The following is a 99,501-nucleotide window of genomic DNA, read 5'->3' on the forward strand; positions in this document are numbered from 1 at the left end:
GAGCTCCGGGCTCGACGGAAGACCCCGGCGTCCGCGGCTCCCGGTGCGATCGACCTCGTCCTCCCGTACCGCGGGCCGCTCGATGCGTCCGGAATCTTCCAGTGGATGGCTGCGCGTGCGGTATCGGGGGTCGAAGAGGCCGCGACGACATCTTTCTCTCGGCACCTGCGTATGGCGGGCGGGCCCGCGTGGTTCGAAGTGCATCAGGACTCGACGCAGCGACTGCACCTTCGGGCGCGCGTCGCTCAGCTCGGCGACCTCGCTCCGCTGGTGTCGACCGTGCGACGGATCTTCGACCTCGACGCCGACCCTCTCGCGGTCGACGAGGCGCTGAGCGCCCACCCCGAGATCGCTCCGCTGGTCGCGCGCACTCCGGGCATCCGCGTGCCGGGCTCGGCGGATCCGCACGAGATGCTGATCCGTGCCATGGTCGGTCAGCAGATCACCGTCGTCGCCGCGCGCACTGCCCTCACCGCGCTCGCCGACGCGCTGGGGGAGCGCACGGAGCAGGGGCTGCTCTTCCCGACGATGGCGGCGATCGCCGAGCACGGGGCCTCGGTGCTGCGCGGACCGGCCGCCCGCATCAGGGCGATCGTCGGCGCAGCCACGGCCCTCGCCGACGGCAGCCTCGCTCTCACGGTCGGCGACGACGGAGTCGAGCAGCGCGCTGCCCTGCTCGCGATGCCCGGCATCGGCCCCTGGACGGCCGACTACGTGCGGATGCGGGTGCTGGGCGACCCCGACGTGCTGCTCCCCGGCGACGTAGCACTTCGTGCGGGGGCCGCCGCGTCCGGACTGCCGGCGGATCCGCTGCCGCTGGTCGCGTGGGCCGAGCGGGCTGCCCCGTGGCGCAGTTATCTCAGTGCTCACCTCTGGCGAGCAGCGCCCGCACGTCCGGTTCGACGGCCGAGCGCGAGACAGACCACCGCCCTTGTGAAGGAGACCTCATGAACGCCATCATCCAGACCGTCGAGACGCTCGACGGACCGTTCACCATCCTCGCCGACGACCGTCAGCGGGTGCTCGCCTCTGGATGGACGGCCGACCAGGCGACGATCCTCGCACGGCTCGCCGTCCCGGTGCGGCCGACGGAGGTGCGCGAGGGCGAGACGGATGCGGCTGCCGCTGCGCTCTCGTTCTATGCCGGGGACCTCTCGGCGATCGACGCGGTCGCCGTGAAGCAGACGGGCACGGCGCTCCAGCTCACCGGATGGTCGGCGCTGAGGTCGATCGAGCCGGGGGAGCCGCTGACCTACACCTCGTTCGCAGCGCGGCTCGGCAACCCCCGTGCGGTGCGCGCCGCGGCATCGATCTGCGCCCGCAACGCCCCCGCGCTGTTCGTGCCGTGCCACCGTGTGCTGCGATCGGATGGCACCCTCGGCGGGTTCGCCTGGGGTCTCGACGTCAAGGCGAGCCTGCTGGAGCGAGAAGCCGCGCGGGCATGAATCGGGAATCTCTCTTGTGCTCAGCTTGTTCACAGGAATAGGCTGGTGGGCTGTCGCACCGACCGGGACGACATAGCCGAGCCCCTGAGGAGGACACCATGACATCGATCGCCGCTGTGCAGATCGCCGCTCTCGGCTCGACCCCGGTGCGCCCGCTCCGCTAGAGCCACTTTCCGACACGCACGACCACCGGATGCCGGACTCCGAGAGTCCTTCGCTGCGTCTGCCGCCTTCAGCAACCGCTTCCCCATACGAAACTCGTCTGAGAGACATGTCTTCCTCGCCTTCATCGCAGAACGCCTCCCCTTCCTCCTCCCTTTCCACACCGGCCGCACTGTGGCGCCTGAAGCCTTTCGTCAAGCCCGTCATCTGGCGGCTCGCGGGAGGCGCCGCGAGCGCGCTCGTCGCCGCGATCATCGCACTGATGATTCCCATCGTCCTCGAGCAGATCATCCGCGGTCCTGTGCGGACGGGCGCGATCGATGCGATCGCCTGGGGTGCGCTCGCGGTCTTCGGCCTCGCGCTGGGTGAGGCGCTCATGGTCTGGCTGCGCCGCCAGTTCGTGCTCAACCCCGCAACACAGGTCGAGTACAAGATGCGCACCGAGCTCTACTCGCGCCTGCAGACGCTGCCGGTCTCCTTCCATGACCGCTGGCAGTCGGGGCAGCTGCTGAGCCGGATGATGCAGGACATCGGCCTGATCCGCCGGTGGCTGGCCTTCGGCCTCGTCCTGCTGGTGGTCAACGTCCTGACCATCATCATCGGATCCGTGCTCCTGTTCCGCTGGCACTGGCTGCTGGGAGTGATCTTCATCGTCACCGCCATTCCGCTCTGGATCCGCGGCTACCTCTTCGAGAAGCGCTACGGCGCGCTCACTCGCCGCAGCCAGGACCAGGCCGGCGACCTCGCCACCAGCGTCGAGGAGAGCGTGCACGGCATCCGCGTGCTCAAGGCGTTCGGTCGGGGCAAGCACGCTCTGAGCCGCTTCAGCCGCCAGGCCGAGACGCTGCGTGAGACCGAGATGAGCAAGGCCGGCGCGATCGCGTCGATCTGGTTCTGGCTCGATCTCATGCCGCAGATCGCGTTCGGGCTGAGCTTGATGTCCGGCATCTGGCTGATCTCGCAGGGACAGATCGACGAGGCTCAGCTGTTCGCGTTCTTCGCCATGGCCGTCGTGCTGCGCTGGCCGATCGAATCGATCGGGTTCCTGTTCTCGTTCATGCTCGACGCCCGCACGGCGACCGATCGCGTGTTCGACATCTACTCCGAGACGAACAGCATCACCGACCCCGAGAACCCCGTGCACATCGCGGAACCCCGTGGCGAGCTCGCATTCGACAAGGCGCACTTCCGGTACCAGGACGCGGGCGCGAACGAGCGCGATCTGCTCGACGGCATCGATCTCGTGCTGCGCCCGGGCGAGACCATGGCGCTCGTGGGGCTGACCGGCAGCGGCAAGACCACCCTGACCACCCTGCCCACGCGCCTCTACGACGTCACCGGCGGGCGCGTGACGCTCGACGGCGTCGACGTGCGCGACCTGCCGCTCGCCGAGCTGCGTCAGCACATCGCGATGGCGTTCGAGGACGCCACGCTGTTCTCGGCCACCGTGCGCGAGAACGTCCTGCTCGGTCGGGCCGATCTCGACGTGCACAGCGACGAGGCCGAACGAGTGCTGCGCGAAGCGCTCGACGTGGCACAGGCCTCTTTCGTGGACTCGCTCCCCGAGGGGGTCGAGACCGTCATCGGCGAGGAAGGGTTGAGCCTGTCCGGCGGACAGCGTCAGCGTCTCGCACTGGCCAGGGCGGTCGCCGCCAAGCCGAAGGTGCTCGTGCTCGATGACCCGTTGTCGGCGCTCGACGTCGACACCGAGGCTCTCGTCGAAGAGGCGCTGCGGCACGTGCTGGCCGATACGACCGCCATGATCGTGGCGCACAGGCCCTCGACCGTGGCTCTGGCCGACCGGGTCGCGCTGCTCGAATCGGGCCGAGTCACCGCCGTCGGGACGCACAGCGAGCTGCTGAAGACGAGTCGTCACTACCGCCACGTCATCTCCAGCCTTGAGGCTGAGGAGGCGGCGCGCACCGGCGCGATCCCGATCATCCGCGATGAGGAAGACGAGATCGACGCCGTCGTGCAGGACGGGATCCGCCAGGACGCCGCCGACGAAGACATCATCACCGAGAAGGAGGTGCAGCGATGAGCTCCGCGATCACCGGAACCCAGGACGAAGACCGCTCCAGCTACACCAAGGAGGAGAGCCGGGCCATCCGTCGCCGGTCGCTCCGACTGCTGGGATCGCTCGTGCGTCCGCTGAAGCCGCAGATCACTCTGGCGGCCATCGTTCTCGTCATCTCGACGGCGCTCCAGGTCGCGGGACCGATCCTCATCAGCATCGGTCTCGACCGTGCCCTGCCCGCTGTGCTCGAGCGCGCCGATTGGATGCCGACCTTCATGATCGGCGGGATCTACCTTCTCGCCGGCGCCGTCGCGGCGGCGATGATCGCCTGGTACGTGATCATCGCGGCCAAGCTCACGCAGGCAGTGCTGCTCGACCTCCGCAAGCGGATCTTCCTGCACACCCAGCGCCTCAGCCTGGAATTCCATGAGTCCTACACGTCCGGTCGCATCATCTCGCGTCAGACGAGCGACCTCGACTCGATCAAGGAGCTGCTCGACGGCGGGCTGAACGAGCTCGTCTCCGGCGTGCTGTTCGGCCTGTTCACCTTCATCGCGCTGTGCGTGTGGGACTGGCAGTCCGGGCTCATCCTCGCGATCGGCGGCGTACCCCTGTTCTTCCTGATGCGCTGGTTCTACTCGCGCTCGCAGCTCGTCTACCGTGAGTCGCGCGTCATCAGCGCGAAGGTCATCGTGCAGTTCGTCGAGACCATGACCGGCATCCGTGCCGTCAAGGCCTTCCGCAAGGAGCCTCGCAACGACGTGACCTTCCAGAAGATCGCCGGCGACTACCGGGACGTCAACCGACGCTCGATGCTGCTGTTCGGCACGTTCGAGCCCGGCCTGATGGGCGTCGCGGCGCTCGTGCTCGGAATCGTCGTGCTGTGGGGCGGCATCAGGGTCTCGAACGAGACCCTCACCGTCGGCGTGCTGCTGTCGGCCGTGCTGTACGTGCGCAACTTCTTCGCGCCGATGCAGGAGATCGCGATGTTCCTGAACTCCTACCAGTCCGCCACCGCGGCCCTCGAGAAGGTGTCCGGAGTGCTCGAAGAGGTGCCGACGGTTCCGGATCCCGAGAAGCCGGTCGACCTGTGGGAGTCGCGCGGACACGTGCGGTTCGACGAGGTCACGTTCGGATACAACGGCGAGAAGACCATCCTGCCGAACTTCTCGCTCGACATCCCTGCCGGGCAGACGATCGCGCTGGTGGGTACCACGGGCGCGGGCAAGTCCACTCTGGCGAAGCTGATCTCCCGGTTCTACGACCCGTCGATCGGCACGGTCACGCTCGATGGAGTCGACCTGCGCAGCCTGCATCCGAAGGACCTGCGTCGCGCCATCGTGATGGTCACGCAGGAGGCCTACCTGTTCAGCGGCACGGTCGCCGACAACATCGCTCTCGGAAAGCCCGATGCCTCGCTGGATGAGATCCGTGCGGCTGCCCGCGCGGTCGGGGCAGACGAGTTCATCTCGTCGCTGCCCGACGGATACGGCACCGATGTCAACAAGCGGGGTGGCCGGGTGTCGGCGGGGCAGCGTCAGCTGATCTCGTTCGCGCGGGCATTCCTCGCGGACCCTGCGGTGCTGATCCTCGACGAGGCGACCGCGTCGCTCGACATCCCCTCGGAACGTCTGATCCAGGATGCGCTGCAGACGCTTCTCAAGGACCGCACGGCGATCATCATCGCGCACCGGCTGTCGACGGTCGCGATCGCCGACCGGGTGCTCGTGATGGAGCACGGCAAGATCATCGAGGACGACACCCCGGAGACCCTCATCAGCGGCACGGGCAAGTTCGCTCAGTTGCACGCCGCCTGGCAGCAGACGCTGGTGTGACCGTCGCCTGAGCAAGCGCGACTGCTGTCGCCCTCCGCGTCTTCTGCGGCCAGGGCGCACTTCTGCGGCCACGACGAGAAGTCGTGGCCGCAGAAGGTCACTGTGGCCGCAGAACCGTTGGCCATCATCGGCGCTGACGGGGTGGAAGATGCAGCCCCCGCGCGATCGCGGCCTGCAGAGTGCGCTCGACGTCTTCCCACCCGTGCACGATCTGCGCATAGGACAGGCGCAACACGGTGTACCCGCGCAGGCGCAGCTCGGCATCATGGGCGACATCGGATCCCCGCTGCGCCGACGAGGAGTGATGTGCGTATCCGTCGATCTGCACGACCAGGTGTGAGCCGATCACGATGTCGACCCGGCGACCCGCGAGCCGGACCTGCTGGCGCAGGGGCACACCCCAACCACTGAGCCGTACGACCACCATCGTCTCCAGGCCGGAGTCCGACAGTCCGATGACCTCCTTGGCCAGTGCGCGCGACCGCGGCTCACGCCATTCCACCAGTCGAAGAGCTTCGACGTCGAGCCGCTCGATGCGGACGGCCGACTCCCAGATCACCCGTGCGTCCTCGTGGAGGCAGCAGCCGGCGATGTGCGCCAAAGCGTCTTCGACGGACGCCGTGAGTCGCCGCGGGCCGCAGTCGACGAGCGGCGCGCCCCAATGCAGGGTCGCGTCATCTCGGTGGCGGTGCGCATTGGGCCCGACCTGCAGGTGCAGACCCCCCGGCGCTCGATCCGGCACCCACCACCCGCGACGACGTGCGAGCGACACGCAGGTCAGCCGCGCGGATGCCGCGGCAGCCGCCACCAGGTCGTCGGGAGCCGATGCCAGGGCCACCCACTGAGCGCGCAGGCGGCGCACTGCTCCGGAGCGGATCGCCCCACGAACCTGTCTCGGGGCGAAGCCGTGTTCGGCAGCGTCCGATCGGTGGGCGATGCCGCCTCGCGCAGTGAGCCATTCCCTCAGGTCCATCGCCTCAGGATGCCGCCCCGCCCACCTCCTCGAAAGCCGGCTACCCGCATCCTGAGGAGAACCGACTGCCGAAGCGGGATGTGGAGGGGCAGTCACGCCCTCCACTTCGGCGGCTCGGGTGAGCTTCTGCGGCCGTGAGCTTCGGCCCTGGCCGCAGAAGGTGACCAAAGCCGCAGATGTGGGGAGGGGGACACGAGGGAGGAGGGGAGGAGGGAGAGGGACAGGGGGAGGGGAGAGGAGGGGGGAGGGGGGAAGGGACACGAGCCTTGGCTCTGGGTACCATCGAGGTATGGATCCGCTGCTGCTCGCCGTCGAGTTGTGGTGGATCGCGCCCGCCGCAGCCGGGGGTGTCGCAGCCGGCGCGGTCGGGCTGCGTCGCCGCAGCATCAAGAGCGGACGCCGACTCGAGTACGACGCGGCTCGGCATGATCTCAAAGCCGCCAGGCAGACGGCGGTCGAGAGGCGGATGGCCGTCAAGCTGGCGCGCGCCGACGTCGCACGCATCTCGGCCGAACGCAGCGCGCGGCGTGCGACCCCGGAGCAGGTCGCGGGTGCCAAGCGGATGCTGCGGGCGAAGGAGAACGACGCCAAAGCCGCGTCCGCCGACGTCCGCGCCAAGCAGGTGCGCCTGAACGCCGCCCGTGCGGCGATTCCGCCGGCATCCGCACCACGCCCCCTGGAGAGGCTTCAGGCGCAGCACGAGGCGATCGTCGCGCGCTGGATGAGCTACGAGACCGATCCGGGGCTGCAGATCGCCTACCCGGAGATGACCGACGTCCGACAGCCGGCGACTGCGGCGTATCTGCGCGCGGCAGCGCACGCGGTCGAGATGCGCCGCGCCGCCACCGGAAGGGTCAGCGCGGCGGACTTCGCCGCGTACCGCGACGCCGTCGCCGATCTCGAGCGGGCCTTCGAAGCGGCCGAGCACGCCGCTCGGGTGCACGCGGGAGAGGCGTCCTCGGCATCGTCCACCTGGCAGGATGCCGCGCAGGATGTGATCAGTCGGTCGGCCGAGGCGATCGACCGTGCCGCCGGTGCCGCCGCATCGGCGTTCGCCGCGTGGAACGAACGCAAACGCCCGGACAAGCGCTGAGCGCCGCCTCCGCAGGGCGAAGACGGCGCTCGATGCTCACGTGAGTGCGGTGCCTCAGGCGCCGATCGTCCGTGAGGCGATCAGCTGTCGATACCAGTGCCCCGAGTCCTTGACGGTGCGTTCGAGCGAGTCGAAGTCCACGCGCACGATGCCGAATCTCTTGGCATAGCCGTAGCCCCACTCGAAGTTGTCGAGGAGCGACCACACGAAGTAGCCGCGCAGGTCGACACCGCGCTGGATCGCACGATGAGCGGCCGTGAAGTGCCTGCGCAGGTAGTCGGTGCGCTCGGGATCGGGGACGGAGCCGTCCTCAGCCACCTCGTCGTCGAACGCCGCCCCGTTCTCGGTGACCATGAGCGGCTGCGACGGGAACTGCTCCGACAGCGAGACGAGCAGCTCCTCCAGTCCGTCGGGCGCGATGTTCCATCCCATCGCCGTGTACGGCCCCGGCTGCTCGACGAATTCGACCAGCTGATCGCTGCCCGGCCACGCCGTGCCTCCGGCCGTGCCCTTGTGCCCGTCGTTCTGCTGCTTCTCCGACACCCCGTCCCACAGGCGGACGGTCGCCGTCGAGTAGTAGTTGACCCCGAGCACGTCGATCGGCTGGTTGATCGTGGCGAGGTCGCCATCCTGCACGAACGACCAGTCGGTGACCGATGCCGTGTCGTCGAGGAGGTCTGCGGGGTACTCACCGCGCAGCATCGGGTGGGTGAAGGCGCGATTCGCGAGACCGTCGATCCGGCGCATGGCCTCGTCAGCGCCGTCGCCGACGCCGCGCAGGACATGGAAGTTCAACGTCACCGAGTAGTCGGGGTCGCCGGTCGACGTCGCCCGGAGCGCCTGGATGGCGCGCCCGTGCGCGAGGTTCAGGTGGTGCACGGCCGACAGCGCGGAGGCGGGCTCGTGGCGGCCCGGCGCGTGCCCGCCCTGCCCGTATCCCAGATAGGCAGAGCACCAGGGCTCGTTGAGCGTCGTCCAGGTGTGCACCCGGTCGCCGAGCGCCGCGCCCATGATCGACGCGTATCGCTCGAAGGCATCGGTCGTGGCGCGAGAGGTCCACCCGCCCGCATCCTCGAGGTACTGCGGAAGATCCCAGTGGTAGAGGGTCGCCACGGGGCGGATGCCGCGCTCGAGGAGTCCGTCGACGAGACGCGAGTAGAAGTCGATGCCCGCCTGATTGACTCGTCCGTCTGCCGCAGGGACGATGCGCGGCCAGGCGATCGAGAATCGGTAGGCCTGCAGTCCGAGATCCGACATCAGGTCGAGGTCCTCATCGACGCGATGGTAGTGATCGCAGGCCACATCGCCGGTGTCGCCGTTCCACACCTTGCCCGGCGTTCGGCTGTACGTGTCCCAGATCGACGGCGTCCTGCCGTCCTCGTCTGCCGCACCCTCGATCTGGTACGCGGCGGTCGCCGATCCGAACGTGAAGCCCTCGGGGAGGACGAGTCCGGATCCGCGGTAGTCATCGGCGGGGGAGAGAGTCACCGGGTCACCTCCGTCAGGTCGGTTTCGTAGATCTTCTCACGGCCGTCGGGGCTCGTGACCGTCACCGTCGTCGACCCCGATCCGCCGGGGAACACGCGCAGTCGCAGGCCGTCGTGATAGTCGTAGTCCGGCCGATCGGTGCGAGCGCCCCAGGGGAGCGCGGTGCCGGGGCGCACGTACAGCGGCAGCGAATCGAAGGCATGGGTCTCCCGGCGCCATCCGCCGCCCGCGACCGTCTCTCCCGTCAGCAGCGACGTCCACTCGCCCTCCGGGAGATAGAACTCCACCGTTCCGTCCTCCGAGAAGACCGGCGCGACGAGCAGGTCAGAGCCCAGCATGTACTGCCGGTCGAGGTAGCCGACGGCCGGGTCGTCCGGGAACTCCAGCTGCATCGGACGCATCACCGGCAGCCCGGTCCTCGAGGCGATGATGCCCTGCTGATAGAGGTAGGGCATGAGCTGCATCTTGAGGTGCGTGAAGCGCCTCGTCACGTCGACGGCCTCCTCGTCGAAGGCCCACGGCACCCGGTACGAGCTCGAGCCGTGGAAGCGGGAGTGCGAGCCGAGCAGGCCGAACGCCGTCCAGCGTTTGAAGACCCCGGCATCCGGAGTGCCCTCGAAGCCCCCGATGTCGTGACTCCAGAAGGCGAAGCCGCTGAGCGCCAGCGACAGCCCTCCGCGCAGGGTCTCGGCCATCGACGCATAGGTCGAGGTGGAATCCCCGCCCCAGTGCACCGGCATGCTCTGTCCGCCCGCCGTGGCCGAGCGCGCGAACAGCACGGCGTCATCCGCGCCGCGGGCGTCGATGAGCACGTCGTGCACCGCGCGATTGTAGAGATCGGTGTACAGGTTGTGCATGCGCTCGGGGTCGGAGCCGTCGGCCCAGACGACCTCGGTCGGGATGCGCTCGCCGAAGTCGGTCTTGAAGCAGTCCACGCCCTGGTCGATCAACCCGCGGAGCTTCGACTGGTACCAGGCGGTGGCCTCGGGGTTCGTGAAGTCCACGAGACCCATACCCGCCTGCCACAGGTCCCACTGCCAGACCGATCCGTCGGGGCGCTGCACGAGGAAGCCCTGATCGGCGGCCTCGCGGAACAGCGGGGAGCGCTGGGCGATGTAGGGGTTGATCCAGACGCAGACGCGCAGGTCCTTGTCGTGCAGTCGCGACAGCATGCCCTCGGGATCGGGGAACACCCGCGAATCCCAGACGAAGTCGGTCCAGTTGAACTCCCGCATCCAGAAGCAGTCGAAATGGAACACCGACACCGGCAGCTCGCGCGCCGCCATCTCGTCGATGAACGAGTTGACGGTCTGCTCGTCGTAGTCGGTCGTGAAGCTCGTCGACAGCCAGAGCCCGTACGACCAGGCGGGAACCACCGGCGGCCGTCCTGTGAGAGCGGTGTAGCGCGAGAGGACCTCCTTCGGCGTCGGACCGGCGATGAGGAAGTACTCGAGCACCTCTCCCGAGACCGAGAACTGCACGCGCTCGACGGATTCCGAGCCGATCTCGTACGACACATGGCCCGGATCGTTCACGAGAACCCCGTACCCGCGGTTCGACACATGGAACGGGATGCTCTTGTACGCCTGCTCGCTCGAGGTCCCGCCGTCGGCGTTCCAGATGTCCACCGACTGACCGTTCTTCACCAGCGGGCCGAAGCGCTCGCCGAGGCCGTAGATGAGCTCGCCCACTCCCAGGTCGAGCTGCTCGTGCACGAAGACGGATCCGCTGGGGGTCGAGCCGCCCTGGCGGGCGTTGTCGACGATTCCGGCATCCACCTGCGCGTCCGGAGCGAGCCGGACGTAACCCTGAGCCTTGTGCCCGCTTCCGGTCACACGCCTGCCGTCGACCTCGAAGGACAGGCCCCACGGCGCACCGTGGGTGATCCGCGCCACGAGCGAACCGGCATCCAGGACGCCGCCCGCCTCGCTCACGGATACGGAGGCGGCCCCCGCTCCTGCGCCGGGGAGGCCGAATCCGCCGTGCCAGCGGCCGCCTTCGTGGTGCGCGATGCGCACGCGCACCACCCCTTCGGCGGGAGAGGAGAGCGTGGTCGTGAGCACGGGACGGTTCAGGGTGTCGCCGCGCTTGGCGATCACCATGGTGGGCGCCGTGATGACGATCCCTCGCCCGTCGGGGGTGTCGGTGGTCTCGGCGATGTCATAGGCCTCCTGCGCGTACAGCGCGGTGACCCCTGGACGCAGTTGCCAGAACCCGTCGGTGAACTTCATTACTTGACTGCTCCTGCCGTGATGCCGCGCGTGAGGGTGCGCTGGAAGATGAGGAAGAAGATGAGCGTGGGGATGATGCCGAGCAGCGCTGACGCGCTCGTCGTCGTGACGTCCATGAGCCGGTCGCCCTGCAGCACGCTGATCGCCACGGGGACCGTCTGGTTGGCGTTCGACGCGAGGAAGGTCAGCGGGATCAGGAACTCGTTCCACGTCCAGATGAAGAAGAAGATGAGCAGCACCGACAGGGTCGGACGGCTGATCGGGAAGACGACCCGCCACAGGATCTGCCAGCGGCTCGCGCCGTCGAGGGACGCCGCCTCGAGGATCTCCTTCGGGAACGTCCCGTAGACCGACGACAGCAGATACGTGCCGAACGCCGCCTGGATCACGGTGAAGACGATGATCACCGACCACACGTTGTCGTACAGGCCGACGGACTTGAACATGTAGTAGAGCGGGTAGAGGAGGGCCTCCTGGGGCAGCAGGTTCGCGAGCAGGAAGAGCAGCACGATCCAGCTGCGTCCGCGGACTCGCCCGATGCCGATCGCGAAGGCGTTGAGCATCGAGATGACCACGGCGAGGACGGAGACCACGCCAGCGATGAAGAGCGAGTTCCAGACCTTCTCGGGGAAGTTCACCCTCTCCCAGAACTTGATGATCCCGCCGAAGTCGAGGGTCTCGGGGAACGCCAGCGGACCCGACGTCGCGTAGTCGACCGGCGACTTGAACGAGTTGACCAGCACGAGGTAGAACGGCGCGATGATCAGCAGCGCGCCGATCACGACGAGGGCGAGCATGAGCCAGTCGATCGGACGCTTCTTGGTCATGCCGCCGCGCGGACGGCTGGTGGCCGGCTTGCCGGTGACGATGGCGGTGGTGGCGTGCATCAGAGACCCGCCCTTTCCTTGCGCTCGAGCGAGTTCTGCACGCGGATGAAGATGATCGACACGATCACCACGACGATGGTCAGCACGGTGGCGATGGTCGCGCCGTAGCCGACGTTCCGCTTCGTGAAGAACTCCTGGTAGGCGTAGTACGCGGGCACCAGGGTGGCGCCTGCGGGGCCGCCGCGGGTGATGATGTAGACGGGGCCGAAGACCTTGAGTGCCGCGATCGTGCAGGTCAGAGTGACGACGAAGATCTCCGGGCGGATGATGCTCATCGTGATCGCCGAGAATCGCTGGAACCAGTTCGCCCCGTCGAGTTCGGCGGCTTCGTAGAGCTCAGGGTCGACGCGCTGCAGCGCCGCCATGAAGACGACCACGGGGTAGCCGAGCTGCACCCACACCATGACGACCATCAGCACGATGAGGGCCGAGGGCATCTGGCCGAGCCAGTCGTAGGCGGGGATGCCGAACCATCCGAGGATCTGGTTCAGCGCGCCGTCGCCACCCGGCCGGACGATCCAGCCGATCACGATGCCGGCGACGGCGATCGGGAGGATCTGGGGGAGGTAGTACGTCGCCCGCAGGAAGCTGCCCACCTTGCCGCCGAACTTGCGTCCGACGACGTCGAAGAGAAGGGCGGCGACGATGAGACCGACGATCGTGGGCACCACGACCATGGCGATGATCATCCACACCGAGTTCGTGAACGAGGTCCAGAAGTCGCTGTCGGTGAGGATCTTCTGCCAGTTCTCGAGACCGATGAACTCCGGTGTGCGGACGCCCTTCCACTTCGTGAAGGTCAGATACACGTTCCAGATCAGCGGGACGATGACGACGACGAGGAGCAGGACGAAGCCCGGGAGCAGGTACATCCAGTAGGCGCCGGTCCCACCGCTGCGCTGCGGGATCGACGGCTCTTCGGGCGGCAGCTTCGTGCGGCCCTCGCGGCGGGTGACGAGTGACATGTTCATCTCCAGGAGGATGCGGGGGCGGCGACGTGCGGTCGCCGCCCCCGCGAGTGGATCAACGGAATTCGGACGTGCCCTCGTCGTACTGCTCGCCGAGGTTGGTGTTGGTCGTCTCGGCGTCCTGCGTGCCGGTGATCAGACCCTGGAGCTCCTGGACGATCACGTCGTAGAAGCCGGGGGCGGGCCAGTCGGGGTAGAACGAGAGTCCGTCGGCGTCGAGCACGCCGTTGAACGTCTCGATCAGGGCCGCGCTCTTCTCATCGGTGATGTCAGCGGTGTCTGCCGCGACGGGGAGGCCGCCGTTGTTGCCGATGATCGCCTGGATCTCCGGCCGCATCGTGATGTCGATGAACTCGTACGCGAGCTCCTTGTTCGCGGCGTTCTCGGGGACGACCCACAGGTTGCCGGACGAGCCGAGCGAGAGATCCGCTCCAGGGAACGCCGTCATCGTCCAATCGAAGCCGGTGGCCTCCGAGACGAAGCGTCCGAACCACCAGGAGCCCGAGACGAAGATCGGCGAGGTGCCGTTGATGAACGAGACACCGGCGTCCTCGGCCTTGACCGATGAGACGTCCGAGGCGATGTAGCCCTTGTCGACGTAGTCCTGGAGCGTCTCGGAGGCGGCGGTGACCTCCGGGCCCTGCCAATCGACCTCTCCGTCGTAGAGCTGATAGGAGTCGACGAAGTCGCGGTCTCCCTCGAGCAGCGCGAGCTGATACCACAGCTGTCCGAGCGGGTACTCCGCGCCGGCCTCGGCGAGAGGGGTGACTCCCTGTGCGACGAACGCGTCGAGCACGTCGACGAACTCCTCGTAGGTGGTGGGGATCTCGAGCCCTGCCGCGGCGAACGCGTCCTGGTTGTAGTAGACGCCGACGAACTCGCCGTAGTTCGGGACTCCGAACCACGTGTCACCGCCCATCACACCGTCTTCGGAGTACTTCGCGGTGGTCTGGAGAGAGGGTGCGAGCTTCTCGTCCCACCCGTACTCCTCGACGGCGTCGGAGATGTCGGCGATCAGGCCGGTGGAGGCGAGGAAGCCGGCCGTCGCGTTGCCCTTGTTGAACTCCATGAGGTCGGGGGCGGCGTCCGTGTCGAGCACCTGGCTGGCGGTCTTCTGGATCTGTTCGAAGGACTTCTCCTCGAACTCGACCTTCGCGCCGGTCTCCTCCTCGAAGATCGCGATCGCCTCGGCCCACGCCTTGCCCATCGCGCTGTCGGCGCCCTCGTAGTGCCAGAGCTTGAGGGTGTCGCCGCCGCCCCCCTCGTCGCCGGAACCGGCGGTGCATCCGCTCAGGGCGATGCCTGTCGCGGTGAGAGCGGCGAGAGCCGCCAACGTCTTCGTCCTGCGGGTGGTGCGTGCCATCGTCGGCACTCCTTTCTCGGTGGCCCTGGGGCCGGACACTTCAGTGGGTCGGGTGTTCAGTTGTGATGAGGCGATCGTCGAAGCGCTTCGATGATCGCGATGCGGCTGCGTGGTCGACGCCCGTCACTCCCGGGCGGGAGCGACGGAGCCGGCGGACTGGTATACGGGTGGGATCAGGTGGATCTGCGCGGGCAGGCCCGGTTCCTCCAGGCGTCGCACCGCGAGGTCGACGGCGAGCTCGCATGACCTCTGCGGCACGAGCGGGATCGTGTCGATCGGGACGACGAGCGCAGACGTGTCGAACGATGCGGCCGCCGAGATGACGGAGACGTCTTCTCCCACCGTCAGCCCCTGGGCCGAGATCGTCTCGAGGAGGACATCGTGGACGTCGCCGACGGCGTGGACGATGAAGGCGCGGACGCCGCGCTCCAGCGCCAGCTCTGCGGCCGCGCGCACGGAGGAGGCATCGGTGGTCGTGACGCCCGTCGTCACCCAGTCGAGGTCGACGCCCCGCTCGGCCGCTCGCTCCTGCACGCGGAGGAGCAGGCGACGAGGGAAGTTCGACTTCCGGTAGGAGACCTCGGTCTGGCCGAACAGCGTGACCGACGTATGTCCGGCATCGGCCAGTCGATCCACCGCGAGATGCCCCGTCGCCTCGAAGTCGAGGTCGACACAGGTCAGATCCCGGGCGTCGTCGGGGATGCCGATGAACACGGTGGGGGAGCGCAGGGAGCGGGCGATGTCCGCGCGCTCGTCGTCGGGGGCGACGTCGAGCACGAGGATGGCATCGACCAGATTGCTCGCGGCGACGCGGTTCATGCCCTCTGACGCCTGCTCGTCAGTCAGGAGGAGGATGTCGTAACCGCGGCGCCGCGCGGCGACCGCGGTCGCGAGCACGAACGCCATGTGGGTCGGGGCGTGCGTGTCGGCGCGGAGGGGCTCGGTGAGCCCGAAGATCTGAGTGCGGCGCCCGGCGAGCATCCGTGCTCCGGCGTCGGGTTCGTAACCGAGCGTGTGCACCGCGTCCTCGATGCGGCGGCGCGTCTTCTCGGAGACGGGGCGCTTGCCGCTCAGAGCGTAGGAGACCGTGCTGATCGACACTCCGGCGGCTTCTGCCACCTCGTGGATCGTCGTCATCAGGACTCCATCGTCGTGTTTCGGTCACATCGTCGAAGCGCTTCGCTACCGCCTCTGACAGCGATGATAGGCACGGTTCGACGCTGCGCGCAACCCTTTTGTGGTCACTCGCAACAAATCGATCGCGGAGAACGCGGGAGCGGTCCCATCGATTCACCGGACAGGGCGACGGGGCCTCGATGGGGGAGGGGATTCGAGACCCCGCCGCCGGTCTACGAAGGGATGCGGATCTGAGCGATGACCTCGGAGTACTCGGTCTCGCCGACAGGGGTGAAGCCGACACGCAGGAAGAACGCCTCGGGGCCGTCTTCTCCGGCCTCGTAGATGACGTTGATGTGGTCGAATCCGCGTACTCGCGCCTCTTCGATGAGCTGCTCGACCGCGAAGCGACCCACGCCCTTGCCCTGGTCGTCGGCGTCGACGTTGATGCGCCACAGCACGGAGCGGAAGTGCTCTTCCGGGGCGTCGGCGTCGAAGTTCGCACTGACGAAACCGACGACCTGGTCGTCGTCGAGGACGACTCGCTGCCAGGAGGTCTGGGGGTTGATGACGGTCGCCGCGATGCCATAGGACACCGGAGCGAGGAACTGCTCCTGTCCGGGCTTGAGCGACATGTTGTTCACGGCGACGATCGTCGCAGCGGAGAGTTCGACCATGCGCAGTTCGGACATGATCACAGGCTAGCCCCTCATCGGGTCGCCGCGCAGAAACCTCGACTTTCGTCAGGGGTGCAGCTCTGCGGGATGCCGGAAGTCGATGTCCACCCCGCCTCGGGGCGAACGTGCGTCGGGAGCGGCTCAGGTATCTTGGTATCGAGACAAATATGCCCTCGCGAACGGAGAACCTGCTGGTGACCGACGACGCCATCATCTACACCTACACGGACGAGGCTCCGGCTCTCGCCACCGCTTCCTTCCTGCCGATCATCAAGGCCTACACGGGGCAGGCGGGCATCGAGGTCGAGACCCGCGACATCTCGCTCGGCGGACGCATCCTCGCGGCATTCCCGCAGAAGCTCACCCCGGAGCAGCAGGTCGGTGATTCCCTCGCCGAGCTCGGTGGCCTCGCCACGCTCCCCGAGGCGAACATCATCAAGCTGCCGAACATCTCGGCCTCGATCCCGCAGCTCAAGGGCGCGATCGCCGAGCTGCAGGCCCAGGGCTACGACATCCCCGACTTCCCGGACGAGCCGACCTCTCTCGAGGAGAAGGACGTCCGCGCCCGCTACGACCGCATCAAGGGCTCAGCGGTGAACCCCGTGCTCCGCGAGGGGAACAGCGACCGTCGGGCACCTCTGGCCGTGAAGAACTACGCGAAGAAGCACCCGCACCGCAACAAACCGTTCGCCGAGGGATCGAAGACCCGCGTCGCGACGCTCGGTCACGACGACTTCAAGCACAACGAGCGCTCCTGGGTCGCCGCCCATGACGACGTCCTCAGCTTCCGCCACACCGCCGCAGACGGCACCGTCACGATCCTCAAGGAGGGGCTGAAGGTCCTTCCGCGCGAGATCATCGACGCGACGTTCCTCTCGGCCGCGCACCTCGACGCCTTCCTCGCCGAGACGCTCGAGACGGCGAAGAACGACGACGTCCTCTACTCGGTGCACCTCAAGGCCACCATGATGAAGGTCAGCGACCCGATCATCTTCGGTCACGTCGTGAGGGTGTTCTTCAAGGACGTGTTCGCGCAGTACGGCGACAAGCTGGCCGCCGCGGGACTCAACCCCAACGACGGTCTCGGCTCGATCCTCTCGGGCCTCGGTGACATCGCCGACGGCGACGAGATCGCCGCAGCGTTCGACAGGGCCATCGCCGAGGGGCCGCGTCTCTCGTACGTGAACTCCGACAAGGGGACCACGAACCTGCATGTCCCGAGCGACGTCATCGTCGACGCCTCCATGCCCGCGCTCGTCCGCAACGGCGGCAAGCTGTGGGGCAAGGACGGCGGCGAGGCCGACACGCTCGCGGTGATCCCGGACTCCTCGTATGCGAGCGTCTATCAGGCGGTCATCGACGATGTGATCGCCAACGGCCCGCTCGACCCCGCCACGATCGGCACCGTGCCGAACGTGGGCCTCATGGCCCAGGCGGCTGAGGAGTACGGCAGCCACGACAAGACGTTCGAGATCGCCGCCGCAGGCACTGTTCAGGTGCTCGACAGCGAGGGCACCGTGCTGATCGAGCACGAGGTCGGCGCGGGTGACATCTGGCGTGCGACGCAGACGAAGCACATCCCGGTGATGGACTGGGTCAAGCTCGCCGTCTCCCGCGCTCGCGCCACGGGCGTGCCCGCGGTGTTCTGGCTCGATGCCAACCGCTCGCACGACGCGCAGATCATCGCCAAGGTGCACCAGGGTCTCGCGACGCTCGACACCAAGGGCCTCACGATCACGATCCTCGCTCCCGAGGAAGCCACTCGCTACACGCTGGCGCGGATGCGCCACGGCCTCGACACCATCTCGGTGACGGGCAACGTGCTGCGCGACTACCTGACCGACCTGTTCCCGATCCTCGAGGTCGGCACCAGCGCGAAGATGCTGTCGATCGTCCCGCTGCTCGCCGGCGGTGGCCTCTTCGAGACGGGCGCCGGCGGATCGGCCCCCAAGCACGTGCAGCAGCTCGTCGAGGAGAACTACCTGCGGTGGGACTCGCTGGGCGAGTTCTTCGCGCTGGCCGCGTCGCTCGAGCACTTCGCCGACCGCACCGGGAACGAGAAGGCCCGGGTCCTCGCGGAGACCCTCGATGCGGCGACCGGAACGTTCCTCGAAGAGGACCGCTCCCCGGGCCGCGCTCTCGGCACGATCGACAACCGCGGCAGCCACTTCTACCTGGGTCTGTACTGGGCGCAGGAGCTGGCGAAGCAGACGAAGGATGCCGAGCTCGCCGCGTCCTTCGCACCGATCGCCGCTACGCTCGCCGAGAACGAGGAGAAGATCGTCTCCGAGCTCAACGCCGTGCAGGGCAAGCCCGTCGAGATCGGCGGGTACTACCGCCCCGACGACGCGCTCGTCACCGCAGTCATGCGCCCGTCCACCACGCTGAACGGCATCGTCGACGCTCTGAGCTGACGCAGATCACAGAAGAAGGGGCCGGATGCGAGAGCATCCGGCCCCTTCTTCGCGTGATCCCTCCGCGGAATCGACGACGCGTCGCGTGCGGGGATCTGCTCGGTGAGAGCGGGGATCAGTAGTGGACCGCGACCTCGAGGCCCACGGGCGACCATTCGTAGACGTACCGGGCGACATCGATCGGCATGTTCACGCAACCGTGGCTGCGGGGATTGCCGAAGTCGTTGTGCCAGTAGGTGCCGTGGAAGCCCTCGTCGCCGTTGAAGTAGGTGACCCAGGGGACGTTGGGCGTCTCGGTGATCGAGCCGTCCGGCTCGCGGCTCTTCATGGTCTGCTCGCGCACGTGCGCGTAGACGCGGAAGTTGCCGGTGTCGGTGGGTGTCGCGCTCTTGCCCGAGGAGATCGCCCAGGAGCGCACGACCGCGCCGTTCTCGATGAGGGTCGCGGTCTGCGACCCGAGGTCGACATCGATCTTGCGCACGAGGTTGACGGACTCGAACGGCGTCTCGGTGACCTCGATGGGGAAGATGCCCTCGCCGGCCTCGAGCTTCGTCGCGACGTCTGATGCGAGGGCAGAGGTGTCGCCGATCGCGCGACCGCTCACTCCCTCGGCCTCGGTGCGGAGGATCTTGCCGGCCGAATCGACGATGTTCGTCGCGTTGACCGGGGCCCGGTCGACGGCCGCCGGGAGGGCATCGATCGTCGCCTGGATCGAAGCCTCGTCGGCGACCACGCTGAGCTCGCCACCGTCGTCGACGACGGAGATCCAGGTCGAGGCGGTCGCCGCGTCCACGGGCACCGTGCGCTCTTCGCCGATGTAGAAGCCGATCGAGCCGAGCATCGTGTTCAGTGAGGTCGCGAAAGCCGTGGCGTCTTCATCAGTGATCGCCGGCGCGGCTTCGGCCGGGTCGCCGGAGAACTCGAGGCTCGTGCCACCGTCCGCGATCGTGTCGACGATGGCGGCGGTGAGACCGTCGAGGTCGACGGCCGTCCCGGTGGCTGAGGGGGTGATCGCGTAGCCACCGCCTGCGGCGTCGAAGACGACGCCGGCATCGACCGCGTCTTCGAAACTCGACGGCACGGCCTCACGCAACGCGGCCTCGGCCGTCGCGGGATCGAGAGTGATCTCGCCGGCGACGGGTTCACCCATCCAGGCGGTCACGTTCCAGAGCGGACGCTCCGCGAAAGCGGCGTCCGCGAGTGCGGTCGCGTCGATCTCGGCGCCGAGATCCGCTCCCGTCAGCACGGTGTCGCCGCCTGCTCCGGTCAGAGTGACCTCTGCATCGGCGACGTGGGCCTGGATCGTGTCGGCCGCGGCACCGGGCGTGAGCCAGCCGACGGGAATCCCGGCGACCGTGGTGCCCGGCGCGATCAGGATCATCGAGGCGGCGGCCGTGCCCAGGGCCAGCGCGCCCACGCCGAGGCCGATCCACAGGCCGAGGCGCTTCTTCTTCGGAGCCGGTTCGATCGGCGCCCAGGCGAGTTCCTGGTCGCCGCTGCGCGGCGGCTGGGAGTCGGTGGGTGCGTCGCCGGAGTCGGCGGGCGCGACAGGATTCGGCTGGTCGCCGGAGGCGGTCGCCTCGGTCAGCTTCTCGGTCTTCGCATCCTGCGCTGAGATCAGATCGGTCACGAACTCACCCCCCGGTTTCTCACGTGTCCTTGGCGATATGCTACGCGATCGCTGATAACGAGGAGGCAACGGTCCGTGGACCGCGGAAATTCCCGATGCGTCAGTCGGTAATGACGGCGAGGCCGTCGATCTCGACCAGCATCTCCTCGCGGGGGAGGCCCGTGAAGACGGTCGTGCGCGAAGGCAGGACCCCGCTGGTGGTGTGCGCTGTCACGAACGCGCCATACGCGTCGTTCATGATCGCGAAGTCCTCGCGCTTGGTCAGGTAGACGCGCAGCATCACGACATCGTCGAATGTCGCGCCGGATGCCTCGACGATCGCCTTGACGTTCTCGAGCGTGCGCGTGGTCTGAGCCGCGACATCGCCGGGGAAGAGGTATTCGCTCGTCTGGGGGTCGACAGGGCCCTGCCCGGAGACCTGCACGATCGGGCCCTTTCGGATCCCCTGCGAGAAGGTGTGAGCGGGAGCGGGGGCGGCGTCGGTCGACACTCGGATCTTCGCGGTCATGCGACCAGCCTAGTAGCCTTGTTAGATGCCTCTACAAATCCCGGATCCTGTACTCGGCACCTGGGCGAAGGGTTTCCCTCCGCGTTCCGCGGGGCTGCGGCTGTCGGAGGTACCCGACGCGGGCCTGCACCTGTCCGATCTCGTGACGCCGGTGCTGACGGTCCACGAGGCGGCGCTCTCCCACAACGAATCGACCGTCTTCGCCTGGGCGGCGGAACAGGGAGTCGTCCTCGCACCGCACGGCAAGACGACGATGGCACCGGCGCTCTGGCAGCGGCTGCTCGATGCCGGCGCATGGGGGATCTCCGTCGCGACGCCGTGGCAGGCCGAAGTCGCGGTGGAGGCAGGGGTTTCCACCGTGCTCATCGCGAACGCCGTCACGGATCGTGGCGCCGCGCACCACCTCGGCGCTCTGCTCGCTGCGGCGGGCGATCTCCGGATCCTCTGCTGGGCGGACTCCGTCGAGACCGTCGGCATCCTCGCCGACGCGCTTCACGACGCCGAGCGTCCTCTCGACGTGCTCGTCGAACTCGGTGGCCGGGGCGGGCGCACGGGCGCACGCAGCGTGGAAGAGGGGGAGCGCATCTCCCAGGCGATCGTCGCGGCCCCCGGTCTGCGGCTCGCCGGAGTCGCCGGCTACGAAGGACCGTTCGGTCCCGACCGGTCGGAGGCGTCTGTCGCCGCCGTCGACGCCTATCTGTCCACACTCGTCGACCTGCACCGTCGCCTCGAGTATCCGCCCGGCGTTCGGCCCGTGCTCAGCGCAGGAGGCAGCGCCTTCCCCGACCGGGCAGCGGCGATCCTGGCCCCTCACGGAGCGGATGCCGACATCGTGCTGCGGTCGGGTGCGTTCCAGATCCACGATGACGGCTTCTACTCGCGCATGTCGCCGTTCGGCGCCCTGACATCGACGGCGCCGCTGCGTTCCGCCATGCACGCGTGGTCGCGCGTCGTCTCGCAGCCCGAAGAGGGACTCGCACTGCTGGACGCGGGCCGTCGAGATGTGCCGTTCGACCTCGACCTGCCGGTCCCGCAATCGGTCGAGGGGCGGATCACGGCCCTGAACGACCAGCACGCCTTCCTCGCTCTTGCAGACGGGGCGGATGTCTCCGTCGGCGACGTCGTGCGTCTCGGGCTGTCGCATCCCTGCACGGCTTTCGACAAATGGCGCGTGGTGGCGGTCATCGACGACCCGGATGCGGCGGACCCCCGGGTGATCGGAGCGGTCGCGACATGCTTCTGAGCACCGAGAAGCCCGTGCGGGTGTACCGAGGCGTCACCGTGGTCGACGGCACCGGAGCCGAGAGGTTCGCGGCCGACGTCGCGGTCGAAGGAGCCCGCATCGTCGCGGTGATCCGCGACGGAGATGAGAGGGTCCTGGAACTGCCGGCGGATGCGGTGGAGGTCGCGGGGGCGGGGCGGGTGCTGGCTCCCGGGTTCATCGACATGCACGCGCACAGCGAGCTGGCCGTGCTGCAGGGAGCAGCCCACGACGCGAAGATCCTCCAGGGCGTCACGACGGAGGTGCTCGGCCAGGACGGGCTCGGCTATGCCCCGCTCGACGACGCGACGGCGGCGGTGATCCCGGCTCAGATCGCGGGCTGGAACGGCATGCCGCCCGCCGTCCCCTGGCGTTCGATGGATGACCTGCTCGCTGCGATCGACTCGGCCGCGGTGGGCAACGCCGCGGTCCTGGTGCCGCAGGGCAATCTGCGCATGATGGTGGTCGGTCACGAGAACCGGGCGGCCACACCTGCGGAGATCGCAGCGATGTCCGGCATCCTCGGCGCGGCGCTCGACGCAGGCGCGTTCGGCATGTCGAGCGGATTGACCTACACCCCGGGGATGTACGCCGACACGGCGGAGCTGGAAGCGCTCTGCCGAGTCGTCGCCGAACGCGGCGGCTACTGGGCGCCCCACACCCGAAGCTACGGCGGGGGAGCCCTGGACGCCTATCGGGAGGCGCTCGACATCGGCCGTCGCACCGGGTGCCCGATCCATCTCACGCATGCGACCATGAACTTCGCTCCGAACCGCGGGCGTGCGGCAGAGCTGCTCGCTCTGGTCGATGAGGCCCTCGACGACGGCGTCGACGTGACCCTCGACACCTACCCTTATCTTCCCGGTGCCACCACGCTCGCGGCGCTGCTTCCGAGCCGACTGGCCGAGAGCGGCGACCTGCTCGCGACCCTCGCTGCGCTCGATGAGAGCGGACGCGAGACCGTCCGCGTCGAGCTCGAGGAGATCGGCTGCGACGGCTTCCACGGGGAGCGTGCCGACTGGTCGGCCATCCAGATCTCCGGCACCTCGTCGCCCGAACTCGCGGACCTCGTCGGACGGACCGTCGCGGAGATCGCCGAGTCGTCCGGCAGGCGCTCGGTCGACGTGGTGCTGGACACGATCCTCGAGGATGCGGGGGCCACCGGCATCCTGATGCACATCGGCGACGAGGAGAACGTCCGCACGATCATGCGGCACCCGCGGCACAGCGGCGGCAGCGACGGGATCCTGATCGGCGCGAGACCGCATCCGCGGGGCCGAGGGACCTTCCCGCGCTACCTCGGGCACTACGTGCGAGAACTCGGGGTGCTCTCCCTCGAACAGGCTGTGCAGCACCTGTCCGGCACACCGGCGATGCGGCTGGGCCTCGACCGGGGTGATGCGCCGCGGGGTGTGATCCGCGAGGGAGCCACGGCCGACCTCGTGCTGTTCGATCCCGAGACCATCACGGCGGGGGCGACCTTCGATGCTCCCCACGAGGCGCCGATCGGCGTCGACGAGGTGCTCGTCGGCGGTGTGCCGGTGGTGCTGGCGGGGCACGCGTCCGGCGCGACCCCGGGTCGAGCGCTGCGAATGACGCCCGCCGCGCATCGTGCCCCGGTCCCGAACATCCCGTCGGTGATCGATCCCGCTGCCGAGCCGTTCGAGTGGACGGTTCACACCTCGGTGTCGGCTCCGGAAGCCCTCGTCGCGAGCGCATCCCGTCTCGGCGAGCATCTCGAAACCGCGAAGGCGGCACCCGCGATCACGCTGAGGATCGACGAGTCTCTCGCGGGGGAGCCGTTCGCCCGAGCGCGTGTCGGCGCCGAGGCATTCCGCGTGACGGTGACCGCCGACGGAATCGACGTCGCGGGGGCGAGTGCGGCGGGCGTGTTCCGGGGCGTCACGCTGCTCCGGCAGCTGCGCGAGCCCGGCTCCGATCGCGCTCGGATCCCCGCAGGAACATGGCAGTCTGCTCCGGCTCACACCTGGCGGGGGGTCATGCTCGATGTCGCGCGGCACTTCCGCCCGGTCGAGGATCTGAAGCGACTCGTCGATCTGATGGCCGACCACCATCTCACGGTGCTGCACCTCCACCTCACCGACGATCAGGGCTGGCGCTTCGGGGTGCCGGGTTATCCGCTGCTCACAGAGGTGGGCGCGCGCCGCGAGGAGACACAGCGGGGCCACGGGCCGCACGCCACGGTGGTGCCGGGGCTGCACGAGGGTCATTACACGGATGCGGAGCTGCGCGACCTGGTCGCCTACGCCGCGGAGCGATTCGTGGCGGTCGTGCCGGAAGTCGAACTGCCCGGGCACATCCAGGCGGCGCTCGCCGCGTACCCCGCGCTCGGCAACACGGATGCGAGCGAGCGAGCTGTCGCGCCGTGGTCGCGCTTCGGCGTGAACCCTCGCACCCTCGCGCCGACGGATGACGCCCTCGCGTTCGGGCGTGCGGCGATCGACGCCCTGTGCGACCTCTTCGACTCTCCGTGGATCGGCATCGGCGGCGACGAGGTGCCGGTCACCGAGTGGGCGCAGAGCGCCGCTGCGCGCGAGCGGATGGGCGAGCTCGGTCTCGCGACTCCCCACGACGTGCAGCCCTGGTTCACCGATCACTTCGTCGCCCACCTCCGCAGCCGTGGGCGCATCGCCCTGGCATGGGACGAGGTGCTCGAGGGCGATGTCCCCGAGGGTGTGCGGATCCTCGCGTGGCGGGGTCCCGTCGCGATGGGCGAGGCGCTGAGGCGCGGCATCCCCGTGATCGCGTGCCCCGACCTCGAGGTGTATCTCGACTACCCCCAGTCGGAGTCGGCGGAGGAGCCGATCCGGGTCGGCCCGCCGCTGCCGATCGAGCAGGCGTACACGCTGCGCATCGAGGACGGCGCGGCCGGCGGACAGGCCAACGTGTGGACCGAGCACCTCCCGACGAGAGATCGGGTCGACTTCGCGATGTTCCCTCGTCTCGCAGCGATCGCCGAACGGCTGTGGGACGGCGGCGAACCACCCTCGTATGAGGGGTTCGCGCGACGTCTTCCCGTCCATCTCAGACGCCTCGCCGAGTCCGGTGTGCGGTATCGTCCTCTCGACGGTCCGACGCCCGTGCAGAGGCGTCCTGGAGTGCCGGGGAAGCCTCTGACACGCGAGGCGCGGCAGGCGATAGTCGCGGGCCTCGTCGAAGGCCTGGCGGACTCGTCGGGCACCGCCGCCGGAGTACTCTCGGCATAATGTAACGTTTCCGTAACCCTCCCTGTGCTAACTGTGGCAGGGGTTGCGAAATTTATGTTCGTAAGGTCTACTAACAAACATGTCCGTATCGGATGGATCGCGTCCTTCGACGTCGCCAGATTACGTCGCCGCGAGCGCGCACGCCTTCGGCCCGGGGCGCCACCTGCGCTCTCGCTCGAAGGTGCTCCCGGAACACGCTCGCGGTCACAACCGCGCGCTCGTGCTGCAGACGCTCTATCACTCGGGAGCGATGAGTCGAGCGGACCTCTCTCGCGAGACCGGCCTCACTCGGGTCACCATCTCCGACCTCGTCGCGGAGTTCATCTCCGACGGCATCGTCGTCGAGATGGGAGTGCGCGAGACGGTCGGACCGGGCAAGCCTCCGATCCTCATCGACATCGACCGAGTCGGGCACCAGATCATCGGGATCGATCTCTCCGGCCCCCATGCCTTCGTCGGCGCTCTGCTCAGCCTCGACGGCGACGTGCTCGAGCGCCGTGAGGTGCCGCGACCCGAGAGCGCAGACGGCGACGCCGCCTACGCCGCCACGCTGGAGCTGGCCCGAGCGCTCGCCGAGACGGCCACGCAGCCCATCCTCGGCGTCGGGATCGGCAGCCCCGGTGTCGTGCGTCCCGACGGCGTCGTGCTCAGCTCGCCCAACCTCGGGTGGAGCAATCTCCCTCTCGAGGCGAAACTGGGCGTCGATCTCGATCTTCCGGTCCTCGTGCGCAACGACGCCAACGCCGCGGTGCTCGCCGAGTACACGTTCGGCGAGGCGAAGGCCGACTTCATGCTCATCAAGATCGGTCGCGGAGTCGGAGCCGGCGTCATCACCGGCAGCCAGCCGCTGCTCGGCAGTCGCTTCGCAGCGGGCGAGATCGGCCACGTCGTCGTGGGCACCGACGGTGGACCCCGCTGCGCGTGCGGCAAAGACGGCTGCCTCGAAGCGTGGCTGAGTGAGACGCGGCTGCGTCCCGCCATCGCAGACGCCCCCGGATCGCGCGACGAGATCCTCCGCGATGCGGGCACCCGCATGGGCATCGCGATCGCCCCGATCGTCGCGGCACTCGATCTGTCCGAGGTCGTGCTCTCGGGTCCCGAGGATCTGCTCGACGGCGTGTTGATCGACGCCGCGGTCGAGACCCTGCACGCGCGCACGCTCGAGGGCGTCTTCGAGGACGCGCTCATCCGCCGCACACACCAGGACGACATCGTCCTGCGCGGTGCCGCCGTGATGGTGCTGTCCAGCCAGCTGGGCGTCTCGTGATCCGTACCGGCGGGAGCGACCGCGTCCACGAGCCGAAGACGAGCAGGGGCACCATCCGATGACGGATGCGCTCGCCGTCGACCTGTCCGGTCGGCCCATACGAGTGGGCCTGGACGTCGGCGGAACCAAGATCGATGCCGTCGCGGTGTCCGCGGACGGAGACATTCTGGCGCGCCTGCGCCGACCCACCGGCTGGGGTGAGGAGGCAGTCGTCGTCAGCATCCTCGAGACGGTCGATGCGCTCGCCGACGAGGGAGGATTCGCTCGCTCGTCGGTCAGATCGGTGGGCGTCGGAATCCCCGGGCTGGTCGACGCCGACACCGGTCGGGTGCTCCATGCCGTGAATCTCGGCGTCGAGTCCCTGGATCTCGCCGGGCGCGCCGGTCGACAGCTGGGCATCCCCGTCCGCGTGGAGAACGACGTGAAAGCGGCCGCCCTCGGCGCTGCGGTGCTGCGCGGCGTCGACGGGTCGATGGCCTATCTCAATCTCGGCACCGGGGTCGCTGCCGGGATCGTCGTCGACGGCACGATCTGGCGTGGCGCGCGAGGCACGGCCGGCGAGGTCGGGCACCTCTCGGTCGACCCGAACGGCCGTCTCTGCGGCTGTGGACAGCGCGGCTGCATCGAGACCTTCTGCGGCGGAGGCGCGCTCGCCCGAGCCTGGGATCGTCCCGGTGCGCTCCCGGTGCGCGACATCTTCGACGCAGCCGACACCGGTGACGAACGGGCGCTCGCGCTCCGCGCCGATCTCTTCCACGGCGGGGCCGCGGCGGTGCGTGCGCTCGTGCTCTCCGCCGACGTCGAACGCGTGATCATCGGCGGCGGCCTCACTTCGCTCGGCGACAGGCTCTACACGGGCATCCGCGACGCTCTCCGGTCCGATGCCGAGGCCTCGCCCTTCATGCGCTCGCTCCACCTGGACGACAGGATCGAACTGCTCCCTGCCGGCTCTCCCGCCGCGGCCTTCGGGGCCGCGGTCGTCGGCGCAACCACCCCCTCTAAGGAGACCGTTTCCCATGGCTGAAGTCGTCATCGTCGAGAACGCAGAAGCGGCAGGCGCCCTCGTCGCCGCCGAGATCGTCGAGCTGATCGACGGACGTGCGGATGCCGTGCTCGGCCTCGCCACCGGTTCGACGCCCCTCCCCGTCTACAAGGCGCTGCGAGACAGGCTCGCGGGTCGCGACGTCTCGCAGGTGCGCGGTTTCGCCCTAGACGAGTACGTGGGGATCGACCCCGCTCATCCCGAGAGCTACCGCTCGGTCATCACCCGCGAGGTCGTCGAGCCGCTCGGGCTCGACCCGCGGCGGATCCATGTGCCCAACGGCGCACAGGCCACCATCCAGCACGCAGGTGACGACTACGAGACCGCGATCGACGCGGCCGGAGGAGTGGATCTGCAGATCCTCGGCATCGGCACCGACGGACACATCGGATTCAACGAACCCGGCTCGTCGTTCGCCTCGCGCACGCGCGTGAAGACCCTCACCGAGCAGACCCGCGAAGACAACGCCCGCTTCTTCGACTCGATCGACGACGTGCCCATGCACTGCATCACCCAGGGGCTCGGCACGATCCTTCGCGCTCGGCACCTCGTGCTGCTCGCCTTCGGAGAGGGCAAGGCACAGGCCGTGGCGGATGCCGTCGAGGGGCCGCTGTCGGCCATCCTCCCGGGTTCGGCGATCCAGCTGCACCCGCACGCGACCGTCGTCGTCGACGAGGCCGCGGCGTCCCGGCTGAAGCTCGCCGACTACTACCGCTACACCTTCGCGAACAAGCCGAGCTGGCAGGGGATCTGACGCGGTCGGCTCTCAGGGCCGAGTCGTCGGCCACGCCAGCGGCAGCAGGTGCTCGACGCTGAGGGGCGCCAGCGGCAGCGTCTCGGCATCCGCGGGTGTGATCCATCGCAGCTCGGCGAGCTCCGCCTGGACGACGACCTCCGCCGCGGCGATGGACACCGAGAACGCGTCGGCCACGACTCGGTGACCGGGCTCGTTGGCCGCCTCGGAGACGAACGTGCCGAGCGGCTCCAGATCGACCTCATCCAGGCGAAGGCCGAGCTCTTCGTGCAGCTCGCGGATCAGCGTCTGCGACGGGGTCTCCCCGGGCTCGGGCTTGCCGCCGGGTTGCATGAAGCGCGTCGTGCCCTGCTTGCGCACGACGAGCACCCTGCCGGCGTCATCGACGATGACCGCGGCGCTGACGTGGATGTCAGGCATCGGGCGCGAAGACCTTGCCGGGGTTGAGGATTCCCAGCGGATCGAACACCCGAGTGATCTGACGCTGCAGCTCCCACTGGTCGTCTCCGAGCTCGTCGGCCAACCAGCGGCTCTTCAGCGTTCCGATCCCGTGCTCTCCGGTCAGCGTGCCGCCGAGCGCGATCGCGGCCCGGAACAGCTCGTCCGCCGCCGCCCAGACCTCAGCGGGAGGCTCTGCGCCCTCGAAGATGAAGTTCGGATGCAGGTTGCCGTCGCCCGCGTGAGCGACCGTGGGGATCGCCATCGAGTAGGCCTTCTCGATGCGGGCGATCTCGTCGAACATGGCGGGCATGGCGCTGCGCGGCACCGACACGTCTTCGATGAGGGTCGTGCCGAGCGCCGACATGGCGGGGTGCATGGCACGCCGGATGGCCAGGAGGCGCTCTCCTTCTTCGCGGTCATGGGAGACCTCGGTCACACCCTGATGAGCCGTCAGGATGTCGGAGATCATCGTCGCCTCGGCCACTGCCGCCGGACCATCGGTCTGGATCGTCAGCTGGGCGCTCCCGGCCACGGGCGAGGGAAGGTCGAGCAGGGCTGCGACGGCGGCGAGGCTCGCGGAGTCCATCAGCTCCATGATCGCCGGCTGCGCACCCGAGGCGGTGACCGCGGCCGAGGCGGACGCTGCGGCACGCACATCGGGGAAGACGGCCGTCACGGTGCAGGTCGTTCCCTCGACCAGTCGGCGCAGCTTGAGGGTGGCGCCGACGACCACGCCCAGCGTGCCCTCGGAGCCGATCACGAGCGAGGTGAGGTCGAGTCCTGTCACGCCTTTGACGCTGCGGTGGCCGAGGTGCAGCAGTCGGCCGTCGGCGAGAACCAGGTCGACACCGAGGACCGCGTCTCGCACGACGCCGTACTTCGCACAGAGCAGCCCACCCGCTCCGGTGGCGATGTTGCCGCCGACCGTCGAGATCGCACGGCTCGCAGGATCCGGCGCCCACCAGAGTCCGTGCTCCGCGAGCACGTCGTTGAGGTCGGCGTTGAGGATTCCGGGTTCGACGACGGCAAGCAGGTCGTCGGCCCGGATCTCGTGGATCGCGGTCATCCGGCGAGTGGACAGCACGATCTCGCCATCGCCGCCGTTCGCCGCGCCGGCGAGACCGGTGCCGGCGCCACGCACCACGACAGGGGTCGCCGTCTCGGTCGCGATGCGCATCACCGTCTGGACGTGCTCGACCGTCTCGGCGTGCACGACCGCGAGCGGCCGCCCGGGCGCCGCATGCCCGGATCTGTCGGCGCGGGCTTCTTCGAGGACCGTCGCATCGGTGTCGACGATGTCGCCGAGCGCGGCGACGAGCAGGTCGAGGGCGCTCATCGGATGCGACGCCGGCCGCTCACGACGCCTGCGCCGACGGCGACCACGGCGAACGCGATGCCGATGAGGGGCTGGTCCATCAGCCACCACGCGATCGTGACGCCGACGTAGATCAGCAGCTCGACGACGACGCGAAGGAACGGATGCAGTCGCAGGACGGGTCGCGGCGAGAGGAAGAGCGCCCAGATCAGGATCACGACGACCGGAGCCCCGATGCCGAGGATGACGTTGTACGGGAAGGGCCAGGTGGCGAATCCCCACAGGGCGAGGGTGCCCACTGCGACGATCAGGACGACCGATCGGACGACGTCGAGAGCGGTGATGGTGGGGCGGTCGACGCCGGGAACGGAGGCGGGATCCTGGGACATGGATCCAGTCTATTCGCCGCCGATGGCGGGTCAGAGCGCGGGCGCGGCCTCGTCTGCGGCCACCTGGTCGACCGGCGCGGTCTCGTCGGCGGGCGCGGTGTCGTCAGCGGGGGCAGGCTCTGCCGGAAGGGCGGTCTGGTCCTCGGTCACGGGCTCTGCCGGAGGAGCGGTCTCGACGGGAGCGGCCGGGGCCTCCGTCTCGGGTGCCGGCGTCTCAGGGGACGCCTCGGCGTCCGGGGACTCGGTCGGGGCAGCGGGTGCTGCCTCGTCCGTCGGCTCGGGGATCGGCGCGATCGCGTCGTCCGGAGTCGGCTCGGAGGGTACTGTCTCGGCGGGATCCGCAGCCGGCCCTCCGCACGAGGGAGCGAGGGCCACGGAACCGAGGGTCACCCCGAGAGCCGAGAGGCTCGTGGTCGTCGGCAGCATCGGACCGGACGCCGTCACGTAGTGGACCTCGAGGGGCGCGCCGAGGAGAATCTGGACGAGACCGGGGCGCAACTCGATCGTGCCGGTCCCTGCGTCAGTCAGCGATGTGCCGTCGACGCCGCCGCGGCGTCCGCCGAGCAGCGCTTCGATGTCCGCGCCCGGTTCGCCGGACACATTCACGGTCACATAGGTGACAGCGCGTGCGTCGAGGCAGATGCTCGCGAGGCTCACTTCGATCGGAGTCGTCGGCGCGGCCGGTTCCGTGGGGTTCTCGCCGGGGGTTTCGCCGCCGGGGGTTTCTCCGGGGTTCTCGCCGGGGGTTTCGCCGCCGGGGGTTTCTCCGGGGTTCTCGCCGGGGGTTTCGCCGCCGGGGGTCTCTCCGGGGTTCTCGCCCGGGACCTCGCCATCGGGGTTCTCGCCGTCGGGGTTCTCGTCGTCAGGCTCTTCGTCCACGGGAGGGGACGTGGACTCGGGCAGTGCCGGCGCGGTCGACTCGGTCGGGGCCGGGGGTGAGACGATCGCCGGCGCGATGTCCTCAGCGGGCTGGGGGGTGACGGGTGCTTCGACGGGCGGGGCGACGGGCTCGGGCTCGGTCTCCGCTTCATCGACGATCGGCGTCTTGTCGTCGGACATCGACTCGTCGGGCCCGACGTCTGCACTGATCGACGAGGAATCGCTGTCGCCCGCACTCGGCATCGATGCCGCGGGCGTCGCGCCCGTGAGGCTCGGGATGATTGTGGCGGCCGCCACGACGCCGGCGACCACGAGGGCCGCCGATCCTGCGCTGACGAGCGCACCGACTCCGCTGAAGATGCCTCCGGTCGCCGTGCCACCGGCTCCGCCACCGGTCGCTGTGCCTGCGCCGGTCGCGCCGGCTCCACCGGTGCCGCTCGACGATCCGGCGGCGGCTGTTCCGCCTCCCGCAGCCACGACAGCTCCCTCGGTGATCCCCGAGGGCATGGCCGCGAGCGCGACGATGGGCGTACCGCCACCCTGGAGGGTGGCGAGGTAGCCTGCGGAACCCGTGACTCCGAGGACGAGGGGCAGCAGCACGAGGGCCAGCCGCTTGGAGACGTCCTTCGCCTCAGCGGCGACGATCATGCAGCGTGCGCACTGGTCGAGGTGCTGCTCGAGACGGTTGTGGTCTCGCGTGCTGAGGTTGCCGCGCGAGTAGGCGCCCAGGTGCTCGATGGTCCACTGGCAGTCGGAACCTTCGGCCGCGCTGCGGAGGTGAGCCTGGATCCATGCTTCGCGAAGTCCTTCACGCGCTCTGAAAGCCAGCTGCGAGACGGCGCCGGACTTCATGCCGAGCAGGGTCGCGGCCTCCTGCGGCTTCATCTGCTCGATCTCTGTGTACCAGAGCACTTCCTGCCAGCGGGAGGGCAGGCTGCGGAACGCCTGCGCGGTCAGGCTGCGATCGAGGGCCTCGTTGGCCGCCTGGTCTGTGCTGTCGGGATCGGCGACGGAGTCGAGCTCGTCGATGGCGGACTCGCGTCGAGAGCGGCCCCAGGCGGCGGCGGTGTTGCGGATGCTCGTGAACAGGTAGGCGCGGAACGATCCGTTCGGTCCGCCGCCCTTGATGATCGCCTGATAGATGCGGGTGTAGGACTCCTGCACGAGGTCGTCGGGGTCGATCGACGACGTGATCGATCGCGCGACCGACATGCCGGAGGGATAGTGCCGCCTCCACAGTTCGCCGAAGGCCGCCGCGTCACCCGAGCGGGTGCGCAGGACGAGATCGGCGTCGGCGATCGTTTCCTCGTGTGAAGTGCTGTCCTGATCCACTGTCATCCATCTGTCGTGGAGCGCGAGTGCGCCTCCACATGAAGAGACGCGTGAACCCCATTTTCATCACGCGTCATCTCCATTCTCTCTCCTATCTCTCAGGCTTGCCACCCCTTCTCGAAAAGTGCTCGCAGAAGACCGGGGGCGAATAAAGACCTGATCACGGGCAGATCAGTCGGGCGCGCGGAAGAACCGAGAAAAAAGATCTGAGAAATCGCGTAATGAATCGGCGTCGACGTCGTCTCATCACTAGAGACAGCCATGGGGCTCCACCGGGGGGCGGAGCTCAGGCGCTGGTGCAAGGGGTAAGTGCACCGGCATGGTGGGTCGGGCACCTCGGGGGAGGAGCGCTCGGCCCGCCAGCTCTCGCAACGTGGGGGGAATTGTGACGGGGTCGCCGATCTGGGGAACGGCGGCCCCTCACCCGCACCGGGCTACGGCCGGTCGCCGATCCACACGCGAGCGACCTGCAGCTGTGCGTTCAGCAGCACCGCGTCAGCGACGAACCCGACCGCCAGGCGACCGATCCGGTCGCCGTATCCGATCGCTCCCGCCGGTGTCTCGGTGAGCGCCCGGACGGCTTCCGTGAGAGGTGCGCCCGCCGCGGTCGCCCTGCGCAGCGCCACGTCGAGGGTGAGCGTCGACCCCGCGATCGATCCCGTGTCGTCCGCGCGCGCGATGCCGTCGAGGACCGTCACGCTCACCGCACCCAGGTCGTAGTGCCCGTCGGCGCTGCCGGCAGCCGCCATGGCATCCGTGATGAGTGCGACGCGACCGGGTGCCGAGTCGAACACGAGCTTGACCACGTGCGGGTCGAGGTGGATGTCGTCGGCGATCACCTCGAGCACCACGCGGCGGTCGGCCGCCGCCGCCAGTACCGGCCCCGGCGCTCGGTGATGGATTCCGGGCATGGCGTTGAAGGCGTGGGTCAGCACGGAGGCGCCGGTCCCGAATGCCGCGTCCGCAGTCGCGGCATCCGCACTCGTGTGTCCCACCGCTGCGACAGCGCCGGCGTCCACGATCATCCGGATCGCCTCGAGACCGCCGGGGAGCTCCGGTGCGATCGTCACCTGCCGGATCGTCCCGCGGCCGGCGTCGAGCAGGCGGGCGACGTCGTCTCGTGTCGGAGTGCGCAGCAGCGACGGCTCGTGAGCTCCGTGGTGCGCCGGGTCGAGGAACGGCCCTTCCAGATGCGAACCCAGGATGTCGGCATCCGACTCCATCAGGTCGGCGATCTGCGCCACGCGTCGAGCGAGGGCGTCGACGGGGGCGGTGACGAGGGAGATCACCGATCGTGTCGTGCCATGAGCGCGGTGCAGAGCGCGAGCCGAGCGGATCGCCTCCGGCCCGTCGTCGAACGACGCTCCCGCGCCGCCGTGGCAGTGGATGTCGATGAATCCGGGTGTGAGTACGGCATCCGGCCCGGCGACGACGGTCGCGTCGACGACCTCATCGGCGGGGGCCCACGTCTGGCCGGTGCCGAGAGCGGCGACCCGCCCGTGTTCCATGCGAACCCAGGCGTCCGCGACCTCGACGCCGTGGTCGATCAGTCGGGCCGAGTGGATGACGACCGATCCCGTCGCTGTCGAAACGGATGTCATCGCTCGCTCCAGGGGATCTCGTCTGCGGGGTGGAAGTCCACGCCCTCAGCCTTCCACAGCGGGGCGAGTGCGCCGAGTCGCCCGCGGAACGACTCCCAGTCCCGGCCGTCGGCGTCGCGCGGTGACCACGCGACCTCCGCCTGAGCGGCGGCCCGCGGAAAGACCAGCTGCTCGACCTCGCTCAGGGTGCGGGTGGTCTCGCTCCACAGCGGAGCCTCGATGCCGAGGATCGCGGACTCCGGGACGTCGAGCACAGCGGTCGGCTCCCACTCGTACGCCCTGCGGACATCGATGATCGCGGCCCAGGTGAGTCCGAGCGGAAAATCCTCGGTGTACTTCATGTCGAGGTAGGCGACGTCGGCGGTCGACATGATGAGCGCCCCGCCACGCTCGACGAAGTGCGCCGCCTCCTCAGCGTGCGATCCCTCGGGTGTCGTCTTGCCCCAGTACTGGCCGATCGTCCCCTCGGCGATGTCCTTCGCTGCGCCCACCTCGTGCCAGGCGACGGGGATCTTGCCCTCCTCGAACACGATCGCGGTGGCGCGCTCGACGAACAGATCGAAGTCCGCCTGCGGGGTGCCGAGGGACTCGTCGCCGCCGATGTGGATGTACGGACCCGGGGTCATCTCGGCGAGCTCGCGCACGACGTCACGGACGAACTCGTAGGTGCGCTCTTCATGGATGCGGACGCTCGAGTGCCCGACGCCCCACCCGAGATAGGGCTCGCCTGCGACGGGGAGCGGCTGCCCCAGGCGCGCCGATTCGGCGATCAGGCTGTCGTTCATGACCGGATCCTCGACGAGCTCCGGATACGCGACGCCGATGGCGTGCGTGTGACCGGGGAGGTCGATCTCAGGGATCACGACCATGTGCCGCTCAGCGGCGTACGCGACGATCTCGCGATAGTCGTCCTTCGTGTAGAAGCCGCCGGGGTCGCCGAGGGAGGCCGTCGACGAGGCGAGCTCGGTGAGCTTCGGCCACGAGTCGATCTGGATGCGCCAGCCCTGGTCGTCGCTGAGGTGCAGGTGCAGGTGATTGAACTTCAGGGCACTGGTGCTGTCGATGAACTTCTTGACCTCATCGACGTCGAAGAAGTGACGCGTGACGTCGAGCATGACGCCGCGACGTGCGAATCGTGGCGCGTCGGTGATCTCGGCGCGCAGGAACGCCCATCCCTCGTCGTCCTCGCGGAGCAGTTGCAGCAGCGTCTGCACGCCGTAGAAGAGTCCTGCCTCGTCGCCGCCCACGATCTCGACGGAGTCGCCGACTGTGAGCCCGTATCCTTCGGGCGCCGCGGCGGGGTCGATCCGCAGGACGATCGTCGACCCGGTGCCGGCGCCGGTGCTGTCCGTCGAGTGCGACAGCCGGATGCCGCTGCGGCGCGCGACGGCGTCGATCAGCTGGGCCGCCGCGGGGGAGTCGCCGATGACTCGCAAGCCGTCGGAGACGGGCAGCCGACCATCCACGGCGATGGAGGAAGCGGGAAGAGGAACAAGGGGCATGGAATGGGGAAGGACCATGAACAAAACCTACCGTGCGCAGAGTCGGCAGCACAGGGAAATCCGCTATGCTTTCTCACGTCGCGACTGGCGTCTGGGTGGACTACCACCGGGGAGCGACTGACCACGGAATTCGACCGCGCGCCTGGGCCGATAGGTACACCCTTCGAATCCGTTGTCAGAGGAGCATGTCATGACCGACCGTTACTTCAACGCCCCACTCTCCGAGGTCGACCCCGAGATCGCACAGGTCCTCGACCGAGAGCTCGCACGGCAGCAGACGTTCCTCGAGATGATCGCATCCGAGAACTTCGTGCCCGTCTCCGTGCTCCAGTCCCAGGGCTCGGTGCTGACGAACAAGTACGCCGAGGGATACCCCGGCCGTCGTTACTACGGCGGCTGCGAAGAGGTCGACGTCGCGGAGGAGCTCGCGATCCAGCGCGCCAAGGACCTGTTCGGCGCGGAGTTCGCCAACGTCCAGCCGCACTCGGGAGCATCCGCGAACGCCGCCGTGCTGCACGCGATCGCTCGGCCCGGCGACACGCTGCTCGGCCTCGCCCTCGACCAGGGCGGTCACCTCACTCACGGCATGAAGATCAACTTCTCCGGCCGTCTGTACGACATCGTCGCCTACGGCGTCGACCCCGAGACCTCGACCATCGACATGGACGAGGTGCGTCGCCTCGCCCTCGAGCACAAGCCGAAGGTCATCATCGCCGGCTGGTCGGCATACCCGCGCACGCTCGACTTCGCCGCCTTCCGTGCGATCGCCGACGAGGTCGGCGCGCTGCTCTGGGTCGACATGGCGCACTTCGCCGGCCTCGTCGCCGCCGGCCTCCACCCGAACCCGGTGCCGCACGCCCACGTCGTCTCGTCGACCGTGCACAAGACGATCGGCGGCCCCCGTTCGGGCTTCATCCTGACGAACGACGCCGACCTCGCGAAGAAGCTCAACACGGCTGTGTTCCCGGGGCAGCAGGGCGGCCCCCTGATGCACGTGATCGCCGCGAAGGCGACGGCGTTCAAGCTCGCGGGCACCCCGGAGTTCAAGGAGCGCCAGGAGCGCACGCTGCGCGGAGCGTCCATCCTCGCCGAGCGTCTCTCGCAGCAGGATGTGAAGGATGCCGGCATCGGGGTGCGCTCCGGCGGCACCGACGTGCACCTGGTGCTCGTCGACCTGCGTGACGCCGCGATCGACGGCAAGCAGGCCGAGGACCTGCTGCACGACATCCACATCACCGTCAACCGCAATGCGGTGCCGAACGACCCGCGCCCGCCGATGGTCACCTCGGGTCTGCGCATCGGGACGCCGGCACTCGCCACCCGCGGCTTCGGCGACGCCGAGTTCACCGAGGTCGCCGACGTGATCGCACTCGCGCTGCTCCCCGGCGCCGACGTCGAGGCGCTCCGTGCGCGTGTCGATGCGCTCGCCGCAGGCTTCCCGCTCTACCCGGACCTGCAGCAGTGACCGCGAAGATCCTCGACGGCAAGGCGGCGTCGGCCGCGATCAAGGCCGAGCTCACCGAACGGGTCGCCGCGCTGAAGGCGAAGGGCGTGGTGCCCGGCATCGCGACCGTTCTCGTCGGAGCCGACCCGGCATCTCAGCTCTACGTCGGTATGAAGCACCGTCAGTCCGAGGCGATCGGGATGAACTCGATCCAACGCGAGCTGCCGGCCGATGCCACCCAGGCCGACGTCGAGGCGCTGATCGACGAGCTCAACGCCGATCCGGACTGCCACGGATACATCGTGCAGCTGCCGCTGCCGAAGCACATCGACACGGACGCGATCCTCGAGCGGATCGACCCGGCTAAGGATGCGGACGGACTGCACCCGACCAACCTCGGTCGACTCGTGCTCAACGTCAACAACCCGATCCACACCCCGCTGCCGTGCACGCCGCGCGGTGTCATCGAGCTGCTGCTGCGCAACGGCTACGACTTCGCCGGCAAGCACGTCGTGGTCGTCGGACGAGGCGTGACGATCGGTCGCTCGATCGGCCTGCTGCTGACGCGACGCGACCTGAACGCGACGGTCACGCTCACGCACACCGGCACGGTCGACATGCCGCGGTACCTGCGGGAGGCCGACGTCATCGTCGCCGCCGCGGGCGTCAAGCACCTCATCCGCGCCGAGGACGTCAAGCCGGGGGCCGCCGTGCTCGACGTCGGCGTGACCCGCGAGACCGACCCCGAGACGGGCAAGAACCTCGTCTTCGGAGACGTGCACCCGGATGTCGCCGAGGTCGCGGGCTGGGTGTCGCCGAACCCGGGCGGAGTCGGTCCGATGACCGTCGCCCTGCTCATGACCAACGTCGTCGAGGCGGCGGAACGCCTGGTCTGACCGTCGCCGGTCTCGATCTGCATCGTCGGTCCCGATCCGTGGGCTTCCCCTTCCGATCCGCCTGCGGATCGGGGTGAGGCCCGGGATCGGGACCGTCTGCGTTCAGCCCAGCTCGTCGAGCATCCGCCGCTGCTCCGGGGTCAGACCGTCGTGGAGCTCCTCCCGCGCCTCCGCGGCGGCGGTCGTCTCCGGGGCGGGCGTGGAGGCTGCGGGCGCCGGTTTGCGGCGCGACACCTTGCCCTGCACGGCGTCGTACAGCTCGCCGGCCTTCGCCCGCAGCCTGTCGTCGACCTGGTCGTAGATCATCCAGCCGAACAGCAGGAAGAGCGGCGGGAGCGCGTAGCTCCAGAAGCCCGAGGCGCGGACGCCGCTCAGCCAGACGACGGCCACCCAGATGAGCAGCTCGACGAGATAGACGAGGACGTACTGGACGACCTTCTCGCCGGTCCTCGTGCGATCGGCCGCGGACTTCGCCGCCGCGTTGCGGAACGCCGCGGTGAGCAGCGGCTTCACGAAGAGCGCCGCGAGCGTCAGGATGACGGCCGCCCACAGCGCGGTGAACCCGACAGAGACACCCGACGACAGCAGGCCGATGAGCAGCAGCACCGCGACGTTGAACACGTAGAGTGCGGCGAACCGGACGATTCCGTTCTTCATCTGACCAGAATTCCACACACTCTCGGATGCCGCGGCATCTCCGTGCGGAGCCTGGTGGGGATCAGCGTGCGGGAAACGCGCGTTCAACCGCATCGACCACGGTGCCGTAGACGGAGTCCCACGGGACGAGCGGGGGAGTGACCCCGGCGAGTTCGAGGCTCACGGCTCCATGCACCTGCGCCCAGACGGTGAGAGCGGCGGCCATGACCTGCGGTTCGTCGACGCGGGCCGCGAGCGCGCGCACGAGCGGCGCCATCGCCGTGCTCATGGTCGCGTCATCGGGGCGGCAGTCCTCGGTCGCCACTCCGCCGCCGAACATGAGGCGGTAGAGCGCGGGATTCTCCATCGCCCACGTCCGATACGCGAATCCGAGTGCGCGGAGCCCTTCCGGTTCGGCCGTGGCCTGCGCCTCGCCGAATGACGCGAAGCCGTGCTCGATGACCGCGACGAGCAGTTCGGTCTTCCCGCCGAACAGCGCGTAGACCGCTGAGGTCGAGGTGCCGGCGTTCTGTGCGATGTCGCGGAGACTGATCCGCTCGGGTCCCTTGTCGTCGACCATCTCGGCCGTCGCGTCGAGCAGGCGGTCGCGCAGGGCGTCGTCGTACAGGGGAGGTCTTGCCATGGGATCGATCTTATCGTAACGTTGTTGCATAACGCAGTTACGTAACGATGTTCCAAGGAGAGCGCATGACTCAGCACGTCTTCCCCGGCAGGTTCACCGCCGCTCCGGAACGATCGGATGTGACGGTCTTCCTGATCGGGATGCGAGCCAATCGGTGGTGGCAGCTCGGCAGGGTGTGGCGGACGGCCAGCAAGATGCCCCCGATGCTGCAGCATCTCGCGACGCACCCGGAGGCGGGGATGCTCGGAGTGCACAGCTGGTTCGGTCGCACGACGATCCTGCTGTCGTACTGGGAGAGTCCGGAGCATCTGCAGCGGTTCGCCGCCGACCGCGACGCACCCCATCTGCAGCCCTGGCGCGACTTCATGCGTACGCTGCAGGGAACGGGGAGTGTCGGCGTGTGGCATGAGACCTATCAGGTGCCGACAGCGGATCTGGAGGCCGTCTACGTCGACATGCCGGCATTCGGACTCGCGGCGGCGACCGCGCACGTCCCCGTGGGGCCGGGCATGAAGACGGCGCGCCAGCGGATGGGTCGCTGACGCGCCGGCGTCATCAGAGCTCAGCCCTGGGGGTGCAGGCTGCTCTCGATGTTCGTGATGCGAGCCTGGTCGTCGAAGCGGAAGGTCGCAGTGCCCGTGCCGTCGGCGACCGTGGCCCCCGAGAACGCCTCGTCGGTCCACGTGAGGTTCCACCCGGCGAGACGGGCGGCGTCCCAGACCGCCGTCCGGGCATCAGGCAGAGCCAGGCCCGAGAGGATCCGCGGAAGGACGATGGAGGCTGCGGCGACGGTCAGGGCGGGGAGCGGCGCATCGAGCAGGAAGACGGCGTACGTGCCGCCGCCGACCGGCGCGAGGTAGTAGGGCGCTCGACCGGTGAGCTCGACCGCGACCGCGCCGACCGTGTGGGCGGCTGCGGTGATCCAGTCGGCGTCGCCGGCGGCGTCCGCGGGGAAGGGGAGCTCCTGCTCGCTCAGCTCCGGGATGCCGTGCTCCCTGCCGTAATCGCGCAGCTGGCCGGCGATGCCGGCATGGTCGCCCTGCGGGTGCGCCCACGCCCAGAGCAGCGAGCGGGGACCGGGGGCGATCGTCGCGACGAGGTGGGCGCGGGCCACGAGCCGGCGCGTGGCATCGGCGTTCGAGGTGAAGGTGAGGGTGCCCGCCGCCATGTCGGCATCCCATCGATTGTCACCGAGGTCCTCGAGGGCGGTGGCCAGGGAGTCCTGACGGAGGGCGGAGAACAGTGCGGCACGGTCTGCGAGCGGCTGGAGCGCGGCGAAGGTCATGCCCACAGTCTCGCCCGGGTTGCTATGAATCCGCCAACTCCGAGCGCGGGGACAGTGCATCGGAGGGGCGGCCCATCCGCCAGACACTCGGTACCACCAGTGTCACGGCGGCGAGCACGGCATAGAGGATCCCCGAGGTGACCAGCACCGTCTCGACATCGCCGCGGGTGATCAGCCAGCCGTAGACGAGGGTGCCGATCGGCATCACGACGAAGCTGCCGAGCATGTCGTAGCTCGAGACGCGGGACAGCTTGTCGCCCGGGATGTTCTCCATCATCGCGAGGTTCCACCCGGTGCTGAACACCTCGGCCCCGGCGCCGGCGAGGAAGGCGGCGATGGCGAGCAGCACCACCGCGGGGTGCACTCCGAGGACGGTGAGCGGGATCGCGAACGCGGCCATGCCGATCATGCCGTAGCGCAGGGGGCGTTTCAGCGGGAACCACATCAGGACGAGGGTCATGAGCAGGATGCCGACGCCTTCGGCGCTGACGACCCACCCCCAGCCGGCGATGCCGAGCCGTTCGTCGTTCTTGGCGATGTACGGACCGACGACGCCCCACGCGCCGATGTGGATGGCGTTCATCACCATGAAGGCGAGAACGATGACCCACAGCCACGTGCGACTCCAGAACTCCTGCCACCCGATCCTGAGGTCGTGGAACATCGTGGTTCCGCCCGCATGATCAGGCGGAGGCAGTCGGACCATCGCCAGGACGGGGATCGCGATGACCCAGCCGATCGCCTGCACGACCATGGCCCAGGCGGGGCCGGCCGCGGCCACGACGATGCCCGCGATGATCGGGCCGCCGATCGTGGTCGCCGAGCGCACGAACGACAGCATCGCGTTGGCCTGCTGCAGGTGCTCTGGGGAGGTCAGCTGCGGGATGATCCCCTGCATGGCGGGGAGGACGAACGCGGTGGACGCACCGTTCACGACCGACAGCAGAGCGAGCAGGGGAACCGTGGCTATGCCGCTGAACAGGAGGGCGGCCATCGCGCCGACCGTCAGGATGTCGATGACGTAGCAGGACTGGATGATCAGCGCGCGAGGCAGCCGGTCGGCGATCACGCCGCCGACGAGCAGGAAGACGATGTTGCTGACGGTTAAGGCGGCCAGGACCAGGGAGAGCGAGCGTGCGTCGTTGTCGATCTCGAGCACGGCGAAGGCCAGCGCGATCGACGACATCGACCCTGCGATCAGAGTGATGGCGCGGGCGAGGAAGAACCAGCGGAATCCTCGGTCCTGCATCGCTGCGAGGGCGCGGATCATGACGGCTCGTCGCTGCTCTGCATCCGTCAATCCTGCCACTCGAGGGCAGCGGCAGGCGTCAGTAGCTGGCGCGGGTCGTGTCGTCGGATGCCGGGACGAAGCGGGCGGCCAGAGCCTCGGATGCGCGTGCCAGCATCGCCACGTCGGCACCGACCGCCACGAAGTCCGCGCCGGCGGCGGTGTACGCATCGGCGGCGGAGGGATCGAAGGCGTTCACACCGACGGGCGTGCCTGCGGCCGCGACCGCGGCGAACACCTGCTCGACGGCGGCGACGACATCCGGATGCGTCTGCTGGCCGAGCAGTCCCATCGACGCGGAGAGGTCGGACGGGCCCACGAACACGGCGTCCACGCCCTCGACCGCCGCGATCTCGGAGGCGGCCTCCACCCCGGCGACCGTCTCGATCTGCACGGTGAGGGAGGTGTGCCGCGCCGAGTCGCGCAGGTAGCCGTCGACCCGGTTCCAGCGGGCGCTGCGGGCGAGCGCGCTCCCGACTCCTCGGACGCCTTCTGGCGGATAGCGGGTCGCCGAGACGGCCGCGCGTGCCTCCTCGGCCGACGAGACCATCGGGACGATGAGGTTCTGTGCTCCGAGGTCGAGGACCTGTTTGATCGCCACGGTGTCGTTGGACGGCACGCGCACCACCGGGGTGATCGGATAGGCGGCGACGACCTGCAGCTGCAGCAGCGTGGACTCGAGCGTGTTGGCCGAATGCTCCATGTCGATCAGCAGCCAGTCGAGGCCCGAGCCCGCAGCCACCTCGGTGACGAGAGAACTGCCGGAGCACGCCCACATCCCGATGAGCGGGCGATCGGAGGCGGCGAGATGCTCGCGGAAGGAGGGGCTCAGATGAAGCGGCATTCGATCGTTCCCATCGGTCCGTAGTCGCACAGCACCTGATCGCCGCGAGACACCCACATCGGGCGTGTGAACGATCCTGCCAGGATGACCTCGCCGGCCTCGAGACGCGCGCCGTGCTGGTGGAACTTGTTCGCGAGCCAGGCGACGCCGGTGGCGGGGTGGCCCAGCACGCCGGCGGCGACTCCGGTCTCCTCGATCTCGCCGTTGCGCGAGAGCACGCCGGGCACCCATCGCAGGTCGATCTCGTCCGGGCGCCTGTGCACATCGCCGAGGACCATGGCCCCGTAGGCGGCGTTGTCGCTGATCGTGTCGACGATCGTCCTGCCCTCGAGCTCGATGTGCGAGTTCAGCACCTCGAGCGCCGGCACGGCGTAGTCGATCGCGGCGAGGGCGTCGTCGAGCGTGCAGTCGGGCCCCTCGAGCGGATGCTTGAGCACGAACGCGAGCTCGACCTCGATCCGCACGTTCGAGAAGTGGTCGACCGGGATCTCGGCACCCGACTCGTAGACGGTGTCGTCGAACATCACCCCGTAGTCGGGCTCGGTGATGCCGGTGGCCTGCTGCATCGCCTTCGACGTCAATCCGATCTTGCGTCCGACGAGACGGCGTCCCGCGGCGATCTGCGAGTCGCGCCAGACCCCCTGGATCGCGTATGAATCCTCGACCGTCGCGTCCGGGTACCGGGCGGTGATCCGGGGGATCACCGAGTGGGTCCGGTCGGCCTCGGCGAGCTCTCCGGCGATCTGCGCGACGATGTCTGCTGACAGCATCCGTCTCTCCTCTGTGTGCGAACCTGCGTGCGAACCTGCGGATGAATCGATCAGAGCTGGTGGCCGAGCTTGTACTCGCCCTGCTTGTATTCCGGCATGGCCTCGTCGTCGCCGGGTCGCGTGTACGAGAAGCCGTCGGCACCGATCGTGACGGCCATCTCGGAGTCGTCGGTGCGGGCGACGACGGGCTGCGGGTTGCCGTCGAGGTCGAGCACGAGCGAGGCCTCGGTGTACCAGGACGGGACGACCGGGTTGCCCCACCAGTCACGGCGCTGGTTGTCGTGCACATCCCAGGTGATGACGGGGTTGTCGGGGTCGCCCGTGTAGTAGTCCTGCGTGTAGACCTCGACACGGTGACCGTCGGGGTCGCGGAGGTAGAGGTAGAACGCGTTCGAGACGCCGTGACGGCCCGGGCCCCGCTCGATCGCGTCGGAGCGGCGGAGGGCTCCGAGCTTGTCGCAGATCGCCAAGATGTTGTGCTTCTCGTGCGTCGCGAAGCAGACGTGGTGCATGCGCGGACCGTCGCCGCCGGTCATCGCGGTGTCGTGCACGGTGGGCTTGCGACGCATCCAGGCGGCGTACACGGTGCCCTCATCGTCCTGGATGTCCTCCGTGACGCGGAATCCCAGGTCCTGCATGAACTTCACGGCGCGGGGCACATCGGGGGTGACCTGGTTGAAGTGGTCGAGTCGAACGAGCTCGCCCGGGATGTGCAGGTCGTAGCGCCACGACATGCGCTCGACGTGGTCGGACTGGTGGAAGAACTCGATGGGGAAGCCCAGCGGGTCGACCACGCGCACCGAGTCGCCGACGCCCTTGACGAAGCCCTCCGGGTTGCGGCGCACGTCGCAGCCGAGCTCGGTGTAGAACGCCACGGCGAGGTCGAGATCCTCAGCCGAGCGCACGCGGTAGGAGAACGCGGCGACAGCGGCGACCGGTCCCTTGCGCAGCACGAGGTTGTGGTGGATGAACTCCTCGGTCGAGCGGAGGTAGATCGCCTCGTCGTCCTCTTCGGTGACATACAGCCCCAGGACGTCGACGTAGAACACCCGCGAGGCCGCGAGGTCGGTGACGACCAGCTCCATGTAGGCGCAGCGCAGCACGTCCGGGGGAGTGCTCTCGGGTGTCGCGATCGGGTTGGCGGTCTCGATCGGAGCCTCCTGGCTCACGTAGTAGCCCGAGGAGGTCAGCGTCTTCGCAGTCTTGTCGGTCATGTCGGGTCCTTGCTCAGTTCTTGCCGAAGGTCGGGTTGTGCGCGCCGCCGAGCGTGATGTGCACGCTCTGCTGGTCGGTGTAGAAGTCGATCGAGCGGTAGCCGCCCTCGTGGCCCAGGCCCGAAGCCTTGACGCCGCCGAAGGGGGTGCGCAGGTCGCGCACGTTGTTGCTGTTCAGCCACACCATGCCCGCCTCCACGGACTGCGCGAAGTTGTGGGCGCGCTTCAGGTCGTTCGTCCAGATGTAGGCGGCCAGGCCGTACTTCGTGTTGTTCGCGAGCGAGAGCGCCTCGTCGTCGGAGTCGAACGGGGTGATGGCGACGACGGGGCCGAAGATCTCCTCCTGGAAGATGCGGGCATCGGGGGAGACGTCGGCGAACACCGTCGGCGCGACGAAGTTGCCCTCGTCGAAGCCCTCGGGGCGGCCGCCGCCGGCGACGAGGCGGCCCTCGGTCTTGCCGATCTCGACGTAGCTCATCACCTTGTCGTAGTGCTCGGGGTGGACGAGCGCGCCGACCTCGGTGGCCGGGTCGTGCGGGTAGCCGACCTTCACGCGCTTCGCCTGGGCGGCGTAGCGCTCGACGAACTCCTCGTAGATGGAGCGCTCGACGAGGATGCGGGAGCCGGCGGTGCAGCGCTCGCCGTTGAGGGAGAACACGCCGAAGATCGTCGCGTCGACCGCGGCCTCGATATCGGCATCGGCGAAGACGACGGCGGGGGACTTGCCGCCGAGCTCCATCGACAGGCCCTTGAGGAACGGTGCGGCGTTGCCGAAGATCAGCTGTCCGGTCGAGCTCTCGCCCGTGAACGAGATGAGCGGCACGTCGGGGTGCTTCACGAGGGCGTCTCCGGCGTCTTCGCCGAGGCCGTTCACGAGATTGAACACGCCCTGCGGCAGCCCGGCCTCCTCGAAGATGCCCGCCCAGAGCGAGGCGGAGAGCGGCGTGAACTCGGCGGGCTTGAGCACCACGGTGTTGCCGGTCGCGAGTGCGGGGCCGAGCTTCCACGACTCGAGCATGAACGGCGTGTTCCACGGCGTGATGAGGCCGGCGACGCCGATCGGCTTGCGGTTGACGTAGTTCATCTGCTTGCCGGGAACCTTGAAGGCGTCATCGGACTGGGCGACGATCAGGTCGGCGAAGAAGCGGAAGTTCTCGGCCGCGCGGCGGGCCTGGCCGAGCGCCTGGGTGATCGGCAGGCCGGAGTCGTACGACTCGAGCTCGGCGAGGCGGGCATCCCGCGACTCGACGATGTCGGCGATCCTGTGCAGCACCCGCGAGCGCTCCCGCGGCAGCATCCGAGGCCAGGGGCCCTCGTCGAACGCGCGCGTGGCAGCGGCGACGGCGAGCTCGATGTCGGCCTTCTTGCCGGCGGCTGCGGTCGTGTAGGTCTTGTTCGTCACCGGATCGAGCACATCGAACGTGTCACCGTCGACGGAGTCGACGAACGCTCCGTCGATGTAGTGCTGGATGTGGTCGGGCAGGTCTGCGGGGATGCGGGAATCGGTCATGACTCGTCTCCTGAGTTGTGGTGAGAACGGGTGTGCAGCGCGTCGAGGAAGGCGTCCCTCGTGCGCAGGCGGTGGTTGCGGGCGGCGAGCTCGATCTCGAGCGGGTCGGCGCCCGTTCGGATCAGCTCGAGGATCTGCGCGTGCTCCTCGACCGAGTGCTGAGCCCGCCCGGGCACGTAGGCGAAGGTCGAATCCCGGATGCCGGACAGCCGCGCCCAGCCGCGGTGCACGAGGTCGAGCAGGTGCGGATTCGGGCAGGGTTCGAAGAGCAGCGAATGGAACTGCCTGTTGAGCTCGGTGAACGCGTGGGCGTCGAGATGACCGAGCATCTGGATCATCCGCTCGTTCACCGCCTCCGCGGCGTCGAGCGCCTCGGCGTCGAGGAAGGGAGCGGAGAGGGCGGTGGCCGAGCCTTCGACCAGCCCGAGCGTCTGCATCGTGTGCGCGTATTCGCTCTCGTCGACGAGGGTCACCCGCGCGCCCACGTTGCGCTCGAACGTCACGAGGCCCTCGGCTTCGAGCCGGCGGATCGCTTCACGCACCGGCACGACGCTCATCCCGAGCTCTTCCGCCAACGATCCCAGGACCAGACGGTAACCGGGGCCGAACACGTGTCCCGAGATTCGTGAGCGGATCCAGGCGTACGCCTGCTCCGACTTGCTGGAGTTCGCCACCGTCGTCATGAGCCGGCACCGGTGCCGGTGGCGGCTTCGTACTTCTCCCGCCACGCGGAGTTGAGCGGGAAGAGGCCGTCGACCGGATGTCCGGCGGCGACCTGCTCGGCGATCCACGCGTCCTCGATCTCCTGCGCGAGAGCATCGTCTGCGACCTGCTCGGCGAGCGAGGGAGGGATCACGATGACGCCGTCGCCGTCGCCCACGATGATGTCGCCCGGCTGGACCGTGGCGCCGCCGCACGAGATGGTGACGTCGGAGTCCCACGGCACGTGCCTGCGTCCGAGGACGGAGGGATGAGCGCCCTGCGAGAAGACCGGGAGGCCGATCTCGGCGACCGCGTCGAAGTCGCGCACACCGCCGTCGGTCACGACTCCGGCGGCTCCGCGGGCGCGGGCGCGGAGCGCGAGGATGTCGCCCAGTGTTCCGGTGGTCGCGTCGCCGCGCGCTTCGATCACGATGATCTCGCCCTCGCCGACGGCGTCGAACGCCCGCTTCTGGGCGTTGTATCCGCCGCCATGGCTCGCGAACAGGTCTTCTCTGAACGGCACGAAACGCAGCGTCTTGGCCGTGCCGACGATCTTGCTGCCGGGGAGGTTCGCAGAGACGCCGTCGATGAAGCACGAGTGGTGTCCGCGCTTGCGCAGCTGCGACGAGAGGCCGGCTGTCGGAGCTTCCATCAGCTTGGCGCGGAGCTCGGGGGACAGCGCGGACGTGGCCTCAGGCGGCAGACCCGCGTCTTCGCGGGAGCCCCATGCCTCGGTGCGCTGCAGGTCGTCGACGGCGGGAAGCGAGCCGACCTCGGCGTCGAAGGGCACATCGCCCTGCGTGACGGTGGTCACCAGGCGTCCCGAGGAGGGGGAGCCCTCGGTATCCGGAGCATCCACCTCGATCTCGACCACATCGCCGGGGACGATCACGGAGGAACCCGCCGGCGTGCCGGTGAGGATGACGTCGCCGGGTTCGAGCGTGAAGTGCTGAGAGAGGTCGGCGACCAGCTGGGCGAGGGGGAAGATGAGGCCGGCGGTGGTGTCGTCCTGACGCAGGTCGCCGTTGACCCAGGCCCGGACACGCAGGGCCGCGGGGTCGATCGCGCGGGCGTCGATCAGCTCTGGGCCGAGAGGCGTGTAGCCGTCGCCGCCCTTGGATCGCACGTTGGATCCCTTGTCGTTGGCGCGCAGGTCGTAGAGGCCGAGGTCGTTCGAGGCGGTGACCCAGCCGACATGGCTCCACGCGTCATCGAGCGAGACGCGGCGGGCAGGGGTGCCGATGACGAGCGCGATCTCGCCCTCGAAGGCGAGCAGCTCGGTGCCGGCCGGGCGCTCGACCGTGCCCCCGGAGACACCGACGGAACTCGCCGGCTTGAAGAAGTAGGAGGGAGCTGCGGGGCGCCGGCCGCGCTGGTCGGCACGGGACGCGTAGCTCAGATGGATCGCGATGATCTTGCCGGGGCGGGTCATGGATGCCGTCACGGGGCGCCTCCTCGCGCTTCACGTCGACGCCTTGTGCGTCGTATTCGAAATCATATATCATCGTGTCACCCCTCGGCAAGCAGCTCGACACACCTCGGACGCGAGCCGTGACAATGCGGTCACAATCAAAGGAGACACCCCTATGAGCGGGCAGTCACAGGCTGGGTTCACACCCACCGGAACCATCGCGACACCGGCCGATCGGCGCCGGGTCGTGTTCGCCACCGTCGTCGGCACCACGGTCGAGTGGTACGACTTCTTCATCTACGCCACGGCGGTCGGGCTGGTCTTCGGGCAGCTCTTCTTCGAGCCGCTCGGCGCGAACAGCGCGTTGATCGCCTTCGCCACCGTCGGCGTCAGCTTCCTCTTCCGCCCGCTCGGAGCGTTCCTCGCGGGACACTACGGCGACAAGCTCGGGCGCAAGACCGTTCTCATGTGGACGCTGATCCTGATGGGAGCGGCGACCGCGCTCATCGGAGTCCTGCCGACCTACGACGCGATCGGGATCGCCGCACCCATCCTGCTGGTGCTGCTGCGCATCCTGCAGGGCATCTCGGCCGGAGGCGAGTGGGGCGGTGCGGTGCTGATGGCCGTCGAGCACGCCCCGAAGAAGAAGCGCGGGATCTTCGGCGCGTCGCCCCAGATCGGTGTGCCGCTCGGTCTGCTGCTCGCGTCGGGAGTGATGGCGCTGATGACGGCGATCGCCCCCGGAGACCAGTTCATCCAGTGGGGCTGGCGCATCCCGTTCCTGCTCAGCGTCGTCCTGATCCTGGTCGGCTACTACGTGCGCCGCAAGGTCGAGGAGAGCCCGGTGTTCATCGAGCTCGCCGAGCGCAAGGAGAAGGCGAGCATGCCGATCGTGCAGCTGTTCCGCAAGCACCTCCTGCTCGTCATCGTCGCCGCCCTCGTCTTCGCCGGCAACAACGCGGTCGGGTACATGACGACCGGCGGATACATCCAGGGCTACGCCACCAACCCCGAGGGCCCGATCGGTCTCGAGCGCGGACCGGTGCTGTGGGCGGTCACCGGCTCGGCCGTCACCTGGCTCATCACGACGCTCATCGCCGGGTGGCTGTCGGACCGCATCGGTCGGCGCACCACCTACATCATCGGCTGGGTGATGCAGCTCGTCGGTGTGTTCACGCTCTTCCCGCTCGTGAACACCGGCCAGGTCGGACTGCTGTTCGCCGGCCTCGCGATCCTCACGATCGGTCTCGGCTTCACCTACGGGCCGCAGGCGGCGCTCTACACCGAGCTCTTCCCCGCCAGCATCCGCTTCTCGGGCGTCTCGATCTCGTATGCGATCGGCGCCATCGCCGGCGGTGCGTTCGCGCCGACCATCGCGACCGCCATCGTGCAGGCGACCGGCTCGACGCAGGCCGTCACGTGGTACCTCGCCGGCATGACGCTGCTCGGCCTCGTGGCGACGCTGCTGCTGCGTGATCGCTCGGGCATCCCGCTGGGGCCGGATCACGAGGAGGAGCAGTCCGTGAGCCCGATCCGCGGGCTCGCCAGGGCCTGACCCGCATCCACGCACGAGCGCACGTCCGCCTGGCGGGCGTGCGCTCGTGCGTGTGCAGGAGAGCGTCGGTCCGGTTCTCCGCCGCCGAGCGCTCAGCCGTCGAGCGCGTCGCGGATCGCGGATGCCGAGCGCCTCAGGCGGTCCGCGATCTCGGCGTCATCGAGGGCGGTCGCGACGTGGACGACCGCGATCGCCGCGGGCCGCTGGCCGCGCAGCACGAGGGGCACGGCGACGGACTGCACGGTGGGGATGACCTCGTCATGGCTCGTCGCATATCCGCGGGCGCGAGCTCGGTCGACCTCTGCGCGCAGTGTCGCCCCCGGTTCTCCGGGCCACTGGGACACCGGGAGCTGCGTGAGGATCGCCTTGCCGGGCGCTCCGACCGTGACGGAGTGCCTGGCGCCCGGTCGCTGGGCGACGCTCGCGATCGCGTGGCGGGGTTCGATGCTCGCGAGTGTGATGCAGTCATCGCCGTCGAGCACGCCGAGGAAGCAGGTCATGCCGAGCTCGTTGGCGATCGCGGTCAGCTCGGGGATGGCCTCGGCCTGCAGATCGTGAGCCACGCCCGCTGCCAGCGCGGCCATGCGTGGTCCCAGGGTCACGGCGCCTGAGGCGTCCCTTCCGATGAGTCGGTGGTCTTCCAGGGTGCGCAGCAGGCGATACGCCACCGAGCGATGCACGTCGAGTCGCGCGGCGATCTCGTCGATCGTGAGGGGGATCCGCGCATCGGCGAGAACCTCCAGGATGCGGATGCCGCGGCTCAGGGTCTGCGAGGCCGGAGTGCCTTCGGGCATGCGTGCGCTCCCTTGCGTTTCGAGACGACCGTCCCTAAGCTGTGTTCAATAGTAGAACGTTGTGTTCGAATATAGAACACGCACCGTTCGAAGGCAACACCTGACAGAGAAGTCCGGAAGGAATCGACGACGATGCAGTTCCACCACCACGGCTATGTCTCCGGAGACCCCCGCGTGAAGGACGCCGCGGGGCTCGGCGCGGACCGGCCCGCCGACCTCCCTGACGAGATCGATGTGCTGATCGTCGGCTCGGGTCCCGCCGGCATGCTGCTCGCGGCGCAGATGTCGCAGTATCCCGACATCTCCACGCGCATCATCGAGAAGCGCGAGGGTCGTCTGGTGCTCGGGCAGGCCGACGGCATCCAGCCGCGCAGCGTCGAGACGTTCCAGGCGTTCGGATTCGCCGAGCGCATCATCGCCGAGGCCTACAACATCGGCTGGATGAACTTCTGGGGTCCGAATCCCGAGAAGCCCGACGAGATCGTCCGCACGTCGCGGACGGCGGACTACGCCTACGACATCTGCGAGTTCCCTCACCTCATCGTCAACCAGGCACGCGTGCTCGACTACTTCGCCGAGGCGGCGTCGAACGGTCCCGGCCGCATCGCGCCCGACTACGGCATCGAATTCGCCGGACTCACCGTGCACGACGAGGGCGAGCACCCGGTCGAGGTCTCCCTGCGCTACGTCGCAGGGGAGCGGACCGGCGAAGAGCGCACGATCCGCGCGAAGTACGTCGTCGGCTGCGACGGCGCACGCAGCGGCGTGCGCCAGGCGATCGGCCGCACGCACGTCGGCGGCAGCGCTGCGCATGCCTGGGGTGTCATGGACGTCCTCGTGAACACCGACTTCCCCGACTGGCGCACCAAGTGCGCGATCAACTCGGAGGCGGGCAACATCCTGCACATCCCGCGGGAGGGCGGGTACCTCAGCCGGATGTACATCGACCTCGGCGAGGTCGCCGAGGACGACGACCACCGCGTGCGGCAGACGCCCATCGAGGACATCATCGCCAAGGCGAACGCGATCCTCAGCCCCTACACGCTGGACGTGAAGGAGGTCGCGTGGCACAGCGTCTACGAGGTCGGCCACCGGGTCACCGACGGGTTCGACGACGTGATCGACGGGTCGGGTCGCACGCCGCACGTGTTCCTCACGGGCGATGCCTGCCACACCCACAGCGCGAAGGCCGGCCAGGGCATGAACGTGTCGATGCAGGACGGATTCAACCTCGGCTGGAAGCTCGGATCGGTACTGACCGGTCGGGCGCCCGAGGCGCTGCTCGCGACCTACGGTGCTGAGCGTCGGCCGGTCGCGCAGCAGCTCATCGACTTCGATCGGGAGTGGTCGACCCTGATGGCGCGCAAGCCGTCGGAGATCACCGACCCCACGGACCTCGCGACGTACTACCTGGCGACGGCGGAGTTCCCCTCCGGCTTCATGACGCAGTACACCTCGTCGATGATCACCGGCTCGGACGCACATCAGGCACTTGCGGGCGGCTTCCCCCTCGGCAAGTGCTTCAAGTCGGCCGAGGTCGTGCGGGTGGGCGACGGCAACGCGATCCATCTCGGGCACCACGCCAAGGCGGACGGGCGCTGGCGCGTCTACGCGTTCGCGGGTCGCGATGCGGCGACGCTCGACGCGTGGGCCGAGTCGGCGGCTCCGGTGCTCTCCCGGTTCACGCCTGCGGATGCCGACACCGATGCCGTCTTCGACGTCAAGGCGATCTACCAGCAGCCGCACGAGGAGGTCGAGGTCACCTCGGCGCCTGCGCTGTTCCAGCCGAAGACCGGTCCGCTCGGGCTCACCGACTGGGAGAAGGTCTACGCGGCCGGCCCGTCGAAGTGGACCGAGACCGACATCTTCGAGGCGCGGGAGCTGTCGCGCGACGGTGTCATCGTCGTGGTGCGGCCCGATCAGTACGTCGCCGCGATCCTGCCCCTCGACGCGACGGACGAGCTGGCGTCGTTCTTCGAGGGGGCGCTGCTGCCGGCATCCTGAGCCTGCGATCCGGAGGGCATCTGCGATCCGGAGGTCGTGGTCCAGGAGGGCGCGATCCGCACGGCATCTGCGATCCGGAGGGGATCTGCGATCCGGAGGTGCTTCCTGCGCAGGACGCCCTCCCGATCGCAGATCTCCTCCCCATCGGGCGTCAGTGACGAGCGCAGACTGCTGCGGGTGAGAGCCTCTGGCGGGTGTCGGGGGCCCCGCGTACTCTGAGGGCCGATGGGCGAAGGCGCCCCGACAGGAGGAGTGCGCGATGGAGTGGAAGATCGAATTGATCTTCGTCCCGGTCTCGGATGTCGACCGGTCGAAGGAGTTCTACGAGAGGATCGGCTTCCACGCCGATCATGATCAGGTGCCCTACGAGGGCCTGAGATTCGTGCAGATGACACCGCCGGGGTCGGCCTGCTCAATCGCCTTCGGCACCAACCTGGGCGAGGGACTGCTGCCGGGGCAGCAGAACACGATCCAGGTGGTCGTTCCGGATGCCGATGAGGCGCTGGCGCATCTGACGGGCCTCGGCGTCGAGGCGCAGGGGGTCGATGAGCAGGCGTGGGGCCGTTTCGTCACCTTCGACGACCCCGACGGCAACACCTGGACACTGCAGGAGCTTCCCGACTACGGCGCTCAGTCCTGACGTTCTGTGATCCGGACGCTCACCGGACGCGCTCGACGAGGGTGAGCAGCGCTTCCGGTGCGCCCTCGGGGAACAGGACGCGGGTGCCGGCACGGATGTCGTCGATCGGCACCCAGCGCACCGGGCTGCCCTCGTCGAGGATGTGAAGCTCGGCGTCGAGGGGCACCGCTTCCAGCTCGGCGGATGTCACCGCGAACACATGGGCGATCTCGTGACCGGGCGCGCCCTCGTACGTGAAGATGTTCTCGAAGACGCCGAGTGGCTCGGCGCCCTCGAGAGTGACGCCGAGCTCCTCCATGAACTCGCGACCGAGAGCTTCTGCGGCGGTCTCACCGAATTCGATCCCGCCGCCGATCGCCCGGAGGAAGTCCAGGCCGCGCGAGGCGTCGTGCCCTTCGAGCGCGAGCAGGTGTAGGTCCTTGACGGGCAGGCCGACGGCGATGTTGCGGATGGCAGGCATCTCGGAAGGCTAACGCAGCGGGTGTGTGACGACGGGCTCAGGTCAGGAGGGACGCCCCGCTGGAGACCTCGATTCCGCCGGTCGGCGGGATCGTCACGGTCAAGAGGCTCGGACGACGCACGTGAGCGCCCTGATGGATGCGGACGGTCGTCGCCGGGTGTCCGAGGTCGCGCAGATACGCCCCGACCGATGCAGCCGCCGAGCCCGTCGCCGGGTCCTCGGTGATCCGTCCCACCGGGAAGAGGTTGCGGGCATCGAAGTCGGCGGTGCTCGCCGCGTGCAGCACTGTCGAGGTGCCGAACCACCCCTGCTCGCGCATGAGTGCGGCGACCTCGGCGGGCGAGAAGCGGAACTGATCGAACAGCTCCCGATCACGCAGCACGACGATCGGATGCCAGTTGCCGGCGAACGATTCCTTGGCGGGGAAGCGCTCATCGAGATCCGCCGGGGTGAGTCCGAGCAGCGCGAGGAACCGGTCGAGCACGTCGGAGTCGAGATCGCGCACCTGCGGCTCGACGCTCGTGAACGACACGGTCACCGCGCCATCCCGATCCACCGTCGAGCGCAGCGTCACAGCGCCCGCGTTCGTGTCGAACACGACATCGCCCGGCCCGACGCGTTCAGCGAGGGCGACCGCCGTCGCGACGGTCGCGTGTCCGCAGAACGGCACCTCAGCCGCCGGTGACCAGTAACGCGCCCGGTAGCGCGGCACACCGTCGCCGTCGGTGCGTGCGACGAGGAAGGCGGTCTCGGAGAATCCGACGTCCACGGCGATCCGCTGCATCTGCTCGTCGCTCAGATCTGAGCCATCGAGTACGACTCCCGCGGGGTTGCCGCCGTCGGGCGTCGCGGCGAATGCGCTGTATCGCAGGACTCCGGAATTCTCGGTCATGACGAGGAGCCTAGCGACTCGGCGAGGTCAGGAATTCACGCGGATGATCTCCTGCTGGTAGGGCGCGATCACGTCACCCGAGATGCGCAGGTCGAGCAGCAGGAACCGCCGCGTCGCAGCATCCTCCTGCGTCCATGTGGCGAGTCGATCGAGGTCTGCGAGCGTCTTCACGACGACGCCCTCCGCGCCCACCGCGGCACCGAACGCCGCGAAGTCGACCTCAGGGATGCGCATCGGGCCCTCGGCGAGCCCCTTGAGGCCGTAGAGGTTGACCTCGGCACCGTAGGCGGCGTCGTTCCAGATCACGGCGATGCCTCGACCCGCTGCCGCGCGCACGGCCGACTCGAGGTCGGCGATCGCCATGAGTCCGCCGCCGTCGCCCGACGTCAGTACGACGGTCGACTCGCGGCGGGCGAGGGCTGCGCCGACGACACTCGGCCAGCCCTGCCCGATCGACTGGAAGGCGGTGCCGACCATCATCATGCGGTCGGGGGCCTCGACCGGCCAGTACATGTTCGCCCAGCCGATGAAGTGGCCGCCGTCGGAGACGACGACGCGGTCGGAGGGCAGGAGCTCGGCGATGCGGCGCGCTGCGGAGCGGGGGTCGAGGCGTCCGTCGGGAGCGAGCTCGTCGCCCTCGTCGTACGCGCGTGCGGCCTCGACGTCGACCGTCTCGCGCCACGGCTGTGCGGGCACAGCGTCGGATGCCGGGTGCGACTCGCCGTGCTGGACAGTCGGAGTCTCGGTGCGGTGTGCCTCCGCTCCGAGGCCGTGCTCGGCAGAACCGCTCTCAGGGGCGGCGCCGGAGCCGAGCGAGCCGACCCGGGCGACGAGCTCCTCGGCCGCCACGCGAGCATCCGCACGCACGAAGCCGCCGACGTGCGGGTGCGTGGCTGCGGGCGCGATGTCGATCTGGAAGACCCTGGTGCCCGGTGCGAAGAGTTCGCCGAATCGCATCGTGAACTGGTTCAGGGAGGCGCCGAACACGACGGCGACATCGGCGGTGCGCACGAGTTGCATGGCGCCGTCGGCCCCGAATCCTCCCGTGACGCCGAGGTCGAACCGGGTGTCGGGGAAGACACCGCGCCCCAGCGCCGACGACGCCGTCAGAGCGCCGGTGAGGGTCGCCAGCTCGCCGAGCGCCGCACCGGCCCCCGCGAGCCAGGCGCCGCGACCCGCCAGCAGGAAGGGGCGCGATGCTCCGTGAAGCGCCTGGGCGATCTCGTCGAGCGTGCCCTCGGCGAACTCGCCGCGCGGCGCGGGCGGCGCGGGGATGCGCGGCAGCGGAGCCTCGGGCACCGGGCCGGCCTCGCGTGAGGCCACGTCGTAGGGGATCGCCAGCACGACGGGCACGCGGTAGGTCAGTGCGTGCTCGATCGCGATGACGGTGGTCGCTGCGGCATCCGCGTGCCCGACCGTATAGGTGCGGGCGCCGACCGCCGAGGCCAGGGCGATCTGGTCGACGTCCCATGGACGAGGACCGGACGTCGGCTCATCGCCCACCACCAGCACGAGGGGGACATGCGCCTGCACGGCCTCGGCGAGTGCTGTGAGGGTGTTCGTGAAACCGGCGCCGTAGGTCGAGGTGCCCGCGGCGATCCTGCCGGACGCGCGGAAGTGCGCATCGGCGGCGACCACTGCGCCCTGCTCATGACGGACGGCCGTGAAGACGGCATCCGTCTGGGTCTCGATCGCATCGAGGAAGTAGGCGTTGCCGTTGCCCATCACACCGAAGACGGCGTCGATGTGCTGGGCGAGAGTGAGTGCGACGTGCGCGGAGACGGAGGGCATGCGAAAGCCTTTCGAGACAGGGACGGAGAACGTTCGTATTCCGTATGTGTCTCGCCCCCGCGTCATCGTGGGGAGCTTCGTGCCTCTTTTTCAGGCACCGGCGTCGGAGAGCGCCGGACGCGTAAATCCTATCGCGCCCGTGCCGACGCGGCGCCGACTTGCGCGCGTAACACCGCCGAAACCGCGACACGGAAACATGCGGCCATGGAGTCACTGTTCGACGGATACACCTCGCGCCGGTCGCCGCAGCGAGCGGGGGCCGCGCCGTGGGACGAGATGTTCCCTGCCGATGCGCAGCCCGGTGGTGGGGGAGTGCGCCTGCCCTATCAGGACATGTATCCCGCGCTCGCGAGCATGGACGACGCCGAGCTGAGGTCACGGACCGACGCGCTCGCCAGCTCGTACCTCGCGCAGGGCGTGACGTTCGACTTCGCCGGGGAGGAGCGTCCGTTCCCGCTCGACGTGGTGCCTCGCGTGGTCGCCGCCGACGACTGGCGCTATGTCGAGTCAGGGGTGAAGCAGCGGGTGCGTGCGCTCGAGGCCTTCCTGGCCGACGTCTACGGCCGGCAACATGCGGTGCAGGACGGCGTGATCCCCTCGTCGCTGATCAGCTCCTCCGCGCACTTCCACCGTCAGGCGGCCGGCATCGTCGGAGCGAACGGCGTGCGCATCCATGTCGCGGGGATCGACGTCATCCGCGACGAGCTCGGAGCCTGGCGCGTGCTCGAGGACAACGTGCGCGTGCCGAGCGGCGTCAGCTACGTGCTCGCGAATCGCCGGGTGATGGCGCAGACGCTCCCCGAGCTGTTCACCAGCCTGCGCGTGCGTCCCGTCGTCGACTACCCCGGGCGGCTGCTCCAGGCGCTGCGTGCGGCGGCGCCGGACGGCGTCGATGATCCGACCGTCGTCGTGCTGACCCCCGGGGTGCACAACTCGGCGTACTACGAGCACACCCTGCTCGCTCGCATGATGGGCATCGAGCTCGTCGAAGGACGCGATCTCTTCTGCTCGGGCGGTCGGGTGTGGATGCACACGACCTCGGGGCCGACGCGGGTGGACGTGATCTACCGCAGGGTCGATGACGAGTTCCTCGACCCGCAGCAGTTCCGTCCGGACTCGGTGCTGGGCGCACCGGGGCTGATGCTCGCGGCGCGCCTCGGCACCGTGACGCTCGCGAACGCCGTCGGCAACGGCGTGGCCGACGACAAGCTCGTGTACACGTACGTCCCCGATCTGATCCGCTACTACCTGGGAGAGGAGCCGGTGATCCCGAACGTCGACACCTGGCGGCTCGAGGAGCCGGACGCGCTGGAGGAGGTGCTCGACAGGCTCGACGAGCTGGTGGTGAAGCCCGTCGACGGATCCGGCGGAAAGGGGCTGGTCGTCGGTCCCGACGCGTCGCGCGAGACGCTGGACGAGCTGCGTCGGTCGCTGCGGGCGGATCCCCGAGGCTGGATCGCCCAGCCGGTCGTGCAGCTCTCGACCATCCCGACGCTCGTGGAGGACGGATTCCGCCCGAGACACGTCGATCTGCGACCCTTCGCCGTGAATGACGGGCACGACATCTGGGTGCTGCCCGGCGGTCTCACGCGCGTCGCTCTGCCCGAGGGGCAGCTCGTCGTGAACTCGAGCCAGGGCGGAGGGTCGAAGGACACCTGGGTGCTGGATCCGTCGCTCTTCACCGGGCCGACGTCGACTCTGGACGGCGACCCGGACGCCGCCGCAGACGAGGTGTCGCTGGCGACCGGGGCGATCGCCGTGGTCGCTCCGGCGCGTGAGGAACCGCATCCGCCCTTCCTCTCGTCTCCGCAGGACGAGGACCTGGACCTGCGTCACCACCAGCAGCAACAGCAGCAACAGCAGCAGCAGCAGGGAGGCGCAGGATGCTGAGTCGCATCGCCGAGGCGCTGTTCTGGATCGGCCGCTACGTCGAGCGGGCCGACGGCACCGCCCGCATCCTCGATGTGCACCTGCAGCTGCTGCTCGAGGATCCGTGGGTGGAGGAGGACACCGCGTGTCGGGCGCTCCTGTCGGTGATGGGGACGACGGCGGATGCCGGCACCGTGCTGAGCCGGGACGACGTCGTGCGGCTGCTCGCGCTGGATCGTGAGCACTCCGCGTCGATCGCCCATTCGATCGCGGCGGCGCGGGAGAACGCTCGTCGAGCGCGCGAGATCATCTCGACGGACCTCTGGGAGACGCTGAACGAGTCGAACGCACGGATGCCGCGGCGGATCGCCTCGGACAAGACGCACCCGTTCTTCCGCTGGGTGCGTGATCGGTCGGCGCTGGCCTTCGGGGTCGTCGACTCCTCGACGAGCCGGGATGAGGCCTGGCACTTCTTCGTGCTCGGCCGCTCGATCGAGCGCGCGGACATGACGGCGCGGCTGCTGGCGACGCGGTCGCTGACCGACGCAGGGGGGCCGAGCTGGACGACGCTGCTGCGCAGCTGCGGGGCATACGAAGCCCATCTGCGCAGCCACCGGGCGGTGCCCACGGGAGCGTCCGCCGTGGAGTTCCTCCTGATCGACCGGCTGTTCCCCCGATCGGTGCTCTCGAGCATCCTCCAGGCCGAGGAGTGTCTGCGCGGTATCGATCCGGCGGGTGCGTTCGGCGTGCCCGATCGGGCGCATCGCGTCTTGGGACGCATGCGGTCGGAGCTCGAGTACCGACCGATCGGCGACACCGTGCATCGGCTGTCGGAGAGCATGGAGGAGGTCCAGGTGGGGATGTCGGTGGCGAGTGACGCGATCAGGGAGCGGTACTTCCCCTCGATCGCGATGCCGGTGTGGATCGGAGAGGCGCTGTGAGTCGGCTCAAGATCGTTCACCGCACCGGCTTCCGCTACGAGCAGCCGGCGACGGCGTCGTACAACGAGGCGCGGATGCTGCCGCACTCCCGGGACGGACAGTTCGTGCTGCAGGCGACGCTCGACATATCGCCGACCGCGACCCAGCACTCGTACACCGACTACTGGGACACCCGGGTCTCGACGTTCGAGCTGCTGACCCCGCATCAGATGCTCTCGGTCACCGCGACGAGCGTGGTGGATGTGAGGCCGCTGCCGACGGGAGAGGCGGACATCGACTGGGACGAACTGGCAGCCCGGATACCCCAATCGCTCGAACTCGCGGAATGCGTGGCACAGACGCCTGCCACCGCTCCCGATGAGGAGATGCGCGACCTCGCCCTGCACATCGAAGCGGAGGGTGGTGGCGTCGACGAGACGGCCCGGGAGATCTGCCGCACCGTCGGGGAGGCCATGGAGTATCGCAGCGGCGTCACCGGCGTGAGCTCGACCGCCCGCGACGCGTGGCCCACCCGGTCCGGCGTCTGCCAGGACATCGCTCATGTGGCGCTGGGCGTGCTGCGCGCCGCGGGGATCCCGGCGCGCTACGTGTCGGGGTACCTGCATCCCGATCCGACGGCGGCGATCGGACAGGCTGTGACGGGGGAGTCGCACGCCTGGGTCGAGTGGTACTCCGGCGAGTGGCGCGGATACGACCCCACCAACCTCGTCGACATCGGCGAATCGCACGTCTATGTCGGCCACGGTCGGGACTACGCCGATGTCGCACCGCTGCGCGGGGTGTACGCGGGACCCAGCGCCTCCGAGCTGTTCGTCTCGGTCGAGGTCACGCGCCTCGGCTGAGGCGACGGCGTGGCGGGAGTTCGAGTGGTGGTGCAGGAGAATGAGACGATGACGGATGCATCGATCGAGCGCGAGACGCTCACCTGGGACGGCTTCGGATCCGCGACGCGAGACCTCGCGCGCCGGATCCTGGACAGCGGCTTCATGCCCGAGGTGGTGGTGGCCATCGCGCGGGGCGGTCTGCTGCCTGCCGGTGCCATCGCCTACGGTCTCGGAGCGAAGAACTGCGGTGCGATCAACGTCGAGTTCTACACCGGCATCGGCACGGTGCTCGACGCGCCGGAGGTGCTGCCGCCCGAACTCGACATGGCGTATCTCGACGGTCGACGCGTGCTGCTGGTCGACGACGTCGCAGATTCGGGTCGCACGCTCGCCCTCGCCGTGCAGCTGCTGAAGGACAAGGGTGCCGACGTGCGCTCGGTCACGATCTACACCAAGCCGTCGACGATCATCCAGCCCGACTACGCCTGGAAGGACACCGACCTGTGGATCAACTTCCCCTGGTCGTTCCAGGGCACGGTGCGCGAAGAGGACCTCGGTCTCGCTCCGTCGGCCTGACGGGAATCACCCGCGCAGCAGCGCCCGCAGGGTCTGGATCGTGTCGGCGTCGGCAGGGTTCTTGTCGGGTCGATAGCCCTTGACTCTCGCGAACCTCAACGCGATGCCTCCGGGGTATCGCGGCGAGCGCTGCACGCCGTCGATCGCGATCTCGACCACGAACTCCGGTCTCAGGAACACCGCGCCCTGCGTGCGCCTCGTCTCGAGCGGCGGGAAGTTCTCCGTCTGCCAGCGCAGCAGCTCGTCGGTGAGCCCCTTGAACGTCTTGCCGACCATGACGAGACCGCCGGGCTCGCCGAACTCGCCGCTCGGGTCGAGTGCGCCGAGGTGCAGGTTCGACAGGAGCCCCTGGCGCCGACCCGACCCCCATTCGGCGGCGAGCACGACCAGGTCGTACGTGAGCACGGGCTTGACCTTGACCCAGGACTTGCCGCGGCGTCCCGCCGAATAGGGCGCATCGATCCCTTTGACGAGCACCCCCTCGTGGCCCGCGGCGAGAGCCTCGCGCGACAGCTGCTCGGCCGCTTCGGCGTCGTCGGTGACGATGCCCGGCATACGCCATTCGCCGACGACCCTCTCGAGTTCGGTCAGGCGGGTGGACAGGGGCTCGTCGAGCAGATCGCGTCCGTCGACGTGCAGGATGTCGAAGAACCACGGCCGCAGCACGAGCTCGCGCGAGACGTCTGCCCCGAACCGCGACATCGTCTGCTGGAACGGCCGAGGGCCGCCGTCTTCGTCGAGTGACAGCGTCTCACCGTCGAGGATCAGCTCGTGTGCGGGGAGCGCGCGCACGATCTCGACGATCTCCGGCACCCGGTGGGTGATGTCGGCGAGGCTGCGGGTGTAGACGCTCACATCGTCTCCCTGGCGATGCACCTGGATGCGCGCGCCATCGAGCTTGTACTCGACGGACGCGGTGCCGGTGATGTCGAGCGCGGCGGTCGGGGTGGCCGCGGTCGATGCGAGCATCGGCAGCACGGGGCGACCGACCACCAGCCCGACCGCATCGAGGTCGTCTTCCGTGCCGGTGAGTGCGAGCACGGCGGTCTCGCCCAGGTCGCCGGAGAGCATCGCTGCTCGTCGCACCGATGCCGCCGGGCGATCCGCGGCACGGGCGATGGCATCGAGCAGGACGCCGCCGAGCGCGCCCGTGCGCAGCTCGCCGAGCATGGCCCGCGACAGGAAGTCCCATTCGGGAGCCGTCGCTCGCGACGCGAGAGCCGAGAGGATCGCGGAACGCGCCGCGGCCGACCCCGACCCTGACGAGCCGGTCAAGGCCTCGAACGCGTCATCGACATCACGGATCGACAGCGAGGGCTCGGCAGCGTGCTGCACGTCGAGCGCCGCCACTCCGCGCCAGCCGACACCCAGCCGTCCCTGTCGCGGCGTCGCGAGCAGCAGCCCGACGAGGGCGGGCACGTCGGCAGCGTCAGCGCGTGCGAGCAGCCGGGACACGGCGTCGATCTTCGCCAGGCGCGATGCGGTGGCGGTGACCTCTTCGGCGGTGGAGACGAGCTCCGAGAGCAACATGCAGGCAGTCTCGCATCCGCATCCGACATCGGCGACGGCCTTGCGTTCGTCCGTCCTGCCGCAGTAAGCGGATGCGACTCAGCGGCCGCGGAACTCCGGCGTGCGCTTCTCCTGGAACGCCGCGAACCCCTCGCGGTAGTCGTCGGTGTCGCACAGGGCGGCCTGGGCGGCGTTCTCGAGATCGATCGACTCCCACAGCGCCAGGCGCTCGTCGCGGATCCTGGCGACCAGCTGCTTGCTCGCCAGGAAGGCGGCGGTGGCGCCACGCGCAGCGGTCGCCGCGGCATCCGTCGTCGCCTGCACGACCTCGTCGTCGGGCAGCACCCGGGAGAAGAGCCCCGCTGACACGGCCTCGGTGCCGCTCATCAGCCGACCGGTGTAGATGAGGTCGAGTGCCCGGTGCGCCCCGAGACGTTCGACGAAGAGGGCGTGGCCGCCGGAGTCGAGAGTGGCACCGAGCGCGGCGAACGGTGACCCGATCTTGGCCGACTCTGCGACGTACACGACGTCGGTGGCGATGAGGAGTCCGAGGCCGACGCCGAGACAGGCGCCGTGCGCCACCGCGAAGGTCGGGGCGGGGAACCGCGCCATCCGCTGCAGCAGCGGGGTCACGAGCCCGCCGAGATACCCGATCACGTCGTCGTCACGGGGGTCGACGCCCGAGATGTCGCGACCGGCGCAGAAGGCCCGGCCCTCGCCCCGCAGCACCAGCGCGCGCACTCCCGCGGCATCCGCCTCGTCGTAGGCGCGGCCGAGATCGCGGAGCGCCTGCTCGTCGAGTGAATTCCGCTTCGTCGGCGCATTCAGGACGACGGTGGCGACGTCGTCGGCGACGGTCAGATCGATCATCCGATGCTCCTCAGACGTCGTAGTCGACCACGATGCGGTCGCTCGTGGGGTGGGATTGGCAGGTGAGGACGTAGCCGCGCTCGAGCTCATCGGGCTCCAGCGCGTAGTTCTCCGTCATCGTCACGCTGCCCTCGATGACCCTCGCACGGCAGGTTCCGCAGACGCCGCCCGCACACGCGAACGGCGCATCGGGTCGCACCCGCAGAGCGGCATTGAGCACGGACTCGTGCGCGTCGACCGGACTCTCGACGGTCGACGAGACGCCGTCGAGATTCACCTCGATGCGGATCGTCTTCTCGCCCGCGCGCACCTCGACAGGGCGGGCGGCGCGCGCCGGCTCGTCACCCGTCGTGAAGAGCTCGAAGCGGATGTGCTCACGCGGCACACCGACGTCGGCGAGTACGTCTCGGCACAGGTCGACCAGTGAGAGCGGTCCGCACAGGAACCATTCGTCGACGTCGGTCGGATCGATGAGCGCCCCCAGGATGGTGCGCAGCTTCTCCTCGTCGATGCGTCCGGAGAGCACGGGGGCCGTGCGCTGCTCGCGGGACAGCACATGGTGCAGCGTCAGGCGCGTCGGGTAGCGATCCTTGAGGTCGGCGAGATCCTCGAGGAACATCACGTCGAGCGTCGAGCGGTTCGTGTAGAGCAGGGTGAAGCGGGAGGTGTCGGAGCGCGTCAGCACGGTGTGGGCGAGAGCCATCAGCGGCGTGATGCCGGAACCGGCCGCGATGCCCACGACGTGACGCTGATCGAGATCGTCGAGCCCGGAGGTGAACGTGCCCTGCGGACTCATCACGTCGATCTCGAACCCGGGGTGAAGGCCCGTCTGCGCCCAGGTCGAGAAGAGCCCGCCCTCGTCGCGCTTCACGGCGACACTGAGCCGGGTCGGGACACCGGCGGAGATCTGCTCTGCCGTGCGGTGCTCGGGTGCGCGGCACAGCGAGTACGACCGGCGCACCTCCGTGCCGTCGAGCGACGTGCGCAGGGCGACATACTGGCCGGGCAGGTGGTCGTAGTCGTCGGCGAGGTCGGCGGGAACCGAGAAGGTCACCTCGACCGAGTCGTCGGTCAGCGGCCGCACCTCCTCGACGGCGAGGGTGTGGAAGCGCGCGCGCTTCTTCGTCGGCGCGGCGGCTCGACGAGGCGACTGCGCGGGCGCGGGATCGGAGAGGGCGAACAGCGACATCAGTGCACCTTGAAGTGGTCGAAGGGTTCGAGGCAGGCGCGGCATTCGAACAGCGCCTTGCACGAGGTCGAACCGAAGCGCGAGACCTCGCGGGTGTCCAGCGAGCCGCACCGAGGGCACCGCACGCTGATCGCGAGGCGAATCGGGCCGGACGAGATCGCCGAGCGCCCGGTCGGAGGCGCGATGCCGTACTCGGCGAGCTTCTGCCTGCCGGCATCCGACATCCAGTCCGTCGTCCATGCGGGGGAGAGCACGAGCCGGACCTCGACCCGTGAGTATCCCGCGGCGGTCAGAGCGAGGATGACGTCGTCGCGGATCGTGTCCATCGCCGGGCACCCGCTGTAGGTGGGGGTGATGTCGACGCGCACCACGTCGCCGTCGACGGTGACCGCGCGCAGCACGCCGAGGTCCTCGATCGTCAGCACGGGCACCTCGGGGTCGGCCACGGCCGCGGCGATCCGCCACGCGGTCGACCGGGGCGCGGTCTGCAGCGTGCCGGTCACCATGATGCTCCCGGATGCCGTCGCGCCAGGACCTGCATCTCCGCGAGGACATGGCCGAACGGACTCGCGTGCGCTCCTCGCCGTCCTCCGGCCGAGGATGCCGCGACGGCGGGAAGCGTCAGCTCGGCCTCGGCGAAGACGGCGGCGACGACGGCGTCGAAGCCCGCTCGCAGCGTCGACGGACGCGCCGCGGCGTCCCCGAGGCGGTCGATCAGGGGCTCGTCGCGGAAGAGCTCGTCGGCATACGGCCAGACGTCGCCCAGCGCGCGGATCATCCGCCGCCGGGATTCGTCGGTGCCGCCGGCGAGCCGCAGCACCCATTGCACCGCGTGGTCTCGGTGGTAGTCGACCTCTTTGAGGGACTTCTCGGCGATCGCCGCGAGGGTCGGGTCGCTGCTCGCCCGCAGGGCCGAGTACAGCTCGAACATGTAGGTCGACACGACGAACTGGCGGGCGATGGTCTGCGCGAAGTCGCCGTTGGGCTGCTGGACGATCCAGGCGCAGCGGAACTCCGGCTCGTCGCGGAAGTACGCGAGATCGTCTTCGGAGCGTCCGTCGAAAGACCCCGCGAAGTGAAGGAACGAGCGGGCATGCCCGAGCAGGTCGAGCGCGATGTTGCCGAGGGCGACGTCCTCTTCGAGTTCGGGCGCGCGGGAGATCCACTCACCGAGCTGCTGCGACAGGATCAGCGCGTCGTCGCCGAGCCAGAGCGCGTACTCGGCGATGTCGGCGGATGCCGCCGCGGAGCCGGTTCCGGTGAGCTCGTCACCGAGCCGCAGCTCGTCGACCGAGACGTCCCCGTGCGGGTCGCCGTGGATATCACCCTGGATGTGGCTCACAGGTGCGGCACCCCCTCGGACGCCGTGTAGTACACGGCGTGCCGATAGTTCTTGCCGGCGGGGCTCTCGAAGTAGGCGCCCTTCGCGTCGGGGTCGCTGGTCGTGATCGCCTCGGCGGGCACCGCCCAGATCGACACGCCCTCGCCGCGTCGCGTGTAGAGATCCCGGGCGTTGCGGATGGCCATGTCGGCATCCGGGGCGTGCAGCGACCCGACGTGGACGTGGCTCAGGCCGCGGTTCGCGCGGACGAAGACCTCCCAGAGCGGCCAGGGCTCGCGGGCGTCGGCACCGGGCGTCGCCATCACGCCACCGCCTTCGTCTTCAGCGCCTGCTTGCGGGCGTACTCGGCCGCAGCCTCGCGCACCCACGCGCCGTCCTCATGGGCCGTGCGGCGGCGTTCGAGACGCTCGGCATTGCAGGGGCCGTTGCCGCGCAGCACCTCGAAGAACTCGTCCCAGTCGATCTCGCCGATCACGTACTGGCCGGTCTCGTCGTCGAAGCGCAGATCAGGGTCGGGCAGGGTCACGCCGAGGATCTCGGCCTGGGGCACGAGCATGCTGACGAAGCGCTGACGCAGCTCGTCGTTCGTGAAGCGCTTGATCTTCCACTTCATCGACTGCGCGGAGTTGGGGGACTGGTCGTCGGGCGGACCGAACATCGCCAGACTCGGCCAGTACCAGCGGTTCACGGCATCCTGCGCCATCTTCTTCTGCTCGTCGGTTCCCTGCATCAGCGACAGCAGGATCTCGAATCCCTGGCGCTGATGGAACGACTCCTCCTTGCAGACGCGCACCATCGCGCGGCCGTAGGGCCCGTAGGAGGCGCGGCACAGCGGCACCTGGTTGCAGATGGCGGCTCCGTCGACGAGCCACCCGATCGCCCCCATGTCGGCCCAGGTGGGTGTCGGATAGTTGAAGATCGACGAGTACTTGGCCTTGCCGCTGATGAGCTGATCCATCATCTCGTCGCGCGAGATGCCGAGCGTCTGTGCGGCGGAGTAGAGATAGAGTCCGTGCCCCGCCTCGTCCTGGACCTTGGCCATCAGGATCGCCTTGCGCTTGAGGCTCGGCGCCCGGGTGATCCAGTTGCCCTCCGGCTGCATGCCGATGATCTCGGAGTGCGCGTGCTGCGAGATCTGACGGATCAGCGTCTTGCGATAGGCATCGGGCATCCAGTCGCGAGGCTCGATGCGCTGCTCGTTCGCGATGAGCTCGTCGAACAGGCGCTCGTCGTCGGACAGCTCTCCGTCGACGAGGGAGAGATCTGCGGGGCTGGTCATCATCGACTCCTCGGTTTCCGATCCGCTTTACTGACCGGTCGTTAGGTAATTCTGACACGGAGGTCGTCGCGGCGCAAGGAAGACCCCCGATGCGGCGCTCGGCGAGATGCTCGGAGAGTTGCTCAGCGAGAGCGGGAGACGAGGTCGAGGAGGGCTCTGCCGTACGCCTCGGAGGGATCCGGATGCTCGAAACGTAGGGTCTCGCCGGCGATCTCGACCTCGACCACGAAGGTGTCGGAGAGGCGGCTCAGCGCCCGGAAGGTGCCGCGCAGCAGCTCACGCAGCTGATCCTCGCGGGGGAGCCACACCGCGTCCGCGAGGGTCACGGCGTCGAGCGCCCACTCCGTCGTGCCGTTGAAGGCGAGGTCCGTGCCGCTCGGGGTCTGGCGGGCCTCGATCGTCATCTCGCTGACCGTGAAGACATCGGCTTCGGCCTCGAGCTCGACATCGTTCGGAAGATCGAGCTGAAAGCGGTCGCCCTCGGCGGGATGCCACACGAGTCCGGCGTCGCGCAGGGATACGGCCAGTTCTCGGGTGATCATCGTCCCACGCTAGACGACGTCACCGAGGCTCGGCTCGAATCCGCCTGTGGATGGTGGCGCACCGGGTGTCGGAGGCATCGGGCAGAGTGGAGACATGACTTCTCCCGCCTCTGTCGACACCCGCACTGCTGCGCTCTCGGCTCTGCGCGAGCTGGTCGGCCGCCCGGACGCCGACTTCCACGACGGTCAGTACGAGGCGATCGAGGCTCTGGTCGAGGGGCGCCGCCGCGCGCTCGTCGTGCAGCGCACCGGGTGGGGCAAGTCGGCTGTGTACTTCGTCGCGACGCTGCTGCTGCGCCGCCAGGGGGCAGGGCCGACCGTCCTCGTCTCGCCGCTTCTCGCGCTGATGCGCGATCAGATCGCCGCGGCCGAGCGGGCAGGCGTTCGAGCGGTGGCGATCAACTCGACCAACGCGCACGAGTGGTCGGAGGTCATGGAGCAGCTCGACCGAGACGAGGTCGATGTGCTGCTCGTCTCTCCCGAACGACTCAACAATCCCGCGTTCCGCGAGCAGCAGCTGCCGGCGCTCGTTCGACGGATTGGCATGCTGGTGGTCGACGAGGCGCACTGCATCAGCGACTGGGGGCACGACTTCCGCCCCGACTACCGGCGACTGCGCGACCTCATCGAGCAGATGCCGCCCGAGGTGCCCGTGCTCGCGACGACGGCGACCGCGAACAGCAGGGTCGTGGCCGACGTCGCCGAGCAGCTCGGCACGGGAGGGGCGTCGGATGCCGCCGGCTCTGAGGTGCTCACGATCCGCGGCCCGCTCGCGCGCACCTCGCTGCGTCTCGGCGTCCTGCGTCTGCGCGACTCCGCCAGCCGGCTCGCGTGGCTGCTCAGTCATATCGACGACCTGCCCGGTTCAGGCATCATCTACACCCTGACGGTCGCGGCCGCGGTCGACACCGCCCGGCTGCTGCGCGATCACGGGCACGACGTGCGCGCGTACACCGGACAGACCGACACCGACGAGCGCACCGAGTCGGAAGGGATGCTGAAGCGCAACGAGGTCAAGGCCCTCGTCGCCACGAGCGCGCTCGGGATGGGCTTCGACAAGCCGGACCTCGGTTTCGTGCTGCACCTCGGCGCGCCGTCGTCGCCGGTCGCGTACTACCAGCAGGTCGGCCGTGCCGGTCGTGCGAGCGAGAGCGCCGACGTGCTCCTGCTGCCCGGCGTCGAAGACCGCGACATCTGGCACTACTTCGCGACCGCGTCGATGCCGGATCGGGAGCGCGCCGAGCGGGTGATCGCCGCCCTCGGCGATCAGCCCATCTCGACGCCCTCGCTCGAGGCGATGGTCGACATCCGGCGTACTCCGCTCGAACTGCTGCTCAAGGTTCTCGACGTCGACGGCGCGGTGCGCCGGGTGCAGGGCGGGTGGGTCGCGACGGGACAGCCGTGGCCCTACGACGCCGAGCGCTATGAGCGCATCGCGGCCGAGCGTCGCGCCGAGCAGCAGCACATGATCGACTACGAGCAGACCGACGGATGCCGCATGGAATTCCTCCAGCGCTCACTCGACGACGACACGGCTGCGCCCTGCGGGAGATGCGACAACTGCGCCGGCATCTGGTTCCCGAGCGAGATCGGCGAATCGGCGACGACGCAGGCCGCGGAATCGCTCGATCGCGTCGGTGTCCCGGTCGAGCCTCGTCGCGCCTGGCCGACCGGAGCCGACAAGCTCGACGTGCCGGTGAAGGGGCGCATCCCCGCGGGGGAGCAGGCCGGAGAAGGGCGCGCACTCGCCCGTCTCACCGACCTCGGCTGGGGCGGCACGCTGCGCGAGCTCTTCGCGGCGGGAGCCCCTGACGCGGTGGTGACGCCCCAGGTCCTCGGCGGCTGCGTGCGCGTGCTCGCCGACTGGGGGTGGACCGAGCGCCCCGTCGCGGTCGTCGCCATGCCGTCGCGATCGCATCCGCTGCTCGTCGACTCACTCGCCCGCGGGATCGCCGAGATCGGCCGCCTGCCGTATCTCGGTGCGCTCGACCTCGTGAACGGCGGGCCGACGGGCCAACCCGGTGGCAACAGCGTGTTCCGGCTGGCAGGTCTGTGGGACAGATTCAGCGCGCAGGGCCTCGACGTGCCGACCGGTCCCGTGCTGCTCGTCGACGATCTCGCCGACAGCCGCTGGACGCTCACGGTCGCCGCGCGCACGCTGCGCCAGGCGGGGGCGAGCGACGTGCTCCCGTTCGTGCTCGCGCTGCGCGGCTGACGGCGGGGACACCCGGCTCGAGCCCTACCGCAGGTCGTAGACCCGCTGGTATTTGCCCTCGCTCCGGGGCAGCGTGCCCGGCTCCTCGACCGTCACGTCGACGCTGGTGCCGATGTGCATCTTGATGCGGTGGGTGAGCACCGCAGCGGCGGCATCGCAGTCCTCGGCACTCAGCGACGGGTGTCGCTCGATGCGCACGGTCATCGTGTCGAGCTGCCCGACGTGGTGCAGCTCGAGCACGAAGTGCGGGGTGAGCGTCTCGATGCCCATCACCAGCTCCTCGATCTGGGTGGGGAAGAGGTTCACGCCGCGCAGGATGATCATGTCGTCGTTGCGGCCGGTGATCTTCTCCATGCGTCGAAGCGCCGGATAGGTGGTTCCCGGCAGCAGGCGCGTCAGATCGCGCGTGCGATACCGGATCACAGGAAAAGCCTCTTTGGTCAGCGACGTGAAGACGAGCTCGCCGAGCGCATCGTCCGGCAGCCGTTCCCCAGTCTCTCCGTCGATGATCTCGGGCAGGAAATGGTCCTCCCAGATGTGCGGGCCGTCTTTCGTGAGCACGCTCTCGCTCGCGACCCCCGGCCCCATCACCTCGCTGAGCCCGTAGATGTCGACGGCATCGATGTTCAGTCGCCGCTCGATCTCACGACGCATCTCGTTCGTCCACGGCTCGGCGCCGAGCACCGCGACGCGCAGCGACGTGGTCGTCGGATCGATGCCCGAGGCTTCCATCGCGTCAGCGATCGTGAGCAGATAACTCGGCGTGCAGAGGATGGCATCCGGTTCGAAATCCGTGATCAGCTGCACCTGCCGGACGGTCTGCCCTCCCGACACCGGGATCACGGTCGCTCCGAGACGCTCGATCCCGGCATGCGCGCCGAGTCCGCCGGTGAAGAGCCCGTAGCCGTAGGCGTTGTGCACCTTCATCCCCGCGCGGATGCCCGCGGCGTGCAGCGACCGCGCCACCAGGTCGCTCCACCGGTCGAGGTCTCCTTCGGTGTACCCGACGACGGTCGGCCGCCCCGTCGTGCCCGACGACGCGTGGACGCGTCGCACGTCGGTCATCGGCACGGCGAACATGCCGAACGGATAGCTCTCGCGCAGGTCGGCCTTGGTGGTGAACGGCAGACGCCGCACGTCGTCGAGGGTGCGCACGTCGTCGGGGTGCACGCCGTGCTCGTCGAACTTGCGGCGATAGGTCGGCACGTTCTCGTAGGCATGCCGGACGGTCCACTGCAGGCGCTGCAGCTGCAGCCGCGCCAGTCGTTCAGGCGAATGAAGCTCGGCCTCGGCACCGATCTCGGCATGTGTTGCGGTCATCGTCGACTCCTTCGTCGGGGACAGAGCAGTGAGCGTGCGTGCGCTCAGGCGGGGTGCGACCGGTTCGTCGTGAGCGAGCGGCCGCGGACCTCGGCGACGACATCGCCCGATTCGTCGGTCACCGTCACGTCGTACAGGCCGTTGCGTCCGCTGACGACACGGCGCACCGCGCGCGCTGTCAGTCGCTGGCCGGCGGTCGTGGATTTCAGGAACGTGATGTCGGCACCACCCGCGACCGTGACGCGATCGTCCTCGTTGCAGGCGATCGCGAAGGCGGTGTCGGCGAGGGTGAACACCAGTCCGCCATGCGTGATGGCGAACCCGTTCAGCATGTCGTCGCGCACGGTCATCGAGACGACGGCCTCTCCGGGGGCGTCCTCCTCGACGGTCATGCCGAGCATCTGCGATGCGGCATCGCGCTGCATCATCTCTCTCATGCGGCGACGACCTCGGGTGTCGGCTGCTTGTTCACCAGCGTGAGCACGTCGTAGGTGGCGACGAGCTCGTCGCTCTGATTGCGGATCACCGCGTCCCAGCGCACCTCTCCGTACTCGTCCGTCTCACGCGGCGTGATCTGCTTCGCGGTCAGCTCGACGCGGATCGTGTCGCCGGGGGAGACCGGCGTGATGAATCGCAGGTTCTCCAGACCGTAGTTCGCGAGCACGGGTCCGGGCTCCGGATCGACGAAGAGACCGGCGGCCCACGAGACGAGCAGGTAGCCGTGCGCGACCCGTCCGGGGAAGAACGGGTTCGCGGCGGCGGATGCCTCGTCCATGTGGGCGTAGAACGTGTCGCCCGTGAAGTGCGCGAACGTCTCGATGTCGGCGAGGGTCACCTCGCGCGAGCCGGAGACGATCTGGTCGCCGATGCGGAGTTCCGCGAGCGACTTGCGGAACGGATGCCGACCGTCGCTGCGCGCGGCCGCCCCCGCGTGCCAGACACCCGTCAAGGCAGTCAGCATCTCGGGTGAACCCTGCACTGCCGTGCGCTGCATGTGATGCAGCACCGCGCGGATGCCGCCGAGCTCCTCACCGCCGCCGGCTCGACCGGGGCCGCCGTGCACGAGGTTGGGCAGGGGCGATCCGTGCCCGGTCGACGATCGTGCATCGTCGCGGTCGAGCAGCAGCATCCGGCCGTTGAACGGTGCGATGCGCGTGGCGAGCTCCACGGCCTGCGCCGGGTCATGCGTGGCGATGCTGGTGACCAGCGAGCCGCCACCTCGGGCGACGAGCGCTGCGGCCTCGGCGATGGTGTCGTACGTGAGCAGCGACGACACGGGGCCGAAGGCCTCGATCGAGTGCGCCGCGTCGGACTGCGAGTCCTCGAAGCGCAGCAGCAGCGGCGACACGAAGGCTCCGTCGGGTGCGGTGCCGGTGCTGCCGTCTGCGCGGCGGACCTCGGGAGCATCCGTCGTCCCGACGACGACCTGCCCGCCCGCCGCCTGCAGGCGATCCACCTGGCGCAGCACCTCATCGCGCTGCCCCGTCGAGGCCAGAGGGCCCATGGTGACGCCCTCGGCGCGGGGGTCGCCCAGCACGGTCTTCTCGGCGAGGCGCGCCTGCACGGCGCCGATGATCGCGTCGGCCGAGCCCGCCGGCACGATCGCTCGCCGGATGGCCGTGCACTTCTGGCCGGCCTTGCTCGTCATCTCGGTGACGAGCTGGCGCACGTAGGCGTCGAACTCCGGGGTTCCCTCGATCGCGTCGGTGCCGAGCACCGAGGCGTTGATCGAGTCGGTCTCGGCGGTGAACCGCACACCGCCGGTCTGCACTGCGGCGTGGGCTTTGAGGCTCTCCGCGGTCGACGCGCTGCCGGTGAACCCGACGATGTCGCCGAGCCGCAGGTTCTCGAACAGGTCAGGCACGCTGCCGCTGACGAGCTGCAGCGATCCGTCGGGCAGCAGTCCCGATTCGACGAGGATGCGCACCATCGCCTCGGCGACGTAGCCCGTGGGCGTCGCGGGCTTCACGAGCGTCGGCATGCCGGCGAGGAACGCGGGTGCGAACTTCTCGAGCGAACCCCACACCGGGAAGTTGAACGCGTTGATCTGCACAGCGACCCCGGGGAGCGTCGTGTAGACATGACGACCCAGGAACGACCCGTCCTTCGACAGCGGCTCCACGGGGCCGTCGACATGCACGCGGCTGTTCGGCAGCTCGCGGCGACCCTTGCCCGAGTACGAGAAGAGCACGCCGATGCCGCCGTCGATGTCGACCCACGAGTCGGCCTTCGTGGCGCCGGTACGTGCGGACAGCGCATACAGCTCGTCCTTGCGCTCGGTGAGAGCGAGGGCGAACTGCTTCAGCAGCACGGCCCGCTGGTGGAACGTGAGCGCACCGAGGCTCTTCTGCCCGACGGAGCGGGCGTACTCCAGTGCCCCGGCCAGGTCGAGGCCCTCGGTCGACACGACGGCGACGACGTCGCCGGTGGACGCATCGCGAACCTCTGAGGATCGCGTCGGTGACGACGGCGTCCACCACTCGCCCTGGACGTAGCTCGGCAGATACTCGGTCATCTCTCCTCGTTCCATGCGTAGAACCCTTCGCCGCTCTTGCGGCCCAGCTTTCCCTCGGCGACCATGCGGCGCAGCAGTTCCGGTGCAGCGAATCGCTCGCCGAGCGTGCGCTCCAGCTCTTCGGCGATGCCGAGGCGCACATCGAGCCCGACGATGTCGGTGGTGCGCAGCGGACCCATCGGATGCCGATACCCGAGCGTCATCGCGGCATCGATGTCGGCGGCCGAGGCGACGCCCTCCTCGAGCATCCGGATCGCCTCGAGGCCCAGCATCACGCCCAGCCGCGACGAAGCGAAGCCCGGGGAGTCGCTGACGACGATCGGCGTCTTGCCGAGGGCGGCCACCCAGGCGGTGGCGCTCTCGACGACCGACCGGTCGGTCGCTGCGCCGCGCACGACCTCGACCAGGGCCGACGCGGGCACCGGATTGAAGAAGTGCAGGCCGAGGAATCGCTCCGGATGCCTGCGGCCCGCAGCGAGATCGTCGATCGAGATCGACGAGGTGTTGCTCGCCAGAACCGCCGACGGGGGCAGCACGGCGTCGGCCCGCGACAGTGCGTCCTCCTTGAGGGCCCGGTCTTCGGGAACCGCCTCGATCGCGAGGTCGACCGCGGCGAAGGCTCCGGGATCGACGCCGGTCGTGATGCGCCCGGTCAATTCGGTCTCGTCGAGAGAGGGGTCGCGGTCGACGGATCTGCGGATGCTGTCGCCGATGCGGGTCAGCGCCGCCTCGGCGCTCGCCGCATCGCGCTCGATCACGCTGACGTGAGATCCGGCGAGCAGGAACGCATGTGCGATGCCGGCTCCCATGCGGCCGCCTCCGAGCACGCCGACCCGATTCGGGGCGCTGCCGATGTCGCTCATCGTCTCTTCTCCAGGAAGTCGGTCATGCGGCGGATCTTCTCGGGCGACTCGAACAGCTCGGCCTGCAGTTCGACCTCGATCGCCGGGTGGCCTGCTCGCGGAGTGCGCAGGGCGCGTTTGGTGTGCTGCGTCGCGAGGGGATCGTTCGCCGCGATGCGATCGACGATCCGGTGTGCGGCCGCGAGCAGCTCGGCGGCCGGATGGAGCGACGACACGAGTCCCCACCTCAACGCCTCCTCGGCATCCAGAGCTCGGCCGGTGAGGAGCAGCTCGCTCGCCCTCGCGTCTCCGACGATCTCGGGCAGGCGCCAGGTCGCGCCGGCTGCGGCGATGATGCCGAGCCCGGTCTCGGGGTTGCCGATGCGGAGGGACGGCGTCGCGATGCGGATGTCGGCGGCGTAAGCGAGTTCGGCTCCGCCCCCGAGCGCGTATCCGTCGAGTGCGGCGATCACCGGCATCGGGAGATCGTGGACGCGGATGAATGCGGTCGCATTGATGGCGCGCCGGGCGTCGTCGGCGGTGCGATCGCGCAGCTGGGCGATGTCGGCGCCCGCCGCGAAGACGCCGTCGGTGCCGGTGATGATCAGCGTGCGCGGCGTCCGCTCGAGCAGCGCGCAGAGGTCGTGCAGCGCGTCGATCGTCGCCTGGTCGATGGCGTTGCGCTTCTCGGGCCGGTCGAGCGTGGCGATCACCCGGTCTCGATGCTCCTCGATGCGCAGAGTCATGTCAGACGCTCCACGATCATCGCGGTGCCCTGACCCACGCCGACGCACATCGTGGCCAGACCGAAGCGCGCGTTCTCGCGCTCGAGTCGGCCGAGCAGTGTGACGATGAGTCGGGATCCGCTGGAGCCGAGGGGATGGCCGAGTGCGATGGCTCCGCCGTCGGCGTTGACGATCGACGGGTCGAGTCCGAGGCGGCGGATGCAGGCGAGGGACTGCGAGGCGAAGGCCTCGTTGAGCTCGACGGCACCGAGGTCGCCGACCTGCAGGCCCGCCTTCGCGAGTGCCTTCTGTGTTGCCGGCACGGGACCCAGGCCCATGATCTCGGGAGCGAGCGCGGCGGTCGCCGAGGCGACGATCCGTGCGCGCGGACGAAGGCCATGTCGCTCGACCGCTTCGGCGCTCGCCACGATGATCGCCGAGGCTCCGTCGTTCAAGGAACTGGAGTTGCCCGCCGTGACGACCTGGCCGCCTGCGACGACCGGACGGAGTGCGGCCAGCGCGTCGAGCGTGCTGTCCCTGCGCGGGCCTTCGTCGGTGTCGACGAGTCCGCGGCCCGTCTCGACGCCCACGATCTCGGGGGCGAGGCGTCCCCCGTCGATCGCCGAGATGGCGCGCTGATGGCTCAGAAGCGCGAAGGCGTCGGCATCCGCTCTGGTGATCCCGTCGATGCGTGCGACCTCTTCGGCGGTCTCGGGCATCGAGAACGTGGCCTTGTCGCGGGCGCTCAGCCGCGGGTTCGTGAAGCGCCAGCCGATCGACGTGTCGAAGGCCGCGCCGGGCTTGGCCCATGCCCGCTCGGGCTTCGCCTGCACCCAGGGCGCGCGTGTCATGGACTCGACGCCACCGGCGACGATGAGGTCGGCGTCCCCTGCGCGTACGGCGTTCGCGGCGAGTGCGATGGCTGACATCCCCGAGGCGCAGAGGCGGTTGACGGTCAATCCGGGGATCGAATCGGGGAGGTCCGCGAGCAGCACGGCCATCCGTGCGACGTTGCGGTTGTCCTCGCCCGCCTGATTCGCGGCGCCGAGGATCACCTCGTCGATGTCGTCCGCGGGGATGGCGGCTCGCGAGACTGTGGCGGCGACGACGAGGGCCGCCAGATCGTCCGGACGGATGCCGGCGAGTGCGCCTCCGTAGCGACCGACGGGGGTGCGGACCCCGTCGACGAGATAGGCCTCGGACATCATCATCCTCTCGAACGCCCACGCTGGCGATAATTTCAGACCGATCGGTCAGGAATACGATCTCAGATCCTTCCGCGAATGGCAACTCATCCGGACTGACAGACTGGGCCCATGGCAGAGCCCCGAATCCAGGCGCCGGCCCCCAAGCGCGGCCGGCCAGGTTATGACCGCGAGCAGGTGCTCGCGGTCGCCGTCAAGGTCTTCAACGAGCACGGCTACGACGCGACGAGCGTGGCCGACCTCAGCGCGACGCTGGGGCTGACGAAGTCGGCGCTCTACCATCACTTCGAGTCGAAGTCGGCGATCCTCGAGCTCGCGCTGAACGATGCGCTCGATGCGCTCGAGGCCGTCGTCGATGACGCGACCGCGCAGCACTCGCTGGCCTCCGACCGGCTGCGGGCGATCATCCGCGGCGCGGTGCGGGTGCTCACCGAGAAGCTCCCCTCGGTGACGCTGCTGCTGCGCGTGCGGGGGAACGGCGATGTCGAGACCTCCGCGCTGGTGCGCAGACGTGCGTTCGACCAGCGCGTGACCGCGATCGTGTCGGAAGCGCAGACCGAGGGGCTGATCCGTGACGACGTCGATGCGGCGGTCGCCACCAGGCTCATCTTCGGAATGATCAACTCGGTCGTCGAGTGGTATCGACCCGGGGGTCCCGTCGATCCCGACGAGCTGGGGGAGGACATCCTGCGGGTGAGCCTCGACGGGCTGCAGTCCCGCTGAGCGGGCTCAGTCGTCGGCCGGCGCCACGCGGGGAGGCCAGCTGGTCGCTCCGAGCTCGCGGGAGATGTTGCGCGCCGTCTCGCGCAGCGCGTTGAGCACCGCGTCCGAGGCGGGCGCCTGCGATGTGGGCATCACGACGGCGACCGCGGCGACGATGTCGTTCGACGCGTCGGCGACCGGCGCGGCGACGGACGACTCTCCGAGCACGGCCTCATCGGTCTCCGAGGCGCTGCCCCGCTCGGCGATGGCCGGCAGGTCGAGCAGCAGTCGGGCGACGTCGGTGATCGTGTCCCCGGTGAGGCTGTGCAGCGGCCGCTCGAAGACGGTGCGCTGGAAGCCGAGGTCGTGCGCCAGCAGGACCTTTCCCATCGCGGAGGCATGCGCGGGGATCGCCACGCCGGTCTCGAGCATCTGCTGGCTGTCGTCCGGACGCAGGTCGTGGTGGATCACGAGCACCTCGTGGAAGTGCGGCGCCCCGAGGCGCACCGGCAGGTTCGTGCGGCGTGCGAGCTCCTGCGTCCACCGCATGGCTCTGGCCCGGACGTCGAGGGTGTCGAGGTAGACGTTGCTCAGCCGCAGCAGGGTGGGACCGAGCATGTAGCGCTGCCCGCCGCGCTCCTTCGCGACGAGTCCGTGCTCGCGCAGGGACTTGACGATCCCGTGCACGGTCGACGGGGGAAGGCTCAGGGCGAGCGCGAGATCGGTGATGCCGAGATGGCGCGCACCCTGCAGCAGCTCGAGCACTTTCGCTGCGCGATCGATGGCTTGGATCATCGCGGCTCCTCTCTCCGGATCGTCGTCGAGCCGGGCGGTCGCATCGGTCGTCAGGTCGATCTTGACAACTCGACTGCGCCCGAGCATATTCGACATTGACGAATAACTTTCCAATATTGCGAAAGAGCGCCGCCGTAGAGATCAAAGGAGATCGAACGATGAAGAAGCTCATCAACAACCCCGCCGATGTGCTGGTCGAGTCGCTGCGCGGCGTCGCACTCGCGCATCCGGAGCTCTCGGTCGACCTCGAGACGCACGTGATCACCCGCTCGACGCCGAAGGCGGAGGGGAAGGTCGCGATCGTCTCGGGTGGAGGGTCCGGCCACGAACCGCTGCATGGGGGATACGTGGGCCTCGGCATGCTCGACGCCGCCGTCGCCGGCGAGGTCTTCACCTCGCCCACCCCCGATCGAGTGCAGGCCGCCACGAAGGCCGTCGATCGCGGGGCAGGCGTGCTGCACATCGTGAAGAACTACACGGGAGACGTGCTCAACTTCGAGATGGCGGCGGAACTGGCCTCGATGGAGGGCATCGAGGTCGGCACCGTGATCGTCGATGACGATGTCGCCGTGCAGGACTCGCTCTACACGGCAGGGCGTCGTGGCGTCGGACTCACGGTGCTGCTCGAGAAGCTGGTCGGCGCCGCGGCTGAAGAGGGGCAGGATCTCGATGCCGTCGTCGCCCTCGCGAAGCGCATCAACGGACAGGGGCGGTCGATGGGCATGGCGCTCACCAGCTGCACGGTTCCCGCAGCGGGCAAGCCGACGTTCGATCTGCCCGAGGACCAGATGGAGATCGGCATCGGCATCCATGGCGAGCCCGGTCGGCACCGGGAGCCACTGGCGCCGGCATCCGAGATCGCCCGGCAGCTCGTGGAGCCGATCCTCGCCGATCTCGACGTCTCAGGTCCCGCCATCGTGATGCTCAACGGCATGGGCGGATCCCCGTTGATCGAGCTGTATCTGATGTACGGCGAGGTGGCCGCGCTGCTCGAGCAGGCGGGAGTGCAGATCGCCCGCAACCTGGTCGGCGACTACATCACCTCGCTCGACATGGCCGGCTGCTCGCTCACGGTGCTGAAGGCCGACGACGAGCTGCTCAGGCTGTGGGACGCACCCGTCAACACCCCCGGACTGCGGTGGGGGGCATGATGGCGGCGATCGACACCGCGGCCCTGGCCGACTGGATCCGGCGGTTCCGCGACGTCATCGCCGAGAAGCGCGAATGGCTCACCGAGCTGGACTCGGCGATCGGAGACGCCGACCACGGCGCGAACATGGCCCGTGGCATGGATGCGGTCGTGGCGAAGCTCGACTCGGGTGTGCCCGACACGGTCGACGAGCTGCTCAAGACCGTCGGCATGACTCTCGTGAGCTCGGTCGGAGGCGCCAGCGGGCCGCTCTACGGCACGCTGTTCCTGCGGATGGGGATGGCTGCAGGGCCCGTGACCGAGCTCGATGGCGCCGGACTCGGCGGCTCGCTGCGTGCCGGACTCGATGGCATCGTCGCTCGCGGCAAGGCCGAGGCCGGCGACAAGACCATGTTCGACGCCATGGCGCCCGCGGTGGACGCGTTCGACGCCGCGATCTCCGGAGGGGGAGACCTGTCTGCCGCGACGGCGGCGGCCGCAGAGGCTGCCGCGTCCGGTCGGGATGCCACCGAACCGCTCGTCGCCCGGAAGGGACGTGCGAGCTATCTCGGGGAACGCAGTGCCGGCCATCTCGACCCCGGTGCGGCGTCGACGACACTGCTGTTCGAGTCCCTCGCCCAGGCGACCGCGGAATCCTCCTGATGATCGGCATCGTCGCCGTCTCCCACAGTGCTCGACTCGGGGAGGCGGCGCTGGAGCTCGCCCTGCAGATGGTGCAGGGCGGGGGAGCGCGAGTGAGAGTCGCCGCGGGCGCCGGAACGGATGCCGACGGCGCGCCCGTCCTCGGCACGGATGCCGTCGCTGTCGCCGCGGCGATCGACGAGCTGGCCGCCGACTGCGACGGTGTCCTCGTGCTGATGGATCTCGGCTCCGCAGTGCTGAGCGCCGAGCTCGCGCTGGAGCTGCGGACGAGCGATGTGCCGGTGCGCCTCGCCCCCGCGCCGTTCGTGGAAGGGCTGCTGGCGGCCGTCGTGTCGGCCGCTGCCGGCGCATCGCTGGACGTCGTCGCGGGGGAGGCGTCGATCGCGCTCGCCGCCAAGAGCGGCCAGCTCGAGGACCCGTCGACGGAAGCCGCTCCGATCGAGTCCGCATCGACCGACCGGTCGGGTGCCGTGACGCGGACGGTGGTCGTGCGCAATCCGCTCGGTATCCACGCGCGACCGGCGGCTCTGATCGCCGAGGCATCGGCGGGCATCGATGTGCGACTGCGTCGACTGCCCGACGGCGCTGAGGCGTCGGGTGCGAGCCTGTCACGCCTGCTGATCCTCGGTGCCAGGCAGGGCGACCGGATCGAGCTGTCGGCACTCGGGCCCGACGCCGAGGGGGCGCTCGACCGACTGGTGGCCCTGTTCGACGACGGATTCGGTGAAGGCACGGACGTCGACGCCGTCGCCTCGGGGTCGGTCGGGGCGCACGCTGCAGAGGCAGCCCTCGAGTCCCCTCCCGTCCGGGCAGGCGACGTGCTGCGTGGTCGCGGCGTGAGCTCGGGCAGGGTCGCCGCCGAGGCCGTGCTCCTCGCCGCGCCCGTGCGTGAGCCGGAGGAGAGCACCGTCGTCGCGCCTGGTGATCGGGAGGCCGAGGCATCTGCGATCGAGTGGGCCGCAGTGGCGGTGGCAGACCAGCTGCGGGCGCGCACGAGGGCGGCGACCGGCGAGGCTCGGGCGATCCTCGACGCGTCGCGTCTGCTGGCCTCCGACCCCGAACTGGTGGCCGAGGCGGCGGACCTCGTGCGGTCGCGGGGTCGAACGGCCGCGCGGGCCATCTGGGAGACATCGGCGGCGCACGAGAGAGGACTCGCGGCTCTCGGTGGGCGGATGGCCGAGCGAGCGGCCGACATCCGCGACGTCCGTGATCGGATGATCGCGGAGATCCTCGAGGTCGAGATGCCGGGCGTTCCCGAGCGTGAGGAGCCTTTCGTGCTGGTCGCGTCGGATCTCGCCCCCGCGGACACGGCAGCCTTGGAAGGCGGCAACTGCGTCGCTCTCGTGACGGAGCAGGGTGGCCCCACCTCGCATACGGCGATCATCGCCCGGTCGCTCGGAATCCCCGCTGTGGTCGGAGTCATCGGCGCGACCGGGATCCCGCGCGGTGCGGTCGTGCTCGTCGACGGCGATCGGGGCACGGTCGAGGTCGACCCGAGCACCTCTCGCGTCACCGAGGCGAAGGCCGCGTCGCTCGTGGTGCCGTTCGACGGCGAGGGGGTGCTCGCCGACGGACGGCGCATCCCGCTCCTCGCCAATGTCGGGGGAGCGGCCGAGGCCGTCGTGGCCGCTGCCTCGAAGGCCCAGGGCGTCGGTCTCTTCCGCACCGAGTTCTGCTTCCTCGACCGCGCCGACGCACCGACGATCGAGGAGCAGGTCGACGCCTACCGAGGTGTCCTCGCCGCGTTTCCGGGGCAGAGGGTCGTGGTGCGCACGCTCGATGCCGGCAGTGACAAACCGCTGCCTTTCGCGAACTCCGACGCGGAGGACAATCCCGCCCTCGGCGTGCGGGGACTCCGGATCGCGCGACGGGCCCCGAAGCTGCTGGACGATCAGCTCAGGGCACTGGCGCTCGCCGCGGGGGCGGAGTCGGCACTCGTCGAGGTGATGGCTCCGATGGTGGCCACGGTCGATGAGGCACGCGACTTCGCGGAGCGTGCGCGAGAAGCCGGACTGGAGACTGTGGGGGTGATGATCGAGACGCCCTCCGCCGCGCTCCTCGCGTCGGAGATGCTCGAGGTCGTCGACTTCGTGAGCATCGGGACCAACGACCTCGCCCAGTACGCGCTCGCGGCTGATCGACTGCTCGGAGAGCTGGGCGATCTGAACGATCCGTGGCAGCCGGCCGTGCTGCGACTGATCGGGCAGGCGGGTGCGGCCGGACGCCGGTGGGGCCTGCCGGTGGGGGTATGCGGCGAGGCCGCTGCCGATCCCGCTCTGGCCGCCGTGCTCGTGGGGCTCGGCGTCACGTCGCTGTCGATGACACCCCGTGCGCTGGGTCGAGTCGCGGCGGCGCTCGCGGGCGTCACGGGCGAACAGTGCGATGCCGCTGCGGAAGCGGTCCTGAGAGCAGCGACGGCTGTCGATGCCCGCGCCGCCGCAGCCGCCGTACTCAACGGAGAGTGACGCGGTCGTCCCGTCGACGACATATGCGCTCTCCGGCATCATTCTGATCTCGACATGCACGGGCTCCTGGTCGAGGTCGTCCCAGCGCGCCTAGGCTCCAGGAGGGGACGTCTGCATCGGCGAATGACGAGGTCGGAGGATTCAATGGCTGTCTTCATCACGGGTCGAGCGCGAGTGACGCTCGCCTTGATCGGGATCGGTGCCGTGGCCGCCGTGAGCGCCTGCGCCCCGAGTCCCCAGACGTCATCGCCTCCGTCGCCATCGCCGTCCCGGACGACCGCCGCGCCCGAGCCGTATGCCGGACCGATCGTGTTCGTCGGCGACGAGCTCGACGCATTCGCGCTCGCCCCCGAGGAGATCGTGGGGATCGTTCCGGACGCCACGGACGTCGGCGATCCGTCGCCGGTCCTCGAACAGATATCGGACGGAGGAAGCCTCCCTGCGGATCCGCCGATCTGCGACGCTCTCTACGCCGAGCAGTCACTCGGCAGCGTCGGGGCGAGGACGATCGAGTGGCAGGTGCCGACGGATCCCACGAACGGCTTCGGCCGGATGACGATCATGCAGTTCGCCGACGAGGCTCACGCCGAGGGCCGCATGGATCAGCTGCTCCAGGCGGCCGAGCAGTGCGCCGAGTTCGTCAAAGAGGGAACCGTCTCCTTCGATGCCGTGATCCCCGAAGCGTCCGAGAACACCCGGGCCTTCGCGGGCTCGCTGATCGATGCGGCGCTGGACTGGCGGTCGTTCAGCGCGTTCGCCTCGACCGGGAACGTGATCGTGCAGCTGTGGCAGCCTTTCAGCGGCGATCGCGACTTCGACGCCGAGGCGGCGGCGCTGCTGCTTCGAGAACGCGCCGAGGAGGCCCGGTCCGGGCTGGTCGAGGAGCTCACCGAGAACCCGCCCATCGCCGAGACAGACCCGTCCGGCGATCCCGGAACCGCGTGGAGTGACTGGCAGGTCGGAGTCGGCGGCGTGGGTCCGCTCCGACTCGGCGACTCGGTCGAGTCCGCGATCGCCGCCGCCGGCGAGGACGCGCAGGTCGTCGAACCCGAGTACGACGGTGGCCCGTGGAAGCTCATCGCCCCCGCGGAGGCGGGGACGATCCTGGTGCGCCCCGTCGAGGCCGGCGATGCCGTCTGGTCGATCACCGTCGGGAGCGACCGTAGCCTCGGCGACACCGTCGGTGACGGAGCCGCGCTGCCGTCGCGAGGTGATATCCGCCTCGGCGCCCCCGTCGCGGATGCGATGGCTGCTCACCCCGGAGGCACCGTGGTCGAGGTCGTGTCGTCGAGCGATCACTTCTACGCCGTCACGACGCGCGACGGGCAGGTCTTCCGTTTCCAAGCCGATCGCGAGGTGCTCGAGGAGGGGGCGACGATCGTCGGCATCACGGTCGAGGACGCGACGGTACGCACGCCGCTGGTCTTCGGCTGACGACGGGCCGGTCGGATGACCGACCGGCCCGCAGCATGCCGGGAAGACGATGATCAGGCGTGCAGATCCACGCCCTTGGTCTCCTTCACCATCGACACGGCGATGAGGGAGATCACCGCCGTGATGGCGATGTAGACGCCGATCGTCCAGGCCGCCTGGAACTGGTTCATCAGAGCCTCCGCGATCATCGGTGCGAACGCCCCGCCGAGGATGGCACCCAGCGCGTATCCGATCGAGACGCCCGAGTAGCGGACGTTGGCCGGGAACATCTCGGCATAGAGAGCCGCCTGCGGGCCGTACGAGAGCCCGAGCGCGAACGTCATCACGAACAGCGCCACGAAGTACCAGAAGATGTTCGCCGTGTCGATCAGGAACCACATCGGCACCGCCCACAGCGCGAGCGCGATGTACCCGATCTGGAAGGTGCGGACGCGTCCGAGACGATCGGAGAGGTGGCCGCCCCAGAGCGTGAAGATGAGCCAGCCGAACGACGCGAGCGTCGTCGCCAGCAGCACGGGAGGACGCTCCATGCCGAGGGCGGTGACGGCGTAGGTCGCGAAGAACGCGATGAGCAGGTACCCGGCGGCGTTGTTGCCGATGAAGATCAGGGCAGTGAGCACGACCTGCTTGGTGTTCTTGCGGAACAGGCGACCCAGCGGCGCGGAGGCCTCCTGACGACGACGACGGAGATCCTCGAAGACGGGGCTCTCGTCGACGGCGCGCCTGATCACGTAGCCGACGGCGATCAGCACGATCGACATCAGGAACGGGATCCGCCAGCCCCACTCGAGGAAAGCCTCGGGGGACATCGAGCTCGTCAGCACCCAGAGCGTGGCTGTGGCGAGGATCATGCCGATCGGGACGCCGATCTGCGGGAAGGCGCCGAAGAGCCCACGGCGGGCCGTGGGGGCGTGCTCGACGGCCATCAGTGCCGCTCCGCCCCACTCGCCGCCCGCCGAGAACCCCTGCAGGATGCGGAGCACGATGAGAAGGATCGGAGCGGCCACGCCGATCGCGGCGTAGGTCGGCAGCACGCCGATCAGCGAGGTGGAGAGTCCCATCATCACGAGCGTGAAGACGAGCATCTTCTTGCGGCCCAGCTTGTCGCCCAGGTGCCCGGCGACGATGGCTCCCAAGGGGCGGAAGAGGAAGGAGATCCCGATCGTGGCGAAGGAGAGGATCTGCGCGAACCCCTTGTTCTCCTCAGCGATCGGGGCGAGGAAGAGCGGCGCGAGCACGAGGCCGGCTGCTTGCGCGTAGATGAAGAAGTCGTACCACTCGATCGAGGTGCCGACCAGGGTGCTGGCGAGGACTCGCCGCTCCTCGGCGGGCATTCGCGCCGTCGAGGTGCGCGCGGATACTGCTGACGTCATGAAGAACTCCATTGTTCTGCGGGTGCGGAGGAGCGACGCTGCGTCACCCCGAGCTACTTACCGAATGATCGGTCAGTAATTGACGAGAGTAGCGCACGGTGGCCGGGCGACCCAAGCCCCACATCTGCGACCGCGCGACTCAGACGCCCTCACACCTTGCCGAACGCGCGCAGCGGATGCTCGATGAGCTCCGTGACGCGGCGGAGGAAGCTCGCCGCATACCCGCCGTCGCACACGCGGTGATCGAACACCAGTGACAGTTGAGCGACGCGGCGGGCGACGATCTGACCGTCGATCACCCACGGGCGCTCGATGATGCGACCGATGCCGAGGATCGCGACGTCGGGGTGGTTGATGATCGCGGCCGAGCCGTCGACCCCGAGCCCGCCGTAGTTGTTGAGGGTGAACGTCGACCCCCGCAGCCGCTCCGGAGGCATCGCCCCCGAACGCGCCGTCGCCGACAGCTCGCGCAGCGCGACATCGAGCTGTTCGACGGTGAGCTCGTGCGCCCGCGGGATGACGGGCACCAGGAGGCCGCGCTCGGTGTCGGCGGCGACGCCGAGGTTGAGGCCGTCGAAGGAGATGATCTCCGACCCGTCGTCGCTCAGGCGGGAGGCGAGCACCGGATGCTCCGCGAGCGCGAACACGACGAAGCGTGCCACGAGGGCGGTGATCGACGGTGCCCTGCCGCCGGCCGGAACCATCTCGGAGCGCAGATTCCAGAGCTCGGTGGCATCGACGTCGACCCAGACCGTGGCCTCGGGGATCTCGGAGCGGCTGCGGGTCAGTCGTGCGCTGACCGCCTTGCGCAGCGGGGACATCCGCTCACGGGAGACGACGGCGAGGCCATCGAGACGTTCGGCGTTCGCGGACTGCGGCTGGTGATCATCGCGGCGATGCTGCGCCGCTGCCCCGTCGACGGCGTCGTCGACAGCGGCCGCCAGCACGTCGGCGCGCGTGACGGCGCCGTCATGGCCGGTCGGGGCGATGGCGTGGACGTCGAGTCCCAGATCGCGGGCGAGTCGTCGCACCAGGGGAGAGCGGACGGCCACGGGCCGTCGTTCCGAAGCGTTCGCGTCCGGCTTCTCGCGTGGCATCTCGGATGCCGCCGTCGCCTTCGGGCGCCGTCGGCCGGTCGCGCCGCGCTCCGTGGTCCCATAGCCGATCAGGACGTTGCCGGACCCTGCGCGCTCCTCTTCGCGGTACGCCTCCTGCTCCGGATCGCCGGCATCCGCACGGAGATCGCCTCCCGCATGGGTGTCCGGAGCGTCCGCCGAGGAAGGATCCGCAGAAGAAGAAGCGCCGTCGGCGACCTCGAGCACCGGCGCTCCGACGTCGATGGTCTCGCCCGGTTCTCCGTGCAGGGCGGTGACGACGCCGGCGAAGGGCGAGGGCAGCTCGACCACGCTCTTCGCCGTCTCGACCTCGGCGATCGCCTGGTCGGTGACGATCGTGTCGCCGACGGAGACGAGCCACTGCACGAGTCCGGCCTCGGTGAGTCCCTCGCCGAGGTCCGGCAGCCGGAAGACGTGGGTGGTCAGCGCCGTCATGACTCGTCCTCCCAGTGCAGCGAGTCGATGGCGTCCAGCACGCGGTCGACGTCGGGCAGGTACCAGTGCTCGAGCTTGGGCGGGGCGTAGGGGGTGTCGAATCCGGTGACGCGGCGCACCGGAGCCTCGAGGTACTCGAAGCAGCGCTCGAAGACGCGCGCCTGGATCTCGGAGGCCACGCTGGCGAATCCGGGAGCCTCGGCGATCACGACCGCTCGTCCGGTCGCGCGCACGGCGGCGGTGACCGTGGCGTCGTCGAACGGGGACAGCGAACGGATGTCGACGACCTGCACGCTGCGCCCCTCGGATGCCGCCACATCGGCGGCCTCGAGCGCGAGCGGCACCGAGGCGCCGTAGGCGAGCAGGGTGACGTCGGTGCCCTCGCGGGCGATGCGGGCGGAGCCGATGTCCGCCGTCGCCGAGGTGTCGACCTCTCCCTTCGTCCAGTACAGCTTCTTCGGCTCGAGGAAGATCACCGGGTCGGGCGAGGCGATCGCCGCCCGGAGCAGCGAATAGGCGTCCTGGGGAGTCGACGGGCTCACGACGGTGAGGCCCGGGGTGTGCGCGTAGTACGCCTCGGAGGAGTCGCAGTGGTGCTCGACCCCGCCGATGCCGCCGCCGAACGGGATGCGGATCACGAGCGGCATCCGCACCGCACCGCGCGTCCGGTTGCCGAGCTTCGCGACGTGACTGACGATCTGCTCGAACGCCGGCAGTGCGAAGGCGTCGAACTGCAGCTCGACGACGGGACGCATGCCGTTCATGGCCATGCCGACGGCTGTGCCGACGATGCCGGATTCGGCGAGCGGGGTGTCGAAGCAGCGGTCCTCGCCGAACCGCGCCGTGAGTCCGTCGGTGATGCGGAACACGCCGCCGAGCGCTCCGACGTCCTCGCCGAAGACGACGACCTCGGGATCGCTCTCGATCGCATCCGCGAGGGCGAGGTTCAGTGCGGCGGCCATGCTCATGGTCGACACGGACAGTGCGCGGGTGCCGACCCGGATGTCGTCGTGGGCGATGGTCATCGTGCACCTCCGGCTGCTGCGTGGTTGCGTGCGATCTCGTCCCTCAGCATCTGCCACTGCTCCTCGCGCTGCGGAGAGCGGGTCTCTGTGACGAAGCGGAACAGATCCTCGGGATCGATCTCGGCATCGACGTTGAGCGCCTCTCGCATCGCCGCGGCGGTCTTCTCGGCCTCCGCCGCGTACTCGGCTTCACGGTCGGCCGTGAGGACGCCGGCGCTCGTCAGGTGTGCTCGCAGTCGCGTCAGCGGGTCGCGCTCGACCCACGCCTGGACTTCGGCGCGCTCGCGATAGCGCGTGTCGTCGTCGGCGTTCGTGTGCGCCTGCATCCGATAGGTGTGCGCCTCGATGAGCGTCGGACCGTCGCCCGAGCGGGCATGTGCGATGGCCTCGCCGAGAACGGCCAGCACGGCGGCGACGTCGTTGCCGTCGACGCGCTGCCCCGGCATCCCGTATCCGATCGCCTTGTGGGCCAGCGACGGCGCGGCGGTCTGGCGGCTGAGCGGCACCGAGATCGCGAACTCGTTGTTCTGCACGAGGAAGACGACCGGCACACGGAAGACGGCGGCGAAGTTCAGCGCCTCGTGGAAGTCGCCCTCACTGGTCGCACCGTCGCCGCACAGTGCGAGGACGGCCGTCTGCTCTCCGCGCTTCTTCGCGGCATACGCGAAGCCGACCGCGTGCAGCAGCTGTGTGGCGAGCGGAGTGGCCTGGGGCGCGACGTGGTGCGCTCGTACGTCGTAGCCCGAATGCCAGTCGCCCTTCAGCAGCACCATCGCCTCGGCCGGTGCGACACCCCGGGCGATCACCGCGACCGAGTCCCGATACGTGGGGAAGAGCCAGTCGCCGGCGTCGAGGGCGAGGGCCGCTCCGATCTGGCACGCCTCCTGACCGTGCGACGACGGGTAGACGGCGAGGCGGCCCTGGCGGACGAGAGCGCTGGCCTGATCGTTGATGCGGCGCCCCTCGACGAGACCGCGATAGGCGGCGAGCAGGGTGTCCGTATCCGGCAGCGGGAAGTGCGGGTCGTCGACGACACGGCCCTCTGCGTCGATGAGCTGCACCGCCGTGTCGCGCGGGAGCAGGTGTGCGTGTTCCATCCGTTCGCCCTCCTTGCCGAACTCGATGACGCCAGCATGCTCTCCTCGCGACAGACGTCCAAGAACATTCGGCGCATCGTGGACGAATGCGATCTACTTGCTCACCTCCGTGACGAAATGTCAGAATTCAGGCAGAGGACGAAGGGGTTCCATGATCACGCTGGACGACACCGATCACGCGATTCTCGAGCAGCTGCGCATCGACGCCCGGGCGTCGATGACCGCCATCGCCGAGGCCGTGCACATCTCGAGAGCGGGCGCTCACGCACGGATCAAGCGGCTGACCGATGCGGGCATCATCACCGGCTACTCGGTGCGCACCGACCCCGTGCTGCTCGGCCACCATGCGAGCGCCTACGTGACACTCGCCATCGAGCAGGCCACCTGGCAGGAGGTCAGCGCCAGGCTGCGGATGATTCCCGAGATCGAGCATATGGCGCTCGTCGGCGGTGACTTCGACGTCATCCTGCTCGTGCGGGCGAGCGACGCGCGCGACCTCCGCCGCATCGTCTTGGAGGACATCCAGGCGATCCCCTCGATCCGCTCCACACGCACGACCCTCATCTTCGAGGACTTCACCCTGATCTGAGCGGGTGCGGAGGACATCCCTTCGCACTCGGACATCTGCGGCGCGCTCCGCGACAAGTGGGCTGTCGCATCGCGTTCGACAATGAGACGACCCGCCAGATCCTTGGCACGCGTCCCGCTCGAAGGAGAGTCCCGATGTCCGAATCCGCCGCATCCGCAGCCGCCGCGCTGCTCGACCGCATCCAGGCGCCGGAGGGCGCGGGGCGAGACATCCCGGATGCCGCCACACGCGAGGTCATGGGTCGTGCGCCCGAGCACTCGGTCAGCGACCTCGACGATGCGATCGCGCGAGCGCGAGCCGCTCAGCCCGGCTGGGAGTCCCTCGGCCACGCGAAGCGCAGCGAGCTGCTGATCGCTGCGGCCGATGCGATCGACGCGAACGCCGAGGCGCTCGCGCACCTGCTCTCGCGCGAGCAGGGCAAGCCGTTGAACGGCCCCAACGCGCGCTTCGAACTGGGTGCGTGCTCGGCCTGGCTGCGCACCAATGCGTCGCTCCCGCTCGAGTCGCAGGTGCTCGTCGACGACGAGACCCTGCACGCCGAGCTCGTCTACAAGGCCGCCGGAGTGGTCGGCGCGATCGGTCCGTGGAACTGGCCGCTCATGATCACTATCTGGCAGATCGGTCCGTCGCTGCGGATGGGCAACACCGTCGTCGCGAAGCCGAGCGAGTACACGCCCCTGAGCGTCCTCGCGATGCTGGCGGTGATGAACGACGTGCTGCCCGCCGACGTTCTGATCGGTGTCTCCGGCGATCGCGAGGTGGGTGCGCGCCTCGCCTCGCACCCCGACATCGACAAGATCATGTTCACCGGATCGACCGCCACCGGGCGACGCATCATCGAGAGCTCGGCCGGCAACCTCGCCCGCCTCACCCTCGAGCTCGGCGGGAACGACGCCGGGATCGTGCTACCGGGCACCGATGTGTCGGCGATCGCGCAGGACCTCTTCTGGGGCGCCTTCATCAACACCGGTCAGACCTGCGCCGCGATGAAGCGCCTCTACGTGCACGACTCCGTCTACGACGAGGTCGTCACCGCGCTCGCCGAGATCGCGGCATCCGTCCCGATGGGCAACGGGCTCGACGAGGACAACGTGCTGGGTCCGCTGCAGAATCGCGCCCAGTTCGACATCGTGTCGCGCCTGGTCGACGAGGCGAAGGGTCGCGGCGCCCGTGTCGTCACGGGCGGCGAGGCGGCTCCCGAGCTCGGCGAGCTCTTCTATCGCCCCACGATCGTCGCCGACATCGACAACGACGCGGCCCTCGTGCAGGAGGAGCAGTTCGGTCCGGCGCTGCCGGTGATCCGGTACAGCGACGTCGACGAGGCGTTCGCGTTCGCCAACTCGGTCGACGTCGGTCTCGGCGCATCGGTGTGGTCGAGCGATCCGGACGCCGCCCGCGAGGCCGCGACGCGCATGGAGTCCGGCACGGTGTGGATCAACTCGCACGGCGGGCTGCACCCGATGGTGCCGTTCGGCGGCGTGAAGAGCTCGGGCTACGGCCTGGAGTTCGGTGTCGAGGGGCTCAAGTCCGTCGCCGTGACGCAGGTCGTGTCGGGGCCGGGCCGCAAGGCGCAGGCATGAGGTCCGCGATCGTCGTCGGGGCCGGGACCTCGGGCGCGATCGTCGCGCGACGCCTGGTGGACGCCGGCGTCGAGGTGACGCTGATCGAAGCCGGAGGATACGACGCGAATCCGGCGATCCACGACCCGTCGAGGGCGGGGGAGCTGTGGCACTCCGCCGACGACTGGGACTTCTTCACCGTTCCGCAGAAGCACGCCGGCGGACGCCGACTGCACCTGCCGCGCGGGAAGGTCACCGGAGGCTCGCATGCGCTCAACGCCATGATCTGGGTGCGCGGCGCCGCCTCCGACTACGACGCCTGGGAACGCGCGGGCGCGACGGGGTGGGGCTGGAGCACGGTCGAACCCGTCTTCGCCGCGCTCGAGCACGATGTGCTGCCCGTCACCGACGACTACGAGCTCTCGCCGATCCAGGCCTCGATCATCGACGCAGCCGTCGAAGAGGGGCTGCCCCGCAACCCGGACTACAACGGCGGCACCCTCGACGGCGTCTCGCAGCAGCAGGTGACGATCCGCGACGGCCGGCGGGTGAACACGTGGATGGCCTACGCGCAGCCGGTCGTCGACAGGCTCACGATCCTCACCGAGCGCGAGGTGCATTCGGTGATCTTCGAGGAGGGCCGCGCCGTCGGAGTCCGACTCGGCTCGGGCGCCGACTCCGAGGAGGTCTTCGCCGACGAGGTCGTGCTGTCGGCCGGTGCGATCGGATCGCCCGTGATCCTCCTGCGATCTGGCATCGGCCCCGCCGACGAGCTCGCCGCGCTCGGCATCCCCGTCGTGCTGGATGCACCGGGCGTCGGCAAGAACCTGCACGACCATCTGCTCTCACCGGTCATCTTCACGACCGAGAGGCCGGTCGGACCGCCGCGGCCGGGCGTCTCGGTCACGCAGTCGCACCTGTTCTGGCGCAGCCGCGACGACCTCGCCGAGCCCGACACTCAGCCCATCCACTTCTCGGTGCCGATGTGGGGCGAGCTCGAACCTCGAGGGGATGACGGATTCACCCTCATGGCCGGTCTCGTGACGCCGTACAGCCGCGGTGGGCTCACCCTGTCCGGTCCGGATCTCGCGGACCCGCCTCTGATCGACCTCGCCGCGCTCGAAGACGACAGGGATGTGGCAGCGCTCGCGGCATCGGTTCGTCAGTGCCGCCGGATCGGCGCGCAGCCGGCGCTCGCCGAGGAATGGGGAGCGACCGAGGTGTACCCCGGCCCCGACGTGTCGGACGACGGGATCGACGACTGGGTGCGCCGCACGGCCATCACCTACCACCACCAGGTCGGCACCTGCCGGATGGGATCGGATGCCGAGGCGGTGGTCGACCCGCTGCTGCGGGTGCGCGGTCTCGAGGGGCTGAGCGTGATCGACGCGTCGGTGATCCCCACCGTTCCGACGGGCAACACCAACGCCCCCGCGGCGATGATCGGCGAGCTGGGGGCGAGGTTCCTGCTCGGACGCTGACGTCGACGCTCGCGATGCCCCCTCCTGCCGAGTAGGTGGAAGGGGGCATCAGCGTCTCATCCGGCGTGCGAGATCGAACCTGCGTGTCGTCCCGCATGCGGGGTCACCAACGCATCCGAATCGCTGCTGAGCGGTGCGTCATCGACCCCGCAGGGAAAGACGCGCACGGCATGCGACGTGATCAGCCCGCGGAGTACACCTCGCGACCGGCGAACCACGTCGACCGCACGGGAGTGTGCACGATCTCGTCGGCCGGGCCGGCGATCGCATCCCGGGCGAGCACGACGAAGTCCGCGGACTTGCCCGGCGTCAGCGATCCGGTCTCCGCGCCGAGGCCCATCGCGGTCGCGGCATTGATCGTGAAGACCTGCAGGGCCTCCTCCGCCGTGATCGCCTGCTCGGGCCAGAGGACGCCGGGCGCTCGGCCGAGAGGATCGGCGCGCGTGACGAGACCCTGCAGCCCCTCGAGGGTGTTCGGCGATTCGCTCACCGGCCAGTCCGAGCCGCCGGCGACGAGCGCGCCGGCGTCGAGCAGGGCACGGTTGGGCTGCGAATGCTCGGCGCGGTCGCCGAGGACCTCGGCCAGCGCCTGCGGGATCACACCCGGGAACCAGATGAACGGCGAGATGTCGGCCGAGACGTCGAGGGCTCGCAAGCGCGGGATGTCGTCGTCGGCGAGGAACTGGCCGTGCGCGATCTGGATCGGGGTGGTGAAGCCGTCGGACCGGATGCGCTCGGCGACGTCGAGCACGAGACGCGCCGATCCGTCTCCCGTGCAGTGCACCTTGGCGCCGAGTCCGCGCTCGGCCACCGACCGCAGCCAGGTGTGCAGCTCGTCGAAGTCCATCGTCGTCTCGCCGTGGAAGTGCGCGCCGTGCACGGCATCCGCGATGTACGGCTCGAGGAACGACGCCGTGCGCGCGGGTGGCACTCCGTCGAGGAAGATCTTCACGAAGTCGGGCCGATGGTGCGGGGTGCGGAACTGCTCACCGAGGTCGATGAGCGGGGTGCCGATCGGATCGAACCCGAAGATCTCATCGTTGATCAGCAGCGACGAGACGACCCAGGCGGTGAGCTCGTGCGACCGGTCGAGGGTCGCGAGGGCGGCGAGGATGTCGGTCGACACTCCGGCATCCTGGAAGGTTGTGATGCCGTAGGAATTGAGGATCTCGACGCCGCGGCGCGACGCGGCCACGTGCTGCTCGCCCGTCAGCCCACCGCTGCGATCGTAGGCCTCCTGCACCGGGATTCCCGCTGCCTCGAACAGCACCCCGGTCGGCGTGCCGTCATCGGGATCGAGCACGGTGACTCCGCCGGAGGGGATGCTGTCGGCGGTGATCCCGGCGAGCTGCAGCGCCCGCGTGCTCGCCCACCTGTTGTGCCTCGAGTCCTCGACCAGGACGACGGGGCGACCGCCGGCCGCCTCATCGAGACGCTGCCTGACCGCGCTGTTCGCGAGGCCGGGCAGCAGAGTGGTCGACACCGGGCCGCCCACGATCCACGCGTCGGGCGGCAGCGCGCTGGCCTTCTCGCGCACGAGGTCGAGGATGTCGTCGAGGCCCAGCGAGGGCGGCAGCGAGAGCTCGAACAGCTCGGTGCGCCCGGCGAGAGCGTGGTGGTTGTGCACGTCGACGAAGCCGGGGTAGACCGCGGCATCGCCGACATCCAGCATCCTCGTGTCCGGGCCGCGGTGCGCGTCCATCTCGGCCCGCGTGCCGACGTCGAGGATCCGCCCGTCGCGCACCGCGAATGCCTCGACGATCGGTGCTCGGTGATCCGCCGTGCGGATCACCGAGCCCGTCACGATGAGCTCGGCCGTCGTCATCTCAGAGGGTTCCGAACAGCGCCGGCTCGAGGCCGTTCGCGTGATGGGTCGTCGAGAGCAGTCGGCCGTGAGCGCCGAACGTGAAGTGCGTGGGCACCTCACCCGACTCGTCGAGCCCGAAGAGAACCCCGTGCGAGCGGATCGCGTTCACGTCCCGATGGTCGGCGATCGTGACCGATGCGCAGGGGATGACCTTCTCGCGCCACGCGAAGACGTAGATCCCGGGGCGCACCTCCCACACGCTGTTCTCGTCGGTGTCTGCGAGGCCGCGCTCGGGGCCGGCGAGGCACTGCCATGAGTACCAGCGCTCCGAGAGGTACACGTGCTCGTAGGCGTGCTCTTCGCTGTAGATCCACTCGACCCGGCGACCGATGAGCGTCGTCGTCGGCGCCGGCTCTGCGCCCGTCACGGTCGCTCCGTCGATGATGCTCGGCGCGAAGACGTGCTGCACGCGGGTGCGTCCCTGCTCGGGCGCGGGCAGGATCACCGAGATGACGGCGAGGGCGCGGCCGTGGCGCAGGTCGACGATCAGAGACACTGCTTCGTTCGGCAGGTAGTTGTGATGGAACTGCACGAAGTACAGGTCGTCGTCGACCTCGAACGCCTCGTAGTCGTCGGTGTCGGAGGCGGGTGCTGTCGTGTCGTCGGCACCGGGCCGGTAGTCCCACGCGACTGTGGTGTCGGCGAACCGGTGCGAGATGCGGGTTCCGCGGGCGTCCACGACGGTGATCTCCCGACCGCTCAATGCGGCCGTGTGCGGAGCCTTGTTCGCGTCGAAGCCGGGAGCCAGGCCCTCGAGCGGGAGCCAGGTGGAGGTGTCTGCGGGGTTCAGGGTCGTCATGTCTCTCCTCAGGTGAGTGGGGTTGCGGGAGCGTCAGCGGTCGCTGAAACGCTCGAGGTCGGATGCGAGGCCCTCGTACACGGCGGGCCGGGAGCGCTTGAGATAGGCGCCGTAGACGATGCCGCCGATCAGCGCCACCACGAGCAGCAGCGGCATGAGACGGATGGCGAGCTCCTCGGATCCGGCGACGATGTTGAAGTTCACGATCGCCAGCACCGAGATCGCGGCGATGCCGAGGAATCCGATCCCCGGAGCGATGAACGTGCTCCACCATCGTGGATCGCCGGCACGGCGGAAGTACACGACGATCGAGATCGCGGCGAGCCCCTGCAGGATCAGCACGCTCAGGGTGCCGAAGCCGAGCATCGCCGGCACGAGCGTGAGGATGGGGTCGGCACCGGCGATCGCGAAGATGATCGCCACGAGCGCCGCGAACGATGCCTGCACGATTCCTGCCAGCTGCGGGGCGCCGTTGCGGCGCGTGCGGGCCAGAGCGTGCGGCAGGATCCGCGAGCGCCCGAGGGAGTAGAGATAGCGCGTCGCGGAGTTGTGGAACGCGAGCATCGCCGCGAACAGACTGACCAGCAGCAGGATCATCATCACGGTCGTCAGCGGGCCCCCGAGGTACTGCTGCGACAGCATGAAGATCAGGTCGCCCGTCGGCAGGTGCTCGAGAGCGGTTGCCTGCGCCTGCGCGACGCCGGTCGCGCTCACCACCGCCCAGGTGGTGACGCCGAGGATCACGCCGATCGCGATGATCGAGGTGTACGTCGCCCGCGGGATCGTGCGCAGCGGCTGCTTCGCCTCTTCGCTGAACAGGGCGGTCGCCTCGAAGCCGAGGAAGCCCGTCGCGGCCAGGAGGAGGCCGATCGGCAGCGACCCCGAGAACACGGCTTCCGGGCTGAACGCGGCCACGTCGTATCCGGTCTGCACGAGCACCGACACGTCGAACACCACGAGCATCAGCACCTCGAGCACGAGGCACACACCGAGGATCTTCGACGAGAAGTCCACCCCGACCCGTGCGAGCACGAAGCACACGACGATCGACAGCAGACCCCAGATGAGCCAGTGCACGTCGAGGCCGGTGAGGTCGCGGATGATGTTCTGCATGAAGAAGCCGCTGGTGCCGATCGTGCCGACGACGAAGAAGTTGTAGCCGAGCGTGGCGATGAGGCCGGCGACCAGACCGCCGGTGCGACCGAGGCCCTTCACGACGAAGGCGTAGAAGCCGCCGGCGTTGACCAGCTGCTTCGACATCTGCGCGTATCCCACGGCGAACAGCAGCAGGATCGCGGCCACGATGAAGAAGGCCATCGGCGTGCCGCCGCCGTTTCCGAGGGCGATCGCCAGCGAGGCGACCACGACGATGCCGGTCAGTGGTGCGACGGCGGCGAGCACGAGGAAGACGATCCCGGCGACGCCCAGCGCGCCGGGTCGAAGAGAGGTGTGGTCCTGCTGCGTCGTGGACGCAGATATCGGGTCTGCCACGTCGGCTCCTTTGCTCGGTGACGGCCGTGTCGGCACGGCATCGACGACGAGGGGTTCGTCGATACAGCGAGTCTGCTCGTGCCGGGAGCGCGGCGGTTGACCCTGAGCGAAGGACGATGGTGCCAGCGCGCACAGCCGTCCTGGTCGTGTTCCCGGCCCGGATCCGGCGGAGCAGGATGACGGTGATGACACCGCCGTCCTCGCGGAGCGCCGCTGGCGCCGCGGCGATGTCTCGAGGAGATCATGGACCTGCAGCTGACGGGCACGACCGCGCTGATCACCGGCGCCGCGAGCGGTATCGGCCGCGCGACCGCCCGCGCGCTCGCCGCGGAGGGGGTGCGCGTGGCGCTCCTCGATCGGGATGCCGTTGCGCTCGCAGAGACGGCACGCGGATGCGGTGACGCTGTGGTCCGGGTGGTCGATGTCACCGACGAGACACAGGTCGCGCTGGCGGTCTCCACGTCCGTCGAGGAGCTCGGCGGGGTGGATGCGGTCGTGTGCTGCGCGGGGATCTCGGGTCCGGTCGGATCGACGATCGAGCAGATCTCGCTTCACGACTGGAACGCCGTGTTCGCGGTCAATGTCACGGGGGCGTTCCTGGTTCTCGCGCAGGTCCTTCCCGCGTTGCGGGCGTCGGCTTCGGCATCCGTCGTGCTGCTCGCGAGCGACTCGGCGTTCGTGTCGTCGCCCGGCATGGCGGCCTATTGCGCATCGAAGGCCGCGCTCGTGCAGCTGGGTCGATCGTTGTCGGTGGATCTCGCCGGCACTGATGTCCGGGTGAACACGGTGGCGCCGTCGATCGTCGACACCCCGATGAGCCGTGGAGACCTCGGGGAGCACGCGTTCGTCTCCCCGACTTTCGAGGTGCAGTCGCCCGAGGACGTCGCTTCACACGTGCTGTATCTGGTGTCGCCGCGCAGCAGAGCGATCAACGGCACGACCATCCTCAGTGATTTCGGGTACTCGGCCCGATCAGGATTCCCGGCCTGATGGTCACGGGGACGACGGACCCGCGCACGAGCGCGGCGAGAGCGCGTGAGCGCGGCGAGAACAGGAGCGAACATGGGTAGTGCAGTGGGATCGACGGTCTCCGGGCGGGTCATCGTGATCACCGGCGGGGGTACCGGCATCGGGGCGGCGATCGCCGAACGGTATGCCGCTGAAGGGGCGCACGTCGTGGTCGTGGGGCGTCGGCCCGATCCGCTGCGCGCCGTGGCCGACGCCGTCGGCGCGCATCCGATCATCGCGGATGCCGCGGACACCGCATCGGCGCAGGCAGCGGTGGCGGAGGTGCTCGCGACATTCGGGCGCCTCGACGTGCTGGTGGCGAATGCCGGCGGACACGGCTTCTCGCCGGTCGCCGACACCGACGACGACAGCTGGGATGCGGCGATCCGCGCGAACCTCACCACGGCGTTCGTCATGGCGCGAGAGGCGTTGCCTGCGCTGATCGAGGCGAAAGGGCAGATCGTGATCGTGTCGTCTCTCGCAGGTCTCTTCGCGGGTCCGTCGGTGGCGGGATACACCGTGGGCAAGCACGCGCTGATCGGGCTGACGCGGACCCTCGCCCGCGACTACGGACGGCAGGGTGTGCGCGTCAACGCGGTGTGTCCAGGGTGGGTGCAGACGCCGATGGCCGACGACGAGATGGACGAGTTCGCCACCCATGCCGGGCTGGGCTCGCGGGAAGAGGCGTATGCGACCGTCACGGCGGATGTGCCGCTGCGGCGCCCGGCTCGGCCGGCGGAGATCGCGTCGGTCGTGCGGTTCCTGGGATCGGGGGAGTCGTCGTACGTCACCGGTGCCGTGATCGTGGCGGATGGCGGGTCACACGTCGTGGATGTGCCGACGATCGCCTTCGACCGGGCGGGGATGTAGGAGGCGGTCGCTCGGGTGCATGGTCGGTCGTCCCCGGTGTGGGCGCTCTCGTTCCCGGTTCGGTCGTTCGCGCTCCGATGACGCCTCTGTGTTCTCCGTTCTCACGTATCCCGTCTTTCGCCTCTTCCCCGCTTCCTCCTGTCGGTCGCGCCTCTTGGGGTTTCCCCGCATCTCGCGCGCGATCTGGGCGCCTGCGCTGTGCCATTCCGGGAGAGTGGAATACGGATCTGATCTGGGGTAATTCGAGGTCGTTTCGGGTCTCGGATGTCGGTGGCCCGGGGTTGACTGGGGGTATGAACAGCACTGCGGAGCTTCTGGATCGGGTCATCGCCGACCTCGACACGGTGCTGTCCGACGGCGCGCTGGNTGGAATACGGATCTGATCTGGGGTAATTCGAGGTCGTTTCGGGTCTCGGATGTCGGTGGCCCGGGGTTGACTGGGGGTATGAACAGCACTGCGGAGCTTCTGGATCGGGTCATCGCCGACCTCGACACGGTGCTGTCCGAYGRCGCGCTGGCGGGGTTGTCGGATGCGGATCGGGTGACTGTTCTGCAGGGTGCGGGTGCTGTCTTCCGCCGGGTCGAGGCGGTGATCGTGGAGACGATCGCGACGGGCGACGCGGCGGATTTTCCGCATTCGGCGGGGTGTCGGGGGCTGAATGAGCTGTTGCAGCGGGCGGTGTCGGTGGATGTGCGGGGCGCGTCCCGGGTCGACAGGGTCGTCGATCTGGTGCGGAGGCCGGTGAGTCTGGCGGGGGAGAGGATGCCGGCGCGGTGGTCGGAGTTGCGTCTCGCGTTGCTGGATGGGGTGGTCGGTGTGGCCGGGTTTCTTGCGGCGACGGGGCCGATYGAGAAGGTGTGGGATCGGCTGACGGTSGATCAGCGGTTGGCGGCGGATGTCGCGTTGGCGGGGTGTGCTCGCGGCCACGGCGTCGTGGTCGACGCTGATGATGAGGGCCTGGAGGCTGATGAGCCGGGTCCGGCGCCGACCCCGCAGGACTTGAAAGCTCTTGCCGAGGATCTCGCGTCGATGTTCGACCCCGATGGGGAAGAACCCAAGGATGARGACTCCCGTCGACGCCGGGGCATCACGATCGGTCGTCTCACGGACGGCGTGCACGCGATCCGCGGGTATCTGACCCCGGACGTCGCGGCGCAGCTGCAGCTGATCCTGGACGCGATCCTCAACCCCAAAGGTGGCGGCGCGCCCATGCCCGGAGTGCACTTCGCCCCGAGCGAGGGCGC

85 protein-coding genes and 1 riboswitch (1 of these 86 running past the window's edge) are annotated in these 99,501 nt (G+C 69.1%); of the genes, 33 read left to right on the forward strand and 52 right to left on the reverse strand.

All coding sequences use genetic code 11. From position 1 onward, the window contains the following. The 4 genes from ASE34_RS05710 to ASE34_RS05725 form a co-directional block, all read left to right on the forward strand. Positions 1 to 951, forward strand: partial view of a DNA-3-methyladenine glycosylase 2 family protein gene (locus ASE34_RS05710; RefSeq protein ID WP_056277357.1) — the 3' portion only. 549 nt of this gene lie to the left of the window's left edge; 951 of the gene's 1,500 nt are visible here — the last part of the coding sequence; its start codon lies beyond the left edge, outside the window; it ends in the stop codon at positions 949 to 951. After that, entirely contained in the window at positions 948 to 1,445 is a 498-nt protein-coding gene (locus ASE34_RS05715) for a methylated-DNA--[protein]-cysteine S-methyltransferase (protein WP_056277359.1), read from the forward strand. The genes ASE34_RS05710 and ASE34_RS05715 overlap by 4 nt, the downstream gene beginning before the upstream one ends. 271 nt (positions 1,446 to 1,716) lie before the next feature. After that, complete coding sequence (locus ASE34_RS05720) at positions 1,717 to 3,648, forward strand: ABC transporter ATP-binding protein (RefSeq protein ID WP_053099014.1); 1,932 nt, start codon at positions 1,717 to 1,719, stop codon at positions 3,646 to 3,648. Further along, on the forward strand, positions 3,645 to 5,459 hold the full coding sequence (locus tag ASE34_RS05725) for an ABC transporter ATP-binding protein (RefSeq protein ID WP_053099015.1): 1,815 nt from the start codon (positions 3,645 to 3,647) through the stop codon (positions 5,457 to 5,459). Before ASE34_RS05720 ends, ASE34_RS05725 begins: the two co-directional genes overlap by 4 nt. Positions 5,460 to 5,583: 124 nt before the next feature. Here the strand turns inward: ASE34_RS05725 and ASE34_RS05730 are convergent, their stop codons facing one another. Further along, entirely contained in the window at positions 5,584 to 6,432 is an 849-nt protein-coding gene (locus ASE34_RS05730; protein ID WP_056277363.1) for an endonuclease domain-containing protein, read from the reverse strand. Positions 6,433 to 6,721: 289 nt separating this feature from the next. On the opposite strand from ASE34_RS05730, the gene ASE34_RS05735 reads away from it, so the two are divergent. Next, complete coding sequence (locus tag ASE34_RS05735) at positions 6,722 to 7,525, forward strand: hypothetical protein (RefSeq protein WP_056277366.1); 804 nt, start codon at positions 6,722 to 6,724, stop codon at positions 7,523 to 7,525. Positions 7,526 to 7,579: 54 nt separating this feature from the next. Here the strand turns inward: ASE34_RS05735 and ASE34_RS05740 are convergent, their stop codons facing one another. The 7 genes from ASE34_RS05740 to ASE34_RS05770 form a co-directional block, all read right to left on the reverse strand. After that, complete coding sequence (locus ASE34_RS05740; RefSeq protein ID WP_056277369.1) at positions 7,580 to 9,013, reverse strand: GH1 family beta-glucosidase; 1,434 nt, start codon at positions 9,011 to 9,013, stop codon at positions 7,580 to 7,582. After that, a complete protein-coding gene (yicI, locus tag ASE34_RS05745; RefSeq protein WP_056277372.1) occupies positions 9,010 to 11,244 on the reverse strand; it encodes an alpha-xylosidase in 2,235 nt (744 codons plus the stop codon). Before yicI ends, ASE34_RS05740 begins: the two co-directional genes overlap by 4 nt. Next, positions 11,244 to 12,131: a carbohydrate ABC transporter permease gene (locus tag ASE34_RS05750; protein WP_198032385.1), complete on the reverse strand. Its 888-nt coding sequence runs from the start codon at positions 12,129 to 12,131 to the stop codon at positions 11,244 to 11,246. The genes yicI and ASE34_RS05750 overlap by 1 nt, the downstream gene beginning before the upstream one ends. Continuing rightward, positions 12,131 to 13,096 carry a carbohydrate ABC transporter permease gene (locus tag ASE34_RS05755; protein ID WP_157538122.1) on the reverse strand — a complete coding sequence of 322 codons (966 nt, stop codon included), beginning with the start codon at positions 13,094 to 13,096 and terminating at the stop codon, positions 12,131 to 12,133. The genes ASE34_RS05750 and ASE34_RS05755 overlap by 1 nt, the downstream gene beginning before the upstream one ends. Before the next feature lie 58 nt (positions 13,097 to 13,154). Continuing rightward, on the reverse strand, positions 13,155 to 14,462 hold the full coding sequence (locus ASE34_RS05760; protein WP_056277377.1) for an ABC transporter substrate-binding protein: 1,308 nt from the start codon (positions 14,460 to 14,462) through the stop codon (positions 13,155 to 13,157). A 123-nt stretch (positions 14,463 to 14,585) separates the two neighbouring features. Then, entirely contained in the window at positions 14,586 to 15,599 is a 1,014-nt protein-coding gene (locus tag ASE34_RS05765; RefSeq protein WP_056277379.1) for a LacI family DNA-binding transcriptional regulator, read from the reverse strand. 212 nt (positions 15,600 to 15,811) lie between these two features. Continuing rightward, positions 15,812 to 16,270 (reverse strand): GNAT family N-acetyltransferase, encoded by a 459-nt coding sequence (locus ASE34_RS05770; protein ID WP_056277753.1) that lies wholly within the window; start codon positions 16,268 to 16,270, stop codon positions 15,812 to 15,814. 179 nt (positions 16,271 to 16,449) lie between these two features. Here ASE34_RS05770 and ASE34_RS05775 point away from each other — a divergent pair, with 179 nt between their 5' ends. After that, a complete protein-coding gene (locus tag ASE34_RS05775) occupies positions 16,450 to 18,669 on the forward strand; it encodes an NADP-dependent isocitrate dehydrogenase (RefSeq protein ID WP_056277754.1) in 2,220 nt (739 codons plus the stop codon). Between the two features lie 115 nt (positions 18,670 to 18,784). Here the strand turns inward: ASE34_RS05775 and ASE34_RS05780 are convergent, their stop codons facing one another. Together ASE34_RS05780 and ASE34_RS05785 are read right to left on the reverse strand one after the other, a co-directional pair. Further along, positions 18,785 to 20,299, reverse strand: coding sequence for a L,D-transpeptidase family protein (locus tag ASE34_RS05780; protein WP_230101198.1), 1,515 nt, complete (start codon positions 20,297 to 20,299; stop codon positions 18,785 to 18,787). Between the two features lie 100 nt (positions 20,300 to 20,399). After that, entirely contained in the window at positions 20,400 to 20,807 is a 408-nt protein-coding gene (locus ASE34_RS05785; RefSeq protein ID WP_056277382.1) for a RidA family protein, read from the reverse strand. Between the two features lie 25 nt (positions 20,808 to 20,832). Here ASE34_RS05785 and ASE34_RS05790 point away from each other — a divergent pair, with 25 nt between their 5' ends. The 5 genes from ASE34_RS05790 (at position 20,833) to nagB (ending at position 28,358) form a co-directional block, all read left to right on the forward strand. Continuing rightward, positions 20,833 to 22,050 carry an alanine racemase gene (locus ASE34_RS05790; protein WP_235567439.1) on the forward strand — a complete coding sequence of 406 codons (1,218 nt, stop codon included), beginning with the start codon at positions 20,833 to 20,835 and terminating at the stop codon, positions 22,048 to 22,050. Further along, positions 22,041 to 25,295, forward strand: coding sequence for a family 20 glycosylhydrolase (locus tag ASE34_RS05795; protein WP_056277389.1), 3,255 nt, complete (start codon positions 22,041 to 22,043; stop codon positions 25,293 to 25,295). The genes ASE34_RS05790 and ASE34_RS05795 overlap by 10 nt, the downstream gene beginning before the upstream one ends. Positions 25,296 to 25,374: 79 nt before the next feature. Beyond that, on the forward strand, positions 25,375 to 26,562 hold the full coding sequence (locus tag ASE34_RS05800) for an ROK family transcriptional regulator (protein WP_056277392.1): 1,188 nt from the start codon (positions 25,375 to 25,377) through the stop codon (positions 26,560 to 26,562). A gap of 58 nt (positions 26,563 to 26,620) precedes the next feature. After that, entirely contained in the window at positions 26,621 to 27,586 is a 966-nt protein-coding gene (locus ASE34_RS05805) for an ROK family protein (RefSeq protein ID WP_171821895.1), read from the forward strand. Then, complete coding sequence (gene nagB, locus ASE34_RS05810; protein WP_053095395.1) at positions 27,579 to 28,358, forward strand: glucosamine-6-phosphate deaminase; 780 nt, start codon at positions 27,579 to 27,581, stop codon at positions 28,356 to 28,358. Before ASE34_RS05805 ends, nagB begins: the two co-directional genes overlap by 8 nt. A 12-nt stretch (positions 28,359 to 28,370) precedes the next feature. Here the strand turns inward: nagB and ASE34_RS05815 are convergent, their stop codons facing one another. The 6 genes from ASE34_RS05815 to ASE34_RS05840 form a co-directional block, all read right to left on the reverse strand. Beyond that, entirely contained in the window at positions 28,371 to 28,778 is a 408-nt protein-coding gene (locus ASE34_RS05815; RefSeq protein WP_056277396.1) for an NUDIX hydrolase, read from the reverse strand. Next, positions 28,771 to 30,135 (reverse strand): FAD-binding oxidoreductase, encoded by a 1,365-nt coding sequence (locus ASE34_RS05820; RefSeq protein ID WP_056277399.1) that lies wholly within the window; start codon positions 30,133 to 30,135, stop codon positions 28,771 to 28,773. Before ASE34_RS05820 ends, ASE34_RS05815 begins: the two co-directional genes overlap by 8 nt. Next, positions 30,132 to 30,503 carry a YrdB family protein gene (locus ASE34_RS05825; protein WP_053095398.1) on the reverse strand — a complete coding sequence of 124 codons (372 nt, stop codon included), beginning with the start codon at positions 30,501 to 30,503 and terminating at the stop codon, positions 30,132 to 30,134. The genes ASE34_RS05820 and ASE34_RS05825 overlap by 4 nt, the downstream gene beginning before the upstream one ends. Before the next feature lie 30 nt (positions 30,504 to 30,533). After that, positions 30,534 to 32,720 carry a sigma-70 family RNA polymerase sigma factor gene (locus ASE34_RS05830; RefSeq protein ID WP_082586515.1) on the reverse strand — a complete coding sequence of 729 codons (2,187 nt, stop codon included), beginning with the start codon at positions 32,718 to 32,720 and terminating at the stop codon, positions 30,534 to 30,536. A gap of 428 nt (positions 32,721 to 33,148) precedes the next feature. Beyond that, positions 33,149 to 34,315, reverse strand: a complete 1,167-nt coding sequence (gene nagA, locus ASE34_RS05835) for an N-acetylglucosamine-6-phosphate deacetylase (RefSeq protein ID WP_056277403.1) — start codon at positions 34,313 to 34,315, stop codon at positions 33,149 to 33,151. Further along, positions 34,312 to 35,835, reverse strand: a complete 1,524-nt coding sequence (locus ASE34_RS05840) for a family 20 glycosylhydrolase (protein WP_056277407.1) — start codon at positions 35,833 to 35,835, stop codon at positions 34,312 to 34,314. Before ASE34_RS05840 ends, nagA begins: the two co-directional genes overlap by 4 nt. Positions 35,836 to 35,887: 52 nt before the next feature. Beyond that, a riboswitch (ZMP/ZTP riboswitch) is annotated at positions 35,888 to 35,972 on the forward strand. Positions 35,973 to 36,007: 35 nt separating this feature from the next. On the opposite strand from ASE34_RS05840, the gene glyA reads away from it, so the two are divergent. Beyond that, complete coding sequence (gene glyA / locus ASE34_RS05845) at positions 36,008 to 37,282, forward strand: serine hydroxymethyltransferase (protein WP_053095402.1); 1,275 nt, start codon at positions 36,008 to 36,010, stop codon at positions 37,280 to 37,282. Then, positions 37,279 to 38,157, forward strand: a complete 879-nt coding sequence (locus ASE34_RS05850; RefSeq protein ID WP_056277410.1) for a bifunctional methylenetetrahydrofolate dehydrogenase/methenyltetrahydrofolate cyclohydrolase — start codon at positions 37,279 to 37,281, stop codon at positions 38,155 to 38,157. The genes glyA and ASE34_RS05850 overlap by 4 nt, the downstream gene beginning before the upstream one ends. Positions 38,158 to 38,259: 102 nt before the next feature. Here ASE34_RS05850 and ASE34_RS05855 read toward each other — a convergent pair whose 3' ends face one another. Beyond that, positions 38,260 to 38,814, reverse strand: coding sequence for a hypothetical protein (locus ASE34_RS05855; RefSeq protein WP_056277411.1), 555 nt, complete (start codon positions 38,812 to 38,814; stop codon positions 38,260 to 38,262). A gap of 61 nt (positions 38,815 to 38,875) precedes the next feature. Then, positions 38,876 to 39,436 (reverse strand): TetR/AcrR family transcriptional regulator, encoded by a 561-nt coding sequence (locus ASE34_RS05860; RefSeq protein WP_235567440.1) that lies wholly within the window; start codon positions 39,434 to 39,436, stop codon positions 38,876 to 38,878. A 65-nt stretch (positions 39,437 to 39,501) separates the two neighbouring features. Between ASE34_RS05860 and ASE34_RS05865 the strand changes: the two genes are divergently transcribed. After that, the gene (locus tag ASE34_RS05865) at positions 39,502 to 39,978 is read left to right on the forward strand and encodes a DUF4188 domain-containing protein (protein ID WP_056277414.1); all 477 of its coding nucleotides are present in this window, start codon (positions 39,502 to 39,504) and stop codon (positions 39,976 to 39,978) included. A 20-nt stretch (positions 39,979 to 39,998) separates the two neighbouring features. Here ASE34_RS05865 and ASE34_RS05870 read toward each other — a convergent pair whose 3' ends face one another. The 8 genes from ASE34_RS05870 to ASE34_RS05905 are packed head-to-tail and all read right to left on the reverse strand — an operon-like array spanning position 39,999 to position 48,481. Next, on the reverse strand, positions 39,999 to 40,721 hold the full coding sequence (locus ASE34_RS05870; RefSeq protein ID WP_056277418.1) for a DUF6882 domain-containing protein: 723 nt from the start codon (positions 40,719 to 40,721) through the stop codon (positions 39,999 to 40,001). Between the two features lie 22 nt (positions 40,722 to 40,743). Next, entirely contained in the window at positions 40,744 to 41,991 is a 1,248-nt protein-coding gene (locus ASE34_RS05875; RefSeq protein ID WP_056277420.1) for an MFS transporter, read from the reverse strand. A gap of 58 nt (positions 41,992 to 42,049) precedes the next feature. Beyond that, positions 42,050 to 42,853, reverse strand: a complete 804-nt coding sequence (locus ASE34_RS05880; RefSeq protein ID WP_056277423.1) for an HpcH/HpaI aldolase family protein — start codon at positions 42,851 to 42,853, stop codon at positions 42,050 to 42,052. Then, positions 42,838 to 43,623 (reverse strand): fumarylacetoacetate hydrolase family protein, encoded by a 786-nt coding sequence (locus ASE34_RS05885; protein ID WP_056277427.1) that lies wholly within the window; start codon positions 43,621 to 43,623, stop codon positions 42,838 to 42,840. Before ASE34_RS05885 ends, ASE34_RS05880 begins: the two co-directional genes overlap by 16 nt. Positions 43,624 to 43,673: 50 nt before the next feature. Beyond that, entirely contained in the window at positions 43,674 to 44,837 is a 1,164-nt protein-coding gene (gene hpaD, locus ASE34_RS05890; RefSeq protein ID WP_056277430.1) for a 3,4-dihydroxyphenylacetate 2,3-dioxygenase, read from the reverse strand. A gap of 13 nt (positions 44,838 to 44,850) precedes the next feature. Continuing rightward, entirely contained in the window at positions 44,851 to 46,347 is a 1,497-nt protein-coding gene (gene hpaE / locus ASE34_RS05895) for a 5-carboxymethyl-2-hydroxymuconate semialdehyde dehydrogenase (protein ID WP_053095411.1), read from the reverse strand. Continuing rightward, positions 46,344 to 47,030 (reverse strand): GntR family transcriptional regulator, encoded by a 687-nt coding sequence (locus ASE34_RS05900; protein WP_053095412.1) that lies wholly within the window; start codon positions 47,028 to 47,030, stop codon positions 46,344 to 46,346. The genes hpaE and ASE34_RS05900 overlap by 4 nt, the downstream gene beginning before the upstream one ends. After that, complete coding sequence (locus ASE34_RS05905) at positions 47,027 to 48,481, reverse strand: fumarylacetoacetate hydrolase family protein (protein ID WP_056277433.1); 1,455 nt, start codon at positions 48,479 to 48,481, stop codon at positions 47,027 to 47,029. The genes ASE34_RS05900 and ASE34_RS05905 overlap by 4 nt, the downstream gene beginning before the upstream one ends. Positions 48,482 to 48,635: 154 nt before the next feature. On the opposite strand from ASE34_RS05905, the gene ASE34_RS05910 reads away from it, so the two are divergent. Next, positions 48,636 to 50,015, forward strand: coding sequence for an MFS transporter (locus ASE34_RS05910; RefSeq protein WP_053095414.1), 1,380 nt, complete (start codon positions 48,636 to 48,638; stop codon positions 50,013 to 50,015). A 92-nt stretch (positions 50,016 to 50,107) separates the two neighbouring features. Here the strand turns inward: ASE34_RS05910 and ASE34_RS05915 are convergent, their stop codons facing one another. Next, positions 50,108 to 50,809: an IclR family transcriptional regulator gene (locus tag ASE34_RS05915; protein WP_053095415.1), complete on the reverse strand. Its 702-nt coding sequence runs from the start codon at positions 50,807 to 50,809 to the stop codon at positions 50,108 to 50,110. A 132-nt stretch (positions 50,810 to 50,941) separates the two neighbouring features. On the opposite strand from ASE34_RS05915, the gene ASE34_RS05920 reads away from it, so the two are divergent. Together ASE34_RS05920 and ASE34_RS05925 are read left to right on the forward strand one after the other, a co-directional pair. Next, positions 50,942 to 52,813, forward strand: a complete 1,872-nt coding sequence (locus ASE34_RS05920; protein WP_056277436.1) for an FAD-dependent monooxygenase — start codon at positions 50,942 to 50,944, stop codon at positions 52,811 to 52,813. A 259-nt stretch (positions 52,814 to 53,072) separates the two neighbouring features. Then, positions 53,073 to 53,453, forward strand: a complete 381-nt coding sequence (locus ASE34_RS05925) for a VOC family protein (RefSeq protein WP_053095417.1) — start codon at positions 53,073 to 53,075, stop codon at positions 53,451 to 53,453. Between the two features lie 19 nt (positions 53,454 to 53,472). On the opposite strand, the gene ASE34_RS05930 is transcribed toward ASE34_RS05925, so the two are convergent. The 3 genes from ASE34_RS05930 to ASE34_RS05940 are packed head-to-tail and all read right to left on the reverse strand — an operon-like array spanning position 53,473 to position 56,596. Further along, entirely contained in the window at positions 53,473 to 53,913 is a 441-nt protein-coding gene (locus tag ASE34_RS05930; protein WP_056277439.1) for an NUDIX domain-containing protein, read from the reverse strand. 37 nt (positions 53,914 to 53,950) lie between these two features. Then, positions 53,951 to 54,805 carry a PhzF family phenazine biosynthesis protein gene (locus tag ASE34_RS05935; protein ID WP_056277442.1) on the reverse strand — a complete coding sequence of 285 codons (855 nt, stop codon included), beginning with the start codon at positions 54,803 to 54,805 and terminating at the stop codon, positions 53,951 to 53,953. 27 nt (positions 54,806 to 54,832) lie between these two features. Then, a complete protein-coding gene (locus ASE34_RS05940; protein ID WP_056277445.1) occupies positions 54,833 to 56,596 on the reverse strand; it encodes a thiamine pyrophosphate-binding protein in 1,764 nt (587 codons plus the stop codon). A 204-nt stretch (positions 56,597 to 56,800) separates the two neighbouring features. On the opposite strand from ASE34_RS05940, the gene ASE34_RS05945 reads away from it, so the two are divergent. The 4 genes from ASE34_RS05945 to ASE34_RS05960 are packed head-to-tail and all read left to right on the forward strand — an operon-like array spanning position 56,801 to position 60,806. Then, entirely contained in the window at positions 56,801 to 58,486 is a 1,686-nt protein-coding gene (locus tag ASE34_RS05945; protein ID WP_056277447.1) for a circularly permuted type 2 ATP-grasp protein, read from the forward strand. Further along, positions 58,480 to 59,406, forward strand: a complete 927-nt coding sequence (locus ASE34_RS05950; protein WP_056277450.1) for an alpha-E domain-containing protein — start codon at positions 58,480 to 58,482, stop codon at positions 59,404 to 59,406. The genes ASE34_RS05945 and ASE34_RS05950 overlap by 7 nt, the downstream gene beginning before the upstream one ends. Beyond that, positions 59,403 to 60,248, forward strand: coding sequence for a transglutaminase family protein (locus ASE34_RS05955; protein ID WP_056277452.1), 846 nt, complete (start codon positions 59,403 to 59,405; stop codon positions 60,246 to 60,248). The genes ASE34_RS05950 and ASE34_RS05955 overlap by 4 nt, the downstream gene beginning before the upstream one ends. A gap of 48 nt (positions 60,249 to 60,296) precedes the next feature. Beyond that, positions 60,297 to 60,806, forward strand: a complete 510-nt coding sequence (locus ASE34_RS05960) for a phosphoribosyltransferase (RefSeq protein ID WP_053099026.1) — start codon at positions 60,297 to 60,299, stop codon at positions 60,804 to 60,806. A gap of 6 nt (positions 60,807 to 60,812) precedes the next feature. Here ASE34_RS05960 and ASE34_RS05965 read toward each other — a convergent pair whose 3' ends face one another. From ASE34_RS05965 to ASE34_RS06000, 8 genes are all read right to left on the reverse strand, one after another. Then, a complete protein-coding gene (locus ASE34_RS05965) occupies positions 60,813 to 62,336 on the reverse strand; it encodes an ATP-dependent DNA ligase (RefSeq protein ID WP_056277455.1) in 1,524 nt (507 codons plus the stop codon). Between the two features lie 78 nt (positions 62,337 to 62,414). Then, positions 62,415 to 63,185, reverse strand: coding sequence for an enoyl-CoA hydratase/isomerase family protein (locus ASE34_RS05970; protein ID WP_056277458.1), 771 nt, complete (start codon positions 63,183 to 63,185; stop codon positions 62,415 to 62,417). Positions 63,186 to 63,195: 10 nt separating this feature from the next. Continuing rightward, complete coding sequence (gene paaE, locus ASE34_RS05975) at positions 63,196 to 64,374, reverse strand: 1,2-phenylacetyl-CoA epoxidase subunit PaaE (RefSeq protein WP_056277462.1); 1,179 nt, start codon at positions 64,372 to 64,374, stop codon at positions 63,196 to 63,198. Next, positions 64,374 to 64,880 carry a 1,2-phenylacetyl-CoA epoxidase subunit PaaD gene (gene paaD / locus ASE34_RS05980; RefSeq protein ID WP_056277465.1) on the reverse strand — a complete coding sequence of 169 codons (507 nt, stop codon included), beginning with the start codon at positions 64,878 to 64,880 and terminating at the stop codon, positions 64,374 to 64,376. The genes paaE and paaD overlap by 1 nt, the downstream gene beginning before the upstream one ends. Next, the gene (paaC, locus tag ASE34_RS05985) at positions 64,874 to 65,716 is read right to left on the reverse strand and encodes a 1,2-phenylacetyl-CoA epoxidase subunit PaaC (protein ID WP_056277468.1); all 843 of its coding nucleotides are present in this window, start codon (positions 65,714 to 65,716) and stop codon (positions 64,874 to 64,876) included. Before paaC ends, paaD begins: the two co-directional genes overlap by 7 nt. Further along, positions 65,713 to 66,018 carry a 1,2-phenylacetyl-CoA epoxidase subunit PaaB gene (paaB, locus tag ASE34_RS05990; protein ID WP_056277472.1) on the reverse strand — a complete coding sequence of 102 codons (306 nt, stop codon included), beginning with the start codon at positions 66,016 to 66,018 and terminating at the stop codon, positions 65,713 to 65,715. The genes paaC and paaB overlap by 4 nt, the downstream gene beginning before the upstream one ends. Beyond that, positions 66,018 to 66,995 (reverse strand): 1,2-phenylacetyl-CoA epoxidase subunit PaaA, encoded by a 978-nt coding sequence (paaA, locus tag ASE34_RS05995; RefSeq protein ID WP_056277764.1) that lies wholly within the window; start codon positions 66,993 to 66,995, stop codon positions 66,018 to 66,020. The genes paaB and paaA overlap by 1 nt, the downstream gene beginning before the upstream one ends. Before the next feature lie 122 nt (positions 66,996 to 67,117). Continuing rightward, positions 67,118 to 67,537: a hypothetical protein gene (locus ASE34_RS06000; protein WP_053095430.1), complete on the reverse strand. Its 420-nt coding sequence runs from the start codon at positions 67,535 to 67,537 to the stop codon at positions 67,118 to 67,120. 94 nt (positions 67,538 to 67,631) lie between these two features. Between ASE34_RS06000 and ASE34_RS06005 the strand changes: the two genes are divergently transcribed. Further along, positions 67,632 to 69,752, forward strand: coding sequence for a RecQ family ATP-dependent DNA helicase (locus ASE34_RS06005; RefSeq protein WP_056277475.1), 2,121 nt, complete (start codon positions 67,632 to 67,634; stop codon positions 69,750 to 69,752). A 24-nt stretch (positions 69,753 to 69,776) separates the two neighbouring features. Here ASE34_RS06005 and paaK read toward each other — a convergent pair whose 3' ends face one another. Genes paaK through ASE34_RS06035 form a run of 6 tightly spaced genes read right to left on the reverse strand, consistent with a single transcriptional unit; the run spans position 69,777 to position 76,359 of the window. Then, positions 69,777 to 71,072: a phenylacetate--CoA ligase PaaK gene (gene paaK / locus ASE34_RS06010; RefSeq protein ID WP_056277479.1), complete on the reverse strand. Its 1,296-nt coding sequence runs from the start codon at positions 71,070 to 71,072 to the stop codon at positions 69,777 to 69,779. A gap of 44 nt (positions 71,073 to 71,116) precedes the next feature. Further along, a complete protein-coding gene (gene paaI, locus ASE34_RS06015) occupies positions 71,117 to 71,509 on the reverse strand; it encodes a hydroxyphenylacetyl-CoA thioesterase PaaI (RefSeq protein WP_053095433.1) in 393 nt (130 codons plus the stop codon). Beyond that, positions 71,506 to 73,587 carry a phenylacetic acid degradation bifunctional protein PaaZ gene (gene paaZ, locus ASE34_RS06020; RefSeq protein ID WP_082586516.1) on the reverse strand — a complete coding sequence of 694 codons (2,082 nt, stop codon included), beginning with the start codon at positions 73,585 to 73,587 and terminating at the stop codon, positions 71,506 to 71,508. Before paaZ ends, paaI begins: the two co-directional genes overlap by 4 nt. Continuing rightward, on the reverse strand, positions 73,584 to 74,450 hold the full coding sequence (locus tag ASE34_RS06025; RefSeq protein ID WP_056277487.1) for a 3-hydroxyacyl-CoA dehydrogenase family protein: 867 nt from the start codon (positions 74,448 to 74,450) through the stop codon (positions 73,584 to 73,586). The genes paaZ and ASE34_RS06025 overlap by 4 nt, the downstream gene beginning before the upstream one ends. After that, positions 74,447 to 75,175 carry an enoyl-CoA hydratase/isomerase family protein gene (locus ASE34_RS06030; RefSeq protein ID WP_056277488.1) on the reverse strand — a complete coding sequence of 243 codons (729 nt, stop codon included), beginning with the start codon at positions 75,173 to 75,175 and terminating at the stop codon, positions 74,447 to 74,449. Before ASE34_RS06030 ends, ASE34_RS06025 begins: the two co-directional genes overlap by 4 nt. Next, entirely contained in the window at positions 75,172 to 76,359 is a 1,188-nt protein-coding gene (locus ASE34_RS06035; protein ID WP_082586539.1) for a thiolase family protein, read from the reverse strand. The genes ASE34_RS06030 and ASE34_RS06035 overlap by 4 nt, the downstream gene beginning before the upstream one ends. Positions 76,360 to 76,470: 111 nt before the next feature. On the opposite strand from ASE34_RS06035, the gene ASE34_RS06040 reads away from it, so the two are divergent. Next, positions 76,471 to 77,082, forward strand: coding sequence for a TetR/AcrR family transcriptional regulator (locus ASE34_RS06040; protein WP_056277496.1), 612 nt, complete (start codon positions 76,471 to 76,473; stop codon positions 77,080 to 77,082). Between the two features lie 6 nt (positions 77,083 to 77,088). Here ASE34_RS06040 and ASE34_RS06045 read toward each other — a convergent pair whose 3' ends face one another. Beyond that, positions 77,089 to 77,856 carry an IclR family transcriptional regulator gene (locus tag ASE34_RS06045; RefSeq protein ID WP_053099028.1) on the reverse strand — a complete coding sequence of 256 codons (768 nt, stop codon included), beginning with the start codon at positions 77,854 to 77,856 and terminating at the stop codon, positions 77,089 to 77,091. A 158-nt stretch (positions 77,857 to 78,014) separates the two neighbouring features. Between ASE34_RS06045 and dhaK the strand changes: the two genes are divergently transcribed. The 4 genes from dhaK to ASE34_RS06065 all read left to right on the forward strand — a co-directional run bounded on the left by dhaK (position 78,015) and on the right by ASE34_RS06065 (position 83,547). Next, complete coding sequence (gene dhaK / locus ASE34_RS06050) at positions 78,015 to 79,007, forward strand: dihydroxyacetone kinase subunit DhaK (protein WP_056277499.1); 993 nt, start codon at positions 78,015 to 78,017, stop codon at positions 79,005 to 79,007. Next, positions 79,007 to 79,648 carry a dihydroxyacetone kinase subunit DhaL gene (gene dhaL, locus ASE34_RS06055; protein ID WP_056277501.1) on the forward strand — a complete coding sequence of 214 codons (642 nt, stop codon included), beginning with the start codon at positions 79,007 to 79,009 and terminating at the stop codon, positions 79,646 to 79,648. Before dhaK ends, dhaL begins: the two co-directional genes overlap by 1 nt. Continuing rightward, complete coding sequence (ptsP, locus tag ASE34_RS06060; protein WP_082586517.1) at positions 79,648 to 82,113, forward strand: phosphoenolpyruvate--protein phosphotransferase; 2,466 nt, start codon at positions 79,648 to 79,650, stop codon at positions 82,111 to 82,113. The genes dhaL and ptsP overlap by 1 nt, the downstream gene beginning before the upstream one ends. 144 nt (positions 82,114 to 82,257) lie before the next feature. After that, the gene (locus ASE34_RS06065) at positions 82,258 to 83,547 is read left to right on the forward strand and encodes a sensor domain-containing protein (protein WP_056277504.1); all 1,290 of its coding nucleotides are present in this window, start codon (positions 82,258 to 82,260) and stop codon (positions 83,545 to 83,547) included. Positions 83,548 to 83,600: 53 nt separating this feature from the next. Here ASE34_RS06065 and ASE34_RS06070 read toward each other — a convergent pair whose 3' ends face one another. The 4 genes from ASE34_RS06070 to pdhA form a co-directional block, all read right to left on the reverse strand. Then, positions 83,601 to 84,920: an MFS transporter gene (locus tag ASE34_RS06070; protein ID WP_056277770.1), complete on the reverse strand. Its 1,320-nt coding sequence runs from the start codon at positions 84,918 to 84,920 to the stop codon at positions 83,601 to 83,603. A gap of 149 nt (positions 84,921 to 85,069) precedes the next feature. After that, the gene (locus tag ASE34_RS06075) at positions 85,070 to 86,470 is read right to left on the reverse strand and encodes a dihydrolipoamide acetyltransferase family protein (RefSeq protein ID WP_082586518.1); all 1,401 of its coding nucleotides are present in this window, start codon (positions 86,468 to 86,470) and stop codon (positions 85,070 to 85,072) included. After that, complete coding sequence (locus tag ASE34_RS06080) at positions 86,467 to 87,495, reverse strand: alpha-ketoacid dehydrogenase subunit beta (RefSeq protein ID WP_056277507.1); 1,029 nt, start codon at positions 87,493 to 87,495, stop codon at positions 86,467 to 86,469. Before ASE34_RS06080 ends, ASE34_RS06075 begins: the two co-directional genes overlap by 4 nt. Beyond that, positions 87,492 to 88,592: a pyruvate dehydrogenase (acetyl-transferring) E1 component subunit alpha gene (gene pdhA, locus ASE34_RS06085; RefSeq protein WP_056277509.1), complete on the reverse strand. Its 1,101-nt coding sequence runs from the start codon at positions 88,590 to 88,592 to the stop codon at positions 87,492 to 87,494. Before pdhA ends, ASE34_RS06080 begins: the two co-directional genes overlap by 4 nt. 151 nt (positions 88,593 to 88,743) lie before the next feature. Between pdhA and ASE34_RS06090 the strand changes: the two genes are divergently transcribed. From ASE34_RS06090 to ASE34_RS06100, 3 genes are all read left to right on the forward strand, one after another. Next, on the forward strand, positions 88,744 to 89,181 hold the full coding sequence (locus ASE34_RS06090; protein WP_187250130.1) for an Lrp/AsnC family transcriptional regulator: 438 nt from the start codon (positions 88,744 to 88,746) through the stop codon (positions 89,179 to 89,181). Positions 89,182 to 89,315: 134 nt separating this feature from the next. Then, positions 89,316 to 90,761: an aldehyde dehydrogenase family protein gene (locus ASE34_RS06095; RefSeq protein ID WP_056277512.1), complete on the forward strand. Its 1,446-nt coding sequence runs from the start codon at positions 89,316 to 89,318 to the stop codon at positions 90,759 to 90,761. After that, the gene (locus ASE34_RS06100; protein WP_056277515.1) at positions 90,758 to 92,221 is read left to right on the forward strand and encodes a GMC family oxidoreductase; all 1,464 of its coding nucleotides are present in this window, start codon (positions 90,758 to 90,760) and stop codon (positions 92,219 to 92,221) included. The genes ASE34_RS06095 and ASE34_RS06100 overlap by 4 nt, the downstream gene beginning before the upstream one ends. A 181-nt stretch (positions 92,222 to 92,402) precedes the next feature. Here the strand turns inward: ASE34_RS06100 and ASE34_RS06105 are convergent, their stop codons facing one another. From ASE34_RS06105 to ASE34_RS06115, 3 genes are read right to left on the reverse strand one after another with little or no spacing between them, the layout of a single operon-like run. Beyond that, entirely contained in the window at positions 92,403 to 94,046 is a 1,644-nt protein-coding gene (locus ASE34_RS06105; protein WP_056277518.1) for an amidohydrolase, read from the reverse strand. A 1-nt stretch (position 94,047) separates the two neighbouring features. Further along, the gene (locus ASE34_RS06110; protein WP_056277520.1) at positions 94,048 to 94,887 is read right to left on the reverse strand and encodes a molybdenum cofactor biosynthesis F family protein; all 840 of its coding nucleotides are present in this window, start codon (positions 94,885 to 94,887) and stop codon (positions 94,048 to 94,050) included. Positions 94,888 to 94,920: 33 nt separating this feature from the next. After that, positions 94,921 to 96,378: an APC family permease gene (locus tag ASE34_RS06115; RefSeq protein WP_056277523.1), complete on the reverse strand. Its 1,458-nt coding sequence runs from the start codon at positions 96,376 to 96,378 to the stop codon at positions 94,921 to 94,923. Positions 96,379 to 96,621: 243 nt separating this feature from the next. On the opposite strand from ASE34_RS06115, the gene ASE34_RS06120 reads away from it, so the two are divergent. From ASE34_RS06120 to ASE34_RS18335, 3 genes are all read left to right on the forward strand, one after another. Next, complete coding sequence (locus ASE34_RS06120) at positions 96,622 to 97,368, forward strand: SDR family NAD(P)-dependent oxidoreductase (protein ID WP_056277525.1); 747 nt, start codon at positions 96,622 to 96,624, stop codon at positions 97,366 to 97,368. A gap of 72 nt (positions 97,369 to 97,440) precedes the next feature. Beyond that, the gene (locus ASE34_RS06125; protein ID WP_056277529.1) at positions 97,441 to 98,256 is read left to right on the forward strand and encodes an SDR family NAD(P)-dependent oxidoreductase; all 816 of its coding nucleotides are present in this window, start codon (positions 97,441 to 97,443) and stop codon (positions 98,254 to 98,256) included. 445 nt (positions 98,257 to 98,701) lie between these two features. Continuing rightward, a partial coding sequence (locus ASE34_RS18335; protein ID WP_056277532.1) for a DUF222 domain-containing protein occupies positions 98,702 to 99,501 on the forward strand: 800 nt, incomplete at its 3' end.

Source organism: Microbacterium sp. Root280D1 (genome assembly GCF_001428975.1).
Taxonomy (GTDB): domain Bacteria; phylum Actinomycetota; class Actinomycetes; order Actinomycetales; family Microbacteriaceae; genus Microbacterium.

Coding starts and splice junctions, on each gene's coding strand:
- ASE34_RS05900 (WP_053095412.1), bottom strand. CDS start 47,030: ATGACGACGGTGGCGAACTCCAGCAAGTCGGAGCAGGCGTACGCCTGG.
- paaB (WP_056277472.1), bottom strand. CDS start 66,018: ATGGCGACGCCCGGTGCCGACGCCCGCGAGCCCTGGCCGCTCTGGGAG.
- ASE34_RS05790 (WP_235567439.1), top strand. CDS start 20,833: ATGCCTCTACAAATCCCGGATCCTGTACTCGGCACCTGGGCGAAGGGT.
- ASE34_RS05960 (WP_053099026.1), top strand. CDS start 60,297: ATGACGGATGCATCGATCGAGCGCGAGACGCTCACCTGGGACGGCTTC.
- dhaK (WP_056277499.1), top strand. CDS start 78,015: ATGAAGAAGCTCATCAACAACCCCGCCGATGTGCTGGTCGAGTCGCTG.
- paaK (WP_056277479.1), bottom strand. CDS start 71,072: ATGACCGCAACACATGCCGAGATCGGTGCCGAGGCCGAGCTTCATTCG.
- ASE34_RS05720 (WP_053099014.1), top strand. CDS start 1,717: ATGTCTTCCTCGCCTTCATCGCAGAACGCCTCCCCTTCCTCCTCCCTT.
- ASE34_RS05950 (WP_056277450.1), top strand. CDS start 58,480: ATGCTGAGTCGCATCGCCGAGGCGCTGTTCTGGATCGGCCGCTACGTC.
- ASE34_RS05735 (WP_056277366.1), top strand. CDS start 6,722: ATGGATCCGCTGCTGCTCGCCGTCGAGTTGTGGTGGATCGCGCCCGCC.
- paaE (WP_056277462.1), bottom strand. CDS start 64,374: ATGTCGCTGTTCGCCCTCTCCGATCCCGCGCCCGCGCAGTCGCCTCGT.
- ASE34_RS05925 (WP_053095417.1), top strand. CDS start 53,073: ATGGAGTGGAAGATCGAATTGATCTTCGTCCCGGTCTCGGATGTCGAC.
- ASE34_RS06070 (WP_056277770.1), bottom strand. CDS start 84,920: ATGACGTCAGCAGTATCCGCGCGCACCTCGACGGCGCGAATGCCCGCC.
- hpaE (WP_053095411.1), bottom strand. CDS start 46,347: ATGACCGATTCCCGCATCCCCGCAGACCTGCCCGACCACATCCAGCAC.
- ptsP (WP_082586517.1), top strand. CDS start 79,648: ATGATCGGCATCGTCGCCGTCTCCCACAGTGCTCGACTCGGGGAGGCG.
- ASE34_RS05860 (WP_235567440.1), bottom strand. CDS start 39,436: ATGGCAAGACCTCCCCTGTACGACGACGCCCTGCGCGACCGCCTGCTC.
- ASE34_RS05725 (WP_053099015.1), top strand. CDS start 3,645: ATGAGCTCCGCGATCACCGGAACCCAGGACGAAGACCGCTCCAGCTAC.
- paaI (WP_053095433.1), bottom strand. CDS start 71,509: ATGAGAGAGATGATGCAGCGCGATGCCGCATCGCAGATGCTCGGCATG.
- ASE34_RS05875 (WP_056277420.1), bottom strand. CDS start 41,991: ATGATCCGCGCCCTCGCAGCGATGCAGGACCGAGGATTCCGCTGGTTC.
- paaZ (WP_082586516.1), bottom strand. CDS start 73,587: ATGACCGAGTATCTGCCGAGCTACGTCCAGGGCGAGTGGTGGACGCCG.
- ASE34_RS05715 (WP_056277359.1), top strand. CDS start 948: ATGAACGCCATCATCCAGACCGTCGAGACGCTCGACGGACCGTTCACC.
- yicI (WP_056277372.1), bottom strand. CDS start 11,244: ATGAAGTTCACCGACGGGTTCTGGCAACTGCGTCCAGGGGTCACCGCG.
- ASE34_RS06100 (WP_056277515.1), top strand. CDS start 90,758: ATGAGGTCCGCGATCGTCGTCGGGGCCGGGACCTCGGGCGCGATCGTC.
- glyA (WP_053095402.1), top strand. CDS start 36,008: ATGACCGACCGTTACTTCAACGCCCCACTCTCCGAGGTCGACCCCGAG.
- ASE34_RS05785 (WP_056277382.1), bottom strand. CDS start 20,807: ATGACCGCGAAGATCCGAGTGTCGACCGACGCCGCCCCCGCTCCCGCT.
- ASE34_RS05865 (WP_056277414.1), top strand. CDS start 39,502: ATGACTCAGCACGTCTTCCCCGGCAGGTTCACCGCCGCTCCGGAACGA.
- ASE34_RS05870 (WP_056277418.1), bottom strand. CDS start 40,721: ATGACCTTCGCCGCGCTCCAGCCGCTCGCAGACCGTGCCGCACTGTTC.
- ASE34_RS05935 (WP_056277442.1), bottom strand. CDS start 54,805: ATGACCGAGAATTCCGGAGTCCTGCGATACAGCGCATTCGCCGCGACG.
- ASE34_RS06025 (WP_056277487.1), bottom strand. CDS start 74,450: ATGAGCGACATCGGCAGCGCCCCGAATCGGGTCGGCGTGCTCGGAGGC.
- ASE34_RS06080 (WP_056277507.1), bottom strand. CDS start 87,495: ATGACCATCGCCCACGACGACATCCGGGTCGGCACCCGCGCACTGTCC.
- ASE34_RS05800 (WP_056277392.1), top strand. CDS start 25,375: ATGTCCGTATCGGATGGATCGCGTCCTTCGACGTCGCCAGATTACGTC.
- ASE34_RS06030 (WP_056277488.1), bottom strand. CDS start 75,175: ATGACTCTGCGCATCGAGGAGCATCGAGACCGGGTGATCGCCACGCTC.
- ASE34_RS05765 (WP_056277379.1), bottom strand. CDS start 15,599: ATGACGACGATCCACGAGGTGGCAGAAGCCGCCGGAGTGTCGATCAGC.
- ASE34_RS06095 (WP_056277512.1), top strand. CDS start 89,316: ATGTCCGAATCCGCCGCATCCGCAGCCGCCGCGCTGCTCGACCGCATC.
- ASE34_RS05920 (WP_056277436.1), top strand. CDS start 50,942: ATGCAGTTCCACCACCACGGCTATGTCTCCGGAGACCCCCGCGTGAAG.
- pdhA (WP_056277509.1), bottom strand. CDS start 88,592: ATGGAACACGCACACCTGCTCCCGCGCGACACGGCGGTGCAGCTCATC.
- nagB (WP_053095395.1), top strand. CDS start 27,579: ATGGCTGAAGTCGTCATCGTCGAGAACGCAGAAGCGGCAGGCGCCCTC.
- ASE34_RS06075 (WP_082586518.1), bottom strand. CDS start 86,470: ATGACGGCGCTGACCACCCACGTCTTCCGGCTGCCGGACCTCGGCGAG.
- ASE34_RS06045 (WP_053099028.1), bottom strand. CDS start 77,856: ATGATCCAAGCCATCGATCGCGCAGCGAAAGTGCTCGAGCTGCTGCAG.
- ASE34_RS05815 (WP_056277396.1), bottom strand. CDS start 28,778: ATGCCTGACATCCACGTCAGCGCCGCGGTCATCGTCGATGACGCCGGC.
- ASE34_RS05940 (WP_056277445.1), bottom strand. CDS start 56,596: ATGCCCTCCGTCTCCGCGCACGTCGCACTCACTCTCGCCCAGCACATC.
- ASE34_RS05905 (WP_056277433.1), bottom strand. CDS start 48,481: ATGACCCGCCCCGGCAAGATCATCGCGATCCATCTGAGCTACGCGTCC.
- paaD (WP_056277465.1), bottom strand. CDS start 64,880: ATGGTGACCGGCACGCTGCAGACCGCGCCCCGGTCGACCGCGTGGCGG.
- ASE34_RS05760 (WP_056277377.1), bottom strand. CDS start 14,462: ATGGCACGCACCACCCGCAGGACGAAGACGTTGGCGGCTCTCGCCGCT.
- ASE34_RS05805 (WP_171821895.1), top strand. CDS start 26,621: ATGACGGATGCGCTCGCCGTCGACCTGTCCGGTCGGCCCATACGAGTG.
- ASE34_RS05965 (WP_056277455.1), bottom strand. CDS start 62,336: ATGTTGCTCTCGGAGCTCGTCTCCACCGCCGAAGAGGTCACCGCCACC.
- ASE34_RS05770 (WP_056277753.1), bottom strand. CDS start 16,270: ATGTCCGAACTGCGCATGGTCGAACTCTCCGCTGCGACGATCGTCGCC.
- ASE34_RS05830 (WP_082586515.1), bottom strand. CDS start 32,720: ATGACAGTGGATCAGGACAGCACTTCACACGAGGAAACGATCGCCGAC.
- ASE34_RS05910 (WP_053095414.1), top strand. CDS start 48,636: ATGAGCGGGCAGTCACAGGCTGGGTTCACACCCACCGGAACCATCGCG.
- ASE34_RS05755 (WP_157538122.1), bottom strand. CDS start 13,096: ATGTCACTCGTCACCCGCCGCGAGGGCCGCACGAAGCTGCCGCCCGAA.
- ASE34_RS06040 (WP_056277496.1), top strand. CDS start 76,471: ATGGCAGAGCCCCGAATCCAGGCGCCGGCCCCCAAGCGCGGCCGGCCA.
- ASE34_RS05915 (WP_053095415.1), bottom strand. CDS start 50,809: ATGCCCGAAGGCACTCCGGCCTCGCAGACCCTGAGCCGCGGCATCCGC.
- ASE34_RS05880 (WP_056277423.1), bottom strand. CDS start 42,853: ATGCCGCTTCATCTGAGCCCCTCCTTCCGCGAGCATCTCGCCGCCTCC.
- ASE34_RS06035 (WP_082586539.1), bottom strand. CDS start 76,359: ATGTCCGAGGCCTATCTCGTCGACGGGGTCCGCACCCCCGTCGGTCGC.
- dhaL (WP_056277501.1), top strand. CDS start 79,007: ATGGCGGCGATCGACACCGCGGCCCTGGCCGACTGGATCCGGCGGTTC.
- ASE34_RS05945 (WP_056277447.1), top strand. CDS start 56,801: ATGGAGTCACTGTTCGACGGATACACCTCGCGCCGGTCGCCGCAGCGA.
- hpaD (WP_056277430.1), bottom strand. CDS start 44,837: ATGACCGACAAGACTGCGAAGACGCTGACCTCCTCGGGCTACTACGTG.
- nagA (WP_056277403.1), bottom strand. CDS start 34,315: ATGACATCCGTTTCGACAGCGACGGGATCGGTCGTCATCCACTCGGCC.
- ASE34_RS05795 (WP_056277389.1), top strand. CDS start 22,041: ATGCTTCTGAGCACCGAGAAGCCCGTGCGGGTGTACCGAGGCGTCACC.
- ASE34_RS06005 (WP_056277475.1), top strand. CDS start 67,632: ATGACTTCTCCCGCCTCTGTCGACACCCGCACTGCTGCGCTCTCGGCT.
- ASE34_RS06090 (WP_187250130.1), top strand. CDS start 88,744: ATGATCACGCTGGACGACACCGATCACGCGATTCTCGAGCAGCTGCGC.
- ASE34_RS06110 (WP_056277520.1), bottom strand. CDS start 94,887: ATGACGACCCTGAACCCCGCAGACACCTCCACCTGGCTCCCGCTCGAG.
- ASE34_RS06120 (WP_056277525.1), top strand. CDS start 96,622: ATGGACCTGCAGCTGACGGGCACGACCGCGCTGATCACCGGCGCCGCG.
- ASE34_RS05930 (WP_056277439.1), bottom strand. CDS start 53,913: ATGCCTGCCATCCGCAACATCGCCGTCGGCCTGCCCGTCAAGGACCTA.
- ASE34_RS05730 (WP_056277363.1), bottom strand. CDS start 6,432: ATGGACCTGAGGGAATGGCTCACTGCGCGAGGCGGCATCGCCCACCGA.
- ASE34_RS05970 (WP_056277458.1), bottom strand. CDS start 63,185: ATGATCGATCTGACCGTCGCCGACGACGTCGCCACCGTCGTCCTGAAT.
- ASE34_RS05885 (WP_056277427.1), bottom strand. CDS start 43,623: ATGCTGTCAGCAGACATCGTCGCGCAGATCGCCGGAGAGCTCGCCGAG.
- ASE34_RS06000 (WP_053095430.1), bottom strand. CDS start 67,537: ATGATCACCCGAGAACTGGCCGTATCCCTGCGCGACGCCGGACTCGTG.
- ASE34_RS05825 (WP_053095398.1), bottom strand. CDS start 30,503: ATGTCCCAGGATCCCGCCTCCGTTCCCGGCGTCGACCGCCCCACCATC.
- ASE34_RS05750 (WP_198032385.1), bottom strand. CDS start 12,131: ATGCACGCCACCACCGCCATCGTCACCGGCAAGCCGGCCACCAGCCGT.
- ASE34_RS05855 (WP_056277411.1), bottom strand. CDS start 38,814: ATGAAGAACGGAATCGTCCGGTTCGCCGCACTCTACGTGTTCAACGTC.
- ASE34_RS06065 (WP_056277504.1), top strand. CDS start 82,258: ATGGCTGTCTTCATCACGGGTCGAGCGCGAGTGACGCTCGCCTTGATC.
- ASE34_RS05840 (WP_056277407.1), bottom strand. CDS start 35,835: ATGGTCCTTCCCCATTCCATGCCCCTTGTTCCTCTTCCCGCTTCCTCC.
- ASE34_RS05820 (WP_056277399.1), bottom strand. CDS start 30,135: ATGAGCGCCCTCGACCTGCTCGTCGCCGCGCTCGGCGACATCGTCGAC.
- ASE34_RS06105 (WP_056277518.1), bottom strand. CDS start 94,046: ATGACGACGGCCGAGCTCATCGTGACGGGCTCGGTGATCCGCACGGCG.
- ASE34_RS06125 (WP_056277529.1), top strand. CDS start 97,441: ATGGGTAGTGCAGTGGGATCGACGGTCTCCGGGCGGGTCATCGTGATC.
- paaA (WP_056277764.1), bottom strand. CDS start 66,995: ATGACCAGCCCCGCAGATCTCTCCCTCGTCGACGGAGAGCTGTCCGAC.